Raw genomic sequence first — 112,378 nt, 5'->3', positions numbered from 1 at the left:
AATCTGCGTCAGACCGTGCTGCTCGGCCACATGCCCGATTTCATGCCCGATCACCCCCGCCATGGCATCGGTCGAGATCAGGTTTACCAGATCGTCGGTCACCACAATCGTCCCGTTGGGCAGCGCAAAGGCGTTGGGTCCCATGCCGGGAAAGCGTCGGAATTCCAGCTGGTAGTCGTGACTTTCCGCGGCGGGACCCAGCGCCGCCAGAACCCGGTCGAAACTGTCCTGAACTTCGGACTGTCTGGCGGCGCTCAGCCGGCTGGGCTCGGCCAGCACCCGGTCCACGGCCTGCATCACACCGGTATCGATGGCGGCAACCAAGGGCGGCGGCGTCATCCATACGGCCAGCGTCACCAGAACGGCCAGCCCGTATTTCCACAATCCCCAGGCGCCGATCAGGCAGGCGACTGCGATAAGGATCAGGCGCGGGTGGAACTTTTCGGCCCGGTGCAGGTGCGATCCGCTGCTGTCGGCCGTCAGATGTTCCAGTGCCGCGTGATGGTCTGTCAGAAACAGCGTCCCGTCGGGAAAGGTCACCCGCCGTTCGGTTGCGCCCACACGGGATTCGATATCCAGTTCCTGCGGTGCGCACCGCGCCCGGACCTCGCCCTGCGCGTCGATCAGCCAGACGGTGTTGGTACCCACAGCCAGCCGCGCCCGGATCTCGCGTGAGCTGCGGGGCGGATAGGCGCGCCCGCTGACGGGCGCACCGATATCTTCGGGGAACTCTTCCAAGGATCAGACCGCGATGCCGATGTCGAACCCCTCGATGTCACCGTAGGCGTCGCCGATGGCGCTGACATTGGCGGTGACGCCGCCGACAAACTCGTCCAGCGAACCGGCGGGCAGGAAAGTGGTGTGATTGGCCAGATACCGCACCCGGCGCACATGCGCCCAGGGCAGCATCAGGCCCAGCGTCAGGCCGACCACCACAAGGTTCGAGACCGAAATCCACAGCAGGCGCAAAGGCGACACATTGGAATGGAACCGATGCCCGTCACCCAGAACCGTGTAGTTATAGACCGTGTTGCGGACCATGGCGCGATAGATGATCGTGGCCGGAACCAGCACCAGCAGCAGGAAGGCATAGATGCTCAGGACGGAGAGGATGGCTGCGATGTTTTCCGGGTCGTCTTCCAGCGTGCGGAACGCCTCGAATGTCGACAGGTTGACCCCAAGCAGCATGCCGACCACGACCATACCGGCAATGACCCAGAGGGCGGTGAACAGAAAGGCCCGGTAAAACGGCGCAATCGGGCTGTCGAAATACATCGGCGTGGTGCCAAAGCTGTGACCGTTCACGTGAAAGCGTTGAATCGACCGCGTGACGAAGGGCCAGGTCGTATACAGCGTCAGCGCCGCGATGATTGGATACAGAAAGTAGTTCGCCGCCGCCGATCCGGTGGTGCCCTGAAAATCGAACCGGACATTCGACCAGCTGGACACGCGGGCATTGAACCGCAGCGAACGCACCAGCAGATAGGGGACCAGGAACAGCAAACCGAGCAGCATGACGATATTCACCAGCGGAATGGCCGCCAGAATCGTATAGATCACAATCCCCGCGATCACGATCAGACGCCCGATCAGGATTTGCCCGCCGGTGGCATGATAGTCAAAGCTGCGCCCTGCGACATAGGTGTTCTGATAGAAATACTTCTTTGTCCGAACCTTGGCCCAGGCGCTGTAGATCCCGAAGGTCAGCATCGACAACAGCAGGTTGACGATCCAGATGCCGAAGAACTCGGTGGCCGAGCCGCGAAACTCGAATTCGGCCGGCGTGTCGTAGGATTGATCTGCTTGCATGATTGCCTCAATGGAATTGAACGAAATTCGGGCCGATCCCCTGCAGGACCGGCCCGTTTTCTCTGTTCAATCAACTGGGCATTTCTGCGGCAAAGTTGCGGCTTGTTCGACCCATTCAACTTTTTCGTGTGGCGTCGCCTTTATTTGAGGCGCTTGTCCCGTGCCGCCAGCAGTTTCAGGCGCAGCGCGTTCAGCTGGATAAAGCCTGCGGCATCTGTCTGATCATACGCACCGGCGTCTTCCTCAAAGGTCACATGTGCCTCGGAATAGAGCGAATGATCCGACCAGCGGCCCACGGTCGAGGCCAGACCTTTATACAGTTTCACACGAACGGTGCCGGTGACATGTTCCTGAGATTTGTCGATGGCGGCCTGCAACATCTCACGCTCGGGCGAGTACCAGAAACCGTTATAGATCAGCTCGGCATATTGCGGCATCAGCTGGTCTTTCAGGTGCATAGCCCCGCGGTCCATGGTGATGGACTCGATCCCGCGATGGGCCTCCAGCAGGATGGTGCCGCCCGGTGTTTCATAGATGCCGCGCGATTTCATACCGACGAAGCGGCCTTCGACCAGATCGAGACGGCCAATGCCGTTTTTGCCGCCATATTCGTTCAGCTTGGTCAGGATGGTGGCCGGGCTCATCGCCTCGCCATTGATGCTGACCGCGTCGCCTTTTTCAAAGCCGATCTCGATGAATTCCGGCTCATTCGGCGCGTCCTCGGGGTGGACGGTACGCTGATAAACATAATCCGGTGCCATATCGGCGGGGTCTTCCAGAACCTTGCCCTCGGACGAGGTGTGCAGAAGGTTGGCATCGACCGAGAAAGGCGCCTCGCCACGCTTGTCCTTGGCAATCGGGATCTGGTTGGCTTCGGCAAATTCCAGCAGCTTGGTCCGGCTGGTCAGATCCCACTCGCGCCAGGGTGCAATCACCTTGATGTCGGGGTTCAGCGCGTAAGCGGCCAGTTCGAACCGCACCTGATCGTTGCCTTTGCCGGTTGCGCCATGGGCGACGGCATCGGCGCCGGTTGCCTCGGCAATCTCGACCAGACGTTTCGAGATCAGAGGCCGCGCGATCGACGTGCCCAGCAGATACAGCCCTTCATACTGGGCATTGGCGCGGAACATCGGGAAGACGAAATCGCGGACGAATTCCTCGCGGATGTCTTCGATATAGATGTTTTCGGGCTTGATCCCCAGCAGCTCGGCCTTCTTGCGGGCGGGCTCAAGTTCCTCGCCCTGACCCAGATCGGCGGTGAAGGTCACAACCTCACAACAATACTCGGTCTGCAGCCATTTCAGGATGATCGAGGTATCAAGGCCACCGGAATAGGCCAGAACAACTTTCTTGGGCGCGGACATCTGACTTCCCCTTATGCGTAAGACGACTGGCCCCTAGCGGGTTTTGAACGCGGGGGCAAGTTATGTGCGTTGACGCAGGGTGGGAATTGCGATGAAACGGGTGCAAAGAGAACAAGGATTTGTTGAGAGGGCAGGTTACAGGATGTTGGGTTGGCAGATTTTCAAACATGCGCTTGGTATGATTTTCAATGATTTCGGCACGGCGTTGCGCGTGTCGTCCCCGGTTATCGCTGTTTCCCTGCTTGGTATGGCGCTGTTCATTGTAAAAGGACCAGCATTCGTCAGCGGTGAGCAAGGCGATTTCAGTGGTGTCTTACTGCTTGGGCTCCTGAACTACGCCGCCGCTCTATGGGTTGCAGTCTCATGGCATCGCTATTGTCTGCTGGCAGAATACCCGGAAAAAACGCTGCCGGATTTTAACAGCTCGCGCATATTGGCCTATTTTGGGTGGGCTCTGCTACTGGCGCTGATCCTTCTTGGCATGACAATCCTGTTATTCGGAGTTGTTTACGCGGCCGGTGGCGTTGCAACCGGCGCATTGTCATTGGTTGGCGGGGCTATTCTGGTCGTGGGAATGATTTTCTCCATTTGGGTTGTCCAGCGATTCAGTCTGGTTCTTCCGGCAAGCGCAGTGGGGAATCCGATTACAATTGCCGAGTCATGGCGCGCTACCCAAAGGATTGCGACAGCGATCCTTGTGGTTTTTCTGTTTTTGGGCGCGTTCGGTTTTGTACTCGGGTTTATCGCCGGGTTCTTTGGCGCCTTTTCAGGCTTTTTGGGGTTCACGCTTCAGGCCGTTGTAAACTGGGTGATTGCCATGACCAGCCTCAGCGTTCTGACTACGTTCTACGGAGTTTGTGTCGAAAACCGCGAACTGGCCTGACCGCCCGTACACATATGTATTCCTTGCCCTTCTCGCATTGATGCGGCACTGAAACGGTCATGAGTGAATTCATGACCCGCGCCCGCGCCGCCGAACAGGCGATGCGCACCGTGTTTCCGCCGACGCCTCTGCAACGGAATGCGCATCTGTCCGACCGGTTTGGTGCCGATATCTGGCTCAAGCGCGAAGACCTGAGCCCGGTGCGGTCGTATAAAATCCGCGGGGCGTTCAACGCGATGCGCAAGCAGCAGGGGCAGGACCTGTTCGTTTGCGCCAGCGCGGGCAATCACGCGCAGGGCGTAGCCTTTATGTGCAAGCATCTGGGCGTGAAGGGTGTAATTTTCATGCCGGTGACAACGCCTCAGCAGAAGATCCAGAAGACCCGCATTTTCGGCGGCGACAATATCGAGGTTCACCTGACCGGCGACTATTTCGACGACACCCTGGCGGCGGCACAAGCCTGGTGCACCCGGCAGGGCGGACATTTCCTGTCACCTTTTGACGATGCGGATGTGATCGAGGGGCAGGCGTCGCTGGCGGTAGAGATTGAGGCGCAATTGGGCGGCCTGCCGGATCATGTGATCCTGCCTGTGGGCGGGGGTGGCATGTCCTCGGGCGTGGCGACGTGGTTCGGGGACCGGACCCATTGCCTGTTTGTCGAACCCAGGGGCGGGGCCTGCCTGCACGCGGCGATGGCGGCGGGGCATCCGGTGTCACTGGACCGGATCGACAATTTCGTCGATGGCGCGGCGGTGGGGCGCATAGGATCGAAACCGTTTGAGCTGTTGAAAGACCGTCACCTGTCTGACGTGCTGGTCCTGTCCGAGGACCGTATCTGCACCACCATGATCGAAATGCTGAATGTCGAAGGCATCGTGCTGGAACCCGCCGGTGCCTTGGCGATAGAAGCAGTGGCAGACGTGCAAAGTTTCATCCGTGGCAAGACCGTGGTTTGCGTCACCTCGGGCGGCAATTTCGATTTCGAACGGCTGCCGGAAGTCAAGGAACGGGCGCAGCGCTATTCCGGGGTCAAGAAGTACTTCATCCTGCGCCTGCCGCAGCGGCCCGGTGCTCTGAAAGAGTTTCTGGGCATCCTGGGCCCCGAGGATGATATCGCCCGGTTCGAATATATGAAGAAATCGGCCCGCAATTTCGGCTCGGTTCTGATCGGGATCGAAACCAGAAAACCGGAAAACTTCGCCCGCCTGTTTGCGCATCTGGACGAGGCCGGGTTCACCTATACCGACATCACCGAAGACGAGACGCTGGCGCAGTTTGTGATCTAAGCCAGTTTTTCCGCCTTTTCGCGCAGGAACATGGCGCGGGATTCGTCATAGGCCGACAGCAGGGCGGGCAGGTCGACGTCACCGGCCTTGCCACCTGCCGCGGTGCGCTCTCCGTCCTGGCACAGGCAGGAAAACCGGTCGAAGCCCAGGCTGAGCGCGCTGCCTTTCAGAAAGTGCAGGTTCTGTTCAAGCTCGCGCCGGGCGGTGTCACGGTGCAGGCGTTCGATGGTTTGCTGAACCTCGTCCAGAAAAATCTGCACGACCTCGTCGAACTCACCAACCCCGACCTCATCCCGCAGCTGTCTGACTCTGGCCCAGTTGATCACGGCCCTTTCCCCCCCGCATGTGATGGTGACCCGGTCGTGATAGCGCGGGTGCGGTAAAGGGCAGGTTAAACCGGCTGCCGGTCCGGCCTTCACCGGATGTTAAATCCCGCCACGCTAGGCTTGTCCTGTTCGGTGTAACGTCGCGGGGCATAGGGTGCAGGTGGCAGAGGTCAGTCAGGAAATCGCCAGGGCGGAACTGGATTTTGGGGCGATCCAAAAAGTGCTGGTTGTCGATGACAGCCGTCTGCAACGGCGGATTCTGGTGGCATCGCTGAAGAAATGGGGTTTCCAGGTTCTTGAGGCCGACAGCGGTGATCTGGCGCTGGACCTCTGTGCAACCGATCCGCCGGATCTTGTACTCAGCGACTGGGTCATGCCGGGGATGAGCGGGCTGGAGTTTTGCCGCGCGTTCCGGGCGCTGGACAAGGACCAGTACAGCTATTTCATCCTGCTGACCTCAAAAAGCGAAAAGCAGGAGGTGGCGCGCGGTCTGGACGCGGGGGCCGATGATTTCCTGATCAAACCGCTTGAGGCGGACGAGCTGCGCGCGCGGATCTCGGCCGGTGCGCGCATTCTGGATATGCAGCGTGAATTGTCGGAAAAGAACCGGATGATCGAAACCGCGCTGGAGAAGCTGAAACTGGCCCATGACGCGATCGACAAGGATTTGATTCAGGCCCGCAAGATCCAGGAATCGCTGGTGCCCGAACTGACGCGGGATTTCGGCAAGTCCCGGGTCAGCATGCTGCTGAAACCCTGCGGTCATATCGGCGGCGATCTGGTGGGGATGTTTTCGCCCGGGGTCAACCGCGTCGGGTTCTACAGCATCGACGTGTCCGGGCATGGCATCACCTCGGCGATGATGACGGCGCGGCTGGGCGGGTATCTCTCCAGCAGCCATTTCGAGCAGAACGTGGCGATGGAAAAACGGTTCGACAAATTCTACGCCCTGCTGCCGCCTGAACAGGTGGCGGAACTGCTCAATTGCCGGCTGATGGCGGATGCGGGGGTCGAAGAGTATTTCACCATGGTCTACGCCATTATCGACCTGCGCAACGGTCACCTGAAGATGGTGCAGGCCGGGCATCCGCATCCGCTGCTGCTGCGCCGCGAGGGTGAGACCGAATTTCTGGGCGATGGCGGCCTGCCCATCGGGTTGCTGCCCGATGTCACGTTTCAGCAGACCGAAACCTATATGAAACCAGGCGACAAGCTGTTGCTCTATTCCGACGGATTCACCGAATGCAGCATTGCCGGCGGCGGCCTGCTTGAGGAGGAGGGTCTGCGCCGGATGGCGCAGGATTGCGTGTCAGGGCGCAGCGGTTCCGAGTTTCTGGATGACATGTTCTGGCGTCTGACTCAGGCCATGGCCCCGGGCAGCGGCATGGACGATGACGTGTCGGCCGTGTTCTTTGAATATAACGGGTCCTAGAGCCCCTGCAGGTGCAGGCCGGCGAAATGGCGGTCGCCGTCATTGCCCAACATCTGAACGGCATCCGCGGTGTCCAGCCACAGCGCCTCGTGAAAGGCTTCGGTCGGCGGGCTGATGCGGCGCACCGGTCGGGCGCGATAGATCAGGCAGATCTTTTCGGCCCACAGGTCGTATTCGGGCATATAGGTGAACCGCCGAAAGGCCCCGACGCGGCGCGGGGCGGCCACCAGCCAGCCGGTTTCCTCGAAGACTTCGCGGTGCAAGGCGGTGGTAGGCGATTCGCCCGGATCTATCCCACCGCCGGGCAGTTGCAGGTCGGGGCCGGGTTCGGTCTGGCAGGTCAGCAGCAGATGCCTGCCGCGGGGCAACAGGGCGTAAACACCGACCCGCCGCGTGTATTTCCGCCCCGCTTGTGGGGTTTCACCGAACCGTCTGATCATGTATGGCCCCTTACAACCCAAATTGTTCGACCTATATGCTGGCGGTATGCCAACCTGTGGCGTGTAAGGAAACCCCATGTCTCTTGGAACGAAAATCGCGTGGGACGATACCGTCCTGCCCTTTCAACTCGATGTATCGGATATGCGCGGCCGGGTGGCCCGGCTGGACGGCGTGCTGGACGGCATTCTGAAACAGCACGACTATCCGGAAAAGGTCGAGGCGCTGGTGGCCGAGATGGCCCTGCTGACCGCGCTGATCGGCCAGACCGTCGCTCTGCGCTGGAAACTGTCGCTGCAGGTGCAGTCCAAGGGCGCGGTGCGGATGATTGCGACCGATTACTATGCGCCGCGGCAAGAAGGCGAACCGGCGCGGATCCGTGCCTATGCCAGTTTCGACCGCGATCGTCTGACCGACAGTGCACCGTTCGATCAGGTGGGCGAAGGGTATTTCGCCATCATGATCGATCAGGGCGAGGGCACGCAGCCCTATCAGGGGATTACACCGCTGGCGGGTGGTTCGCTCAGCGCCTGCGCCGAGGCGTATTTCGCGCAATCCGAACAGCTGCCGACCCGGTTTTCGCTGAGCTTTGGCAAATCGACCGAGCCGGGCGTCGGGGAACACTGGCGCGCGGGCGGGATCATGTTGCAGCACATGCCCAAAGCCTCGCCCTTTCTCGCCACCGGCGACGGCGACGGTGAAATCCTGACCGCCGAAGACCTGGTCGACGGCGAAGAAGGTGAGAACTGGAGCCGCGTCAACATCCTGCTGGACACGGTCGAGGATCTGGAACTGATCGGTCCGTCCATCGCGCCGACCGACCTGCTGGTCCGGCTGTTTCACGAGGAACAGCCGCGGGTTTACGACGCCCAGTCGGTGCAGTTCGGCTGTACCTGTTCCGAAGACCGGGTTCGCCAGAGCCTGTCGATCTATTCGGCCCGGGACATCGAAAAGATGACCACGCCCGAAGGCGAGGTCACGGCGGATTGCCAGTTCTGCGGTGCCCATTACGTGCTGGACCCGGCAACGGTCGGCTTTGATGCGGATGGCGCATGATCCGACCGACAGCCTGCGGGCGGCCCTGCGCCGCCCCGGCCCGGGGTCAAGCGATTTCGACCTGAACCCCGAAACCGTTCTGCCCGAAGGGCGCAGGCTGCGCCCCGCCGGTGTGCTGGTGCCGATCTCGGTTGCGGATGGCGCGGCGCGCCTGATCCTGACGAAACGGTCCTCGGCCCTGAACCACCATCCCGGCCAGATCGCCTTTCCGGGCGGCAAGCAGGATGAGGGCGATGCCGATGTGTCGGAAACCGCGCTGCGCGAGGCGCGGGAAGAGATCGGCCTGCCCCCCAGCCTGCCCGAGATTTTGGGGCATTTGCCCACTCATGAAACGGTAACGTCCTTTTCGGTGACGCCGGTGGTGGCGATCCTGCGCACCGCGTTCCGGCCCGTGCCCGAACCCGGCGAAGTGGATGAGGTCTTCTCGGTTCCGCTTGCACATGTGCTCAACCCCGCGAATTATATCGTTGAATCGCGCCGGTGGCGCGGTCAGAAACGGAATTATTACACGGTGCCCTATGGCCCCTATTATATCTGGGGCGCGACGGCGCGGATGTTGCGGGGGCTGGCGGCACGGATGGGTGAATGACGCAAATCACGGAAGGCTGGGTTTCAGACCCGGCAACGCAAAAGGTCTGTGCCGCGCTGACCGATGCCGGGGCGCAGGCGCTGTTTGTCGGCGGCTGCGTGCGCAACGCGCTGCTGGGCGCGCCGGTATCAGATATCGACATTGCCACTGATGCGCGCCCGGAACGTGTGGTCGAACTGGCTCAGTCGGCGGGGCTCAAGGCCATTCCCACCGGGATCGAACATGGCACCATCACGGTTGTCAGCGGCGGCACCCCGCACGAAATCACCACCTTTCGCCGCGACGTGGAAACCGATGGCCGCCGGGCCGTGGTGGCGTTTTCCGACCGGGTCGAGGAAGACGCCGCCCGCCGCGATTTTACCATGAACGCCATATATGCGCGGCCCGATGGCACCGTCCTGGACCCGCTGAACGGTCTGCCTGACCTGCAGGCGCGCCGGGTGCGGTTTATCGGCACCGCCGAAAATCGCATTCGCGAGGATTACCTGCGCTCGCTGCGCTATTTCCGGTTCCATGCCTGGTATGGCGATGCCGAGGCCGGGTTCGACCCGGACGCTCTGGCAGCGATAGCCGCCACTCTGGACGGGCTGGCCGGTCTGTCGCGCGAACGGGTGGGGGCGGAGTTGCTAAAATTGCTGGGTGCGCCGGACCCGGCGCCATCCGTTGCCGCAATGCGTCAGGCGGGCGTACTGGCGCAGCTGCTGCCGGGGGCCGAGGACCGCGCGCTGGCCCCGCTGATCGAGTTGGAACGGCAGGCCGGGGCAGACCCCGAGCCGATCCGCAGGCTGGCCGCAATCGCAACACCCGAGATCGCCAAAACCCTGCGCCTCAGCAAAGCCCAGCTTCAGCGGCTGACCCGCATGCGGGATGAGGCATCCGGCACCGCCAGCGTCGCCGAGCTTGGGTTTCGCTATGGCGAAAAAGGCGGGCTGCATGAAACCCTGCTGCGTTGTGCGTTTCTGGAACAAACCTGGTCCGATGACCTGCACCAGGCGCTGCGCACCGGCGCCGCCGCTGAGTTCCCGGTCAGGGCCGCCGACCTGATCCCGTCCTTTACCGGGCCAGCGCTGGGCCGGAAACTGGCCGAGCTGGAAACCCGCTGGATCGCGTCGGGCTTTGCGCTATCACGTGGCGCGCTTCTGCGTGACGCGGGTGAAGTCTCAAAAGGGGATGACAATTAAATCAGTTTGTGTTTACGTGCGCCTGTTACCTGACCTGGAGGGAGGCATGCGAATGTATTACGGGATTTGGTTCGGCTAAAGCCGGAACGCTTTGACCCGTAAGGGTGGTGTTCCGGCGCCATCATTCTTCGCACGTCCTGATTTTCCTGCTCAACCGGAGCAACCTCCATGTTTCGCTATTTCGAAAACCTCGTAGACCCTTTTGTTGCCTATAAGGAATCCGACGTCCCGCCGACACGGTTGTGGCCGTTCATGCTGGAGTATTCCAAGCCGTTTTACCGCGTCTTCGTCTGGGCGGCGCTGATCTCGGTCGTCGTTGCGGCGGTCGAGGTGGGGCTGATCTATTACATGGGCCGGGTGGTGGATTTGCTGTCCGGCTCGCCGGCCGAAATGTGGCGGGCGCACGGGACCGAACTGATTCTGGTGGCGGTTTTTGTTCTGCTGTTGCGCCCGATGCTGCATGTGTTCGACGTGCTGCTGCTGAACAACACCATTCTGCCGAACTTTGGCACCCTGATCCGCTGGCGCGCGCATAAACACGTGCTGCGCCAGTCGGTGGGGTGGTTCGAGAACGACTTTGCCGGGCGCATCGCCAACCGGATCATGCAGACGCCGCCCGCCGCGGGCGAGGCAGTGTTTCAGGTGTTCGACGCAATTTCCTTCTCGCTGGCCTATCTGATCGGCGCGGCGGTGCTGCTGATGGCGGCCGATCCGCGGCTGTTGCTGCCGCTGCTGATCTGGTTCGCGCTCTATGCGCTGCTGGTGCGCTGGACGGTGCGGCGGGTGGGTCCGGCCTCGCAGGCGGCGTCCGATGCGCGCTCGGCGGTGACGGGCCGGGTGGTGGACAGCTATACCAATATCCATTCGGTCAAGATGTTCGCCCACGATGCGCAGGAGCTGGACTATGCCCGCGAAGCCATCGAGGAAACCCGCCGGACCTTCCAGATCGAGATGCGGATCTTCACCATCATGGATGCGGTTCTGGTCTCGCTGAACGGTCTGCTGATCGTTGGCGTCGTCGGCTGGGCCATTGCCTTGTGGATGCAGGGCAGCGCCTCGGTCGGCGTGGTCGCGGCCGCCACTGCGCTGACCCTTCGGCTGAACGCGATGACCGGCTGGATCATGTGGGCGCTGACCAGCTTTTTCCGCCAGCTGGGCGTTGTGGCCGAGGGGATGGAGACGATTGCCCAGCCCATCGATCTGCTGGACGTGTCCGATGCCAGACCGTTGCACCTGACCGATGGTCAGATCGAAATCCGCAACCTGTCGCACCATTACGGGCGCAGGACCGGCGGTCTGGATCATATCAACCTGACCATTCATCCCGGCGAAAAGATCGGGTTGATCGGGCGGTCCGGGGCGGGAAAATCGACCCTGGTCAAGCTTTTGTTGCGGTTCTACGACGTGGAACAGGGCGCCATCCTGATCGACGGCCAGAACATCGCCGATGTGACCCAGGACAGTTTGCGCAGCCATATCGGCATGGTGCAGCAGGACAGCGCGCTGCTGCACCGTTCGGTGCGCGACAACATCCTTTATGGCCGCCCCGATGCCACCGAGGCGCAGATGATCGCCGCCGCCAAACAGGCCGAGGCGCATGAGTTCATCCTTGACCTGCAGGATCCGCAAGGGCGCACCGGCTACGACGCCCATGTCGGTGAACGCGGTGTGAAGCTCAGCGGTGGACAGCGGCAGCGGGTGACGCTGGCGCGGGTGATCCTGAAGGACGCGCCGATCCTGCTGCTGGACGAGGCGACATCCGCGCTCGATTCCGAGGTCGAGGCGTCGATTCAGGAAACGCTTTACGGCATGATGCAGGGCAAGAGCGTGATCGCCATTGCGCACCGGCTCAGCACCATTGCGCAGATGGATCGTATTCTGGTGATGGATGGCGGCCGGATCGTCGAACAGGGCGCGCATTCCGAACTGCTGGCGCAGGGCGGGCTTTACGCCCAGTTCTGGGCGCGGCAATCTGGGGGCTTCCTGAACACGGAGGCCGCGGAATGAAGCTTGCCGACCTCATAGACCCGTTCAAGAGCACCGAAACGCCCCCGCCGCAACGGCTGGGGGCGTTCATTCGCTGGTGCCTGTCGGGTGCGTGGCCGATGATTTTCGTGGCCGCCACCTTTTCGGCCACCGCGGGCGCGATGGAGGCGGGCACCGCCTGGATGCTGGGGCTGGTGATCGACATTGCGACCGAAAGCGGGCCGCAGGGTTTTCTATCTGGCGATAATCTTTGGATGATCCTTGGCGTGGCGGCGTTCTTCATGCTGCTGCGCCCGGTGTTCTTCGGCCTGTCGGCGTTTTCGAACAACTACGTCGTCATGCCCAATATCCCGCCGCTGGTTCTGGCCAAACTCAACCGCTGGACGCTGGGCCAGTCGGTGACGTATTTCGACGATGATTTCGCCGGGCGGATTGCGCAGAAACAGATGCAGACCTCCAATGCGATGGCCTCGGTTGTATCGGAAACCATCAGCGCGATTGTCTTTGCGCTGGCGTCACTTGTGGGGTCTTTGCTTTTGTTAGGCTCGATACATCCGCTTGTGATGCTGCCCTTTGCCGGTTGGCTGGCGGTGTATTTCCTGCTGATCCGCTGGTACCTGCCGCGCATCCGGGTGCGCTCTGCCGCGCGCGCCGGGGCTCGGGCGATGGTGTCTGGGCAGGTGGTCGACACGATCACCAATATCAAAACCGTCAAGCTGTTCGCCCATTCCGAGTTCGAAGATCAGGCGGCCCGAAACTCGATGGTCGACCTGCGGGAAAAGATGCTGGCGTTTGGCAAGCTCTCGGCCAGTTTCCGATTCATTCTGATGGTGCTGGCCGGGATTCTGCCGGTTCTGCTGCTGGGCGCGACCTTGCTGCTGTGGCAAGCGGGCGCGGCAACGGCAGGCGACATCGTGGCGGCGGGCGCGATTTCGATCCGCATCGCGCAGATGACCGGCTGGGTCAGTTTCACGCTGATGGGTCTGTATGCCAATGTGGGTGAGATCGAGAACGGCATGAAGACGCTGGCCAAACGCGACCGGGTCGAAGACGCCGCCCGCGCGCGCGAGTTGACCGTGACCGAAGGACGGATTGACTTCGACCATGTCAGCTTTGCCTATGGCCGCGATGTCGGCGGTGTGTCCGACGTCAGCATGACAGTGCATCCCGGCGAAAAGCTGGGCATCGTCGGGGCTTCGGGTGCCGGAAAGTCGACCTTGGTGTCGCTGCTGCTCAGGCTCTATGACGGGGAAAACGGCGCCATTCGCATCGACGGGCAGGATGTGGCGCAGGTGACGCAAGACAGTCTGCGCCGCCAGATCGGCATGGTCACGCAGGAAACCGCGATGTTCAACCGCTCGGCGCGTGAAAACATCCTGTATGGCCGCCCCGACGCCTCTGAGGAGGACATGATCGCGGCGGCGCGTAAGGCCGAGGCGCATGAGTTTATCCTCAGCCTGCAGGACGCTCATGGCCGCAAAGGCTATGACGCGCACCTTGGCGAACGTGGCGTAAAGCTCAGCGGTGGGCAGCGGCAGCGGATCGCGTTGGCCCGTGCCATCCTCAAGGACGCGCCGGTTCTGGTGCTGGATGAGGCGACCTCGGCGCTGGATTCCGAGGTCGAAGCCTCGATCCAGGCCGCGCTGCATCGGGTGATGCAGGGCAAGACCGTGCTGGCGATCGCGCATCGCCTGTCCACGCTGAGCGAGATGGACAGGATCGTCGTGCTGGATCAGGGGAGCGTGGTTGAAACCGGCACCCATGACGCGCTGCTGGAACAGGGTGGGCTGTATGCCCGGTTCTGGCATCGCCAGTCCGGCGGCTTTATTCAGGCCGAAGCCGCCGAATAAAGATCAAAGCGCGCAAAAGGGTTTTGTTGCGCGCAAAGCCCCGGTATCAGGCCCCTCATGACGCAGCAGTTCACCATAACCCGCCTTGGCCATCAGGGCGATGGCATAGCCGACGGCCCGGTCTATGCGCCGCGCACCCTGCCGGGTGAAGTGGTTAGCGGCACGCTGGCGGGTCAGGTTCTGACCGATATCCGGGTCGAAACACCTTCGGAACACCGGGTCAAAGCACCGTGCCGCCATTACAAGGCGTGCGGCGGGTGCCAGTTGCAGCACGCTGCGGATGAGTTTGTCGCCGATTGGAAGGTGGATGTCGTGCGAACCGCGCTGGCCGCGCAGGGGCTGGCGGCGCCGATGCGGCCGATCCACACCTCGCACGAAAGATCCCGCCGCCGCGCCACGATCGCCGTGCGGCGAACGAAGAAAGGCACTTTGGCCGGGTTCCACGGCCGCGCCTCGGATACCATTTCCGAAATCCCCGATTGCCATCTGCTGGACCCGGCCCTGATCGCCGCCATTCCTGTGGCCGAAGCGCTGGCCGTACTGGGCGGCAGCCGCAAGGGTGTGCTGGCGGTGACCCTGACCCTGTCAGACGCGGGTCTGGACGTTGCGGTCACCGGTGGCAAGCCGTTGGACGGTCCGCTGGAACTGTCGCTGGCGCAGGCAACCGAAAAACACGGGCTGGCGCGGCTCAGTTGGGAGGGCGAGGTGATCGCCACGCGCCACCCCCCGGTTCAGCGATTTGGCACGGCCGCAGTCATCCCACCGCCCGGCGCGTTCCTGCAGGCAACGAAGGACGGAGAACAGGCTCTGTTACAGGCGGTTTTGCAGGCCACGCAGGGGGCGAAACGCATCGTTGACCTGTTTGCAGGCAGCGGCACATTCTCGCTGCCGCTGGCCCAGCTGACCGAGGTTCATGCGGTCGAAGGGGATGCGGCGATGACGGACGCGCTCGATCAGGGCTGGCGTCGGGCGCAGGGTCTCAAACGCGTCACGGCCGAAGCGCGCGATCTGTTCCGCCGACCGTTGATGCCCGATGAGTTGAAATCCTATGATGCGGTTGTCATCGACCCGCCCCGCGCCGGGGCCGAGGCGCAGGTGGCTGAGCTGGCACAGGCGGCGCGGCCCGTGGTCGCCTATGTGTCGTGCAACCCGGTCACCTTCGCGCGGGACGCAAAAACACTGGTTGATAGCGGATACACCCTTGAATGGGTTCAGGTGGTTGACCAGTTTCGATGGTCGTCACACACGGAACTTGCCGCGCGGTTCACCTGGAGCCCGGCATCATGAGCAGACAGGAGAGTTTCGCAATGGGGTTCAACCAGCGCCTGCTGAGCGTCATCGAAAGCCCGGCTTTTGGCCGGTTCATCACGGGCGTCATCATATTCAACGCGGTGCTGCTGGGGATGGAAACATCGCCCACCCTGATGGGGGCTGCCGGTCCGCTGATCGTGGCTCTGGATCGCATCTGTCTGGCGATTTTCGTGGCCGAGATTGCCATGAAGCTGCTGGCGACCGGGCGGCGGTTCTTTACCAGCGGCTGGAACGTGTTCGACTTTATCGTCGTCGGCATCGCCCTGGTTCCCAGCGCGGGCGGGCTGTCGGTGCTGCGGGCGCTGCGGATTTTGCGGGTGCTGCGTGTCATCTCGGTTGCGCCGCGTCTGCGGCGGGTGGTCGAGGGCTTCATCTCGGCCCTGCCGGGCATGGCCAGCGTGTTCCTGCTGATGGCGATCCTGTTCTACATCGGCGCGGTGATCTCGACCAAGCTGTTCTCGCAGTCTTTTCCCGGCTGGTTCGGCGATCTGGGCCTGTCGGCCTATACGCTGTTCCAGATCATGACGCTGGAAAGCTGGTCGATGGGCATCGTGCGCCCGGTGATGGAAATCTATCCCTACGCATGGCTGTTCTTCGTGCCCTTTATCATGGTCACCACCTTTGCGGTGGTGAACCTGCTGGTGGGTCTGATCGTGAACTCGATGCAGGATGCGCACCATGCCGAGGATGAGGTCAGGACGGACGCGTACCGGGACGAGGTGCTGGAACGGCTGGAAAGCATCGAACGCCGGCTGATGGATCAACAACACATCAAAAAGTGATTTCCGTTTTCTGGTTTTCTGGCATAATGCTCGAAAAAAAGCAGCAGGCAGTGAAATATGGATCGTCGAGCATTCGGATTGGGCGCTATGGCAACGCTGGGCCTTTCGGCCTGTGCTTCGGCCAGTCCCAGATTTCTGACTTATGATGGGCCTGAGGTGACCTCACTGGTCATCAACAAGGGCGCGCGCAAGCTTTATCTTTTGCACAACCAACACATCCTCAAGGAATACGAGGTCGATCTTGGATTCGCCCCGACGGGCACCAAGACCAAGCGCGGCGATGGCCGCACGCCCGAGGGCACTTATCTGATCGACCGCCGCAATCCCAACAGCCGCTATCACTTGTCGCTCGGGATCTCCTACCCGAACTCCAGCGATATCGCGCAGGCCAAGGCGGCCGGTGTGGACCCGGGGGGCGATATCTTCATCCACGGTCAGCCCAAGCGACGGTCCGAGCTGAAACGCGCCAAAAAGACACCGGACTGGACCGCAGGATGCATCGCCGTCAAGAATGAAGAGATCGAAGAGATCTATGCGATGGTGAACCGGGGCACGCTGATCACTCTGCGCCCCTAAGCGGTTTCCATTCCCCGAACCCGAACTGCATGTAGTCGCGCTGATAGGTGTTGACTGCCAGCGCCTCAAGCCTGTCGTCGTAAATGTCGCTCAGCGCAAATGGCGCGTCGGGTGCGCTGTGCCCGGGTGAAGGCGGGGCGTCGTGCCCCATCCGGCGCGCCAGATCGGGCAGTGCCGTCGCAATCTCGTCTTCGTGCAGGATCAGATCGGGCAGCGCGAAAGACGCCATCCCTTCAAGAACCTGCGACTGGCTGGCCCAAACCCCGTCGACGCGCACAGGGGTCTGTCCCGCCAGGTTCTGGCGCAAAAAGGACAAAAAGGCCGAAAACGCCTCATAATGCTGTTCCACAGGGTAGTTGTCCCTTCGCAACTGGCCGGGGATCGGCAGTTTGAACCGATTGCGCAGCATGTTGCGGATTTTCAGATAAGCGCCGGGCTCGGTGCTGAGGATATAGGTGCAGAAAGCCGAATGCGCGCGCGCCAGCGGGTTGCGCAGGACAGTGAATTTCCGGTGCCCGGGATGGGACTGCATCCACTGCCGCATGTGTTTCCGGTTCTGTCTGGTGATCAGCGCATCCGGGGGGACGGCATCAAGATCGGCCAGCCATTGTGTCACCGGGCCCTCGGCCCCGCCGCGTACGGGCAGGTATAACAGCGCCGTTTCCGCAGCGGTCACATAGCTGCCCACAGCCGGACCGCGCCGGGGTTCGAAATTCGGCGTGCGGTGCAGATTGAAACTGTCGATCCGGGCCAGACCCTGTTCCATTTCTGCCGGGTTTGTCACTTTGGACAGGGCAGGTTCGGGGTTCTGGGGTTTCAGCGTGACGTCGATTGCCGACAACCGCGCCGAAACACCCAGCCACGCGGCCAGACCGTTCAGCGTGTTCAGGCGGGTCAGGTCGTCATAGCCGACGAAAAAACCTGTCTGACCCGTGTCCTGAAGATGGTGCAGCAGCATCAGTTGAAACGCCTGTTGCTGATCCAGATATGATTCAAATTCCGGCGTGTCGAATTCGACCTGCGCGTCGCGGCGGCGCTTGATGTTCTTGAGCTGCCATTGCCTGGTCTCGCGCGCGATTTTCAGGGACAGGTAGCTGTCCAGCGGATTGCGGGTCAGGATGATCTTGGCGCAGCGCGGATCGCTGAGGGCGGGCTCTAACACGCGGGGATCGTGGCCCTGAAAAAAGCGAAACCCGTTGATCGCGCCCGGTGCGGACCGGATCGCCTGAACCAGCCGCATCGGATCGCTGTCGCGCATGTCCAGCGTGATGTTCAGCAGGCTGTCGGATTTGAGCCGGCCGATGAAATGCGGGTTGAACGCCTCGCCGTGGCAGGTCACCCCATCCAACGCGTTCAGATTGGCCTCAAGCAGGTTCGAGCCGGTCCGCATGGCCGCGAGGACGATGAAATAGTCGAACTTGGCTGTCATGACCGGCTATTGCACCAGATAGGGTTTTCTGAACGGCCGGACCTGCGCGCCGAACACGTCGTCGGCGGGAAAATCGCCCATCAGATAGGGGTGCATGCCCTGGTTCTTGAGGTTTTGCAGGAATTGTCCAAACCCCGACAGATCCACCATCTTCGGTGCTTCGATCAGATGGCTGGCCTGCGTTGTTCCGATCTCTTCGATCACGGTTTGCAGCGGCTCCATCGGCGATTCCACGAAATCTGCCAAAGTCCAGCTGCGCACCCGGGCCTTGGTCCAGACCGACCTCAGAACCTCAAGCTGTTTGGTTTCGATCTGCTGCAGGCAGGCGGCCTTGTTTCGGATATCGGCGAAATTCAGGTTCGACCGGAACAGCGGAATGGCCCAGGCCCCGGTGATGACCGAGATTTGCGCGTTGCGGTCGCGGGCCAGAAACCAGTTGATTTCCTGAGTGTCGCCGGGGCCGAACTGAAAACACTGCCGCTCGCCCCGGGTGTTCCAGATCAGGTTCGACACAAAGGCGGTGGGGTTGTAATCGCGCAGAACCGCGCAATCGCTGAGCGCGCCGTTGATGATCGTCTCACCGCCGGCAAAAGCGGCCCGGTCGGGGCCGAACAAATGCCCGTGAACCCGCGTGCCGGTGGTTTCGGCCAGCCAGGGCTCAAAATCCTCGAACAGTTCGGCAAAACCCTGAAACACCGAATAGGGAAAGGAGGTCAGGCCGTTTTCGCTGCCGTGGCGGGGAAAGCGGCTTTGCATATACAGCCCGTCGCGGCCCCTTGTGCGCCGTTCCACCGCCTTGGAAAACACCCGGTCGATCTTGCCGGGGTTGGGTTCGGCGGGCCGCATGGCGCTGTCCCGGTCGGTCAGAAAGGATTGATACAGCCGATCCGCCCGGGGCCAGATTTTCCGCGCCACGAAGCAATCGGACCGCCGCAACAGCTGCAAATGGTCGTCATAGAAGATGTGCGGGCGACCCTGATAATCGAATTTGGACAGGGTCAGGGACCGGCTTTCGATATGCGTGGAATAAAGCCGCGCCAATGTCTGGAAATAGCTTTCATCCGGAATCCAGACGCGCCGGAAATAGCGGTCATAGGCCCGGCGCCTTGGGTCCTGCAGGATCGCGGACAAGGTCTGGCGCGTCAGGCACCACCATTGGCTGCCCATATGCGGCACCAGCCCGTCGGGGATACGGCGGCGCAGCCCGGTCGCGCGCTGTAGCTTCACATAGGCATCAAACAGCTTGCGGTTCCTGCGCCAGGAAAACGGGAACCGCAGCGTGAAACGTTCCTGATCCAGCCCGCCAATGGTCCAGCTGACTTCGGCGGTGGTGGCGCTTTCGATGAAGTCGACGCGGGGCCGGTCGGCGAGGTAGTCGATCAGCTCGGCCACCGGCCGCAGCGGCAGGCACGCGCCTGAGGACAGATAGACGTGATGCACGTCGGGGAAGGCGTCCAGCATCAGTTCCGAGGCCGCCTGCGACGCCGCGACAATGCCCCAGCCGCCCCATTCGCACTGGTGCCGAGGTGAGAACCGGATCATCGGCTCGTCGGCACAGGCGGCAACGAAATGGTAATAGACGGGATCCGGCACTTTGCGATCCACATGGATCACCACGGAACAGCCCGCGGCGGTCCAGTGGCGCGCGACCTGCCCGGCCCGGTGCAGGGCAGTGTGAACCAGCATGACGATGCCCAGGCCGCTCATGCCCAGTTGCCTTTCGACATGAGGCCCAGAATCTCAAGCTGCCGCCAGTTGATGTATTTTTCCGACCGGTCGCACCAGAAAACCGGCTTGTCTTCCAGCTGTTCGGCATAGGCGCGGTATTCGCCGGATTTGCGGTAATGCTGGCCACGCCGCATCTCTTCCCGGGCCTTGTCGCCCAGCGTGTCGATCAGCTTGGCATGCAGCAACGCCCCGCTGGTTTTTTCGCCGCCCCATTCGTCATAAACCTGATTCAGCCCGCGCGGCAGCAGCGAATGGGTCGAGCTGACATAGACATAGCGCCGGTCCCATTTCACCAGCGGGATCTTGTTCAGCGCCGGGGCCTTGGCGGGGTTGTCCCGAAAGAACACCCGTGCCCGCGGCCCGCCCTGGATCCACAGGTTTCCGTAATCGGGGTTCCGGGTGATCATGTAATTCCCGGCATCGAACCAGCGGGCGATCTGAAACGGATCCTGCCCTTCGCGATAGGGGTCGGCATCCACCGCGCCCTGCGGGTACATGTCGATCAGCATGGTGCCAAAGCTGCGCACGGCGCACCCGTCCAGCCAGTCGGTCAGGGCGCTGATGGGCCGGGTGTCGCAGAAGGGGTAGATGAAAAACTCATCCGGATCGACGGTCAGAACCCAATGATCATGGGCGTATTTGCGCAGCAGGTAATTCGACCAGTCGATGCCGAAGGTGGCGCGCTTGTAACTGGCGCTGGCCCGCCAGACCGAAACGTCCGGCTGGCTGGCCAGAAATTCACGGGTGCCGTCATCGCTGTCATTATCGACGAACAGGAAATGGCCGATGCCCAGCCTGCGATAGTAGTCCAGAAACCAGGGCAGGCGGATCTTTTCGTTCCGAACGACGCTCATCAACAGCACATCGTCGCGCCGGATGTCGCCGGTGTTGTCGGCGACCGGCTGCAATTCCCGCCGTTTGCGCAGACAACGGATCAGACGGCGCTTGCGCCGCAACCTCATCCGGTATGAATCCAACAGGCTCACGTCTGCTCAACCTTTTCCGTTACGCGAGCATGCCCGGGGCTGAACAATCCAGAGTGGTGCCGGGCAATTGCCGTGTTATGCCATCATTACATCTTTCAAGGCAACGGATTTAAAATCCGTTAGCCCGTTCCGTTGCTTTCGCGCCAGTCCCAGGCAATGTCGCCCATAAACCCCAGTCGTTGCAGCTGCGCCCATCCGGTATACCGCACCGAGTCCGGCACCCACATGTCCGGGCCCCCGGCGATAGCATCATAGTATGTCGCAAATTCGTCGGGATCATGAAAATGCTGGCGGCGCTGTTTTTCAACGACGGATCTGTTCACCACATCCGGCAAGAACTTGGTGTGCAGCAACACACCGGATGGTGCGGTGTCGCCCGGACCGTCATAAGCTGCGTTCAGATGCCGGGGCAGGGCTGAGTGACAAGAATTCACAAAGGCATAGCGCCGGTCCCATTTCACCAGCGGGATCTTGTTCAGTGTCGGAGAGTGGCGCCGCCGGTCGGCAAAGAACATCCGCTCGCGCACACCGCCCTGAACCCACAGATTGCCCAGCGGCGACTGCCGCTGCGCCCGGTAGGGGCCTGCATCGAACCAGCCCAGAAATTGCGCCGGGTCGGTCTGCGGGTCGTAGGTCCGAGCACCCAGCGGACCCTTGGGGTACAGATCCAGCATCAGCGCGCCAAACGCCACCCGGCCCTGAAGGTCCAGCGCGGCCGTCAAATCATGCAGGGATTTGCTGTCATGGTCAGGGTAGATCAGCAACTCATCCGCATCCGCCATCAGGGTCCAGTGGCGGTGGCCATACCGCATCTGCAGCCAGGTCAGCCAGTCCAGCCCGTAGCGCGAGGCGCGGTAGCCGGCGCTGGTGCGCCACAGCGACACGTCGGGTTGATCCAGCAGATATGTGGCCGAGCCGTCTTCGCTGTCATTGTCGACGATCAGAAAGTGATCGACGCCCAGTTGGCGATAATGATGCAGGAACCAGGGCAGGCGGGTGATTTCGTTGCGCAGGGTGGTGAATGCCAGAATGTCGCCCGGCCTGATCCCGGCGGTCCGGTCCTTTTCGCAGGTTAACTGGTGACGGCTGCGAAAGGATCGCCACAGCAACCGCCGCCGTTTCAGGCGCAACCGGTACATTTGCACCCATCCGATGCGGGGCAGGGTATCGGTTGCTGTTCCCGTCATCCGTGCCTCATTTGCGATAGTGGCCGTTCTGGTGCCAGCGCCAGGCATCGGCGATCATCGTCTCTAACGTGGACCTTTTCGGCGACCAGCCCAGTTCCTCACCGGCGCGGACCGAGCCCGAGACCAGCTTGGTGCAATCCCCGGCGCGGCGCGGGCCGACGGTATAGGGCACCTCTCGGTTGGTAACGGCCTTGGAATGGCGGATCACCTCCATTACCGAAAACCCGGATCCGGTGCCCAGGTTGAACACCCGGCTGCCCTTGCCCTGTTCCAGCCAGTTCAGCCCCAGCACATGCGCGTCGACCAGATCGCAAACATGGACATAGTCCCGGATGCAGGTGCCGTCGGGCGTGTCGTAATCGGTGCCGAACACGGTCAGCCCGTCGCGCTTGCCGTCGATCGCGTCCAGCATCAGCGGCACCAGATGCGTCTCGGGGCGGTGGAACTCACCCACGTCGCCATCGGGATCGGCCCCGGCGACGTTGAAATAACGGAAGATCACATGGTTCAGACCATGTGCGGCCTCGAAATCGCGCAAGATCTCCTCGATGGCGCGTTTCGAGGCGCCATAGGCGTTCAGCGGCTCTTGCGGGGTATTTTCGTCCAGCACCACGTTGTCGTGATCGCCATAGGTGGCGCAGGTCGACGAGAACACGAAGTTCAGGCACCCGGCATTTATGGCGGCCTCGATCAGGGTCAGCGATCCGGTGACATTGTTGGACCAGTACCTGCCGGGTTCCGACATCGCCTCGCCCACCTGGCTGAGGGCGGCGAAATGCATCACTGCGGCGGGTCGGTATTTGGCAAACACCTCATCCAGCCGCGCCCGGTCCAGCAGATCGCCCCGTTCAAATGGTCCGAATTTCACCGCGTCCTGCCAGCCGGTGATCAGGTTGTCATAGGTGACGGGCGTGTACCCGGCACGGGCCAGCGCCTTGCAGGCGTGCGACCCGATATACCCGGCCCCGCCGGTCACAAGGATATGCGTCATTGGAACATCCAGTTTGTCGTGTGACGCGCCGCCCGGCGGCGGCGGGTCGGAATGTTGTCGCGGCGAAAGATCAATCCAGCCCCATCGCGGCCATCATCTCTTCAAGCTTGGGCACATCCTGGGGGTTGTTGAGCTCCCAGAACTGGCGGCCCCTGGCCTCGACCTCGACGCACAGAACCTGACGGCCGTTTTCCATGAACCGCAGCTGCTCCAGCCCTTCCAGTTGTTCCAGCGGGCCAACGGGCCAGGCGGGATACGCCGCCAGCGCGTCGGGGCGATAGGCGTAGACGCCGACATGGTGGAACACCGGTGTCGGGTCCTCGCCGCAATAGGTCTGCGCGGTATAGGGAACCACCTCTTTCGAGAAATACATCGCGCTGTGATCGGCGGCGAAAACGGCGGTGGTGCCGCCGACGCGCCCGTGTTTGCGGTCATTCAGCAGGCTGTTCAGCGCGTCGCCGTCGCAGCGCAGAACCGGCGTGGCCACTCCGGCCCCGGGTGCGGCGCGCAATCCGGCGATCAGGTCTTCGACGAACCAGTGTGGTGTCAGCGGTGCGTCGCCCTGCAGGTTCACCACGATCTCATAGCCCGCGCCCAGCACGGCATGCGCTTCGGCGCAGCGTTCGGTGCCGTTGCCGCAGGATTCGGATGTCATCACCACCTCGGCCCCGAACCCTTCGGCCACTTCGCGGATGCGGTCGTCATCGGTGGCGACCACCACCTTATCCACGCCCGAGACCGAACAGGCGGCGCGCCAGGACCGTTCGACCAGCGTCATCGACACACCGCTGGCCCCGGTCAGCGGCACCAGCGGCTTGCCCGGATAGCGGGTCGAGGCGTAACGGGCGGGGATGGCGATCAGAACGGACATCAGGCCTCCTTCAGGTCAACACCCGGAGCGTAGGCGATGAAGAACGGGTTTGCATAGCCGTCCTTGCCGTAGGTCAGCGGGGTGTGGTCGTCAAACCGCACGACCTTGCCGCCCGCACCGGCCAGAACCGCGTGGCCGGCGGCGGTATCCCATTCCATCGTGCGCCCGACACGCGGATAGATGTCGGCCTCGCCGGTGGCGACCAGACAGAACTTCAGCGACGAGCCCGCGCTCTTGCTGTCCTGTACCTGATATTTGTTGATGTAGTCGTCGGTGGCCTGATCGCGGTGCGACTTGGACGCCACCACCAAAAGCGCCGAATTGTCCGGATCAGACACGGAAATCGGCGATACATCACCCGGCTGTTCCTTGTCCAGCGCGCCGGTTTCCTCGACCGATTTGCCGTCAGACAGCGTATAGAACATACGGCCACGCGCCGGGGCATAGACCACGCCCCGGGTGGGCACGCCGTTTTCGACCAGCGCGATGTTGACCGTGAAATCGCCGCGCCGGTTGATGAATTCCTTGGTGCCGTCCAGCGGGTCGACGATCAGGAACGTGTCGCCCTTTTCCGAATGCGAGGCGGCCTGTTCCTCGGTCACCAGCAGGATATCGGGGAACGCCTCGCGCAGACCCGCCGAGATCAGCGCATCCGCGGCCTCATCCGCCTCGGTCACCGGACTGGCGTCGGACTTGACCTTCACGTCGAAATCATCCGCTTCGTAAATCTGCATGATCTTGTCCCCGGCCTGCAGGGCCAGACGTCGGATGACGGGGATGAGGGCGTCATAGGTCACAAAAAAGCTCCGTTCCTGTGATTTGTTGATCGGAAATCCTGACGGCCTTATGATGTGCCGGTTACGGAACGGCAAGAAAATCGTGGCAGATTGCAGGCAATAAAACGGGAAAGACGCTTCGGGTGTTTTATTTCAGACGAAATCAGACGCTGCTGGGCGGCGCGTTCACAACGGCGGAGCTGGTGTTCCACGCGGTTGTGCGCAATGTCCGGTCGCAGCATTCGAACGCGGTTCTGGCGATCGTCATCAACATCCTGCAGGTTCTGGTGCTGGTTCTGGTGTTCTACCTGATCATGTCCTTCATGGGCGCGCGCGTCGCCAAGATCCGCGGCGAATTCATTCTGTACCTGCTGTCCGGCGTGTTTCTGTTTCTGACCCATATCAAGGCGGTCAGCGCGGTTGCCGGTGTCAGCACCGGCAACAACCCAATGATGCTTCATTCGCCGATGAACATGATGGTGATGCTGTTGGCCAGCGCCTGCGGATCGCTGTACACGCAGATGATCTCTATCATTGTGATCCTGTTTCTTTACAGCGTCGCGGTATCCCCGATCGAGATGCAGGACCCCGGCGGCGCATTTGCGATGCTGATGCTGGCCTGGTTCACCGGCTGCGCCGTCGGCGTGGTGCTGATGGCGCTGAAACCGTGGATGCCCGCAACGTCCGAGATCCTCAAGAATATCTACCGGCGGCTGAACATGATCTTTTCGGGCAAGATGTTCGTGGCAAACGCGCTGGGCGGGGTGACCTTGGCCATGTTCACGTGGAATCCGCTGTTTCACATCATCGATCAGTGCCGCGGCTTTGTCTTCCGCAACTATTTCCCGCGCAACACCAATTGGGAATACGCGCTTTGGGTCGGGTTGGCACTGCTGCTGATCGGGCTGCTCGGGATCTTCTTCACCCGCCAGCATGTCTCGCAAAGCTGGGGCGCGCGCCGCTAGGAGGCGACCCGCAGGGTCAGGTTGATACGCCCGCCTTTGGGTAGCAGTTTTGACGATCCGAACCGGATGCGGTCGATCCCGTGATAGGTCAGCCGCGCCGGTCCCCCCATGATCACAACATCGCCCGAGCACAGCCAGATCGATTCCGTCTTGCCGCCCCGCGTCGTGTTGCCGATCCGGAACAGCGCGTCATCCCCCAGCGAGATCGACAGGACCGGCCACGAGAAATCCGCCTCGTCATTATCCTGATGCAGCCCCATCCGGGCACCTTCGCCGTAATAGTTGATCAGACAGCAATCCGGGTCCCGGTCCGGGCTGGCCAGGTTGCGCCAGATGTCGAGGATTGTGTCGGGGATCGCGGGCCAGAGACCGCCTTTGGGATGTTCGGGCTGATACCTGTAGCCCGCCTTGTCGGTGACCCAGCCCAGCGCTCCGGCCGAGGTCATGCGCACCGACATTTCCTTGCCGGACGGTGTCACCGGACGGAACAACGGTGCTGATTTCAGAATCGGCCGCAACAGCCCGATCAGCTGCGCCTGCACATTCCCGTCCAGATATCCTTTTCTGATATCAAATCCGCGCAAAAGCAGCCGCGCCATTCAAGATTCCCCAATCCTTGCCAAAAGCTTGCCAAAAAGGCCGCAGATTCCCGAAAACCTGCCTTTTACACCGCTTGCAGGCCTTTCCCGTCGCCCTTATATACGCCGGGACGCGCGATGGTGTAGGGCCGTTGCGCATATCAGATCGGGGCCGGGTGCCATAACGGGTCCGCACCCCGGACATCGCCTTGAAGAGAAAGGGATTGAACATATGGGAAAAGTAATCGGGATTGACCTCGGAACCACCAACTCGTGTGTGGCCATCATGGACGGCTCGCAGCCGAAGGTCATCGAAAACGCTGAAGGGGCGCGGACCACGCCCTCGATCGTCGCCTTCACCGAAGATGAGCGACTGGTCGGTCAGCCTGCAAAACGTCAGGCGGTCACCAACCCCGACAACACGATCTTTGGCGTCAAGCGTCTGATCGGTCGTCGTGTGGATGATGCAGAAGTCGAAAAAGACAAGAAAATGGTGCCGTATGCCATCGTCAATGGCGGCAACGGCGACGCGTGGGTCGAAGCCCGCGGTGAAAAGTACTCCCCAAGCCAGATCTCGGCCTTCACTCTGGGCAAGATGAAGGAAACCGCCGAGAGCTATCTGGGTGAGGAAGTCACGCAGGCCGTCATCACCGTTCCGGCCTATTTCAACGACGCTCAGCGTCAGGCCACCAAGGACGCAGGTAAAATCGCCGGTCTGGAAGTACTGCGGATCATCAACGAACCGACAGCGGCTGCGCTGGCCTATGGTCTGGACAAGGAAGACACCCAGACCATCGCGGTCTATGACCTGGGTGGCGGTACCTTCGACGTGACCATTCTGGAAATCGACGACGGGTTGTTCGAGGTCAAATCGACCAACGGCGACACCTTCCTGGGTGGTGAAGACTTTGACATGCGCATCGTCAACTACCTGGCGGATGAGTTCAAAAAGGAACACGGTGTCGATCTGTCGGCGGACAAGATGGCCCTGCAACGTCTGAAAGAAGCTGCTGAAAAAGCCAAAATCGAACTGTCCTCGACCTCGCAGACCGAAATCAACCAGCCGTTCATCTCGATGGGATCGAACGGTCAGCCGCTGCACATGGTCATGAAGCTGACCCGCGCCAAGTTGGAATCGCTGGTCGGCGATCTGATCAAGAAGTCGATGAAGCCTTGCGCCGCCGCGCTGAAAGACGCCGGTCTGTCGGCAAGTGACGTGGACGAGGTTGTTCTGGTCGGTGGTATGACCCGGATGCCGAAGGTGATCGAAGAGGTCACCAAGTTCTTCGGCAAAGAGCCGCACAAGGGTGTGAACCCGGACGAAGTGGTTGCGATGGGCGCCGCCATTCAGGCCGGTGTTCTTCAAGGCGACGTCAAGGACGTGGTACTGCTGGACGTGACCCCGCTCAGCTTGGGGATTGAGACGCTGGGTGGCGTGTTCACCCGTCTGATCGACCGCAACACCACGATCCCGACCAAGAAATCTCAGGTCTTCTCGACCGCCGAGGACAACCAGAACGCCGTGACCATCCGCGTGTTCCAGGGTGAGCGTGAAATGGCCTCGGACAACAAGATCCTGGGTCAGTTCAACCTTGAAGACATCCCGCCCGCACCGCGCGGCATGCCGCAGATCGAGGTGACCTTTGATATCGACGCCAACGGCATTGTCTCGGTTTCGGCCAAGGACAAGGGCACCGGCAAAGAACAGAAGATCACCATTCAGGCGTCTGGCGGTTTGTCCGACGAGGACATCGAAAAGATGGTCAAGGACGCCGAGGAGAACGCGGAAGCCGACAAGGAACGCCGCGAATTGGTCGACGCCAAGAACCAGGCGGAAAGCCTGATCCATTCGACCGAAAAGTCGATGGAAGAGCATGCCGACAAGGTCGACCCGACGACCATCGAAGCCATCGAACTGGCCATCGCCGCACTGAAGGACGAGCTGGAATCGGAAAATGCCGACAAGATCAAGTCCGGCATCCAGAACGTCACCGAAGCGGCGATGAAGCTGGGCGAGGCCATCTACAAGGCGCAGTCGGAAGAGGCAGAGGATGAGCCTGCAGCGGCTGACGCGGCGCCTGCCGAAGACGATATTGTCGACGCTGAGTTCGAAGATCTGGACGACGACAAGCGTAACTAACGGGAAACCGGGCCAATTCGGGCCGGTCCGGTTGCCGGGCCGGCCCGATTACGTTGAGGCAGAAGGAAACACGGATGTCAAAACGCGACTATTACGATGTGCTCGGCGTGTCCAAGGGCGCATCGGCGGATGAAATCAAAAAGGGTTTTCGCAGGAAAGCCAAGGAATTGCATCCGGATCGCAACAAGGACAACCCGGATGCCGAGGCGCAGTTCAAAGAAGCCAACGAGGCCTATGACGTTCTGCGTGATGCCGACAAAAAGGCCGCCTATGACCGCTTTGGACACGCCGCGTTTGAAAACGGCATGGGAGGCGGTGGCCGCCCGGGTGGCGGTTTTGGCGGTCAGGGCGATTTCTCCAGCGCGTTCTCGGATGTTTTCGACGACCTGTTCGGCGATTTCATGGGCGGCCAGCGCGGCGGTGCCGGCGGCGGACGCCGCGCAGCGCGCGGTTCGGACCTGCGCTATAACCTGCGGGTGTCGCTAGAAGAGGCGTTTTCCGGTCTGCAAAAGACCATCACTGTGCCCGCCGCCGTGGCCTGTTCCGCCTGCGACGGATCAGGGGCCGAGGGCGGTGTCGAGCCGACCACCTGCCCGACCTGCTCCGGCATGGGCAAGGTGCGCGCGCAGCAGGGTTTTTTCACCGTTGAACGCACCTGCCCGACCTGTTCCGGTCTGGGTCAGATCATCAAGAACCCCTGCAAGTCCTGCAACGGCGCGGGCCGCGTCGAAAAAGAACGCGCCTTGTCCGTCAACATTCCCGCCGGTGTCGAAACCGGCACCCGAATCCGTCTGGCCGGCGAGGGGGAGGCCGGAATGCGCGGCGGTCCTCCGGGTGATTTGTATATCTTCGTCGAAGTGTCGGATCACAAGCTGTTCGAGCGGGACAGCGTGAACCTCTATTGCCGGGTGCCGGTCAGTATGGCCAAAGCGGCACTTGGCGGGTCGATCGAAGTGCCTACCATCGACGGTGGCCGTGGCCGGGTGCAGATACCCGCAGGCAGCCAGTCGGGCCGCCAAATGCGCTTGCGCGGCAAGGGCATGCCCGCTCTGCGGGGCGGCGGCGTTGGCGACATGTTCATCGAACTGGCCGTCGAAACGCCGGTCAACCTGACCAGCCGCCAGAAAGAGCTGCTGCGGGAATTCGACGATCTGGGTGAAGATAACCATCCGGAATCAAAAAGCTTTTTCTCTTCCGTCAAGTCCTTTTGGGACGGCATGAAAGGCTGACTCGGGCTATTCGGGGGCTCTGCCCCCGCCGCCCTGCGGGCGACTCCCTCGAGGAATTTTTGGCCAGATGAAGCACGGGATCCTGTTTTAATCCGGCTGCAAATATGCAGGGGGGCGAGGCAGGGCCTTGCAATTTTCCGCCAGCGGTCAACCTTGCGAATTGGCCTTATTTTGTTGCCGGATGTGGCCATATGATCCGCAGATTGATGCTTGATTTTCTGCGTCGCTCCTGAGATTGTCCGCACCAACCGTTGGGGTGCCCCGAATTGGGGGCTGAGAGGCGCAGATGCGCTAACCCATCGAACCTGATCCGGGCAATACCGGCGGAGGGAACGGTCTTAACACTGCACAGACGTTTTCCACGCCCCGTTGCCCAAGAAGAGTTGGAACAACGACATGGCGCCTATCGCTTTGACAATCGCCGGATCCGACAGCGGCGGCGGGGCCGGCATTCAGGCCGACCTCAAGGCGATGTCGGCGCTGGGCGTTTATGGCGCCAGCGTGATCACCGCTGTAACGGCGCAAAACACGCAGGCCGTGACCGCGGTGCATGGCATTCCGCTGGACGTCATTTCGGCCCAGATCGACGCGGTTCTGACCGATCTGGACGTGGGTGCAATCAAGATCGGCATGCTGGCGACGCCTGAAATCATCTATGCCGTGGTGGAAGGCATCGCCCGGTTTACCGGTCCGGTCGTGCTTGATCCGGTGATGATCGCCAAATCGGGCGATGCGCTGCTGGCGCAGAACGCGGTGCAGACATTGCGCGACGTGCTGCTGCCGCGCGCCTCGGTGCTGACCCCGAACCTGCCAGAGGCGGCCTGCTTGCTGGGCAGCCTTGAGGCAGCGACACCGGATCAGATGATCGATCAGGGGCTTGCCCTGTGCGGGCTGGGCGCGGGTTCGGTGATGATGAAAGGCGGGCATGGGCGCAGTGAAAACTGCCACGATCTGCTGATAGATGCATCCGGCCGGGTTGCCGAGTTCACAGCGCCGCGTCTGGACACGCGCAATACGCACGGGACGGGGTGCACCCTGTCGTCTTCAATTGCCGCCGGGCTTGCAAAGGGGCTGGGCCTGACCGACGCCGTCGCCCAGGCGCATGAATATCTGCAAGGGGCCATCACCCGGGCGGATGAGTTGAATATCGGTCGGGGGCATGGGCCGGTGCACCACTTTCACCGGGTGTGGACGGCGTGACGGTCTGGTCTGTCATAGGTGCAGGCGTGGCCGGGTTGGCCGTGGCCAGCGAACTGACGTCGCGCGGCGCCAGCGTGCAGGTGTTCGACCCCGGCGGCCCGCCCGGTGCGCATGGGTGTTCGTGGTGGGCCGGTGGCATGCTGGCCCCGTGGTGTGAATATGAAAATGCCGAGGAACCGGTTCTGCGACTGGGGCGCGCCGCGCTGGACTGGTGGGCCGCGCGCACGCCGCTGCACCGGCGCGGCACGCTGGTTGTGGCAGGTCCGCGCGATCTGCCGGATCTGCGTCGGTTTGCCCGCAGAACCGAAGGGTTTGAACAAGTCGATCGGGCGGATATCGCCGCGTTAGAGCCTGATCTGGGCGGGTTTGCCAATGGCCTGCATTTTGCCGAGGAGGCGCATCTGAACCCGCGGCAGGCGCTGGGTGATCTGTACCGGCAGCTTCAGGATCGGGGCGCTGCGTTTCATCACAAACTCGCGCCTGCACGGCTGGAAAACGCCATCGACTGTCGCGGCTTGCATGCGCGCGAGGTGCTGCATGATCTGCGCGGGGTCAAGGGTGAGATGCTGGTGATCCGCTGCCCCGACGTGACCCTGACCCGCCCGGTGCGCCTGTTGCATCCGCGCATGCCGCTTTACATCGTGCCGCGTGGCGACGGCATCTACATGCTGGGCGCGACGATGATCGAAAGCGAAGACAGCAGCCGCATCACCGCGCGGTCGATGCTGGAACTGCTCAGCGCGGCATATGCGCTGAACCCCGCCTTTGGTGAGGCGGAGGTGCTGGAAATCGGTGTCGATCTGCGCCCGGCCTTTCCCGACAACCTGCCCCGCATCCGCCGGCTGGGGCGGACGATCTATGCCAACGGGCTGTATCGCCACGGATATCTGCTGGCACCTGCGCTGGCGCAGGGCGTGGCGGATCTGGCGCTGGAAAACAAACATTCGGAGATGGTCGATGAAGATCGTGCTTAACGGAGAGGCGCGCGAGGTGCTTGCCGGGACCCTTTCGGAATTGCTGACGGAATGCGGTTATTCGGGCCGTGTCGCCACTGCGGTGAACGAGGGTTTTGTGCCGTCCAGCCTGCGGGTCGCCCACAAACTGTCCGAGGGCGACCGGGTCGAGGTCGTCGCACCGATGCAGGGGGGCTGAGGATGAAGACGTTCTACGGCACTGAACTGCCGAACCCGCTGATGCTGGGCACTGCGCAATATCCAAGCCCGGCCATTCTGGAACGCGCGTTTCGCGCCAGCGGGGCCGGGGTGGCCACCGTGTCGCTGCGCCGCGAATCCGGGGCCGGGCAGACCTTTTGGTCCATGATCCGCGACCTGGGGGTGCGGGTCCTGCCCAACACGGCCGGCTGCCACACGGTCAAAGAGGCGGTGACCACCGCCCATATGGCGCGCGAGGTGTTCGACACCCCCTGGATCAAGCTGGAGCTGATCGGCCACACCGACAGCCTGCAACCGGATGTGTTCCAACTGGTTGAGGCCGCGCGCATCCTGACCGAGGACGGGTTTCAGGTCTTTCCCTACACCACCGACGACGTGATCGTGGGCGAGCGGCTTCTGGGAGCGGGGTGCGAGGTGCTGATGCCCTGGGGTGCGCCGATTGGCTCGGGCCGGGGGCTGAGCAACGAATACGCCCTGCGCGCGATGCGGGCCGCGTTTCCCGATGTGCCGCTGGTGATCGACGCCGGCATCGGCCTGTCCAGCCACGCCGCGCGCGCGATGGAACTGGGATTTGACGCGGTTCTGCTGAACACGGCGGTCGCGCGGGCCGGTGATCCGGCCGCAATGGCGCGGGCGATGATGCTGGCCATCGAGGCCGGCCAACTGGCCCATCAGGCCGACCCGATCGAGCCGCGCGATATGGCCGAGCCGTCGACGCCGGTGATCGGAAAGGCGTTTCTGTCATGATTCTGGACCGGTTCTATCCGATTTTCGACCATTCCGACTGGCTGCGCCGGATGCTGCCGCTGGGTATCAAGCTTGTCCAGCTACGCATCAAGGACCAGCCCGACGACGTGGTGCGCACGCAAATCGCGATCTCGGATCATCTGTGCCGGGATCACGGCGCGGTGCTGGTTGTCAACGACTACTGGCAGGCCGCAATCGAGGCCGGCTGCGACTGGATACATCTCGGGCAGGAAGATCTGGACGATGCCGATTTGAAGGCGATCCGCAAGGCGGGAATAAAACTGGGCGTGTCCACCCATGACGATGATGAGCTTGAGCGGGTTCTGGCCATGGACCCGGATTATGTGGCGCTGGGTCCGGTCTATCCGACGATCCTGAAAAAGATGAAATGGGAACAGCAGGGCCTGCCGCGCGTAACCGAATGGAAGGCCCGCGTGGGCAAGACCCCTCTGGTCGGCATTGGTGGAATGAGCGTCGAACGCGCTGCGGGTGTGTTGCGGGCGGGGGCGGACATTGTCTCGGTCGTTACCGACATCACCCTGAACGCCGACCCCGAATCCCGTGTCCGCCAATGGATCGAGGTCACGCGATGAGCCGCTATGCCCGCCAGACGATCCTGCCTGGTATCGGCACCGCCGGTCAGGCCCGACTGTCCGCGGCGCGGGTTCTGGTGGTCGGCGCTGGCGGGCTGGCCGCGCCCGTATTGCCGTTGCTGGCCGGGGCAGGCGTGGGGCATCTGACGATCCTGGACCGCGATCATGTTGCCCTGTCGAACCTGCACCGCCAGACGCTGTTCACCGAACAGGATTGCGGGCGCCCCAAGGCCAAGGTTGCGGCGGTACGGTGCCGGGCGCTGAACAGCGACATCACGGTCTGCCCGGAATTGCTGGCGCTGACCGGGGAGAACGCGGGTGAATTCGTGGCGCAGGCGGATATCGTTCTGGATTGCGCCGACAGTTACGCGGCCAGCTATATGCTGTCGGACCTGTGCGATGAGATTGGCAAGCCGCTGATCAGCGCATCGGTGCTGGGGCTCTCGGGTTATGTCGGCGGCTTCTGCGGCGGGGCGCCCAGTTTGCGGGCCGTCTTTCCAGATGCGCCGGACAGCGGTGCAAGCTGTGCCACGGCCGGTGTTCTGGGCCCCGTTGTCGGCATGATCGGCGCGATGCAGGCGCAGATGGCGATGAACCTGATTCTGGGCCTTGACCCGTCACCGCTGGGGCAGGTGGTTCAGGTCGACGCGCAAACGCTGCGCTGCACGACATTTCGGTTCGACACGGCCCCGGAACCCGCGCAGCGTTTTGCCTTCGTCTCACCCGGCCAGTTAACGCCCGACGATCTGATTGTCGAGCTGCGCGGTGTGGATGAAGCCCCCGAGCCCATACACCCGCAGGCCCGGCGTATCGCGCCGGAACACCTGAGATCAGAGCCTAACACGGGCCAAAGACTGGCGCTGTGCTGCGCCACGGGTCTGCGTGCCTGGCGTGTGGCAGAAGAATTGCAACCGGATTGGCCGGGCGAGATCGTCCTTGTCGCGGCCGCAACCTCGTGAACGAAAAGGAAACGCGAGACATGAAAAAGCTGATCACAGCCATCGCCCTGCTGGCCGCCGCGCCGGCCTGGGCCGAGGACAAGATGACGGTGCTTCTGGACTGGTTTATCAACCCCGATCACGGCCCCATCATCGTGGCACAGGAAAACGGCTATTTCGCCGATGAAGGGCTGGAGGTTGAGATTGTCCCGCCCGCTGACCCGTCTGCGCCGCCGCGTCTGGTGGCTGCCGGTCAGGCCGATCTGGCCGTGTCCTATCAGCCGCAGCTGCACCTGCAGATTCACGAGGGCCTGCCCCTGAAACGCGTTGGCACGCTGGTTGCGACGCCGCTGAACTGCCTGCTGGTGCTGAAAGACGGCCCGATCGAAACGCTTGCCGACCTCAAGGGCCGAAAGGTCGGGTTTTCGGTTGCCGGTGTTGAAGAGGCGATCCTGACCGCTATGCTGAACGCACATGGCGTTGCGCTGGATGATATCGAGATGATCAACGTCAACTTTTCACTGTCACCCTCGCTGATGACCGGTCAGGTGGATGCGGTGATCGGGGCGTTCCGGAACTTTGAGCTTAACCAGATGGACATCGAAGGCGTCGCGGGTCGCTGCTTTTACATCGAGGAAGAAGGCGTACCGCCTTATGACGAGCTGATCTATGTCGCCAACCCCGACACGATGGACGCCGACAAGGTCGCGCGGTTCCTGGCCGCCACCGAAAAGGCCACGCAGTTTATCGTCAACAACCCGGAAGAAAGTTGGGAAATTTTTGCCGCCACCTCGCCCGAATTGCAGGATGAGCTGAACGCCCGCGCCTGGGTCGATACGCTGCCGCGTTTCGCGTTGCGCCCGGCGGGCTTTGACGCGGGCCGCTATGCCCGGTTCGAAGCGTTTCTGAAAGACAGCGGCATGATCGACAGCATCAACCCGGTCAGCGACATCACCATCGACGTGACCGCGCAATGAGCGCGTATGGCCGGGCCTTTGCACTGATGCGCGACGCGGCGCAGGGGCCGTGGCGGGACTATACCCGCCACGCCTTTGTCGAGGGGATGAAGGACGGCACCCTGCCGCGCGCCGCATTCCTGCACTATCTGCGGCAGGATTACGTGTTCCTGATCCACTTCTCCCGGGCCTGGGCGCTGGCGGTGGTGAAATCGGAAACCCATGCGGAAATGCTGACTGCCGTGGCAACCGTCAACGCGCTGGTGGCCGAGGAAATGCAGCTTCATATCGGGATCTGCGAGGCGGAAGGCATTTCCGGCGAGGAACTGTTCGCAACCCCGGAACGCGCCGAGAATCTGGCCTATACGCGCTTTGTCCTCGAAGCCGGGTACAGTGGCGATCTGCTGGACCTGCTGGCGGCGCTGGCCCCTTGTGTGATGGGTTATGGCGAGATCGGCGCGCGTCTGGTCGCCGAGGCAACATCCGACACCTATCGCGGCTGGATCGACACCTATGCAGGCCCGGATTATCAGGGCGCTTGCAAGGCGGTGGGGGATCTTCTCGATCAGGCTCTGACCCGGCGGATCGGCGCGGATTTCCAGACCGCCCCGCGGTGGGAGCGCCTGTGCCGGACCTTCCGCACTGCCACCGAGCTTGAGGTCAATTTCTGGCAAATGGGCCTGACCCCATGACCCCGGCGCCCGACCTGACCATCAGCGGCACGGCCACCATCGACGGCGCGACCCTGTTCGCGCCGCTGACCCTGACCCTTGGGGCGGGGCAGTGGACCTGTCTGCTGGGCGGCTCGGGCGTTGGCAAAACCACTGTTCTGCGCCTGATTGCCGGGCTGGAGACCGGGGCGGAGTTTACTGGCGAGATCACCGCCGGAGACGGCCTGCCGGTGCAGCAGCGGGTCGCTTATATGGCGCAGGACGATCTGCTGATGCCGTGGGCGACGGTGGCGCAGAATGTTTCGCTGGGCGCGCGGCTGCGGGGCGAAAAGCCGGACCTGGCACGCCGCGACCGGCTGATCGAACGGATGCGGTTGCAGGATCACATGGGCAAGAAGTCCGACGCATTGTCCGGCGGGCAACGGCAACGGGTCGCCCTGGCCCGTACCTTGATGGAGGACCGGCCGATCGTTCTGCTGGATGAGCCGTTTTCGGCGCTGGATGCCCGGACACGCGCCGATATGCAGGATCTGGCCGCCGAAGCGCTGGAGGGCCGCACCGTCCTGCTGGTGACGCATGATCCGGGCGAAGCCGCGCGGTTGGGTCAGTCGATCACGGTGATGACCCAGCACGGGCTAACACCCTGTGCGCCGCCGCACGCCCCCGCGCCGCGAAAGGTAGACGATCTTGAAACGCTGGAGACGCAGGGCGCATTGTTGCAGCTGCTGCGGGAGGCGGCGGGATGAAGGCGCTTTCGGCCCTTGCCGCAACCCTGTTTGCGCTGGCGATCTGGCAGGCGATCGTCACCCTGACGGGCCTGCCCAAATTCATCCTGCCCGGCCCGGCCCTGGTGGCCGAGACCTGGTGGCAGAACCGCTGGGTGATCGCGGAACACACGTGGATCACGGCGGTCGAGGTGGTGATCGGCCTTGCCTGCGGCACGATTCTGGGTGTCGTTACCGCGTTGCAACTGGCCAATTCGCGCGCGGCCCGGGTGCTGGTGCAGCCAATGCTGGTCTTCACGCAGGCGCTGCCGGTCTTTGCTCTGGCGCCGCTGCTGACGCTTTGGCTGGGCTATGGTCTCTGGTCCAAGGTGGCGATGGCGGTGCTGATCATCTATTTCCCGATCACATCGTCCTTTTTCGACGGGCTGATGCGAACCCCGCCCGGCTATCTGGATCTGGCCCGGACGATGCAGGCCAGCCCGCGCAGCGTTCTGTGGCATATTCGTATCCCGGCAGCCTTGCCTTCGCTGGCCTCGGGGATGCGGCTGGCTGCCGTCTACGCGCCCATCGGGGCGGTGATCGGCGAATGGGTGGGGTCGTCGCAGGGGCTGGGCTATCTGATGCTGCTGGCCAATGGCCGCGCCAAGACCGATCTGATGTTTGCGGCGATGCTGACGCTGGGGGTTTTTTCGATCCTGCTGCATCTGATCATCCGCCGCGCCACCGCGCGCATGGCAGGTGAGATGCGTTAACCATTCGGAAACCGATTCTGCCTCAGACTTGGGGCATGACCCAGGACGCCTTTGCCGAAGCCCCGATGCTGTTTGAAAGTGACGAAGCCCCGGTGCAACCGCTGCCCTCGGGACGGTTGCCGTCCTATATCAAGGATCACCGCAAACGATTGCGGGACAGGTTCATGTCCGGTGGCTCGGCCGCGATGCCGGATTACGAGCTGTTGGAGCTGGTCCTGTTCCGCTCGATCCCGCGACAGGACGTAAAGCCGCTGGCGCGGGCGCTGATGGATACGTTCGGCGATTTCAACCGGGTGCTGACCGCGCCCGAGGAACGGCTGCGTCAGATCAAGGGCGTGGGCGATACTGTCATCACCGACCTGAAAATCCTCGAAGCCTGTGCCCATCGGATGGCCCGCGCCCGGGTGATGCAACGGCATGTGATTTCGGGCTGGGATGCGCTGCTGGATTATTGTCATACGACCATGGCCCATCGCGAGACCGAGCAGTTCCGGGTGTTCTATCTGGATCGCAAGAACGTGCTTATCGCGGATGAGGAACAGGCCAAGGGCACGGTCGATCACGTCCCCGTCTACCCGCGCGAGGTCGCCAAACGCGCGTTGGAGCTGAACGCCTCGGCCCTGATCCTGGTGCACAATCACCCGTCCGGTGATCCGACCCCGTCGCAATCGGATATCGACATGACCAACCGGATTCAGGATGCCTGCGTGGCGCTGGGCCTGACATTGCACGACCACCTGATTATCGGCAAATCGACCGAACTCAGCTTTCGGTCCGAAGGCTATCTTTAGGCGTCACCGCACCCAGACCTCGACCCGGCGGTTGACCTTCCGGCCCCAGTCGGTGTCATCACAGGCCATCGGCATCGCCTCGCCAAAGGCGTCAACCTCCAGCGTGACGCTGTCGGGGATCGCGGTTTCGACCGCGGCCAGAACGGCGTTGCGCACCGTTTGCGCGCGCAACCGCGCGATCCGGGCATTTGCGGTGGCGGCACCGTCCCCGTCGCTGAAGCCGACAAAGACCAGCCTGCGCGCGTCCAGCGTTCCGGCCTCAAGCTGCTGCGCCAGTTGCCGGATGTTCGACCGGGATTGCGCGTCTGGCCGGGACGAGCCCGCCTCGAACCGGAAGGACAGGGACAACCGGGACATCGGCCGCAGGGTTCGGACCATGCGCTGTACTTCGTCCAGCCCGACTTCGGACGCGCCGCTGGCGACCGCGTTGGCCAGGCGATCCCCTTGCAGGCCGATGCGCATCACTTCGGGGGCCTGATCTACAAAGCCCGCCTTGCGGATCGCCATCTGCGCGTCGGCGCTTTGGGTATAGGCCAGAAACTGCCGCGCGATCCGTGGCAGGCGGCGTTCGGGCAGATACAGGAACATGGGTGAGGTCAGCGGATAATCCTCGGTCTTGATGGATTGCCGCGTGGCAACCAGCGCGTGACCACAGCCCCCGGCCAGCGGCAAGGCCCGCACCGGTTCAGTTTCGGCCTGACTGGCGATGCCCAGGGCAAAGGGATCATCCGCGACGACCTGCACCAGATCGCCGCTGCTTTCATGCCGCGTGACCTGATCCGACAGCGCAGCACCGGCCGGGCCCAGCAACCGATCTTCGAACCCCTGCGCCAGACCCGATCCCGCATCGGGCAGATGCAGCGCGATCGGCGCGTCCGGCCCGCCCAGATCGGACCAGTTCACGATCTCTCCGGCAAAAACCCGCACCAGATCATTGGGCGAGATTTGCCGCACGGGGTTGTCCCGGGCCACAATGGGCACCAGAGCGTCCAGCGCCACCACCCGCGACCGGCGCGCATGGGTCAGGTCGCCCAACCCCGCACCTTGCGCTGCCTCACGCTCGGCCGGTCGGATTTCGCGCAGGGCCATGACGACGTCGGTCTGATCCTCAATCAGATCCGTGAATCCCCGCCCGGTATTTGCGGCGCTGAAGATGAACCGGCCCAACGGGGCCGCGCGCCCGGTCTGATGCAGCTCATATTCCATCTCGTCCGGGGTCAGGTGTTGCGATGTCACCGACAGCCCCTCTTGCCGGGCAAAACCCCAAAGCAGGGTGGGTACGACCTGTGTGGCCATCACGGAAGAGCCGGAAAATCGGACCTCCGCCACGAAATCGGTCAGGCTGGGGCAGGCGGGGCCGTCACAGCTCACGCCCGAGCCATCGACCGTCAGTTCGCCGAACTGGGTATCAAGCCGGTAGAACTCGCCATCGAAGCCCAGAAGAGTGCCGGTGACCTCAACCTTGCCGTCATGGGACGTCAGGGTGATGTCCTGCGCATACGCCCCTGATGCGAGGGTTGCCGAAAACAGTGCAGCCGCCGCCGCACGAAAGAATGTCATCAGAAAGTCGAGCCTGCCTGCGGTTTACTTTGCCGCGATTGTCAGGTCTTGGAGCAGATTATTCAACACCAGAAACTCACCCGTCTGCGAACAGTCGGGCAGGGCCAGCGTGAAATCGCGCGACCGCAATTGCCGGTCAGCGCGCAGTTCCAGCGATTGCACGCTCAGATCGCGGCCACAGTTCTGCGGCGTCACTTCAGCTTCGACCGTCAGCGCGATCGAGCCCGACTGATGGGCCTGACCGGCGGGGAAGGAATAGACTTCGACATTCCGCCCGTCGCCGATCCCGGACTGGCCCAGATGCACCACATGGCCGGTGCCACGGGTTTCGGGGTCTGCCGATACATGGCCCTTGCCGCCGTAATTCGCGCCAAATTCCAGCGCGTGAATCTGCAGCTCGGTCTCGCCCTGCCATTGCAGCGCGACGCGGGTATAATGGGCCATGTCGGGAATGTGAGTGGTGGCCACGGTTCCCTGCTCGTCATCCAGCGAGATCAGGAAAATCGCGTATTCCGACAGGGCCGGTATCGTCAAATCCAGCTTGCCCTTTGCATCCGTTTGCTGGGTCACGGTCAGGCCGCTGTGATGCACCTCGACCCGTTCATTGCCGTGACAGGGCGCCTTGATCGTCAGCCGCGCAGCGGCACCGGGCACGGCGCGGGCGCGGGCGCTCAGGCTGCAATCGGCACGGTCAGAATGGGCTGACCGGGTGGGCCGCAGCGTCCGGCGCGCAACTTCGGTTTCCGGAATTGCATCGGTGGCCGAAGGCGAGGAGGTCAGAACAATTCCTTCGAGCCCGGAAATGGCCGGAGCCTGTTCCGTGGTCACAGCTTCGGCGACCCGCGCATTATCCCGTTGCGCGGGGGTTCCGTTCTGCATCAGGTAACCGATGGCCAGGGCACAGGCGACCGTGCCTCCGGTGGTCACGTAGTTCTTTATTACAAACAAGACACCCTCCCCAGTTGAAGGAGCGAGTCGCACACTGATCCTGAATCACGGCCAATATGTGGCCGTGGGGCGGACTCATTGTGTCTGAATTGCGTGACGTCAGGTCAGACGGCCGTGGCAGTGTTTGAACTTCTTGCCAGAGCCACAGGGGCACCGGTCGTTGCGTGACGGGTTGCCCCAGGTTTCCGGATCATCCTCGACAAAGCCCGGGCGCGGATCGCCCGAAGCTTCCGCCTCGGCCACCGCTTCGGCCTGATCTGCGGCCTGATCCACGGCTCTTTGCGCCTGCGCCTGCTGGGCCGCCATCTGGGCCAGCATCTCTTTCTGTTCCTCTTCGGTCAGAGGGCGCACACGTGACAATTGCTGGGTCACGGTTTCACGCAGGCTATCCAACATGCCTTCGAACAGCTGGAAGCTTTCGTTCTTGTATTCGTTCAGCGGATCGCGCTGGGCATAGCCGCGGAACCCCACGACCGAGCGCAGATGTTCCAACGTCAGCAGATGCTCGCGCCATTTGGCGTCGATGGTCTGCAGCAGCACCTGCTTTTCGATATTGCGCATGTTTTCGGGGCCAAACGCGACCGCCTTCTGCGCCATCATCTCGTCTGCGGCCTTGACCAGACGCTCGCGTACCTGTTCGTCATCCACACCTTCCTCGGCGGCCCAGTCCTGAACCGGGGCGTCGATGGTCAGCTTGTCTTTGATCGCTTCATGCAGGCCATCCGTGTCCCACTGATCGGCGTAGGATTTCGGCGGCATGTATTCGTCGATCAGATCGTCGATCACCTGCTCGCGCATGTCCGAGACGATCTCGGACAGGTCATCCGAGGACATGATCTCGCGCCGCTGGCTGAAGACAACCTTCCGCTGGTCGTTCATCACATCGTCGAATTTCAGAACGTTCTTGCGCATGTCAAAGTTGCGGCCTTCGACCTTGGATTGCGCCCGTTCCAGCGACTTGTTCACCCAGGGGTGGACGATCGCCTCGCCCTCTTTCATGCCTAGCGTGGTCAGAACCTTGTCGAGCCGCTCCGAGCCGAAGATGCGCATCAGGTCGTCTTCGAGGCTCAGGTAGAACACCGTGCGGCCCGGGTCGCCCTGACGGCCCGAACGGCCGCGCAGCTGGTTGTCGATGCGGCGGCTTTCATGGCGTTCGGACGCCATCACATAGAGGCCACCGGCGGCCAGCACTTTTTCCTTTTCCTCGGCATGGCGCGCCTCTTCCGCGGCGCGCAGGTCCAACGGGTCGGCCTCGGGGTTTTCGGCCAGGGCCTGCAACACCTTCATCTCGACATTGCCGCCCAGCTGAATGTCGGTACCGCGCCCGGCCATGTTGGTGGCGATGGTCACCGCGCCCAGTCGGCCGGCATCGGCGACGATCTGCGCCTCCTGCTCGTGTTGGCGGGCGTTCAGGACGTTGTGTTCGATGCCTTCCTTCTGCAGCAATTGGCTCAGCAGTTCGGATTTCTCGATCGAGGTGGTGCCCAGCAGGACCGGCTGGCCCTTTTCCTGCGCTTCCTTGGTCTGTTCGATCATCGCGCCGTATTTTTCGCCGGCGGTGCGATAGACCTGATCATCCTCGTCCAGGCGGGCAATCGGCTTGTTGGTCGGAACCTCAACCACACCCAGACCGTAGATCTCGGCAAATTCCTCGGCCTCGGTCAGCGCGGTGCCGGTCATGCCGCCCAGTTTGTCATAGAGGCGGAAATAGTTCTGGAAGGTCACGCTGGCCAGCGTCACGTTCTCGGGCTGAATCTGCACGCCTTCCTTGGCTTCGATGGCCTGATGCAGACCTTCGGACAGGCGGCGACCCGGCATCATCCGGCCGGTGAATTCGTCGATCAGAACCACGTTGCCGTCCCGGACGATATAGTCCTTGTCGCGCGTGAACAGCTTGTGCGCGCGCAGGCCCTGATTGACGTGGTGCACGACCGTAGTGCTTTCGGGATCGTACAGGGAATGCCCCTCGGGGATCAGGCCCGCCGCGATCAGTTGCTGTTCCAGAAACTCGTTGCCTTCATCGGTGAAGGTCACGTTGCGCGACTTTTCGTCCAGCGTATAGTGGTCGTCCTGCAGCGACGGGATCAGGCCGTCGATGGCGGTATACAGATCGGACCGGTCCTGCGACGGGCCCGAGATGATCAGCGGTGTCCGCGCTTCGTCGATCAGGATCGAGTCCACCTCGTCCACAATCGCGAAATTGTGGTGCTTTTGGTAAATTTCGGCCAGATCGGCCTTCATATTGTCGCGCAGATAATCAAAGCCCAGCTCATTGTTGGTGGCATAGGTGATGTCACAGGCATAGGCGGCTTTTTTCTCGGCATCGGGCTGGCCCGACCAGATCACGCCGGTGGTCATGCCGAGCGCGCCAAACACCTTGCCCATCCATTCGGCGTCACGCTTGGCCAGATATTCGTTGACCGTCACCACATGCACGCCCTTGCCGGTCAGCGCGTTCAGATAGGCGGGGAAGGTGGCGACCAGCGTCTTGCCTTCACCGGTTTTCATTTCCGAGATATTGCCCTGATGCAGGAACGCCCCACCCATCAGCTGTACATCAAAGGCGCGCAGACCCAGCGCGCGCTTGGCACCCTCGCGGACATTGGCAAAAGCTTCGGGCAGCAGGTCGTCCAGCGCCTCACCATCCAGTGCACGCTTCCGCAGTTCGGCGGTCTTTTCGATCAGACCCTCATCCGACAGCTTTTCGAACTCGGGTTCCAGCGCATTGATCTTTTCGACCAGCGGGCGGGTCGCCTTGATCTTGCGGTCGTTCGGTGTTCCGAACACCTTTTTGGCGAGCGTTCCGAGTCCCAGCATGTTCACTCCAGCGGATCTGTTCTTGTCTTGGTTGCGACAGGCTTGCCCACCTTGCGCGCAACCCATAGATACGGGGGGTGAAAGGCGGCCCTGTCCAAGGCTTCAAAGCGATGTAAGCGGCAGGTTCCAGAGTGTCAACGCCACGCCCTGTCGCGGCAAAGAAATAGGATGATTCCATGCCCAAAGGCCTCACTTTTCTGCCAGCGCTGGCCCTGACTGCCGCGATGGCGCTGCCGCTTGCCGCCGAAACCAGGCCCGATGCCTCGACCGTAGTGGCGCGTGTTAACGGCGATGAGATCACATTGGGTCACATCATCGCCACCGTCGCCAACCTGCCCGCGCAATATCAGCAGGCCGAGGATGACGTCCTTTTTGACTTCGTTCTCGAGCAGTTGATCCAACAGCAATTGCTGGGCCAGACTCAGGACACTCTGACAACGCGAAATGCGTTGACGTTAGAGAACGAAAAGCGATCCCTGCAGGCTGTGCAAACGGTCGCCGCCCTGACGGATGAAGCGGTGACCGAGCAGGCCGTGCAGGCGGCCTACGATGAAAAATACGCCGACTTTGCCGGTGAAGATGAATTCAACGCCAGCCACATTCTGGTCGAGACCGAGGAAGAGGCCGGAGAAATCAAGGCGCAACTTGATGATGGCGCCGATTTTGCCGAGATGGCCATTGAGAGGTCCACCGGCCCTTCAGGCCCGAACGGTGGCGAACTGGGTTGGTTCGGCAAGGGCCAGATGGTGCCCGAGTTTGAAGCCGCCGTTCTGGATCTGGAAAAGGGTCAGGTATCGGACCCGGTGCAAACGCAGTTTGGCTGGCACGTTGTCATTCTGAACGACAAACGCAAATCCAAGGCGCCGGAACTGGAGTTTGTGCGTGAAGACCTGGCGCAGGCACTCCAGCAGAACGCGATACAAGCCCATATCGACGAACTGACCCAGCAGGCACAGATCGAACGCCCTGCCCTGGAAGGGTCGGGCCCCGAACTGATGCGCCAGTTGGACCTGATCGAGGAGTAAGCCCAGTGGCAACGATCACCAAGGTTTCGCCGCTGGCCCCAGCGGCCTTTCCCGACCTTCCTGCGATTGACGGCGTGCGCTTTGCCACCGTTGAGGCGGGTGTCCGGTATCAGGGTCGTACCGACGTCATGCTGGCTGTGCTGGACCCTGGCACGTCGGTGGCCGGGGTGTTCACCCGTTCGGCCACCCGCGCCGCACCGGTGTTGGATTGCCAGGAGAAAATCGGCGGACCCAGCGACGGGCCTGCCGCAATTCTGGTGAACTCGGGCAATGCCAATGCCTTTACCGGGCATTATGGGCAAACTTCGGTCGCTGAGGTGACACAGGCTGTTGCGCACGCCACCGGAGTTCCGGTCGGGCGTGTCTTTACCTCTTCAACCGGTGTGATCGGTGAACCCTTGCCTCATGATCGCATCGTGGCACAGCTGGAGACGCTGAAATCCGGGCTGAGCATGCACGCGGTGGAAGATGCGGCGCGGGCGATCATGACCACCGATACGTTCCCGAAAGGCGCCAGTGCACAGGTCGAGATTGACGGCAAAACAGTCTCTATTGCGGGGATTGCGAAAGGGTCCGGCATGATCGCGCCCGATATGGCAACGATGCTGGTTTACATCTTCACCGATGCGCAGGTCGAGCAATCGGCGCTGCAATCCATGCTGAGCGCGCAGACCGACCGGACGTTTAACTGTATCACCGTCGACAGCGACACCTCGACCTCGGACAGCCTGTTGCTGTGTGCAACCGGGGCCTCGGGCGTTGATGCCACGGGCAACGCGGCTTTTGCCGAGGCGCTTGAGGGCGTGATGCTGGACCTTGCGCAGCAAGTGGTGCGCGACGGCGAGGGGGCGACGAAATTTGTGGAAATCCGCGTGACCGGGGCCGCCTCGGACGCCGACGCAAAGGTGCACGGTCTGGCCATTGCGAATTCTCCGCTGGTCAAAACCGCCATCGCAGGCGAGGACCCGAACTGGGGCCGCGTTGTCATGGCCATCGGTAAATCCGGGGCAGCTGCGGACCGTGATCTGCTGAGCATCTCATTCGGTGACATTCTGGTGGCCGAAAAAGGCTGGGTCAGCCCCGAGTATCGCGAAGAAGACGCCGCCGCCTACATGAAAGGTCAGGATCTGGTGATCACCGTTGATCTGGGGCTGGGCGCGGGGCAGTCCACCGTCTGGACCTGCGATCTGACCTACGGCTATATCGAGATCAATGCGGATTATCGCTCGTGAAGACTGTTTTTGTCTCTGCTGTTGCCCTGATCGACATCGAGGGCCGGGTCCTGCTGGCGCAGCGCCCTGAAGGCAAATCCATGGCCGGTCTGTGGGAGTTTCCCGGCGGCAAGATCGAGCCCGGCGAAACTCCCGAGGCTGCCCTGATCCGCGAATTGCACGAAGAACTGGGCATCGACACCTGGGCCTCGTGCCTTGCACCGCTGACCTTTGCCAGCCACAGCTATGACGATTTCCACCTGCTGATGCCGCTCTTTGCCTGCCGCAAATGGGAGGGCATCCCGCAGTCGAAAGAGGGGCAGGCCCTAAAATGGGCCCGCGCGAACGAACTGCGCAACTATCCGATGCCTGCGGCAGATGTGCCGCTGATCCCGATCCTGCGGGATTGGTTGTAGAATCTACTTCTGAACCTGAAGGCGCGGTGCGTGTGTTTGCGGGCCCTGATCATCGACCAGGGCGCTGTCTACGGTGATCACAAACCGTACAGGTAGCTATTGTTGCCCCTTGGCTGGCAATTGTGAACAGCAAGTGAACAAGCCATTTTCCTTGCGTTCAATACCAATTGTGCAAACTCTTTTCTGCTCTGGCAGAGCGGAAAACGTAAATGTTTCGACCTGTAGCTGTCACTTTCGTCCTTCAGGGGATCGGGCCGGGTACATTTTACTCAGCTGAACGGCTGCAATCCAAATGGGGTTACTATGATGAATGGCGATGTAAGCTCGGCTGACAAGGACATGCATGAAAAGTGGTCTACGTGGAGCATGAAGCCCAAAAAGCCACAAAGGAACCTTACTCATGACGCTTCAGCATTTGTGGTTGCATTGTCGGCATTTGTCGCGGGCGACTTCCATCTGTACCTGATTTTCTAACGCCTTTTCTGCCGTTCTTGTTGTTGAAACAGGTGATCAAGACAGGGTACAGATTGCCGCGCACCAAAGGCTGTTACAATTCGTAAGAATTGAGAAAACATCAGGCAAAACTTGACGTTGATCTTTCCGCCTGTCCCTATCGGGGCATTGGCGTTCGGGGGCGATCCCGAACCCGCCATTTCCGGCCCGGAGGAGGGGCCGGGTGGGGAGGAGAAAGAGATTGGCTCAGACGCAGTCGGGCGCGGCGGGGATGCACTCCCTTCCGGCGCTTTTACACCGTAATGCGACGCAGTTCGGGAATGCCCCGGCCTACCGGGAAAAGGAATTCGGAATCTGGCAGTGCTGGAGCTGGGCGGAAACCGCCCGCGAAGTCCGCGCAATCGCGCTGGGGTTTCTGGAGCTTGGGGTTGAAAAGGGCGATCATGTCGCCGTCATAGGCCGCAACCGCCCGGCGCATTACTGGTCGATGGTGGCCGCCCAGATGGTGGGCGCGGTGCCCGTGCCACTCTATCAGGATTCGGTCGCCGAAGAGATGGCCTATGTGCTGGAGCATTGCGGCGCGAAATACGTCGTCTGCGGCGATCAGGAGCAGGTCGATAAGGTCATCGAAATTCAGGAAAACCTGCATCAGGTCAAGCACATCCTCTATACCGACAAGCGCGGGATGCGGAAATACGACCACAGTCAGATGAACGCGCTGGAAGACCTCATGGCGGAAGGCAGCGCCGGCCACGCGCGGTTCGATGCGGAGCTGGATAAACGCATCGCGGCGATCACCTATGACGATACCTGCGTGATGCTCTATACCTCGGGCACGACCGGAAAGCCCAAGGGCGTGGTGCTGTCGAACCGCAACGTGATCGAAAGCGCCAAGAACTCGGCCGAGTTCGATCATCTGAGCCAGAACGAAGACATTCTGTCTTACCTGCCGATGGCCTGGGTGGGCGATTTCATCTTTTCCATCGGTCAGGCCTATTGGTGCGGCTTCTGCGTGAACTGCCCCGAAAGCGCCGACACGATGATGACCGACCTGCGTGAGATCGGGCCGACCTATTTCTTCGCCCCGCCGCGCGTGTTCGAAACCCAGCTGACCAATGTGATGATCCGGATGGAGGATGCGGGCAAGCTGAAGCAGCGCATGTTCCACCACTTCATGGCCCATGCGAAAAAGGTCGGAGGCCTGCTGCTGGATGGCAAGCCGGTGGGCTTTGGTGACCGGGTAAAATATGCGCTGGGCAATCTGCTGGTCTACGGGCCGCTCAAGGATACGCTGGGCTACGGCCGCTTCCGCGTGGGATATACGGCGGGTGAGGCGATCGGGCCGGAGATTTTCGACTTCTACCGCTCGCTGGGCATCAATCTGAAGCAGCTTTACGGCCAGACCGAGGCGACCGTGTTCATCACCGTGCAGCCGGATGGTGAGGTGCGCGCCGATACGGTTGGCGTGCCCGCCCCGGATGTCGAGCTGAAGATCGACGACAAGGGTGAGATCCACTATCGCTCGCCCGGTGTGTTCGTCGAATATTACAACAACCCGGACTCCACCGCCTCGACCAAGGATGCCGAGGGCTGGGTGGCCACTGGTGATGCCGGGTTCATCGAGGAAAGCTCGGGCCATCTGCGGATCATCGACCGCGCTAAGGACGTGGGCAAAATGGCCGACGGTTCGATGTTCGCGCCCAAATATGTCGAGAACAAGCTGAAGTTCTACCCCGACATTCTTGAGGTCGTGCTGTTCGGAAACGGCAAGGACCGCTGTGTCGCTTTCATCAATATCGACCTGACGGCAGTGGGTAACTGGGCCGAACGCAACAACGTGGCCTACGCCTCCTATCAGGAACTGGCGGGCCATCCGCGTGTGTTAGAGACGATTCGTGGTCATGTGGAAGCGGTGAATAAATCGGTCGCCGCTGACGAGATGCTGTCGGGCTGTCAGGTGCACCGCTTTGTGGTCCTGCACAAGGAACTGGATGCGGATGATGGTGAGATGACCCGGACACGCAAGGTGCGCCGCGGGTTTGTCGAGGAGAAATTCCACGACATCATTACGGCGCTTTATGATGGGTCGCCAAGCGTCTCGACCACGACCGAAGTGACCTATGAAGATGGCCGCAAGGGCTCGATTTCGGCAACGCTTGAGATCGTGGATGCGCCGGTTGTGCCGGTCGCCCAGCACAAGGTGGCGGCGGAATGAGGGGGCGCCGAGCGCCGCTCGACCTGCGGTCATCGCCCCGCCCGCCGTCCCGTTTTTGCGTAAGTCAGGGAGTGACTGATGCTGGATAATTCCGAAGGATATATCACCGAGGATGGCCGCAAGATCGGCGGCGTGGTGATGGAGATGAAGAACATCACCCTGCGTTTTGGCGGCGTCGTGGCAATCAAGGATATCTCGTTCGATATTCGCGAGGGTGAGATTCGGGCCATCATCGGGCCGAACGGGGCTGGTAAATCCTCGATGCTGAACGTGATCTCGGGCTTCTATGTGCCGCAAGAGGGCGAGGTCTGGTTTCATGGGTCAAAACGCCCGCCGATGCGCCCCTATGAAGTAGCGCGGCAGGGGATTGCCCGGACCTTCCAGAACATCGCCCTGTTCGAAGGCATGAGCGTGCTCGACAACGTGATGACCGGGCGGCTGAACTTCATGCAGACCAACATCTTTCAGCAGGCGCTGTGGAAGGGCAAGGCCGAGGCCGAAGAGGTCAAAAACCGCGAAGCGGTGGAAAAGATCATCGACTTTCTGGAAATCCAGCACATCCGCAAGACTCCGGTGTCACGGCTGCCCTACGGTTTGAAGAAACGCGTGGAACTGGCGCGTGCGCTGGCGGCGGAACCCAAGCTCTTGCTGCTGGACGAGCCGATGGCCGGGATGAATGTCGAAGAGAAAGAGGACATGAGCCGCTTCATCCTCGATGTGAATGACGAATTCGGCACGACGATTGCCCTGATCGAGCACGACATGGGTGTGGTGATGGACCTGAGCGACCGCGTGGTGGTGATGGATTACGGCAAAAAGATCGGTGACGGCACGCCCGATGAGGTGCGCAGCAATCAGGAAGTCATCGACGCCTATCTGGGGGTCAGCCATGACTGACTATCTGACGGACATGAGAGGGGGCGCACATGCCTGATCAGTTGATTTTCGCGATGGAGGTCATCCTCAACGGCCTGATGGCCGGGGTGCTTTACGCTCTGGTCGCTCTGGGCTTTGTGCTGATCTACAAGGCGTCGGGGATTTTCAATTATGCGCAGGGGGTTATGGCCCTGTTCGCCGCCATGACGCTGGTTGGGATCATGAACGGTCAGGTGCCGTTTGCGCATCTGATCAACGCCACATTCGGCACGCATATCCACTATTTCGGCTGGAACGTGCCCGCGCTGCTGGCAATTGTCCTGACCATGGGAGTGATGGTGCTGCTGGCCTGGGCGGTGCAGCGCTTTGTCATGCGCCATCTGGTCGGGCAGGAGCCGATCATTCTGTTCATGGCCACCATCGGTCTGGCCTATTTCCTTGAGGGTGTGGCCGACCTGATGTGGGGGTCCGAGATCAAGACGCTGGATGTGGGTCTGCCGCAGGGCATCAACCTGTGGATTGACGAGAGCACGTTCAACATCTTCGGCTACGGCTTCTTCATCGACAATCTGGACATTGTGGCGACCGTGATTGCGGCGCTGCTGGTGGCGGCGTTGGTGGCGTTCAGCCAGTACACGAAACAGGGCCGGGCGATGCGTGCGGTGGCGGATGACCATCAGGCGGCGCTGTCGGTGGGGATTTCGCTGAACTTCATCTGGATCATGGTCTGGTCGGTTGCCGGGTTCGTGGCGCTGGTTGCGGGCATCATGTGGGGCACCAAATCGGGCGTACAGTTCTCGCTGTCGCTGATCGCGCTCAAGGCGCTGCCGGTTCTGATGCTGGGCGGGTTCACCTCGATCCCTGGCGCCATCGTTGGCGGGCTGATCATCGGTGTGGGTGAGAAACTGTTCGAGTTCGCCATTGGCCCACTGGTCGGCGGCGCGACCGAGAATTGGTTCGCCTATGTGCTGGCCTTAATCTTCCTGGTGTTCCGACCGCAGGGCCTGTTCGGTGAGAAGATCATCGAGAGGGTTTAGGCATGACCAAGCTGCTCGCCATCATAAACGTGATCGCTTGGGCCGGGTTCTGGGCTTTTGGCTATATCGCCCTGACGTCGGACGATCTGACCAGCGGCCAGCTGGTCATCGCCGCGATCCTGGCCTTTGCCGGGCTGGTCATGGGCATCCTGGCCTACATGAAACTGGTGCGCTCCTCCGAGGCGAGCGGGTACGCCAAAGGCTCAAACCAACTGGACGCCGAGGCCCGGAACCGGGCGCAGGAAGAATGGGGAAAGTAAGACATGTTCTATCGTGAGGCCGGAGATTTCAAAGTCTCCTACGTGGATGACAGCCAGACCTTCCCGATCAAATTCGACCGGTACCGGTATTATGTCGTGCTGGCGGTGGCATTCGGGATCATCCCGTTCATCATCAATGATTACTGGGCCAATGCGCTGCTGCTGCCGTTCCTGATCTATGCCATCGCAGCGATCGGTCTGAACATTCTGGTGGGCTACTGCGGTCAGGTTTCGCTGGGCACCGGCGGGTTCATGGCGGTGGGGGCTTATGCCTGTTACAAGCTGATGACCGCATTTCCGGATGTCAGCATGTTCGTCCACGTCATTCTGGCGGGCGGAATCACCGCCATTGTGGGTGTTTTGTTCGGCCTGCCCAGCCTGCGGATCAAAGGGTTCTATCTGGCGGTGGCAACACTGGCGGCGCAGTTCTTCCTTGTGTGGCTGTTCAACCGGGTGCCGTGGTTTTACAACTATTCGGCCTCGGGCCAGATCAACGCGCCAGAACGCGACGTGTTCGGCATCATCATCACCGGCCCGAACGCACCGGCCTGGGCCACCTATCTGTTCTGCCTGATCTTCCTGACTGTCTGCGCCATCGTCGCGCGCAACCTGACGCGCGGCACCACCGGTCGGACCTGGATGGCAATCCGCGATATGGATATCGCCGCCGAGATCATCGGGGTGAACCCGCTGAAGGCGAAACTGACCGCCTTTGCCGTCAGTTCCTTTTTTGTCGGCATATCGGGCGCGCTGTTCTTTGCGGTCTACCTTGGCGCGGTCGAGGTTGGCGAAGTCTTCGGTATCCAGAAGTCATTCCTGGTGCTGTTCATGATCATCATCGGCGGGCTGGGGTCCATATTCGGATCTTTCGCGGGCGCGGCCTTTCTGGTCCTGCTGCCTGTCGTTCTGAAAGTGGTCGGCGCCGACATGCTGGGCTGGCCCACCGATATCGTGGCGCATCTGCAGCTGGTGATTGTCGGCGCGCTGATCATTCTGTTTCTTGTCCTCGAACCGCACGGGCTGGCGCAGCTGTGGCGCGTGGCCAAGGAGAAACTCAGACTCTGGCCGTTCCCGCACTAAGCGGCCGGCCCAATCACAAAACGGGTGCAAAGCCCGAACGCAACATCGGACTAACCAAGGGAGGAGACACCCGATGAAATTCAAACTGGCAACCGTGGCGCTGAGCGCCCTGATGGCCGCAGGGCCGGCGCTGGCGGATCTTGTGATCCCCGATCTGAGCTATCGCACCGGACCCTATGCGGCGGGCGGCATTCCGTTCTCGGACGGGTATAACGACTATTTCACCCTGCTGAACGAGCGCGACGGCGGCATCGGCGGTGTTCCAATTCGCGTGGTCGAATGCGAAACGGGCTATAACACCGAGAAAGGTGTGGAATGTTATGAATCCACCAAGGGCGAAGGCGCGCTGGTGTATCAGCCGCTGTCGACCGGAATCACCTATCAGCTGATCCCGAAAGTGACCGCAGACGACATTCCGCTGCACACGATGGGTTACGGCCGCACCTCGGCCAAGAACGGCGATGTGTTCAGCCATACCTTCAACTATCCGGCCAACTACTGGGACGGGGCCTCGGGCGCGGTCAACTATCTGCTTGAGGAAAACGGCGGCGATCTGAGCGGCAAGAAGATCGCGCTGGTCTATCACAACTCGGCCTATGGCAAGGAACCGATCCGGACGCTTGAAGAACTGTCCAAGAAGCACGGTTTCGAACTGGTCGCGCTGCCGGTTGATCACCCCGGACAAGAGCAGAAATCGCAATGGCTGCAGATCCGCCGGGACCGTCCCGACTATGTGCTGATGTGGGGCTGGGGCGTGATGAACCAGGTCGCCGTACAGGAAGCCGCCAACATCCGCTTCCCGATGGAAAACTTCATCGGCATCTGGTGGTCGGGCTCGGAAAACGACGTGCTGCCGGCGGGTGAGGCCGCAAATGGCTACAAGGCACTGACCTTCCACAATGTCGGCACGGATTTCCCGGTCTTCGACGATCTGCAAACGCATGTTGTCGATGCGGGCAAGGCCGCCGGCGCAGGAGATCAGGTCGGCACGGTTCTGTATAACCGCGGGCTGTATGCCGCGGTGCTGGCCGCCGAAGCGATCAAGAAAGCGCAGGAAATTTCCGGCAATGCCGAAATTACCCCCGCAGACATGCGCAACGGCATGGAAGCACTGGAAATGACCGAGGCGAAGATGGCCGAGCTTGGCCTGCCTAACTTTGGCCCGACCTTCTCGGTCTCATGCGCCAACCACGGCGGTGACGCTCTGGTCGGTGTGACCCAGTGGGATGCCGCGAACAAGACATGGTCGCTGATCTCGGACTTCAAACCGACCGATGGCGACGTGATCGGGGCGCTGATCAACGAAGACTCCGCCGCCTACGCCGCGGAAAACAACATCGAGTCGCGCTGCTGATCCGGCGCATGTGAACCACCGGGGCGGCGGCCGACCGCCGCCCTGACCCTGACGCTGAGGAAAGGACGCGTTGATGCTGGACTTGTTCCGGACAAAGACAGGGATACTGCTGGGCGCCTTCCTGGGCCTCGCCGCTTGTGGCGAGCCAAGGATCGACGGCCCGGTCTGTACCGGTCTGGTCCGCGACTTTGATCCGGCAAAATCCGTCACCCGCAGCGGTTCTGCATCCGATGTGGATGCAACCACGGAATTATTCTCGCGCCTGTTTGAGGGACAGGCCGATCAGCGGGCCAGTCTGGCCCGCGACGGGCGCGGTATCCCGGTTGAAATTCTGGCGATGACAACCGGCGGTCAGTACGGCGCGTTTTCGTCCGGCGCGCTGGACGGCTGGACGGGAAACGGGAGGCCCGCGTTCAACACCGTGACCGGCGCCAGCGCCGGCGCGCTGATCACGCCGCTGGCCTTTGCCGGATCGGAGTTTGACGAACGCCTGCAATCCAATACAGACATCAATTCGAATGACATCCTTACCCAAAACCCGCTGCTGGCGGTTCCGTTTTCCAGCTCGGTCTACGATACGAAGAAGCTGAAGAAGCTGGTCGCGGGTGAGATCGACAAACCCCTGCTGGAGCGCATCGCGCAACGGGCGGACCCTGCCCAGACCGGGCAAGCAGTCAACAGCGTCGTTGTCGGCGCGGTAAACCTGGATACCGGGCGGTTCGACATCATGGATATCGGCCACTATCTGGCCACCACCCCGGATGACGATGCGACCCGGAAAGATTGTATGGCCGAGGCGGTTCTGGCCAGTTCGGCAATCCCCGTTCTGTTTCCGCCCCGGCGCATCAATGGCGCGCTTTACGCGGATGCGGGCGTGCGCCAGCACGTGTTTCTGGAAGGGCTGGCCGAAGGTCAGCGGCTGGCCACCCGGCGCACAGGTCAGCGGTTTGACGTCCGCGTGACCCTGCTGGTCAATGGCGACCTTGTCGTTGCGGAGCAGAAACAGAAAACCGGGATCATCCCGCTGGCCGGGCGAAACTTCCAACTGGTCACGGATCAGGGATTCCGCGAGTCAATTGACCGGACCCTCCGCGTTGTGCGCCGGAACCAGTCCTGGACGTTCAGGGCACTGGTTGCGCCGGAACTTGATCCGGGGACCTGCAAATCCCCCGAACCGTTGTTTGACGCCTGCATTACCCGGGCGCTGTTCGACGCGGGGCAGAAGATGACCAGCTCCCAACCCATCCCGTGGCTGCGCGCGGATGAGCTGGAGCAAAAGATCAACGAAATCTACGGGAGCTGACAATGCTGGATGCGGCACAGACCACAGATGTACAGGCCGAAACCCTGCTTGAGGTCAACAATATCGAGGTGATCTACAACCACGTGATCCTTGTTCTGAAAGGTGTCAGCCTGACTGTACCCAAGGGCGGTATCACCGCTTTGCTTGGCGGCAATGGCGCGGGCAAGACCACGACCCTCAAGGCCGTGTCGAACCTGCTGCATTCCGAACGGGGCGAGGTCACCAAAGGGACGATCGAATATCGCGGGACCAGCGTGCATGAAAGCGACCCGGCCGATCTGGTGGAAAAAGGCGTTATCCAGGTGATGGAGGGCCGCCATTGTTTCGAACATCTGACCGTCGAGGAGAACCTGTTGACCGGGGCCTATACCCGCAAAGACGGCAAGGCGGCGATTCAGCAGGACCTGGACCTGGTCTATACCTATTTCCCCCGCCTCAAGGAACGCCGCCGGTCGCAGGCAGGCTATACTTCGGGTGGTGAGCAGCAGATGGTTGCGATGGGCCGGGCGCTGATGTCGCGGCCCGAAACCATCCTGCTGGACGAACCCTCGATGGGGCTGGCGCCGCAGCTGGTCGAAGAGATTTTCGGCATCGTGAAGGACCTCAACGAGAAAGAGGGCGTATCTTTCCTGCTGGCCGAGCAGAATACGAACGTGGCGCTGAGATTTGCGCATTACGGCTATATTCTGGAATCGGGCCGCGTGGTGATGGACGGCCCGGCAGCCGATCTGCGGGAAAATCCCGATGTGAAGGAATTCTATCTGGGCATGTCCGACGAAGGCCGCAAAAGCTTTCGCGATGTGCGCTCGTACCGCCGCCGCAAGAGGTGGCTGTAAGCGGATGGAGGATCTGGTGATGACGAAATTCTACGATACGCTCGAAACCCGTTCCGCCGATCAGCGCACCGCTGATCAGGCCAAAGCCCTGCGCACTCAGATCGAGCGGGCCAGGAACGCGCCGGGGTTTGCCAGACACTTGGCGGATGTCGACACCGCGACCATTGCCTCGGCCGCGGACCTTGCGAAACTGCCGGTTCTGCGCAAGTCCGATCTGGCCAAGGCGCAGGCGGCAAGTGCGCCGTTTGGTGGCTTCACGGTCAAACCGGCGCACCAGTTCCATCACGTGTTCCAGTCGCCGGGCCCGATTTATGAACCCGGCAGCACCGATCACGACTGGTGGCGCATGGGGCGGTTCCTGCATGCCGCAGGCGTCGAAGCGGGCGATATCGTGCACAATTGTTTCGGCTATCACCTGACCCCGGCGGGCATGATCTTTGAAAGTGGCGCGCGCGCCGTCGGGGCTGCGGTCCTTCCCGCCGGAACCGGCCAGACCGAATTGCAGGTCACCGCAGCGCGCGATGTGGGCTGTACCTCATACGCCGGGACGCCGGATTATCTGAAGGTGATCCTGGACAAGGCCGACGAGATGGGCGTGGCCCTGAATTTCTCAACCGCGGTTGTCGGCGGTGGCGCCCTGTTCCCGTCGCTGCGCCAGGATTACGCGGACCGGGGCATTTCCTGTCTGCAATGCTATGCCACTGCGGATCTGGGCAATATCGCTTATGAAAGCCCGGCGATGGAAGGGATGATTATCGACGAGCATGTGATCGTCGAGATCGTCACCCCCGGAACCGGCACCCCGGTTGCCGCCGGTGAAGTGGGCGAGGTCGTGGTGACCACGCTCAACCCCGATTACCCGCTGATCCGGTTTGCCACCGGCGATCTGTCGGCCATCCTGCCGGGCCAGTCCCCCTGTGGCCGCACCAATGCGCGCATCAAGGGCTGGATGGGCCGGGCCGACCAGACCACCAAGATCAAGGGCATGTTCGTGCGCCCCGAACAGGTGGCGGCGCTGGTCGACAAGCATGACGAGATCGTCAAAGCTCGTGTCATTGCCGCCCGGCAGGGCGAAATGGACACCATGACCGTTCAGATCGAAAGCCCGGGTGGCGATGACATGGCTTATGCCAGATCCGTGGTCGAAGTGCTGAAATTGAAAGGCGCGATCGAAGTTGTCGCCCCCGGATCGCTGCCCAAGGACGGTCTGGTGATCGAGGATCAGCGCGTCTACGAATGATCCCGAACCAAATCTGCGGCAGTATGTGCCGCAGATTTGTACCCCTGCCCACTGGTGTTTCTTAGCGTTTTGGTCGATTAAAGGCGAACCCTGTGCCTTTGCCAGTTACAAACCGGAAACATGGCCGACATCGAATTTTCAGAACACGGAACGCGCAATCGGGGCGTGTTGGGAACCCGGCTGGTGGGCACGGTGGCCTATCTGGTGGCGGCCGCCTGCCTGTTGCCGATGGTCGCGGTTGTTCTGGCAGCAGTGACCGGCGGGACGGACACGATCACGCATCTGCTGCAAACGGTATTGCCCGGCTATGCGGTGACGACCGTGATCCTGGTGGTACTGGTGGCGGCCGGCACGTTTTCCATCGGCGTTGGCGCCGCATGGCTGGTGACGATGACCCGGTTCCCCGGCGTGCGCTTTCTTGAAATTGCGCTGGTGCTGCCGCTGGCCTTTCCCGCCTATGTGCTGGCCTATGCCTACACGTTCATCCTGGATCACCCCGGCATCGTTCAGACCACCCTGCGCGAGGTGACAGGCTGGGGTCCGCGCGATTACTGGTTCCCCGAAATCCGCTCGACCGAGGGGGCGGCGGTGATGTTGATCCTGGTCCTTTACCCTTATGTCTACCTGCTGGCCCGCGCCGCGTTTCTTCAGCAAAGCGCCACCGCTTTTCTGGCTGCGCGCGCGCTGGGCAAAAGCCCGTGGCTGGCCTTCTGGCACGTTTCGCTGCCGATGGCGCGTCCGGCCATTGCGGGCGGTGTTTTGCTGGCGATCATGGAAACCATCGCCGATTTCGGCACCGTGGCCTATTTCGGCGTGCAGACATTTGCCACCGGCATCTACACCAGCTGGTTTTCGATCGGAGACCGCGCGGCCGCTGCGCAGCTGGCCCTGTGCCTGCTGGGCTTTGCGCTGCTCATGGCGGTGGCCGAGCGGGTGCGGCGGGGCAAGGCGAAATATTACCAGTCGGGGAAAAGCCACGCGTCCCTGCCAGCGGCGCAACTGACCGGCTGGCAATCGGTGATGGCCTTTACGCTTTGCGCGGTGCCGGTGCTGCTGGGGTTTTTGCTGCCGGTCTTCATTCTGGTTCAGATGGGCATGGAATCCGAACAAAACCTGCTTTCGCGGCGGTATATCGGGTTCATCCGGAACTCACTGACGCTGGCGGGAGTGGCCGCGATTGTGACCGTTTGCGCCGCGATCTGCGTCGGGTTCTTTCAGCGCCTCCGCCCGGGGCGCGGCTCGGCGGCCACGGGATATCTGGCGCGGTTAGGCTATGCGGTGCCGGGCGGGGTGATTGCCGTGGGTCTGATGGTGCCCTTTGCCAGCTTTGACAACGCGCTGGACGCCTGGATGCGGGACACGTTCGATATCTCGACCGGTTTGCTGGTCACAGGTTCGATCTGGCTGCTGGTGGCGGCCTATATGGTGCGCTTTCTGGCCGCCGCGCTCAGCGCTTATGAAGGCGGACAGAGCACGGTGCACGCCAATATGGACGCGGCGTCGCGATCCTTGGGCCAGACGCCGTTGGGCACCCTGCGCCGGGTGCATCTGCCGATTCTGACACCATCGCTGCTGACCGCGTTGCTGATCGTTTTTGTCGACGTGATGAAAGAGTTGCCCGCCACCCTGATCATGCGCCCGTTCAACTTTGATACGCTGGCGATTCAATCCTATCGCCTGGCCTCGGACGAGCGGCTGGAAGGGGCCGCGGTTCCATCGCTGGTGATCCTTGCCGTAGGGCTGTTGCCGGTGATTCTGATCTGCCGTCAGGTCGGTCGGCGCTAGCGCGCGGCGATTCAAAAATGCCACACCCGTTTGCAGCGGGCTTGATTCAAACGCATTTTCCGGCAAGGCTTGTTCCATGAACATGCAGCCTCCCAGCCGGTTTTCTGCAAACTCGGCCCAGATGCCCGTCGCGTTCAACCGGCGCGAGATGTCCCATATCCTGTCCGTCTATGGCCGGATGGTCGCCACCGGAGAATGGCGCGATTACGGAATTTCCAATCTGCGCGACGTGGCGGTGTTTTCCATTTTCCGACGAACCGCGGAACACCCGATCTATCGGGTCGAAAAACACCCGCGCCTGCGGCAGAAGCAGGGGATGTATTCGGTCGTCGGCATGGATGGGCGTATCCTGAAACGGGGGCATGACCTGCGCATCGTGCTGCGGGTGCTGGAACGCAAGCTGATCCGGGCCGTCAACCCGGATTAGAGCCGCTTATGCGCCGTCACCGGCCCGTCGCCCTGTTGCAATATCCGTGAAATCGCCTGATCCATAGGCTCGAAGGTCACGTCCATGTGATAGGCGTTGGCGTGCAGCAGCATGTTGTCGCCGTAGACCCAGGCCACATGGCCGTTCCAGAACAGAAGATCGCCGCGTTTCGGCGCTGTGTCCGCAGGCAGGGCCTGACCCAGCTCACGCTCCTGATCGCCGCTGTCCCCGGGGCAGGGCAGACCGCAGGCCAGAAGCCCGGCCTGAACCAGCCCGGAACAGTCCAGTCCGAACCGGCTGTTGCCGCCCCACAGGTAGGGCGTGCCCAGAAACAGCTCGGCCACGGCAACCGGATCGGTCAGCCGGGTGGCGCTGAGCTTGGCGTGCACGGCCGGAATGAAACCCAGTTCCGTTTCCAGAAACCCGTACTGTTCCGACAGCACCATTATCCGGCTGCCGAAACTCAGCGACAGCAGATCCGGGCTTTTCATATCCGGTTGCTCATAGGCATGGGTGGCCGGCGCGGCGATCCAATGGGTTTCCGGCTTGTCCGGCCCCAGCAGGACGGACGCGACCCAGCCGCTATAGCCATCCTTGTCCGCGGTGATATGGGCCCAACCGTTCTGCGTGTCGACGACGCGAACCGTGTCGCCGAACAGCAGTTGCCGCTCGCGCGGGCCATCCGGGCTGCGCAACAGGTCAACGACCGGCTTTATGATGCGCTGGCGGGTCACAGGCCCAGTATCCCGGGCAGGGCGGTCAAAAGGGCGCGCGGCCCCTGACCCAGACCGCCATTGCTGCGCCCGGGGGCCTTGCCGGGCTGCCAGGAATAGATATCGAAATGCATATAGGCGCTGTCGCCGACAAAGCGGCGCAGGAACAGCGCTGCGGTGATGGATCCGGCAAACCCGCCCGACGGCGCGTTGTCCAGATCGGCGATGCCGGGTTCGATCATCGCCTCGTACGGCTCGTGGAAGGGCATCCGCCAGACCGGATCGGCGGCCTGTTCGCCTGCCTGCGCCAATGCCGCAGCCGCGCCGTCATCATCGGTATAGAACGGGGCCAGATTGGGGCCCAGCGCCACCCGCGCCGCGCCGGTCAGCGTCGCCATCGAGATCACCATATCCGGATTTCCCTCATCCGCCAGTGCCAGCGCATCGGCCAGCACCAGCCGCCCTTCGGCGTCGGTGTTGTTGATCTCGACCGTCAGGCCCTTGCGCGAGGTCAGGATGTCGCCGGGCCGGAACGCGTTGCCGGCCACCGAATTCTCGACCGCCGGGATCAGCACGCTCAGCTGCACCGGCAGCTTCAGCGCCATGATCATCCGCGCCAGACCCAGCACATTGGCTGCACCGCCCATGTCCTTTTTCATCAGGGACATCGAATTGCCGGGCTTCAGGTTCAGCCCGCCAGTGTCGAAACACACACCCTTGCCAACCAGCGTCAGCCGCGGCCCGGAATGGCCCCAGCTCATCTGTATCAGCCGCGGTTCCTGCGCGGCGGCACGGCCCACGGTATGGATCAGCGGGAAATTCTGATCCAGCAGAGCCTGCCCCCGGATCACGTCGCAGGATGCACCGAATTCCTGCGCCAAAGCCTCGGCTGCGGCCTGCAACTGATCCGGCCCCATATCCGATGCGGGGGTGTTGACCAGATCACGGATCAGGGCCTCGGCATTGGCCAGAACCTCGATCCGGGCCGCATCGACACCGTCGGGCGCCACCAGGCGGGCCTTGGCCGGGGTCTGCGAGGCATAGCGATCAAAGGCGTACCCGGTCAGCAGCCAGCCCAGGCACTCGGTCTCCAGAGCATCCAGAGGCAGGCCCGAGGCGATGTGATAGCTGCCTTCGGGCAGGGCCTGAGCTGCTGCGGCCAGCGGAAACCGCTTGCGCGCGCGGCCGCTGCATTTGCCATATCCAGCCAGCGCATGTTCCGGCATACCGTCCGGACCGGGGATCAGCACGGTCTGACCCAGGGCGCCGGTAAACCCGCTGGCGCGCACCCAGGCGGCCACGGCATCCGACTGATCGTTCAGCCAATCGTCCAGATCAGGTTGCGCGATGACATGCAGCGACAGCGACGTCTCGGACGGGGAAGCAAATGACAGGGGCATGGAATTCTCGGTTGGTTTGACGTGCGACCAGCCTAGCCGTCCACGATCCGTCCGCAAGCCCCGTCAGACCGAAAGATCCTGCTGATCCCAGATCACGGTCAGCGATTTTTCACCGACGCGGATCAGGCGCGACAGGGTGGCGCCGGTCGCCACCGCGTCACCGGCATCGACGCATTGCGCCACGTCCCCGGCCACCCGCGCCAGCGCCACCATCCCGATCTGTTCGGATATGGCCACCAGCGAGCGGGCGCATTTGCGCAAACCCGCCCCGTCGCGCTGACGCCAGAACCGTTCGCAGTTCGACAGCCGCACGGCCAGTTCCTCGACCGTTCGGCACAGCACGTCCAGCGCGTTCTTGTCGCCCAGTTGACGGTACAACCCGTTCAGCCGGTCCTGATCCAGCCGCACGGATTCCTTGTGTTCAAGCGTGACAATCTTATCCACCACATTCACCCCAGTTCTAATCGCCCCCACAGCGTTGCCGACACTGACGGTGAATTCCTTTGCAAAACCTTGCGATGGTTTCGGATAATTGCTCGAATTTTCCTTGAATTCGGGTTACAGCGACCTCGGAAACACGAGAATGGACACAAGTATGGACTTAGCGAAACCTCTGCCGGGTTATCTGGTCAAACGGTATCACGGCTGGAAAGCCACCACCTATTCCGAAAATCAGGTCTGGTACCGCCGCCTTGCGACCGAGGGTCAGCGCCCGCGGGCGATGGTGATTTCCTGCTGCGACAGCCGGGTGCATGTGACATCGATGTTCGGTGCGGATCAGGGCGACTTCTTCATCCACCGCAACATTGCCAACCTTGTGCCCCCCTTTGCGCCCGATGGCGACCACCACGGCACCAGCGCCGCCATCGAATATGCGGTCACCGCGCTGAAGGTCGCGCATCTGATCATTCTGGGCCATTCGCAATGCGGCGGCGTCCAGGGCTGTATCGACATGTGCAAGGGCCAGGCCCCGCAACTGGAAGCGAAAGACAGCTTTGTCGGCCGCTGGATGGATATTCTCAAGCCCAAATACGATCTGGTCGCGGATATCGAGGACAGCGTCGAACAGGCGCGTCAGTTCGAGCGGCAGGCGGTGGTCGCCTCGCTCGAAAACCTGATGACTTTCCCGTTTGTGTCTTCGGCAGTCGAGGATGGATCGCTCAGCCTGCATGGGTTGTGGACCGATATCGGCGAAGGCGGGCTGCAATGCTACGACCCGTCCGAAAAAAAATTCGTGGTCGTCTGAGCGACGCGGTTTCCGGTTCGAACATGTGGCGCGGATCAGGTCTCTGATTTCGCGCCATTTTTTGCTAACATGGCGTCATTCCTTTTGGATCAGGAGCGCGCCATGCGATTCATCAAACGTGTTTTTGTCACCCTTGTTGTCCTTATTCTGGTTCTGGTCGGGGTGTCCTATCTTTTGCCCGGCAAGGCCGAAGTCTCGCGCAGTATTACCATCGACGCGCCCGCCAGCGCGGTCTTTCCCTATGTGAATTCCATGCAGGCGACCGAAGAGTGGTCTCCCTGGCTGTCGCGCGACCCGGAAACGAAACTGTCCTACAGCGGCCCCGAGACCGGAGTGGGCAATACCCTGAGCTGGACTTCGGATCACCCGCAGGTCGGCTCGGGCACGCAGGAAATCATCGAAAGCATCCCCGATCAGGTGGTCAAGACCGCGCTGGATTTCGGGCAGATGGGCACCGCGGAGGCGTCCTTCGATCTGGCGCAACAGGGCGACCAGACGCAGGTGACATGGGGGTTTGAGACCCAATTGGGCATGAACCCGATGTCCCGCTGGATGGGGCTGATGATGGATAACTGGGTTGGCGGCGACTATGAACGCGGCCTGTCCAATCTGAAAACACTGGTCGAAAGCCAGGGCTAGCCGCCGCGCCTGCCCACCGTCCCGCACGGCCGCCGTACCCGCGCAGGCGGGCGGGCTGCCACGGACCCTGAAAGAGTGAAATAGAAGCTCCCTTGCTCTTTTTTAAACTTATTCGTTGCCGAAACCGGTTTCGGAAACAACAATTGGAACAAATGACCGCGAATCTCTCATATCAGCCACGCGCTTCGGCGAATCGTCCGGGGGCATCCGGACGGGTCAAACTGGACGAATTGGCCGCGCATCTGGGCCTTTCAAAAAGCACCGTATCGCGCGCCCTGAACGATTATCCGGACATTTCCGAGGTCACGCGAAACCGGGTCAAGGCGGCTGCGCGCAAGCTGGGATATCGGCCGTTGAGCCACGCGCAGGCGATCCGAACCGGCCAGGTACGTGCAATTGCGATGGTGCTAAACAGCGACGAGCCGGATCAGCACAATCCCTTCCTGCAGGATTTTCTGGCCGGCGCGTGCGAGGCGGCCAGCGGGTTTGACTGGACCATGACCATTTCCACGGCAACATCTGAGCGCGATACGCTGAAAGTCCTCAGCCGGCTGTATCAGGAACGCAAGGCGGACGGCTTCATCCTGCCGCGGACGCTGGTCAAGGATTCCCGCGCGGATCTTTTGCGCAACCTGGACGTGCCGCATATCCTGTACGGGCGGACCGGTTACGGGCAGCCGAACAGCTATGAGGGCACATCTTGGTTCGATATCTTGGGCGAGCTGGCGATGCGCAAGGCGGTTCTGCGGCTGGCCGGGTTCGGGCATACACGGATCGGCTATGTCGGCAGCGATCTGAAGTTCAACTACAGCCACCTGCGCCGCGACGGATATACCGACGGACTGAGCGCGGCGGGCCTGCCATTCGACCCGGATCTGATCCGGGATGGCGCCAGAACGCGGGACGAAGGTGCCGCGCAGGCCACGGCCCTGATGCAGTTGGAACAGCCGCCCACGGCCATCGTCTTTGCCACGGATCTGGCGGCGCTGGGGTTCTATTCCGCAGCCGGGGATCAGGGGCTGGTGATCGGCCGCGATGTGTCGGTCATCGGCTATGACGGCATTCCGGAATGTCGCTATGCGCGTCCGGCGCTGACCACCTTTGCCGTTGATTCCCGCATGGCTGGGCAGCGGCTGGCGACCTTGCTGATCCGGCAGATCCGGGGCGAGGACCCCGCAAGCCTGCGCGAGCTGACCGAAGCCACCCTGATCGAAGGGGGTTCGGACGGGCCGCCCGGCCTTACATCAGCGGAACTGGCGCAAAAGATACAACACGTCAACGATCATTATCGGGGAGGAGACCGACCATGAAACTGACACCCAAAGCGTCCCGGCTGATGCTGGGTTCATCGCTGGCACTGGCGCTGACCGCGCTGTCGGCTCAGGCGGATACGATCCGCTTCTGGACGACCGAGGAACAGCCCGAGCGGCTGGCCAAGCAACAGGAGATGGCGGACAGGTTCAAAGAGGAATCCGGCACCACGGTCGAAGTGATACCCGTCACCGAAAGCGATCTGGGCACCCGCGCCACGGCGGCTTTTGCGGCCGGCGACCTGCCGGATGTGGTCTATCACACGCTGCAATACGCCCTGCCCTGGGCCGAGGCGGGCATTCTGGATACCGAAGCCGCCACTGAAGTGATCGAGGAACTGGGCACGGACACATTTGCCCCCGGCGCGCTGGCGATGGCAGCCTTCAACGGCGAAACAGCCTCGGTTCCGGTCGATGGCTGGACCCAGTTGGTGGTCTACCGCAAGGACCTGTTCGATGCCGCCGGGCTTGAGGCGCCCAATTCCTTTGGCAACGTTCTGGCGGCGCTGGAATCGCTGCACAACCCGCCCGAGATGTACGGCTTTGTCGCCGCCACCAAGGTTGACGAGAACTTCATGAGCCAGGTTCTGGAACATGTGTTCCTGGCCAACGGTGTCAGCCCGGTCAGCGCCGACGGCTTCCAGCCGCTGGACGAGGCCAAAACCACCGAAGTGCTGGATTTCTACAAGGCGATCGCCAAGGCTTCGCCTCCGGGGGAACTGTACTGGAAACAGTCGCGCGAGCTGTATTTTGACGGCAAGGCGGCGATGATCATCTGGTCGCCTTTCATTCTGGACGAACTGGCCGGCCTGCGTGACAGTGCCCCGCCAACCATCAACGACGATCCCACATCGCGCGATCTGGCCTCGATGACCGGTATCGTGACCAACTTTTCCGGCCCGTCCAATCCGGATGGCGCGGCCTGGGGTGACGTGCGGTATTTCGGGATCACCAGCGACGCCGATACAGACGCCGCCATGGAGTTCGTGAAATTTGCGATGGACGACGGCTATACCCAGACGCTGGCAATTGCGCCGGAAGGCAAGTTCCCGGTCCGGCGCGGTACGGCTGACAATCCCACCGCCTTTGCCGAGGCCTGGGCCGAATTGCCGGTCGGCGTCGACCGCAAGGCCCCGCTGGGTGAGCTTTACGATCAGGCGATGATCGACGAGATCGTCGGCGGCCTGGACGTGGCGCAACGCTGGGGCGTGTCTGAAGGACAGCTGTCGCTGGCTTCTAAAATGATCAACAGCCAGGCCATCAACCGGATCGTCCGCCAGTATATCGACGAAGAAGTCGATGCAGCCGCCGCCGTTGCGGCCATGAACGAAGAGCTCGCCAAGGTCCAGTAATCCCGCTCGACCGGCACTCGCAGCGGCGTCTGCGCCGCTGCATTCAACCCTTCGAGGTACCCCATGTCTTCGGCCACCCCACCGACAGGAACCGGGGCGCTAGCCAAACGCGAGGCGCGTCTGGCCTGGGCGCTGCTGGCTCCGACCGTGATCAGCGTCTCGCTTGTGGTGATCCTGCCCCTGCTGGCGATCATCTGGATCAGCTTCAAGCCCTTTACCCTGTCCGACCTGCGCCCGCCTGCGCCGGTTGTCCGTGAAAGCCTGCGCGGATCGGGCGACGATCTTCGGATCGAGTACCGGCTGCGCAACTCCAGCCAGGAAATCGCCATCGGCGGCGTCACCCTCAGCGACGTCCTGCCCGATGAGGTGACAGCCACGGGCGACGTTGTTGCACCCTGTGTTCTGGACGGCCGGAACCTGTATTGCGACTTCGGCACGCTGGAAGGCGGTCAGCGCGAACGCATCCGCATTCCGGTCACGCTTGACGGTGATCCGGACGTGATCGAGGAACTGGTCGAGGATTCCGAGCCCACCGTGACTGGCAGCGGGCCGAACGTGCTGACCAATTTTGAATTCAGCTTTGAAAACTTTGCCCGCGTCTTTGACGGGTCAGAGTTCTGGGGCGTTCTCTGGGTGACGCTGTTTTACACCGTGTTCGGCACGATCGGTGCACTGGTCATGGGGCTGTTTGCCGCCCTGCTGCTGAACAAAAGCTTCCGCGGGCAGGGCATTATCCGGGGCCTGTACCTGTTTCCCTATGTGGCGCCGGTGATCGCCGTGGCCTTTACATGGGTCACCCTTTTCGACCCGTTTTCGGGATCCGCCAACGCGCTGCTGGTGCAAATGGGGCTGAGCAATGACCCGATCAATTTCTTTGGCGAACGCCCGCTGGCCCTGATCATGGTCACGGTGTTCGAGATCTGGCGTTATTTCCCACTGTCGTTCCTGTTCATTCTGGCGCGAATGCAGTCCATCGACTCCAGCATGTACGAAGCGGCGGATATGGATGGTGCGTCGCCGTTCCAGAAGTTCTGGCTGCTGAGCATCCCCCAATTGCTGGGCATCCTGTCGGTGCTGTTCCTGCTTCGCTTTATCTGGACGTTCAACAAGTTCGACGACATCTTCCTGCTGACCGGCGGCAATGCAGGCACCCGCACGCTGACCGTGAATGTCTATGAACAGGCCTTTGCGATCTCGAACATCGGGGCGGGCGCGGCTGTGGCCGTGGTGATCCTGATGTGCCTGATTGCCTTCAGCTTCTTCTTTTTCCGCTTCATCAGCCGAGAGGAGGGTTTGTGATGCGCAAAGGGTATATAACCGGCCCGGTTCTGGGCGCACTCTGGCTGGTGGTCATCGCCACCACCGTCGCGGTCACCATGTCCTTCGCCACCGGCGCGGCGTTTCGTCCGCAGGTGCTGCTGAGCCTGATCTGGGGGGCGGTCGCCGGTCTGGCCTATGTCCGCTTTCCGGCCCGCCACGCCCCGGCCCGTCTGGGGGTGTCGGCCCTGCTGGGCCTGTCCTGCCTGACCGGCTTTGGCCCGGTTCTGATCGGGTCGGACACCACGCTGCAGGCGACGCTGATTACCGTGATCGCAGTGGTGGCCGTGATGCATGTCTCCATGGCCGAGATCCTGAAGGAACTGCCTTTTGGCGAGCTCACCCGCCACGAATACGAGGACGCGGTGATCCGGTTCTGCACCGGATTCGGCTATATCTTCTTCACCGCCATCGTCATCATTCCGTTCTACGTGATGGTGATGACCAGCCTGAAATCGCAGCAGGCGCTGTTGCAGAACCCGCTGGATTTCTCGGTTGATCTAAGCCAAGGCACAGCGCTGTTCCGCAGCTACACGGAACTGTTCCGGGATTTCAATTTCGGCACCTATCTGTGGACGTCGTTCTATGTCTCGTGCCTGACCGTGTTCATCACGCTGGCCTTCAGCGTGCCCGGCGCCTACGCGGTGGCCCGGTTCCGCTTTCAGGGGCAAAAGGCGTTCTCGCGCTCGATCCTGCTGATCTACATGGTGCCGATGATCGTGCTGGCGTTGCCGATCTATATCGCCTTCTCGCTGACCGGGCTGCGCAACTCGATCCTGGGGATCGTGATGATCTATCCGGTCACGACGATCCCGGTCGCCCTTTATATGCTGCAGGGCTATTTCCGCGGTCTGCCGACCGAGGTGGAAGAGGCTGGTCTGATGGATGGCCTCTCGCGTATCTCGGTGATCTGGAAGATCACGCTGCCGCTCAGCCTGCCGGCGCTGGCGTCGGTGTCGCTTTATGTCTTCATGATCGCCTGGAATGAATTCCTGCTTGCCTTCATGCTGCTGGACGACCCGTCGAAATTCACCCTGACCCGCGGGGTCACGATGCTGAACTCCTCGGAAATTCCCCGCCAGCACCTGATGGCCGGGGCAGTGATCGCCACCGTGCCGATCATGGCCCTGTTCCTGGGGCTTGAACGTTTCATGACCAAAGGCCTGACGGCAGGGTCGGTCAAAGGATGACTGATATGAACCACCATACAACGCCGAGTGAATCGGCCCGCAACATCCTGATTGCCAATGATCGGGGCGGCTATACGATCCCGACCAGCGGCCTGTACCCCTATCAGTGGAACTGGGACAGCGCGGTCGCGGCGCTGGGCTTTGCCGAATTCGACATCGACCGTGCCTGGACCGAGCTTGAGACGCTGTTCTCGGGCCAGTGGGAGGACGGCATGATCCCTCACATCCTGTTCCATAAGCCCGATCCGGGGTACTTTCCCGGCCCCGATGTCTGGGGCGGCACCGGGCCGATCCCGTCCTCTGGCGTGACCCAGCCACCGATTGCTGCCACCATGGCGCGGCGGATCTGGGACACGGACCGGGACGCCGGCACCGCGCGTTTGCGGGCGCTGTTTCCCGCCATGCTGGCCTGGCACCGCTGGATCATGAAATGGCGTCTGGATGATCATGGCGCGGTCTGCGCCACCCATCCGTGGGAGGCCGGGCGCGACAATGCCCCTGATTGGGACGGGGCGATGGCAGGCATCGACGCCTCGGATGTGGGCGAATATCAGCGCCGCGACACTGGCCATGTCAACAGTGCCGACCGGCCGACCAAATATGACTATGACCGCTATATCAAACTGGTTCAGATCGGGCAGCAGGTCGGCTGGGATCAGCAGAAACTGCTGGACCTCAACCCGTTTCGCGTCGCTGACCCGACCATGAGTTTCACCACCTTGCGCGCTGCCCGCGACCTATTGGTCATCAGCACGGAACTTGGGCTTGAGGCCGCGGGTCTGCGCAGCGACATTGCCCGGCTCGAAGCCGGGGCCGGGTCGCTGTGGAACGACGCGCTGGGCGCCTTTGACGCGCGCGATGCACATACCGGGGCATGGGCCGAAAGCCTCTCTAACGCGAGCTACCTGTGCTGGTACGCGGGGCTGGAATCCGAACGGATGCTGGAACGTCTCAAGACGATTCTGACCACGGTTCCGCATCCGATCCCCAGCTACGATCCGGACATGCCCAAATTTGACGCGCGCCGGTATTGGCGCGGGCCGACCTGGGCGTTCATGAACATGATGGCCGGGATTGGCCTGGACGAAATGGGCCACGGTGTCGAAGCCGAAGCCCTGCGCCTGAAAACCGCGCGCCTGATCGCGGGCAACGGTTTCGCCGAATATTACGACCCGATGACCGGCGGCCCCGCCGGTGGCAATTCGTTTACGTGGACGGCCGCGGTGTGGCTCCACTGGGCAGGGAGGAACTGATGGGCAGTATCGAACTCAAAGCCGTCGAAAAATGGTTCGGCGTTGCGCAGGTGATCAAAGGCATCGACCTGCAGATCGAAGAAGGCGAGTTTGTCGTCTTTGTGGGCCCGTCGGGCTGCGGCAAATCCACCCTGCTGCGGATGATCGGCGGGCTTGAGGATATCTCGCGCGGGTCGCTTCTGATCAACGGGCAGGATGTCACTGATCACCCGCCGTCAAAACGCGGGCTGACCATGGTGTTCCAGTCCTACGCGCTTTATCCTCACCTGACTGTGGCCGAGAATATGGGCTTTTCGCTGAAGGTAGCGGGCGTCGCCAAAACCGAGATCGCCGAACGTGTAGGCAAGGCGGCCGAGGTCCTGAAACTCGACCCTTATCTGGAACGCCGCCCCAAGGATCTGTCCGGCGGTCAGCGGCAGCGGGTGGCGATCGGTCGGTCCATCGTGCGCGACCCCACCGCGTTCCTGTTCGACGAGCCGCTGTCGAATCTCGACGCCGCCCTGCGGGTCGAAATGCGCTATGAGATCGCCAAGCTGCACCAGAGCCTGAACCGCACGATGATCTACGTGACCCACGATCAGGTCGAAGCGATGACACTGGCCGACCGCATCGTGGTACTGGAATTCGGCAAGATCGCCCAGGTCGGCACCCCGCGCGAACTGTATGAACGCCCGGCCAATCTGTTCGTGGCGCAGTTCATCGGCAGCCCGAAGATGAACGTCCTGCCCTGTACCGTGTCAGGGGACCGGTTCCAGCTGGAAAACGGCGGCAGCGGTCCATTTGACCGGGCGGGCGCGGCTACCAAACTGGGCATTCGCCCGGAACATATCAGTGTCGTCGAACCCGGCGCGGGACACAGCGACGGTATGGTCGAGGTGGTCGAATATCTGGGCGCCGACATGTTCGTTATCGTCGATTGCGGCACCGGGGAAATGGTCACCGTCCGCCTTGGCGGTGACACCGACCTGAAGCCCGGCACCAAAATCGGCCTGCATTTCGCGCCGGAAAAACTGCAATTCTTCGATGCAGAAGGGCAGGCGTTGTAAAGCGGTTCGGGGTGGTGCCGGATCTGCCTGCACCACACCCAACTGGCCTTGTCAGTCACCGCAAAAATAGTGCAGGATGGGCGCCCTAATTCTTCCCGCTGAACTTGCGCCAGTCCTTTGGCAGAACAAGCGTCGTTTCCAGACGAAACGCGACACCATCCGGGCCGCCCGGCGGGCTGTCGGCCCAATAGGTCACTCCGCCAAGAATCTGGATCGGGACCTGTCCGAACTGCATCAGCTTGCCGGTTTCGACGGTGATCGGAACCCACCATTCGCTTGCCGTCCAGTCATATTCGCTTTCCGAAAACGCGGAAAACGTCCACTGGCTGGCGTTGGTATAAGACAGAAACGGTTCCAGAAACGTCGTATTTACCTCCGGCACGTTGTTCCGGGTTTCCAGCACGCCCCATTGCTGGGCGACCAGCCCGCCATAGGTCCAGCCGTTATTCTGAATCAGCGCCGCTGCGGTCGGGCCCACGGCCAGCGTTCCCAACCCGAGCAGGCGATCCGTACTGGTCGGCCAGGTCACCTGCAGACCCGCGCCAACCGAGTAATCGCCAAGCCGTGTTTCCCGTGCATTGGGGGCGATGAAGAACCCTTGTTCGATATCCCCCAGCCCGAATTGAGAGCCGGAATTCCCGGCGATGTCATTTTGCCATTCCAGCGGAATGATCGTTCGGGTCGTCAGCGTATAGTTGGCATTCAGGGTAAACGGATAGATCGGCTGAAAGCTGAGCGAGGTGTTGTGCCCGTCAGCGGACCCGATATTGCGCGTATGTTCCACGACCAGAGGCAGGGCAATCAGATCGGCAAACGGGTTGGCAAGGTCCTTGGCGATCTCAGCGGCCTCGTCATTGCTTTGGGCGTTTGCGAAGCCTGCGACCAAACAAAGACATGTTGAAAAAACACGCGCAGAAACTCTCATGACATCAATTCCTGAAATTCACCCGGCCTAAGTAATTGAGTTGAGTGTAGAATCCGGAAAGGATAGGTGGTTAGGCGAAGTTTAAATTAGTTCCGGGATGTGGCGATCCGGCACTATGGCTATGGACGAAGGCGGGCGAACCGAACTGCCGGCGCGGCCACAAAACAAAAAAACCCCGCCATTGGTCTGGCGGGGTTTCGTTGGTCTTCGGGGATTTGTCTTACCCCTTTTTCAGAACCTCACGGCCCAGCAACTCGGCGATCTGCACGGCGTTCAGGGCTGCGCCCTTGCGCAGGTTGTCCGAAACGCACCACAGGTTGATACCGTTTTCGACGGTCGAATCCTGACGGATACGGCTGATGAAGGTGGCGAAATCACCCGCGCATTCGATCGGCGAGACGTAACCACCGGCCTCACGCTTGTCGATCACCATGATGCCCGGCGCCTCGCGCAAGATGTCGCGCGCCTCGTCTTCGTCCAGGAATTCCTCGAACTCGATGTTCACGGCCTCGGAATGGCCGACGAAAACCGGCACGCGGACGCAGGTGGCCGTGACCTTGATCGACGGATCGACGATCTTCTTGGTCTCGACAACCATCTTCCATTCTTCCTTGGTCGAGCCGTCTTCCATGAAGACGTCGATCTGCGGAATGACGTTGAAGGCGATCTGTTTCTGGAACTTCTTCGGCTCAACCTCGGTGGTGGGGTTGTAGATGGCCTTGGTCTGATCCCAAAGCTCATCCATGCCCTCTTTGCCCGCGCCCGAAACCGACTGATAGGTCGACACGACAACGCGCTTGATCTTGGCGCGGTCGTGCAACGGCTTCAGCGCGACAACCATCTGCGCGGTCGAGCAGTTGGGGTTGGCGATGATGTTCTTGTTCTTGTAGTCGTGGATCGCCTCGGGGTTACATTCCGGCACGATCAGCGGAATGTCCGGGTCATAGCGATAGAGCGACGAGTTGTCGATCACCACACATCCGGCCGCGGCCGCCTTGGGGGCGTAAACCTTGGTCGCCTCGGACCCCACGGCAAACAGCGCCATGTCCCAGCCGGTGAAATCGAACGTGTCCAGGTCCTTGGTCGTGAGTGTCTTGTCGCCAAAGCTTACCTCGGTGCCCAGCGAACGACGGCTTGCCAGGGCGGCAAGTTCATCGACCGGGAACTGGCGTTCCGCCAGGATGTTCAGCATTTCGCGGCCCACGTTACCCGTGGCGCCGACGACGACGACGCGATAGCCCATTTCATGTCTCCAAAGTTAAGGACGCGCGTTCATAGCCGCGTTGCAGCGAAGAAAAAAGGGTTTTCGGCACCGAATTCCGCGATTGACGGCGAATTGAAGCGGATCAGTCCGCCAGAAGCCGTTCATACAGGGCGACCAGGGTCTTGGCCTCGCCGTTGATATCGAAATTCTGCTCGACATGGCTGCGGGCGGCGGTGCCCGAGCGCGTCAGGGAATCGCGGTCGGACAGCATGTCGGCAGCGGCGTCAGCCAGCGCAGGGATTTCGCCGGGTTCCACCACGCGGCCCAGCGACGGGTCGGTGACGATCTCGGAAAACGCACCGACATCGGTGGCCACGACCGGCACACCGCAGGCCATCGCTTCCAACGGGGTCAGGCCGAAGCCCTCCCAGCGTTGCGGGGCGATGAAGAGATCCAGCACCTGATACCATTCGGCGATCTGATCCACGGTGACCTCGGGCATGAACAGGATGCGGTCGGACAGACCCGCCTTGGCGACCTTGTCTTTCAGCTCGGCCAGAAAGGCGGTGTGTTTCTCGGTCGCGCGGCCCATAACGATACCGTGGACGTCATCGAAGCGGTCGCACAGGTCGATCATCGCGTCGACAAAAGCGTCGGTGCCTTTTTGGTGGCGGATGCGGCCATAGCAGCCCAGCAGCAGACCGTCAGGCAGCCCCAGACGGGCGCGAACGGCGGCTTTGTCCTCGGGTGGCGTGAAATCCTGCAGGTTGATGCCGTGCATGATCACCTGCGCATCGCGCTCAAGATAGCCGGCGGTCTTGCGAGACGTGGCCACCACCGCATCCATCCTGTCGATCAGCCATTTGGTATACCCGGTATGGGTCCGTTGCGAGGCGCTGGTGAACAGCAGTTTCAGCCGCAATCGGAAGATGTTGCGCAGGATCAGACCCAGCAGCATCTCGGTGTTTCGCCGTGCGTGCCAGACGCGCAGGGTTTTGCGCGACAGGAACGGCAGGCGGCCCAGCGGGATATGCGGGATGTCCGCAGGCAAGCCCGGCCCAGTGGCGGCGATATCGATCCATCGCACCTGCAGCGGCACCAGCCGCGCAATCGTCGCCGTCACGCCCGAAAGCCTGCGTTTGAGATTGGGGGCAATGACGCGCGGGTCGGACATGGACACTCCTGACGGTTCCAGCGTCAATCGACGCTGTCGCGGCTGAAAAGGTAGATTACGCAGCCGATGGCAAGCGTGACCGCGAAAAAGCCGAATATCGCTGTGTAGGGCGCGGTCGGGCTGATGTCCACCGTGGCGGCATGGATGCGGCCGGTGACAAACTGGGCAAGGCCCACGCCGCCGATGCCAAAGAGGTTCAGAAGGGTCATGCCGCGCCCGACCAGATGCGGCGGCACGAAGGCGCGGCCATGGGCCATGATGACCGGAAAGCTGGCCCCCATGAACCCGATCACCGCCATCAGCAGCACCGCCAGCCAGACCGCGCTGTCGATCCACAGACACAGCAGAACCAATGCCGCCGTGCCCAGCGCGTTGCCGCCGAAGATCACCCATTTCCGCGTGCCCATCAGGCGGTCCAGCGGCCCATAGGCAAAGGTTCCGGCAATCATCGCCGCCCCCATGATCAGCGTTGCGGTTCCGATCTGGGTGGTGCCGAGGCTGAAAATATCGCTCAGATACGGCCCGGCCCACAGCCCGCGTGTGGCGGCGGATGGGGCATAGGCGACCAGCATCAGCGGCAGGATCGCCCACAGGGCGGGTTCCCTCAGCAGGTCCAGCACGGATCCCCTGTGTTCGGTCTCGACCTTTTCGGGATCGTGCACGGTGATCCAGATGCCCAATGCAATCGCCGCCGAGACAACCGCCAGCGTTCCCATCGTGGCCCGCCAGCCCATCAGCTCAACCGCCAGTGCCGTGGGGTATGAGGCCACCAGATTGCCGACCGATCCGACGCCCAGCATCACCGCCGCCAGCGTGGCAAAGCGCGCAGGCGGGTATTCGCGCGCGAAGATGTAATAGGACGCCATCAGGACCGGAGAACAGCCAACCCCGATCAACCCCATGGCGATGGCGATGTGAAATGGCGTGCCCGCCACGGCAAACAGCGCCGCGCCACCTGCGCCGCCGACCAGCAGCAGTATCGCCGCCGTCAGGCGCGGCCCGACCCGGTCCAGCGCCCAGCCCACCGGCAGTTGCATCGCCGCAAAGACCAGAAACCAGAGGCCCGAGGCAAAGGCCAGATCCTCGGGCGTGGCGCCGATGTCCCGGCCCAGATCAACGCTCAGCACCGCCAGAAAGGCGCGGAAAAACTGGCTGAGCACATAGCCCAGACACAAGACCACCAAACCTGCCTTCATGAACCGTCCCTCTTCCGCGACCTGCGGGCAATGCTTGGCACGTGGCAGAGTTTCGCACAAGCGCGTGTGCTGTGATGATTTCCACAGACAGCCATCACATTCGGGCTATCTTTGATCTTAACCATCAACCCGAGGTGCCAATGAAAGACGCCCAGGCCGATTTTTACGACAGCCTTCCGTTGCAGCGGGATTTCACCCGTCTTGCGGAACCTGCGCGGTTTACGGCGGTGCCTGACGACTGGGTGCTGGGCGTCGCCGATATCGTCGATTCCACCGGTGAAATTGCCAAGGGGCGATACAAGACGGTGAATACGGTCGGAGCTGCGGTGATATCGGCCATGATCAACGCGCTGGAGGGCAAGGAGTTTCCCTACGTCTTTGGCGGCGACGGCGCAGCCTTTGCGGTGCCCGCAGGCGCCGCCGACGCCGCGCGCACCGTTCTGGCCGACCTGCGGCGCTGGGCCGAAGAGGAGTTTGCCATCGCGCTGCGCGGGGCGATTGTGCCCGTGGCTGAACTGCGCCTAGCCGGCAAGGACCTGCGCGTGGCCCGGTACGCGCCCTCGAACGGGGTGGATTACGCCATGTTCTCGGGCGGGGGGCTGGCCTGGGCCGAGGCGCGGATGAAGGCCGGAGACTTCATGGTGCCGGCGGCCGCACCGGGCGCATTGCCGGACCTGACCGGCCTGTCCTGCCGCTGGTCGAACAGCCCGGCACGGCACGGCCGGATCGTCTCGGTCGTGGTGCAGCCGACGCCGCAGGCGACCGAGGCAGATTTTGCCGACCTGGCGCATCTGGTTCTGGCTGCCTCCGAAGGGCTGGAGCGCGCCGGACACCCGGTTGCGGAAAACGGCCCGCCTATGGGCTGGCCGCCACCGGGCATCGACATCGACGCCCACGTCTCGCGCGGCGGCCGCAATCTGCTGTTGCAGAAACTTTTGCTGCTGGGCCAGAACCTGCTGATTGCGCTGCTGTTCAAGACGGGCAAACGGCTGGGGAGTTTCGAGCCCGAGCATTACAAGCGCATGGTCAGCCGCAATGCCGATTTCCGCAAATTCGATGATGGGCTGAAAATGACGCTGGACTGCGACCCGGAGACGTTGGCGCAAATCCGGATGGTGCTGGAACGGGCCCGTGGGCAGGGCAAGATCCGGTACGGCCTGCATGCACAGGATGAGGCGATGATGACCTGTTTTGTGCCATCGGCCACCCGCGACGATCATGTGCATTTCGTCGACGGGGCCTCGGGCGGTTACGCGCAGGCAGCTGCCGCCATGCAGGGCTGACGCGCTATTTCGCCTTCCACTTTGCGGCCAGCGCCCGCGCCGCCTGGGCCAGCAGCATCACGTCGATCCCCACTGCCAGAAACTGCGCGCCCATGTCCAGATAGGCCTGGATCGCCTCATCATTGGTGCCCAGAATGCCGGGCGCCTTGCCTGCGGCCGTGATCCGCACCATCGCGTCGGCAATGGCGGCGCGGACGTCGGGCGCGGCGCTGTTGCCCTGATAGCCCATATCGGTGGACAGGTCCGCCGGACCGATGAACACCCCGTCGACGCCCTCGACCTTCAGAATATCGTCCAGCGCGGCCATACCGGCACGATTTTCCACCTGCACCAGCAGGCAGATCTGCGCGTCCGCGGTCTGAATATATTCCGCAGTGGTTCCGTACTGCGTCGCGCGCGAAGCCATCGCGCCGACCCCGCGCACGCCCTCGGGCGGATAGCGGCAGGCGCGTACCAGCTCGCGCGCCTGTTCGGCGCTGTCCACCATCGGCACCAGAATCGTTTGCGCACCCGCATCCAGCACCATCTTGATCAGGGCCGTGTCCCCCACCGGCACCCGCACCACCGGATGGGACGGGCTGTGCGACAGCGCCATCAGCTGATCGCGGACCGAGCGGATATCGTTCGGTGCGTGCTCGCCATCAATCACCAGCCAGTCGAACCCGACGGTGCCCATGATCTCGGCGGTGACCGCCTCGGCAAAGCTGGACCAGCAGCCGATCAGCTGGTCACCCTTCAGCAAAGAGCGTTTGAATTCATTGATGGGTGCAGGCATGTCAGGACCTCTGAGGTAATGAGCGGGCGATGTCTGTGATTACATCATAGGCCATCCGGACGTCATCTTCGGTCGTTTCGAACTGACCGGCCTGAAAACGGATCACGAGATTTCCGTAAACGCGGGTCTGGGTCAGGTAGATGCGGCCATCGTCATTGATGGCGTTTACCAGCCGCAGGTTCAGATCGTCCAGATCGGGGACCCCGGCAGGGGCGTAACGGAAGGTCCACAGGGACCACATGGGCGGGGTGATGATTTCGAAATCCGGCTCGGCGCCCAGCCGGTCATGCAGGTCAACCGACCAGTTCACGTGATTGCGCAGGCGCGCGCGTAAGCCCTCCAGCCCGTAGGCCCGTATCACGAACCACAGTTTCAGTGCCCGGAACCTGCGGCCCAGCGGGACGGACCATTCCGAATAGTTGATGATCCCGTCCTTGCCATGGGTTTTCAGGAATTCCGGGCTGATTGCCAGTGTCCGTACCAGATCATCGGGGTCTTTCAGGAAATGAGCGCAGCAATCGAACTGCACGCCCAGCCATTTATGCGGGTTGAAGACGATGCTGTCCGCCTGCTCGATCCCGGCCCAGTAATGCCGGTATTCGGGGCAGATCATCGCTGATCCGGCCCAGGCCGCGTCCACATGGGAATACAGCCCGTACCGGGCCGCGATCTGCAGGCACTCGGCCACCGGATCCGTTGCGCCGATACTGGTTCCGCCGACGCAGGGAATGATGCCCGCTGGCTGAAAACCAGACTCTAAATCGGACTGAATCGCCGCTTCCAGTGCGGCGGGGTCCATCCCGCGCCAGGGTTCTCTGGACGGGATGCGCACCAGGTTGTCCTGCCCGATCCCAGCGATCCAGATGGCACGGTCCACCGAGGTGTGAACCTCGGCCGAGCAATAGACGCGCAGCGGCTTCCGGCCGAATAACCCCTGCTGGTTGCCCTGCCATCCAAGCGCCTTTTCCCGCATGGTCAGCACGGCGGCCAGAGTGGCAGACGAGGCCGAATCCTGAATGACGCCGGAAAACCCCGGCGGCAGGTCCAGCGCATGGCGCAGCCATTCCATCATTCGTGTTTCCATCTCGGTCGCGGCGGGCGAGGTCTGCCACAGCATGCATTGCGGCGCGATGGCGCTGGCCAGAAACTCGGCCAGCACCGAGGGCGCGGATGCGTTCGAGTTGAAATAGGCGAAGAACCGGGGGTGTTGCCAATGAGTGATCCCGGGCATCACGATCTGTTCGAAATCGCGAAAGATATCCTCGATCGCCTGCGCCTGCTCGGGCGGTTCAGCGGGCAGGGCGTTCAGAATATCCCCCGGCTGCGACCGGGCGCGCACCGGTCTGTCCCCAACGGTCAGGTGATAATCCTGCGTCCACTCGGCAACCATCTTGCCCCAGTCGGCGAATTCGTCCCACTTCATCATGACCCTCGGTATTTTGGCCGGGACTGCGCCCGGCGCTGATAATCTGCTTCTGCCAGTGATGGGCATTCGCCAGTGAAGGTCAACGACATTTGCCGGCGGCCATGTTCAGGCCAGAGCGGTCGCATCACGTCTGATTGATGACATAGACACTAACAAAGGGAAAACAGGCGAATTGAAGGGCGGAAAAGGATTGTCCAGTTGCACAACCGCCGGATTTCGTACAATATTTAATATGACCAGTGATTTACCGATGACGTCACGCTCGTTGCCCATAGCGTTGTTGCGGGCACGGGAACGGGTCATGGGTCCCATCCGCAGGATGCTTGCAGATGCGGGGGTGACCGAACAGCAATGGCGCGTTTTGCGTGTTCTCAACGAAGAAGGCCCGCAAGAGCCGACACACCTTGCCGACCGGGCCTGTCTTTTGCTGCCCAGCCTGACCCGTATCCTGCAAAAGCTTGAGATCAAAGGACTGATCCAGCGGCGCGTGCACCCCTGCGACAAGCGCCGCCAGATTGTCGATATCACCGCAAAAGGTGAACAGATCATCCGCGACAATATCCAGGTAACGATCCGTCTGGCCGAGGACATTCGCTCGCAGCTGGGTCCGGACCGCCATGAGGCGCTGCTGGACTTGCTGAACGATTTGCGTGACTTGAAGCCCTGAGTGCAGGATCAAACCCCGCCGGAGAGACAACAGGCATTCCCCGGCGGGGCGGCCAGACCTGCACTGGTTTATTCGCCTGGCCAGAGGCCGGTTACGCCGGATGTTGTCGGCGATCCGACCTGTGTTCAGAGAACGTGCCAGCCTGAAAATTAGGCCCGCTATTGGCACAAAGACTTATTGGGGGCAGCATCTTTGGCCTTAGTTCTCCGAAACATTTGCACCCGTTTCCGCCACAATTCAGCGGTGGTGAGTGTCTTCAGGTTACGGCGGACATGGTGTGCCCACCGAACAAGTGAGTGGTGTCCGAGGCGCGCCAGGCCCCGGTTTACGCGGGGCAAACCGCCCCGTACCACAAGAAGCTAGAGCAGATGGCGGTTTTTCAAGACACGGCCATCCAATTGTGAACACGTCCCGATCACGTCCTCGCAGGTACGGATGGCGGGCTTGCGCGCCGCGCCAAGGGCCTGCAACGGCCCGGTCAAGCGGGAAGCGGTCGAGAAGGCTTGTCCAGGCAATGATCTTCACTAAGATGCGCCTCGTTTGACGCAAAAGGGGGCCCGGATGCCGGACAGCGTGTTTACTCTTCCCGAACCGCTTGCAATTCCTGTGCAGGGGCAGCAATCGTCTTATCCGGTGGGACGGATCTTTTGCGTTGGCCGCAATTATGCGGCCCATGCGGCCGAAATGGGCCATGAGGTCGATCGCGAGGCGCCGTTCTACTTCACGAAATCCGCGCCCAACGCGGTTCTGTCCGGGGCAACGGTGCCCTATCCGCCGGGCACGGAAAACTACCATCACGAAATGGAACTGGCCGTTGCGGTCGGACGACCGCTGTTCCACGCCGCACGGGCCGAGGCCCGGGATGCCGTTTTCGCCTATGGCTGTGCGCTGGACATGACCCGCCGCGATCTGCAAATCCGCGAACGCAACAAGCAGCGACCCTGGGATCTGGGCAAGGATGTCGAGAATGGCGCGGTGTTTGCGCCCCTGACCCCCGCCAGCGACTGGTCGCCCAGGGACAGCACCCGCATCCACCTCAGCGTCAACGGGCAACTGCGTCAGGACGCGACTCTGGAGGAGCTGATCTGGAAGATCGACGAGATCCTCAGCCACCTGTCCGGGTATTACCACCTGCGGCCCGGTGATCTGATCCTGACCGGAACCCCGGCCGGGGTCGGGCCGGTGCAGGCCGGTGACGTGATCGAGGGTGGAATTGACGGGCTGGCCCCAGTTCGTCTGACGCTGTCGGCGGCGGAATAGGCCCTATGTAGGGGCTTTCAGCCAATCCCCGGCAAACTCCACATCGTCAAGCCCGGCAAATCTGCGAACCCGGTCCAGCTCTGACCGCAGCCGCCGGGTGCGCGCGTCGGACCAGCGCAGGTTGCGTTCGGGCCACATTGCGCGGACCTGAAGAACCCCCCGGTCCCGATGCGCCTTCATGTCGATGCGGCCGATCAACCGGTCACCTTCCAGCAACGGAAACACATAATACCCATAGGTCCGCCTGGCGGCGGGAACAAACACCTCGATCCGGTAGTGGAACCCGAACAGGCGCTCCGCCCGGTTGCGGTCGCGCAGCATGGGGTCAAACGGGCTGAGCACCCGGATGCGGCCGGACGGAGATGGCAGGGCATCAACCTCTCCGGCCAGCCCCGGACGGGCCAGCAGTTTGCGGACACGCCCATCCGCGCATGTGATCTCGATCTCTTCCAGAGTCCCGTGTGTCAGGCCCTGCTCGCACCAGCTTTTGGCCTCGGCGACGCTGACGGTATCCCAGAACGCGGCCAGCTCTCCGGGCGTGGCAAAGCCCAGCCGGTCAAGCGCCGCGTTACACAGCCAATCAATGGTTTGGTCCGCGTCACACGGCATGTTGCCCGGGCAAAGATGCGTGTCGATCACCCGCTCCGTCAGGTCATAGCGTTTCTGAAACCCGCTGCGACCAATGACCGTCAGCGCGCCGGACCGCCACAGAAACTCCAAGGCGGTTTTGGACGGGTGCCAGTCCCACCAGCCGCCCGAGCCTTTCTTTTCATCCTTGCCGACATCCGATGACGACACCGGACCGTGATCGCGAATATGGCGCAGAACGGTCGCAAATTGCTGGTCGAACCCGTCGCGGCGCCAGTTCTTCCAGCGCGATTTCAGCAGGGCCGCATCGCGCTGAAACCGCAGATGCCAGTGGGGGTAGAAGTCCATCGGAATGACGGCGGCGTCATGGGTCCAGTGTTCAAACAGCGCCCGGTCGCGCTCGTAGAGGCGTTTAAGGTTGCCGGAACGGTATGAATGCCGGCGCGAAAACAGGATCATGTCATGGGCGCGGGCGACGGTGTTGATGCTGTCGAGCTGAACAAAACCCAGACGCCGGATCAGATCCAGCAGGTCCGCGCCTTTCGCCCCGCCCGCAGGCGGTTCCCCCAGCGCATGTCGATCCATGAAAATGGCGCGCGCGGTCTTGTTGTCCAGTCGCTGTAAAGCCACCGGATCAGCGCCGTTTCAGCGTGTCGCCATAGCTGATCTTGGGGGTCAGGGTCACGCGGGTGTCGACCTCGGCATTGGGGTCGGCCAGCTGTGTTGCGATAATCTCGGCCGCCTTGCGCCCGATCTCAAGCCGGCAGGCATCCATCGTGGCCAGCTTGCGGGGCAGACCCTGCAGCAGTTCGACATTATTGAATCCGGCCAGGCCGATCTGGCCCGGAACCTCGATCCCCTGATCCAACAGGTACAGCAACCCGCCGGCACCGATCATATCGTTAGAATAATACAGGAAATCCAGTTCGGGAGAGCGCTCCAGCATGGTTTGCGTCATCTCGCGCCCCTTGGCCAGAGCGGACCCGCCGGAATAGAACTCCCGGTCCTCGATCTCGACCCCGTGTTTGCCCAGAACTTCGGTGAAGCCTTCGAACCGTTTGCGGGCGCGGTGGTCCAGCGGCATCTTGGTGCCCATAAAGCCGATATGTTCATACCCTGCCTTCAGGATCGCCTGCGCCATCTCGCGCCCGGCGCGGCGGTGCGAAATCCCGACCATCGCGTCCACCGGCTTGCCGTCGGTATCCATGATCTCGACCACCGGTATGCCGGCCGAATCCAGCATCGCCCGCGCCGCGTCTGTATGCTCTAGCCCCGCAATGATCACGCCCGAGGGCCGCCACGAGAGCATCTCGTAAAGCACTTTTTCCTCTTTTTCCGGCATATAATCGGTGACGCCGACCACCGGCTGCAATTCAGTGTCTTCCAGCACCTGATTGACGCCGGTCAGCACCTCGGGAAACACCATGTTCGACAGCGAGGGGATGATCACGGCCACCAGGTTCACCCGGCTTGAGGCCAGCGCGCCTGCGATCTTGTTGGGCACATATCCCAGCTCTTTCGCGGCGGCCAGAACGCGGGTGCGGGTGGCGTCCGAAACGTCGCCCCTGTTCCTCAGAACCCGGCTGACCGTCATTTCCGACACTCCGGACGCTTCCGAGACATCACGAAGGGTAAGCGGGCGTTTTGTTTCTGTGGTCACGGAAGGCACCTGCGTTGTTGTTTTGCCGGATGGTAGCGTGAACAGGGCGCGATTTACAACTGTTACGCAAAGGTCATGACAAGCCGAAAAAACACAGGTACAGAGAGCCTTGCGCGGCCCCGTGGCTCAACTGGATAGAGCAGCCCCCTCCTAAGGGGCAGGTTGCAGGTTCGAATCCTGCCGGGGTCGCCAGTATGACTATCAGGCTGAGAGGCGAAGCGGCAAAGTTGCGTGTCGTTTCAATGTCTAATTTTTGCGGGTCTCGACGCCAGTTTTGGCCAGGTTCGCGACGATGTTCTCTAGTTCCGCTTTCAGATGCCGCCCGGGGCACTGGGTGGCGGCGAAAGTTCCGTGATGATCAATGTTATCGGGCGAAATGCTGTATTGGAGCGTCAGGTTTTTCAGCAGGTCAACAAGAGACATCAATTGGGATTGCGAAGGCATCTCGTTGTCAAAATTCCCTTCTAGCGCGATACCAATGTGACCCATAGGGTCGTAATTCGTGTTTGTGTCGCCGGCATATTCCACAGGGCGTCCCTCTGCGATGGTGCCATTCGTGTCTATGTAGAAGTGATACGGAACGTCGCCCCAGGCAATCTTGGACCTGCCGTCAGCCAAAATCGTTGCGCTCTGAGAAAACCTCTGAAGCGATTTCATCTTTTCGCCAATTGAAACCGCTGGACGGGCGGCAGTTGCAGTGTGGTGTATGGTTATCCGTGAAGGCGAATGGCGAAGCATTGGGCGGCTGGGATTTCTGGCCCCCCAACTTTCCCTGTTCACAAAATCAAAAGCCCACAGCTTTTTACCCATCACTGCAAAAATGGAGATAAAGGCCAAGAGCCATCGTCTTTGCAGTTTGGGCGCCACTCGCGTTTCACCTCATTGTCATGTTTTGAAAGCAAAGATGCCGGGTCAGTTTGTCTTAACATCTCCACCGGATTTTATATAGGCTTCAGGGACCAGATGCAGGACACTTTCCCTTATTGATTCGGCCTCGGCCCGCGTTCCCGAAGAAATGGCAAGAGCGTAGAGCCCGTCCTTGAGGTTCGAATAATCATCGGTGTTCAAAATAACCGTCTCTTGGCTCACGCTGGAGGCCAGTTTTGATTTGAGATCCTGTGCACCGGCATAGTCCGCGTGCGGGAAGGCCCCGAGGAAGACAAACCATGGCGTGTCTACAACCGGAGTCGGCTGTACCGGAACAGGTGGGGCTGGTTCATTATCCGCTGTCTGACTGTCTTGCTCAGTGTCCATGGGCACAGGTGCGGATTTGTCTACGGCAAGCATTTTGGAAAGATCGGGCAAATAATCTTTTGCCGGAGAAATGAACAATGAAAGGCCCACGAACAGTACGCCTATGGACCCGACAATTACACGCACAAAGGGGCTGCTAGTACCGACTTCAAGCTCTTTCGCCTTAACCTTGCCAGCAAGGCCTACCAGAAGGAGCAGAATACCAAAAATGAGCAGAGCGACGCTATAGTCCACGGTGGTTATGTCCTCCGGGGTAGGATAATTTCATAAGCGGGTTCAAAATCGACCCATCATAGCACGAACGCTCTGGATTTTCCTAATTGCCACTATGAAGCTCTGGGTGCATTGCAGGTTCCGCAAACCGGGCGCGGGTGCGGTTGGCGAAGGCCACCAGCGACAGCATCACCGGCACCTCGACCAGCACGCCGACCACGGTGGCCAGGGCAGCGCCCGAGTTCAGGCCGAACAGGCTGATGGCCACGGCGACGGCCAGTTCGAAGAAGTTGGAGGTGCCGATCATCGCACAGGGGGCGGCGATGCGGTGGGGAACTTTCAGCGCATAGGCCGCTCCGTAAGCCAGGGCAAATATCCCGTAGCTTTGGATCAGGATCGGCACCGCGATCAGCCCGATCACCATCGGTTTGGACAGAATGGTCTGCCCCTGCAGGCCGAATAGGATGACCACCGTGGCGATCAGCCCCATGATCGACCACGGTTTGACGCGGGCCGAAAAGGCGTCGATAGCCGATTGCGATCCCAGCCTGCGGCGGGTGATCAGGCCCGCGATCAAGGGCAGCACCACATAGAGAACCGTGGCCAGCACCAGCGTCTGCCACGGAACCGAAATATCCGTGACCCCCAGCAGAAATGCCACGATCGGCGCGAAGGCGACCACCATGATCAGGTCATTCACCGAAACCTGCACCAGCGTATAAGTCGCGTCGCCCCGGGTCAGTTGCGACCAGACAAAGACCATGGCGGTGCAAGGGGCCGCACCCAGCAGGATCAGACCGGCGGTGTATTGCGCTGCGTCTTCGGGCTGAATCCAGGGGGCAAAGACATGGTCAAAGAACAGCACGGCAAGAAAAGCCATGGTAAAGGGCTTGATCAGCCAGTTGACTACCAGCGTCACGATCAGCCCCCTTGGCTGACGGGCAACGCCGGCGACCGCGCCGAAATCGACACTGACCATCATCGGATAGACCATCGCCCAGATCAGCAGGGCCACCACCAGGTTGACGCTGACCAGTTCGGCCGAGGCGATCAGCTGAACCAGCCCGGGAATGGCCTGTCCGATCAGCACGCCGCCGATCATCGCAAGGGCGATCCAGACGGTCAGGTAGCGTTCGAAGATGCTCATGTATATGCCTCATGCGTCTGATCGGTCAGTTTGCCCGAGGTCAGCGCCGCCAGCGCCACCATCACGGCAGCGGTGCCCAGAACCAGTGCCAGCCCGCCGACCTGATATGTGAGGCCGGACAGGACCGTGCCCACAAGCCGCCCGGTTGCGTTGGCCATGTAGTAAAAGCCCACATCCATCGTCACCCGCTCCGATCTGGTAAAGGCCAGGATCAGATAGGAATGCAGTGCGGAGTTGACCGCGAAGATCGCGCCAAAAGCCAAGAGGCCAAGGACAAGGGTGACGGTCAGCCATGTCTGGGGCCCTGCGGAGACCAGCACCGCGACAGTCAGCGCGGCCGGCACGCAGAACAGCGCCGCCGCCCAACTGCGCGCCGCTCGGATCAGATCGCCCTCGGGGCGGCTGGCGGCACGCAGAATTTTAGGCGCGCTGGCCTGAACGGCACCGTATAGGATCACCCAGACGGCCATGAAGGTGCCGATCATGAAGAACGCGGCGCGGTTGCCGTCTTCGGTGCCGTCGGACAGCACGGCGTAGAAATAGATAGGGATGCCCACCACGAACCACACATCCCGCGCGCCGAACAAAAAGACCCGCGCCGCGGACAGCCAGTTCACATTGGCGGATTTCGAAAACACCTCGGAGAACTTTGCGCTCTTGCGGCCTTTGGGCAGGCCGGGCGGCATGAGTGCAAAGACCGCGACCAGAATAACCGCCAGCACAATCGCCATGGCCAGTGTCGCCCACATGAAGCCCAGCGTGGCCAGCAGGGCAGCGCCCAGAAGAAAGCCCAACCCCTTCACCGCGTTTTTCGAACCGGTCAGGATGGCGACCCAACGGAACAGCCCGCCACCCGCGCTGGGCGCCAGAATTTTGACAGCGGATTTCGAGGACATCTTGGCCAGATCCTTGGCCACACCACTTGCCCCCTGAACGATCATCACAAAGGTAACTTTTGCCGGAATCGCCCAGTTAGGGTCCAGTTGAGTGAGGACAAGCAACGCCACAACCTGCAGCCCAAGCCCGGCATAAAGCGTCGAGGTCAGCCCGAACCGCGCCGCGATCCAGCCCGCGGCCAGATTGGTGCCCATGCCCGCGATTTCATAGAGAACGAACAGATAGGCCAACTGAACCGGCGAGAACCCCATTGTGTGAAAGTGCAGCAGCACCAGCATACGCAGGGCCCCGTCGGTCAGCATGAATGCCCAATAGGCCGCCGTGACCGCGACATAAGCCGACAGTCCCTCGGGCCGGTCAGTCACAGCGACTGTCCAACCATCAGCGCCACGTCGACCAGACGGTGCGCATAGCCCATTTCATTATCGTACCACGCATAGATTTTCACCTGTGTCCCGTTCACCACCATGGTCGAGGGCGCATCGACGATCGAGGACCGTTCGTCATTGGTATAGTCGGTCGAGACCAGAGGCCGCGTTTCATAGCCAAGGATGCCTTTCAAATCGCCCTCGGCTGCGGCTTTGAAGAAGGCGTTGACCTCTTCGGCGCTGGTTTCCCGTTCAACCTCAAACACGCAATCGGTCAGCGAAGCATTCAGCAGCGGCACCCGCACCGCATGACCATTCAACCGGCCTTTCAGTTCGGGATAGATCAGCGTGATCGCCGTGGCCGAGCCCGTAGTGGTCGGGATCAGCGAATTCAGCGCCGAGCGCGCGCGGCGCAGGTCCTTGGCAGGGCGGTCGACGATGGTCTGGGTGTTGGTCACGTCATGGATGGTAGTCATCGAGCCATGCCGGATTCCAAGATTTTCGTGGATAACCTTGACCACAGGGGCCAGACAATTGGTGGTGCATGACGCCGCCGTGACGATCCGGTGCTGCGCCGGATCATAGGTGCCTTCATTGACGCCGAACACGATATTGGCGGTCGGGCCGTCCTTGACCGGGGCCGAGACCACAACCTTTTTCACACCGGCCGCGAAATAAGGGGCCAGCTTCGCTTCGGTCTTGAACACGCCGGTACAATCGATCACCACATCGACACCGTCCAGCGGCAGGGCGTTCAGATCCCCGGTGCCGATGAAGGGCAGGCGTGTGCCGTCGATGGTGACACTGTCGGCGTCATGTTCAAATCGGGCGTCCCAGCGCCCATGCACCGTGTCGAACTCCAGCAAATGCGCGTGCATCGCGGGATCTCCGACCGCATCGTTGATCCAGGCGATATTGGCGCCCTTGTCCAGCAACGGTTTCAGGGCCAGTTTTCCGATGCGGCCCAGCCCGTTCACAGCATAGGTTGTCATTTTACATCCTCTGACGCGCTGCGGCCTATTTCATCGACGGCCGATTGCAGTGCGATCCGGTCGAGGCTTTCGACCGGAAGCGAGGTAAAGGCTTCGATCCGGCGTTTGAGCGCACCGTAGGCATTCTGAAAGGCAAGGCTTTTTTCGGCATCCGTGCCTTCGGCCTTGACCGGGTCGATCATGCCCCAATGGCCGCTGATCGACTGCCCGTCCCAGGGCGGGCATTCTTCGTTCGCGGCCTGATTGCAGACAGTAAAGACAAAATCCAACTCCGGTGCGTCCGGGCCGATGAATTCGGACAGGTTCTTGGACCGCAGGACCGATGTGTCATGCCCCTTGTCCTTCAGCACCTGCAGCGCAAACGGGTTCAGTTCGGAAAATGGTTTGGTGCCGGCGGAAAATGCGTTGAACTTCTCTCCGGCGATTTCGCGCAGCAGGGATTCCGCAAAGATTGAACGGGCTGAGTTGCCCACGCAAATGAACAATACGTTGAACTTCCGGTCAGTCATTGTGCCTGTTCCTTGTGTAAAGGGCATGCAGATTTCAGGGCGACCACGGCAGCAATCGACAATCAGATAGTCGAACATCCGCTGCACGTTCTTCATTTCAATCGAATAGAGCAGAGAGGTGCCGGACCGTTCCTGTCTGACCAGCCCCGACCGTTGCAGCGCGTTCAGGTAGTTCGAAAGCGTGCTTGCCTTGATGCCAAGCTCTGCCGCCAGTTCTCCGGCGGGAACCCTGTCAGGAAACCGTCGCATAAGCATGCGAAAAACCGAGATGCGCTGTGGGTGGCCCAGGATGGCCAGCTGATCCGTAATCTGTTCTATCATATTTCATGAATTATCGAAGTATAGAACAGCAGTCAATTTGATTCCATCGCGCCCGTCGCGCCCATGTAAATCGCTGAATCAGTTTGATTTCCGGTCGCAGAGCCCCAAACCAAAGACGCCTTGCACCCCCAGAACGCGGGGGAACCACCCCCGGGCTTGCCGGGCATCCACCGCAATTTCGAGGCTTGCACGCCGCAACATGACCGTTTAAACGGACCCTCGCTTGCCTCAATAGCTCAGCTGGTAGAGCAGGTCCTTCGTAAGGACAAGGTCGGGGGTTCGAGTCCCTCTTGAGGCACCACGCAATATCCGAAAATTCTGATGCCGCCCGAAAACTAGGCGCGTTTTTCGCCGAGGGTGGTGACGCCCAGAACAGACAGCACTCTGGCCTCGATCTGTTCGGCGTTCATACCGGCGACGGCATACATATCCGCCGGGCTGGCCTGATCGATAAAGATATCCGGCAGCACCATCGAGCGGTACTTCAGCCCCTGATCAAACACGCCTTCTTCCGCCAGAAGCTGGGCCACGTGGCTGCCGAAGCCGCCCACCGCGCCTTCTTCGATGGTGATCAGCGCCTCGTGGTTGGCGGCCAGATCCAGAATCAGCTCGCGATCCAGCGGCTTGGCAAAACGGGCGTCGGCTATAGTAGGGGTAATGCCGCGGGCCGACAGCGCCTCGGACGCCTTTTGCACTTCGGCCAGCCGGGTGCCGAAGGACAGCAGCGCCACACGCGCGCCGCTCTGGATCATACGGCCCTTGCCGATCTCCAGCACTTCGCCGCGTTCGGGCAGGTCGACGCCCACGCCTTCACCGCGCGGATAGCGGAAGGCAATGGGGCCGCCATTGTGGGCCGCCGCCGTGGCCACCATATGCATCAGTTCCGCCTCGTCCGCAGCGGCCATGACGGTCATGCCGGGCAGGTTGGACAGGTAGGCAATATCGAAGGACCCCGCATGGGTCGCGCCATCCGCGCCCACCAGACCGGCGCGGTCGATGGCAAAACGCACCGGCAGGCGCTGAATCGCCACGTCATGCACGACCTGATCGTAACCCCGCTGCAGGAAGGTGGAATACATCGCGCAGAACGGTTTCATCCCGCCGGCGGCCAGAGCGGCGGAAAAGGTCACGCCGTGCTGTTCGGCAATCGCCACGTCGAAACAGCGCGACGGGTAGCGTTCCGCAAACAGGTTCAGACCGGTGCCGTCGGGCATCGCGGCGGTCACCGCGACGATCTTGTCGTCCCGCGCGGCCTCGTCCACCAGCGTTTTGCCAAATACCGACGTATAGGAGGGCGCGTTTGAAGGCGCTTTCTTCTGTTCTCCGGTCACCACGTCGAATTTCGCGGTGGCATGGCCCTTGTCGCGAGCCTGCTCGGCCGGGGCATATCCCTTGCCCTTTTTGGTCAGCACATGGATCAGGATCGGTCCGGTCGCCCGCGCCTTGACGGTGCGCAAGACCGGCAGCAGCTGGTCCATGTCATGGCCGTCGATGGGGCCGATATAGGAAAATCCGAGCTCTTCGAAAAAGGTGCCGCCCATGGCCATGCCTTTCAGCATTTCCTTTGCCCGCTTGGCCCCTTCGCGGAAAGGTTCGGGCAGCAGCGATACCGCGCCCTTGGCGGCGGCTTTCAGATCGTGGAACGGAGCCTCGGTATAGATCCGCGACAGGTAGCTGGACAGGGCGCCGACCGGGGGTGCGATGCTCATCTCATTGTCGTTGAGGATCACGATCAGGCGTTTCTTCAGATGGCCTGCATTGTTCATCGCCTCAAAGGCCATGCCGGCCGACATCGAACCGTCGCCGATCACAGCGATTGCGTCACCCAGCCCCTCGGGCGTCACACCGCCCAGATCGCGGGCGACCGCGAATCCAAGAGCCGCACTGATCGAGGTTGAGCTATGCGCCGCGCCAAACGGGTCATAAGGGCTTTCACTGCGTTTGGTGAACCCGCTCAGCCCGTCCTTCATCCGAAGGGTGCGGATCCGGTCGCGCCGTTCCGTCAGAATCTTGTGCGGATAGCATTGATGCCCCACATCCCAGATGATCTTGTCGCGCGGTGTTTCGAACACGGCGTGCAGCGCCGTGGTCAGTTCGACCACGCCCAGCCCCGCGCCCAGATGGCCGCCGGTGACGGACACGGCCGAGATCGTCTCGGCCCGCAATTCCTGAGCGACCTGCCGCAGCTGCGCATCCGAAAACTGCCTGAGATCCGCAGGGCGGTTCACAAGATCCAACAGAGGCGTATTCGGGCGGTCAGACATTTGGCGTTCCTGGCTTAGCTGTCCCGGGCAATAACGAAGCGGGCGGCGTCCTTCAAGGTTTCAGCCGACGCGCCATACCCGTCCAGCGCGGCACAGGCCTGATCCACCAGTTCCGAAGCCCGGGTCCGGGCCGCATCCAGCCCCAGCAATGACACAAAGGTCGCCTTGCCGGCCTTCGCGTCCTTCTGCAGCCGTTTCCCGGCCTTTTCGGCATCGCCCTCGACATCCAAGATGTCATCAGCAATTTGAAAAGCAAGCCCAAGGGCTTGGGCATATTGGCGCAACGGTTCCGGATCGGTCTGCGCCAGACGCGCGCCCGCGCAGGCCGACCATTCAATCAACGCACCGGTCTTGCCCGCCTGAAGGCGCGTGATTTCGGCCAGTGTCAGTGGTGCGGCCGCGGTTTCCGCGGCGATGTCCAGTGCCTGCCCCAGAACCATGCCCTGCGCGCCGCTGGATTGCGCCAGCATCAGTGCCAGTTCCGCGCGAATCTCGGCGTTTCCGGCTTCGGGCCGGGTGCAGAGTTCGAATGCCAGTGCTTGCAGCGCGTCTCCGGCCAGAACGGCCGTGCCCTCGTCCCATTTCACATGGGCTGTCGGGCGTCCGCGCCGCAGATCGTCATCATCCATGCTGGGCAGGTCATCATGCACCAGAGAATAGGCATGTAACGCTTCGATCGCAGTGGCGGGCCAGATCGCCTGCGCGGCCCCGATGCCGTGCAGGCGTGCGCTTTCCAACACCAAAAACCCGCGCAGACGTTTGCCGCCTTCGGTGGCATAGGCCATCGCCCGGGTTACATCCAGTTTGTCCAGCATCCCCAGCACCAGATCAAAGTGCTGCTGAATCCGGGCGGCATCCTGCGCCAGTATGTCCCGAAACATTTACTGACCTTCGACAGGGGTCGTCCCGGTTGGCTGGCCTTCGGCGTCCAGCGTGATCGCGGCGACTTTTTCCTCGGCCCGCTTCAGCTCATCCTCGCAGCGCTTCTTCAGCGCCGCGCCGCGCTCATACAGCGCGATGGACTGGTCCAGCGCGACATCGCCCCGTTCCAGCTGGCCAACCACGGCCTCCAGCTCTTTCATCGCCTGTTCGAAGGTCATCTGGTTTACAGGAATATCGGTCATCGGGCTGCCTTTATCAGTTCTTCCACATGGGCGCGTGTGGCCTCGGCCAGTGCGTTCAGATCATACCCGCCTTCCAGAGTCGAGACGATACGGCCATCGCACAGATCCCGCGTAATCCCGCACAACCCGGCGGTGACCCAGGCGAAATCGCCGGTAGACCAGTTCAGATTGGCCAGCGGATCATCCTGATGGGCGTCGAACCCGGCCGAGATGATGATCAATTCGGGCCTGAAGGCACGCAGGCGGGGGAATGCCTGCGCCTCATACGCCGCGCGCATCTCGGCCCCGCCGGTGCCGGGGGCCAGGGGAATGTTCAGGATGGTCTCATACGCGCCGGTCTCATCGGGTCGCCCCGATCCGGGCCAAAGCGGCATCTGCTGGCTGGTGATCACCAGCGCGCGCTTCTCGTCCCACAGCAGGTCCTGCGTGCCGTTGCCGTGATGCACATCGAAATCCACCACTGCGACGCGGCTCAACCCGTGATGATCCAGCGCGTGTTTCGCGGCCAGCGCTGCGTTGCCGAACAGGCAGAACCCCATGGCAGTGTCAGTCTCGGCATGATGCCCCGGCGGCCGGATCGCACAAAACGCATTCGGCGCCTCGCCGCCCAGAACCATATCCACCGCGCGTACCACGGCCCCGGCGGCGCGATAGGCCGCATCAACCGACCCCGGAGACATGAAGGTATCGCCGTCGATCTGGGCAAACCCGTCCGCCGGACGCATCTTGCGAATATCCCGGATGTAGCTCTCGGGGTGTACCCGCAACAAATCGTCATCCGCTGCCAGAGGGGCCGTCACCCGGTTCAGGTCCAACGCCTCCAGCGCACGCAGAATAAGCTCCAGCCGGGCCACCCGTTCGGGGTGCCCGTCCGGCGTTACATGGCCAAGACAATCCGCATGGGTCAAAAGGGCGGTCTTCATTGGGATCCCCTGTTCATCTGGCTAAAAATACCTTCGCCGAAGGCCTAAAACCGCCGCGCAGCGGCATAATCAATCCGGTGCCAGCATATACCCGGCCCCGCGCACTGTCTGCAGATAGCGGGGTTGCTTCGGGTCCTGTTCGATCTTCCGGCGCAGGCGGGTGATCTGGACATCCACCGCGCGCTCCTGGGCCTGACCCTTGTCGCGGCCCAGATCCTCGACCAGTTTGGCGCGGCTGATCGGCTCGCCGGGCTGGGCCGAGAAGATTTTCATCAGCTGGCTTTCCGTCGCGGTCAGGCGCACCGGGTCTTCGCCGTGCCACATCTCACCACGTTCGACGTCATAGCGGATCGGGCCGAGGTTCAGAATCTTGGTTGCGGTGTCCTGCGCCGGTGTTTCCGGCATGCGGCGCAAAATGGCATTGATCCGCAGCAACAGCTCTTTCGGCTCGAACGGTTTGGCAAGGTAATCATCCGCGCCTGCCTCAAGCCCGGCGATGCGATGTTCGGTTTCGCCCCGGGCCGTCAACAGCAGGATCGGCGTGGTATGCGTGTCGCGCAGCGCCCGGGTCAGGCTGACGCCATCCTCGCCGGGCATCATCACGTCCAGAACGATCATGTCGAAATCCAGCCCCGACAACACCCGCCGCGCATGCGCGGCGTCGCGGGCGGCGGTGACCAGAAACCCGTTCCGCATCAGAAACTTCTTCAGCAGATCACGAATGCGCTCGTCATCGTCGACGATCAGCAGATGGGCGTCCATTTCGCTCATGAGGTGGTATCCCGCAGTTTCGTGTAGGCATGACGCATATCAGCATCCATCATCGCTTCAAGCACTTTACGAAACCCTGACACCGCCTCGGGGCCGGCCTCTTTATATGCCGCCCGCATGCGCACGCGCTGGGCTTCGGACAGCCTGGCCTCCAGCGCCCGGCCCTGTTCGGTCAGAAACAGGTGCCGTTCGCGCTTGTCCACGGTGCCGACCCTGCTTTCGACCAGCCCGTCGTCAATCAGCGTCCGCAGCACCCGGTTCAGCGACTGTTTCGTCACCCCGAGAATGGCCAGCAGATTGTTGACGGTGGTGCCCGGCGCGCGATTGATGAAGTGGATGGCCCGGTGATGCGCACGCCCATAGGCCATCTGGGCCAGGATACGGTCGGGGTCGGCGGTAAAGCCGCGATAGGCGAAAAACATCGCTTCGATCCCCTGCCGCAACTGCTCATCGGTCAAAAACAACAGGCTCTCACCGCCAAAGACCTGGGCGGGGCGGGTATCCGACATATTATGCCTCATTCGTTACACCGGGCCGACTTTATGTCAGCGTTATTGACATTCCAAGAGTGGACAGGTATCGAGTCGCAGTTTTTGCGCAACTTTATGTCCGGTTCGGACTTAATTGGCGCAACAATCGGAAATTTCAACCCAGGTCAGGAGGTTTCGCATGGCGGGGTATGATGATCGTGACGGTGTGATCTGGATGGATGGAGAACTGGTGCCCTGGCGCGAAGCCAATGTGCACATCCTGTCTCACGCGATGCACTATGCGTCTTCGGTCTTTGAGGGCGAGCGCGCCTATGACGGCAAGATCTTCAAAAGCCGCGAACATTCCGAACGTCTGATCGCCTCGGCCGAGGCGCTGGATATCCCGATGCCCTTCACGGTCGATCAGATCGAGGCCGCCAAGCAAGAGGCGCTGAATGCCAGCGGGCTACAGGATGCCTATATCCGCGCGCTGGTCTGGCGCGGGTCGGGCGAGGATATGGGTGTGGCGTCGGCGCGCAACCCGGTGCGCATGGCCGTCGCGGTCTGGCCCTGGGGTGCCTATTACGGCGACGCCAAGATGCAGGGCGCCAAGCTGGACATCGCCGAATGGAAACGCCCCAGCCCGGAAACCATCCCGGTTCACGCCAAGGCGGCGGGGCTCTACATGATCTGCACCATCTCGAAGCACAAGGCCGAGGCCAAAGGCTGCTCGGACGCGCTGTTCATGGATTACCGCGGCTACGTGGCCGAGGCGACCGGCGCCAACGTGTTCTTCGTGAAAGACGGCGAGGTGCACACCCCTCTGGCCGATTGTTTCCTGAACGGCATCACCCGCCAGACCGTGATCCGGATGCTGAAAGACAAGGGCATCAATGTGATTGAACGCCACATCCTGCCCGAGGAAATGGCCGACTTTGAACAGTGCTGGCTGACCGGCACGGCGGCCGAGGTCACGCCGGTGGGCCAGATCGGCGACTACACTTTTGAGGTCGGCGACATCACCCGCGAGATTGCATCGGATTACGAGGCGCTGGTCCGCGCCTGATCTGCATGGATACCGGTTTCGAAAACCCCCGCGTTTGGCGGGGGTTTTTCTTTGCCGGCCGTTCAAGCTTTTGTGCAGATCGTTCAGAAGGCTGGACGGGCGCGCAAACGGGTATAGGCTACCTGCATGTTGGACCTGCTCAGCGATATCCTCACCCGCCTGTCCCTGCGCGGGACATTCTATTTCCGCACCTCTTTTACACCGCCTTTTGGCGTTCAGGTCCCGGCCTTTCAGAACGTCGCCCGGTTTCATTTTGTTCAGCGGGGCGAGTTGAAGGTTTTTGTCTCTAACACGGGCGAAACCTTGCGTCTGAAGCAGGGCGATCTGATTCTGATCCCGCACGGGGCCGCCCATGCGCTGCTGTGCAATGAGGTCCGGCCGCCGGACGCCCTGCCGCTGGAACAGGTGCTGGAGGAGGCCGGGTATCAGGGCGACGGTGTCCTGATCTATGGTGGTGAGGACCAAAGCCGCGACACGCAGCTGATCTGCGGTCATTTTTCGTTCACCGGCCCGCCGGGGCGGCAGGGCACCGGCCATATGCTGATCGACCGTTTGCCGCCCTACATCCTGATCGAGAATTACGGGGAAGAGGCCGGCGCCTGGATCGAAGCCACCCTGCGCATGATCGGGTCCGAGATCAATGGCGCCCGCATCGGCGGCGATCTGATCGCCATGAAACTGTCCGAGGTGCTGTTTGCGCAGGCTGTCCGCGCCCATCTGGAACATCAAAGCCCCAGCGACACCGCTCTTGCCGGGTTTGCCGATCCGCGCGTCTCGCGCGCGCTGACCGCCTTTCATCAGGCCCCGGCGCGGGAATGGAGCGTCGAGTCACTGGCGCGAGAGGCCGGGATGTCACGCACCGCATTCGCGCAGCTGTTCACGGAAAAGATGGGTACGACGCCGATGCAGTACCTGACCGACTGGCGGATGCAGATTGCCTGCCACGGTCTGACGGAAAGCCGTTGGAACGTTGCTGATGCCGCGGCCGAAGTGGGCTATGCGTCCGAGGCGGCCTTTTCCCGCGTGTTCAAGAAGCAGATCGGCCTGTCCCCGGCCGCCTATCGCGCCATGCATTGATCCGACGGGTTTTCGGACGATCTGCAATGTTTTGCGAACGATCCGGGCTAATACGTTCGAACCGCCTGACCTAGCTTGAGGCCATGCCAAGCAAGGAAAGGAGATTCCAATGTCTGTTCGTTTCGTTACCCGCACCGTTCACGCCTATCTCGATTACCCGGTCGCGCTGGTGCTGATGGTGTTGCCATTTGTTCTGGGGCTGGGCCAGTCCAACCAGATGGCTTTGTGGCTTTCGGTTGCTACCGGGGTGGCGGCCTTTGTTCTGACCGTTCTGACCGACCACCATCTGGGGATCTGGCGGGTGCTGCCTTACAAGTTCCACCTGACTGTCGACCTGCTGGTCGGGATCGCCTTTCTGGCCGCGCCAAGCCTGTTTGGGTTCTCGGGCCTGGATGCGATATATTACTGGCTGAACGGCGCGGCGGTGGTCGCCGTCATCTCGCTCAGCGCGCCGGAACACGGGATGGCCGCCTGAGCGACATATCCACAGGTGTCACAATATCATCGTGATACTTTCAAGAATCTGAGCCGCCTGTTTTACAAACCGGCGGCTCACTGCCGCTCACCAATCGCGTGGCCGTTCCGCGGGCCACCAGACAGGAGAGCCCCGATGACCAAGATCCTTCGCCCCAACCGCCGCGCCTTTCTGGCTGGCAGCACCGCATTTGCCGCATCGCTGTCCTTGCCTGCACTCAGCCGCGCCGGGTCGCGCCCGGTGTTCACGCATGGCGTCCAGTCCGGTGATGTAGACACCGGTTCGGGCATGATCTGGACCGGCACCGACCGTCCGGCGCGGGTAATGATGGAGGTTTCGACCACCGAGAGCTTTGCCGACGCCCGCAAGCTGACCCCGATGGACGCGATCCCAAACAGCGATTTCGCGGTCAAGCGGCTGGTCGAAAATCTGCCTTCGGATCAGGAAATCTTTTATCGTTTCGTGGCCGCCGATCTGAGCGATATCAATATCACATCAGAGCCTGTTGTGGGCCAATTCCGCACTGCCCCGACCGCGCGCCGCGATATCCGTTTCGCCTGGTCGGGCGATACAGCCGGTCAGGGCTGGGGTATCGACGACGAGGGCATGCGCACCTACGCCACCATGGCGCAGCACCGGCCGGATTTCTTCATCCATTCAGGCGACACGGTCTATGCCGACGGTCCGATGCAGGACACGGTGGAAAAAGACGGGCAGGTGATCTGGAAGAACACCACCCTGATCGACGAAAAGCGCAAGGTGGCCGAAACGCTGGACGAGTTTCGCGCCCAGTGGAAATACAACATGATGGACGTGCATGTGCGCGCGATGAATGCCGTTTGTCCGACCTTTTTCCAGTGGGACGACCATGAGGTGGTCAATAACTGGTCGGATGCCAAGGACCTGATCTTGGATGATCGCTATACCGAGAAATCTGTGCATGTGCTGCAATCCCGCGCCGCGCGCGCTTTTCATGAGATGACGCCGCTGCGGATGACACCTGCCGAGCCGGGGCGCGTCTATCGCAAGATATCCTACGGTCCGATGCTGGATGTCTTTTTCCTGGACCTGCGCAGCTATCGCGGGCCGAACGGCCCGTCGATGGAGGATGAGATCACCGACCAGTCCCGCATTCTGGGGGCCGCACAGCTGGCCTGGCTGAAACAGCAACTGGCCGCGTCGCGGGCGACCTGGAAAGTGATCGCTTCGGATATGCCGATCGGCCTGATCGTCTGGGACAACTGGCGGGAAAAAGCCGGAGCCGAGGCGATATCCAATGGCGACAGTGGCCCTGCCAAAGGGCGTGAGCTTGAGATCGCTGATCTGTTGCGGTTCATCCAGACGGCGGGCATCAAAAACACGGTCTGGTTCACCGCCGACGTCCACTATACCGCCGCGCACTACTATGACCCTGACAAAGCGCAATTTCAGGATTTTGAGCCGTTCTGGGAGTTTGTTTCGGGCCCGCTGCATGCAGGCACCTTTGGTCCGAACGCGCTGGATGGCACGTTTGGACCCGAGGTGAAATTCGTCAAAGCCCCGGCTGAGGGGCAGGGCGTCAATCTGCCTCCCAGCGCGGGGCTGCAGTTCTTTGGTCTGGTCGATATCGACGGGGCCACCCAGCAAATGACTGTGCGCCTGATGGACCGGGCGGATACCGAGCTGTGGTCCGTCACACTGGACCCGCAGCCGCAGGCGATCTGATTGCCGATCCTCCTGCGCGACCCGATGATGGTTTTGAGCGCGTTTTGCCCTTGATTAATCCGACAAAAATAGTCAGATTACAGGCAAGGCCAGATGCGATAGCATCCAGCATGAGATTTCGAGGCGGTCTGCGGGCCTAGCGCATAATAGGGTGAGGGCGCGCCACCGCCTCGGAAACGACGCCGGCGACAGGGCTTGAAGATGGGCGACTCGCTTGACGAAATTCTGGCACGGCACGAAGCAGCCACCGCCTGCGGGTGTTGCTGCGACGATGACTTTTGCGCCTATGTCGACAAGAAGAAAGACCTAAACGCCTCAGCAAACCCGTTGCCGGCCAGCGCCGCCAGCCAACGCGGATCGGTTCGGTACCTCTACGAAAACCCGCAGGCGTAACCGCCCCGGAAATGGCGCTGATTAGCCCCTGATTTCAAAAATCCACGCCGCGCTGGGCCTTGATCCCGGCCTGAAACGGGTGCTTTTCTTCGGTCATTTCCGTAACCAGATCGGCATAATCACGCAGCGCTTGCGGCGCGTCACGGCCCGTCAGAAACACACTGGTCTTCTTTGACCGCGTGTTCAGCCCTTCGATCACCTGATCGACCGACAGGTATTCATAGCGCAGGGCGATATTGATCTCATCCAGTACCACCAGATCATATTCACCGCTGGACATCAGGGCGCGCGCCTTGTCGAAGGCGGCATTTGCGGCGGCGATGTCACGCTCGCGGTCCTGAGTGTCCCAGGTAAAGCCCTCGCCCATCGTGTGCCAGGTGACCAGATCGCGGTCTTCGAAAAACCGCCGCTCGCCCGTCTTCCATTTGCCCTTGATGAACTGCACCACGGCAACTTTCTGGCCCCAGCCCAGCGCACGGATAACCACACCGAAGGCGGCCGAGGATTTGCCTTTGCCCTTACCGGTATTGATCAGCACCAGCCCGCGTTCGGGATCGACGGCCTCGGACACTTTCTTGCGGTGCCGGGCCTGCACCTTCTGCATCTTTTCCTTGTGGTCTTGTGCGTCGCTCATCTTGGAAACCTTTTCTGATATCGGGGTCAACCTAAGCGAAGTTCGGCAAAGGTAAAGGTCAGGCTTTCGGGTCAGTGACCGCCCGCGCCTTGCCGCGTTCCAGCCCCAGTTGCCGTTCGCGCAGGATCACCAGCACGTTGCCCGCGATGACCAGGGCCGCCCCGCCCAGCATCACCAGCGTCGGCAATTCATCAAACCAGACATAGCCGATGACAATGGCGAACAGCATCGTCGTATAGTCATAAGGTGCCAGCATCGAGGCCTGCCCATAGCGATAGGACGAGGTCACGAGGATCTGCGCCACCCCGCCGATCAGCCCCATGCCGATCAGAACCGCGGCCTGCTCCCAGTTCGGCATGGTCCAGCCCCAGAACGCAGTGAGGGCGGACAGCAGGGTGGCCGTCATCGAGAAATAGAACACGATGGCGGCGGGATGGTCGACCTGCACCAGTTGCCGGATATGTATCTGCACAAACCCCCGCGCAATCGTGGCGGCCAGCACGCAGAACGCGCCGATGGTGGCCGCGGTATCCATGTTGTTGCCGCCCAGACGCGGCCAGATCATGATCAGAACCCCCAGCAGGCCGATGGCGACGGCACCGATGCGGATCATGCGGATACGTTCGCCCAGCATGATGGCCGCCAGAATCAGCGTAAAGATCGGAGTGGCATAGCCGATCGCCGTAACCTCGGGCAGCGGCAGCAGGCTGAGCCCGGTGAAGGTCAGACCCATGGCGCTGGTGCCCAAAACCCCGCGCCAGAAATGGCCCATGGGTTTTCTGACGACAAATCCCTGTGCCAGCTCTCCGCGCGAGATCAGCCAGACAATGATCACCGGGATGGCAAAGAGCGAGCGAAAAAACACCATCTCGCCGGGAGGGAAGTCATCCGAGAGGGCTTTGACCAGCGCCGACATCGACGTGAAAAGAACCAGCGCGCTGAGTTTCAGCACGACGGCCAATACAGGTCGATGCGATGTTAAGGGTTTTGCCATCGGCGCGAACCTGCGCCTTTGCGGCAAAAAGATCAACGCCCCCGTGTCACCGGGCCACCCAGCTGTGCGGCAGCGGGCTGCCGATCTCTTCGGCGAATTCCTCAAGAAACCGGATCATGCGGGCGGTTCGCTGCCGGGCCAGCTTCTGTCCGGTCCCGGTCAGCATGTCGTCCGGCAGGCTGAGCAGTTTGACCTTCCAGTGATCCAGCGAGAAATGCAGGTCATCCAGCGGCCGGTTTTCCGAGAACGGGTCCGCCGGGTCATACAGCGCGCGCCCCAGCGCGCCGGACACAGAGAAATTGCGCGCCACGCCAATGGCCCCCAGCGCGTCCAGCCGGTCGGCATCGCGCAGGATGCGGGCCTCATCGGTTTCCGGCGGGATGTTGGCCGAGAAACTATGCGCCTCGATCGCGTGCCGGATGGCTTTGATCTGATCCGGCAAATAGCCCAGTTCCCGCAGAACAGGCTCTGATTCTACGGCGGACCGGCGCGACGCAAGATGCCGGTCGGGGGCGTCTTTCGGCAGGTTCACCAGATCGTGCAGATAGCAGGCCGCCAGCAGCACGGGCATGTCGGTCCGTTCGTCGGCAATGGCCTGCGCGTTCACCCAGACCCGGTCCAGATGGGCCAGGTCATGGGCCGGATCTGTTTCCATCCGCTGCGCGACGATGCCACGCAGTTGGCTACGCAGATCAGCCGATCCGTCCACGGTTCTCTCCGATCTGGCCACGGTGCAGCAGCAGGTGGTCGAGGATTACACAGGCCATCATCGCCTCGCCCACCGGTACGGCACGGATGCCGACGCAGGGGTCGTGACGGCCCTTGGTGATGATCTCGGTTTCCTCACCGGATTTGGTGATGGTCCGGCGGGTGGTCAGGATCGACGAGGTGGGCTTGACCGCAAAGCGCACCACGACATCCTGCCCGGTCGAAATACCGCCCAGAATGCCGCCCGAATGGTTGGAACTGTATTGCGGGCCGTTCTGGCCCATGAAGATCTCATCCGCATTGGCCTCGCCGGTCAGTTCCGCGGCGGCCATGCCCTCGCCGATTTCAACGCCCTTGACGGCGTTGATCGACATCATCGCCGCGGCCAGATCCGTGTCTAACTTGGCATAAACGGGCGCTCCGATCCCGGCGGGAACGCCGCGCGCCACAACCTCGACCACAGCACCGACCGAGTTGCCGGACTTGCGCAGACCGTCGAGATAGGTGGCCCAGTCCTCGGCGGCTTGCGCATCGGGGGTCCAGAACGGGTTCTGTTCGATCTGCGACCAGTCGAAATTGGCCCGGTCAATCTTATGCGGGCCGATCTGGGTCATGTAACCGGTGATCTGAACATTCGGCGCAATCTGCCTGATCGCCTCGCGCGCCAGCCCGCCAGCGGCCACCCGCGACGCGGTTTCCCGGGCCGAGCTGCGCCCGCCGCCGCGATAATCGCGGATGCCGTATTTCTGCCAATAGGTGATATCGGCATGGCCGGGGCGGAACTTGTCCTTGATGTCACCATAGTCTTTCGAGCGCTGATCGGTGTTTTCGATCATCAGCTGCACGGGCGTTCCGGTGGTCTGGCCCTCGAACACGCCCGACAGGATTTTCACCTGATCCGCTTCGCGCCGCTGGGTGGTGAACTTGCTCTGCCCCGGTTTGCGTCTGTCCAGCCAGTGCTGGATCATGCCCTCGTCAATCGCCACGCCCGGCGGGCAGCCATCGACGGTGGCACCCAAGGCGGGCCCGTGGCTTTCGCCCCAGGTGGTGACGCGGAAGAGGTGTCCAAAGCTGTTCATCGACATGGGGCGTGCTCCTTTGCGCGTCGTGATTAGCGGGCAAGGGCCCTGGCCTCAAGCGGATTTGCGGTTGGGGCGGGGGCGCCCCAACCCGTATTTGTCACGCCGCCGGGGCCAGTTGCGCCCGGGTCGCGGTGATTTTCAGGGCTGCCTGTGCTGCTTCGCGCCCTTTTTCCACGAAATGCGCACGGTAGATGGCGTTGTGGTGATCGGTCTCCTGATACTGATGCGGGGTCAGCGAGACCGACAGGACCGGAACGCCGGTATCCATCCCGGCGCGCATCAGCCCGTCGACAACGGCCTGTGCCACGAAATCGTGCCGATAGATGCCGCCATCGACGACAAAGGCGGCGCAGGCCACGGCGGCATAGCGCCCGGTTTGGGCCAGATCGCGGGCCAGCAGGGGCATCTCGAACGCGCCGGGCACGTCGAACACATCAACCTGTTCGTCGGGGATCAGCTCTAGAAACCCCTCCAGCGCGCGGTCAACGATATCGGAATGCCAGTTGGCCTTTATGAAAGCATAGCGGGTGTGTGTCATCATGATCTCCTTCGTAAAACAGACACGTCACCCAAGGCGATCACGAGCAGACACGCCGCATCACGGCGTGGCTTGCACGTTCTCTTTCATCCGGACTGTGACCGTCGGCTCTGGCCTCTCACCAGATCTGCTGACACCCCGGTCAACGGGGCCGCTCGTGGGCTGGCGGGTCCGTGCCCGCATACCACCGGTGGGGAATTTCGCCCCGCCCTGAGAACAGGGCGGACCTTGCCAAGGACGGCGCGGTTCTGCAAGAGATTTGGCAGGAGGACCGAAATGCATCCCAACCCCGCCTTTCGCGCCGAAGACATCGCGCGCCACATCGCCTTTGCGCGGGACCGCGCATTTGGGGTGCTGGCGCTGTCGACAGATGCTGCGCCTTTGCTCAGCCATGTTCCCTTTCTGCTGCACACGGACGGCGATGTGGCCGAGCTGCATCTGGTGCGCTCCAATCCCATTGTGCGGGCGCTGAAGGAACCGCGCACCGCACGGATCGCAGTGACCGGGGCGGACGGCTATGTCTCGCCCGACTGGTACGGGATCGCGGATCAGGTGCCGACGTGGAATTATGTGGCAGTGCACCTGACTGGCCGGCTTGAACTGCGCCCGCACGGGGAATTGCGGGATCTGCTGGATCGCCAATCCGCGTTCTACGAAGACAGGCTGCGGCCCAAACCGCCCTGGAGCGCGGCCAAGATGACCGGCGACGCGCTGAGCCGGATGATGCGCATGATCCTTCCCTGCAGATTGCAGGTGGAGGATATTCAGGGCACCTGGAAGCTGAATCAGAACAAACCGGACGAAGTGCGTCTGGCCGCGGCGGATCACGTTGACGAAAACGGCTTTGGCAGTGAGATCGGGCAGTTGGCCGCGTTGATGCGGACAACGTGACCCGCAACCCGGTCAGTCGCTGAAGGTCGCCAGATAGGCGGCGATATCGTCTGCGCCTTTCTTCAGCTTGACGCTCATGTTCGGGCGGGCGGTGTTGTCATCCAGATAGTCCTGAATGAAACCAATCGGGTCCTGCGAATAGGCGGCGATGTTGTCCTGCGTCCAGACCAGACCTTCCTGACCGGCGCGGATCATGTCGTCGGTGAACATTCCGACCGGCAAACGCTCGCTTCCGTTCAGGTAATCGGTCTCGGACCCGGCCAGGCGCCCAACGACGCCATAGAGATTCGGCCCGGTGATGCCGCCTTTGACCAGAACTTCGCCATCCTTGATGATCGCGTGGCACGAGGAACAGCGGTTATAGAGTTTTTCGCCTTTCGCCGGATCGCCGGCGGCCACGGCCTGCGACGCAAAGGCCAGCGAGAAAGTCAGTACGGGGGCAATAAACTTTGACATGGGGAACGTCCTGCTGAGGGTGGGTTTTCCCCGGCCCATCAGTCATTCCCGTAGAAAGTGCAATCGAAATCGGACATGGCCAGGCCCTTGAAAAATATCTATTTTCAACTCAATATTTATCCGCCGCCGAATCCCGCGAAAGTAGAAATTAGCGTGGCAAAATCTGGTCAGGATTTTGCAGATCAGCGCCCGGTGTTTGGGGCCGACGCCGAAATCGGGGCCGGTTTTTCGGCCTGACCCGGCCATCCGAATCACATCCGTTCTGACGCGTGGCGATCGGCGGATTTCACCGCCTAACCCGGTCCATATCTTGAAAAATCAGCCTTTCGTTGTGACATGAATGCCCAGATGCGGCGTAGTGCGCGCCTATGACCGCTGGACGAACCGATTTCTCCCGGCTAGATAGCCGCGATGAGACGCCGCTTTGATGCGGTGCTGATGCATGTTTGCTCGGGTCACCCCCGGGCGCCGGAATCGGAGAAAACCTCGTGTCCCACGCAGAAGACCACGAAGGCACCCGCAGAGATTTCCTCTACTACGTCGCTGGCGGCGCAGGTGTCGTTGCGACGGGTGCAGCCGTATGGCCCCTGATCAACCAAATGAATCCCTCGGCAGACGTTCAGGCGCTGTCCTCGATCCGTCAGGATGTCAGCGGGGTTGAGCCGGGCACGCAGCTGACCGTGAAATGGTTGGGCAAGCCCGTATTCATTCGCCACCGTACCGGTGCCGAGATCGCCGAAGCGCAGCAGCAGGACGAAGAAGGTCTGGCAGAGCTGCCCGATCCGCTGGCGCGCAACGCGAACCTGAACGCCGATGCTCCGGCCACCGATGCAAACCGCGTGATGCCGTCGCCCGAAGGCGAAGCGCCCGGCGCATGGATCGTCCAGATGGGCGTCTGCACCCATCTGGGTTGCGTACCGCTGGGTGATGCCGGCGATTTTGGCGGCTGGTTCTGCCCCTGCCACGGCTCGCATTACGACCTTGCCGGCCGTATCCGCAAAGGCCCCGCGCCTGAGAACCTGCCCATTCCGCCTGTCGAATGGGTGGACGCCACCACCATCAAACTCGGCTAAGGGAGACCCAGATGTCCGGAATTCCCCACGATCATTACGAGCCGAAGACTAACGGCGAGAAGTGGCTGAACAGCCGCCTGCCCATCGTCGGCCTGCTGTATGACACCCTGATGATTCCCACCCCCAAGAACCTGAACTGGTGGTGGATCTGGGGCATCGTCCTGGCGTTCTGCCTGGCGCTGCAAATCGTCACCGGTATCGTTCTGGTGATGCATTACACCCCGCATGTCGATCTGGCCTTTGCCAGCATCGAACATATCATGCGCAACGTGAACGGCGGCTATATGCTGCGCTACCTGCACATGAACGGTGCATCGCTGTTCTTTGTGGCGGTTTATATCCACATCTTCCGCGGCCTGTTCTATGGCTCATACAAAGCCCCGCGCGAAATAACGTGGATCATCGGCATGCTGATCTATCTCTGCATGATGGGCACCGCCTTCATGGGTTACGTTCTGCCCTGGGGCCAGATGTCTTTCTGGGGTGCAACCGTGATCACCGGCCTGTTCGGCGCGATCCCCTTCGTGGGCGACGCGATCCAGACCTGGCTGCTGGGCGGACCGGCGGTAGACAATGCCACGCTGAACCGCTTCTTCTCGCTGCACTACCTGCTGCCGTTTGTGATCGCGGCGCTGGTCATCGTGCATATCTGGGCCTTCCACACCACCGGCAACAACAACCCCACGGGTGTTGAGGTGCGTCGCGGTTCGAAGGCCGAGGCCGAGAAAGACACGCTGCCCTTCTGGCCCTATTTCGTGATCAAGGACCTGTTCGCGCTGGCGGTCATTCTGGTCGTGTTCTGGGCGATTGTCGGCTTCATGCCGAACTATCTGGGCCACCCGGACAACTACATCGAGGCCAACCCGCTGGTCACGCCTGCACACATCGTTCCCGAATGGTACTTCCTGCCGTTCTACGCGATCCTGCGGGCCTTCACCGGTGAGGTCTGGGTCGTGCAGTTCGCCAGCTTCATCACCGGCGGCATCATCGACGCCAAGTTCTTTGGGGTTCTGGCGATGTTCGGTGCGATCCTGGCGATGGCGCTGGCACCCTGGCTGGACACCTCGACCGTGCGTTCGGGCAAGTACCGTCCGATGTTCAAATGGTGGTTCTACCTGCTGGTCATCGACTTCTTCGCCCTGATGTGGCTGGGTGCGATGCCCGCGGAAGAGCCCTATGCGACCTTCTCGCTGATCGCGTCGGCCTACTGGTTCGCCTATTTCTTCGTGATCCTGCCGATCCTGGGTGTCATCGAAAAGCCCGATGCCCAGCCGGAAACCATCGAAGAAGACTTCAACGCGCATTATGGCAAGGCTGACGCCGACGCCACGCCGGCCGAGTAAGAAGAGGGACCGGAATCATGTTCAAGAAACTTGCAATCGGTGCCGCGTTTGCTCTGGCTCTGACCCCTGCTGCGTCCTTCGCAGCAGGCGGCGGCGAGCAGCATATCGAGGACTTCCACTTTTCCTTCGAGGGGCCGTTTGGCACCTGGGACCAAAACCAGCTTCAACGTGGCCTTCAAATCTACACCGAGGTCTGCGCGGCCTGCCACGGCCTGAGATATGTGCCGCTGCGCGATCTTGAGGCGCTGGGCTATTCGGAAGAAGAAGTGATCGCCTATTCGGCGGCCAATTTCGAAGTGTTCGACCCCGAGCTGGACGATTTCCGCCCGGCAATCCCGACCGACCACTTCCCCGTCAATGACGGCGTCGGCGCACCGGACCTGAGCCTGATGGCCAAGGCCCGCGCCGGGTTCCACGGCCCCTATGGTCTGGGGATCAACCAGCTGTTCAAAGGCATGGGCGGTGCGGAATACATCGCCTCGCTGCTGGATGGCTATACCGGCGAGGAAAAGGAAGAGGCCGGCACCATCCTGTATGAGAACAAAGCCTTCCCGGGCGGTTGGATCTCGATGGCACCGCCGCTGTCCGAAGATCAGGTGGAATTTGCCGATGGCCACCCGGCCACGGTTGAGGCCATGTCCGAGGATGTCGCGGCCTTCCTGATGTGGACGGCCGAGCCAAAGATGATGGAGCGTAAATACTCCGGTTTTGTCGGGGTGATCTTCCTGACCCTGCTGTCGGTTCTGCTGTACCTTGTGAACAAGCGTCTGTGGGCCGGTGTGAAGGGCAAGAAGAAAGACTGAGCTTGCCGGCTTATCCGCTGAAATCCAAAAGGCCCGGTGCGTGTCACCGGGCCTTTTTTGTTGGGTCGCTCATTGCTGATATACTCCGCCGGTCACTTCGGGATTCTGAAGTGCGCGATTTTTGTGAAGTCATTTGGGAGCATTGATTATGGACACCCGGGCCAATGTGGAAACGCTTCGGACGGCATATGCGGAATGGAATGACAGCAAGGCGTCGGACATCGCCATGTGGGAGAAATACACGACCGAGGATCTGTGCCTGCGTTCGCTGGGTCGCGGCCAATACGGGCTGGATTTCAGCTGCTCGCGCAATGGCCGCGCGGAAATGCGCGCCTATCTGGAAGACCTGACCGGAGCCTTCGACATGCAGCACTGGACCTTGCAGGACACGATCGCCGAAGGAGACCGCGTTGTCGGCCTCGGCATGACCGCCTGGACCCATAAGGCCACCGGTAAAACCGTAGAGACACCGGTCGTCATCATCTGCCGGTTCCGGGACGGGCTGGTTTGCGAGTATGAAGAATTCTACGATACCGCCGCTGTGTCGGCCGTCACCAGTTGACCGCAGCCCGTCTCAGGCCGTCAGCTGGGTATCGGTGCGACCGGATATTCTGGCCGTCACGATCTGACCTTCGGCCTGCGCAGAATCGAACGCAACCTCGGTGAATTGTTCGGTTCGGCCCATATGCGGGTTTTCCATCAGGATGTGATGGGTTTTACCGATCTGGGCGGCCAGATGTCTGGTGACCTGCGCCTCACCTGCAGCGCGCAGACGGGCGGCGCGGTCCTTGATGATGTTGCCGTTGATCTGCTGCGGGATACGGGCCGCAGGCGTTCCTTCGCGCTTGGAATAGGGGAAGACGTGCAGCCAGGTCAGGTCGCAATCCGTGACCAGCTTCAGCGAGTTCTCGAAATGCGCCTCGGTCTCGGTCGGGAAACCTGCGATGATGTCGGCGCCAAAGGTCATTTCCGGGCGCAGTTTGCGGGCCTCTTCGGTAAAACGGATGGCGTCGTCGCGCAGGTGGCGGCGCTTCATGCGCTTCAGGATCAGGTCGTCGCCATGTTGCAGCGACAGGTGCAGATGCGGCATCAGGCGCGGCTCGTTTGCGATGGCCTGCATCAGGTTCTCATCCACCTCGATTGAATCAATCGAGCTGATCCGCAGGCGCGGCAGGTCAGGCACCAGTTTCAGGATGCGCATCACCAGATCGCCCAGCCTGGGCTGCGCCGGCAGATCGGCGCCCCATGAGGTCAGGTCGACGCCGGTCAGCACCACCTCGTTATAACCCCGGTCCACCAGCCGCTTGATCTGATCCACCACCACACCCGCAGGGACGCTGCGTGAGTTGCCACGGCCATAGGGGATGATGCAGAAGGTGCAACGATGGTCACAGCCGTTCTGGACCTGCACATAGGCGCGGGATCGCGTTCCGAACCCGTCGATCAGGTGACCCGCGGTTTCCGTGACCGACATGATGTCGTCGACCTGCACCGCCTCGGTCTGGCCGATGAAATCCGCCGCCATGCCTTTCCAGGTGTCGGGCTGCATCTTTTCAGTGTTGCCGATGACGGCATCGACCTCATCCATGGCGGCAAAGGTCTGGGGTTCTGTCTGCGCGGCGCATCCGGTCACGATCAGGCGCGCGTCCGGGTTTTCCCGGCGCAGCTTGCGGATCTCCTGCCGGGCTTTGCGCACCGCCTCGGCCGTCACTGCGCAGGTATTGACCACGACGGCATCGGTCAGACCCGCCTGCCGCGACAGCTCTTTCATCGCCTCGGTTTCATAGGCGTTCAGGCGGCAGCCCAGCGTGGTGAATTTGGGGGCGCTCATGCCAGCGTCTCCAGGAAATCCGGGGTCAGGGTGCCCGAAAAGACATGGCAGGTCGGCCCGGTCATCCACACCCCGTCCTCGCGCCAGTCGATCCGGATGGTGCCGCCATCCAGGTCAATTTGCACCTCGCGCCCGGTCAGGCCGCGCCGCGCGGCCGCAACCGCCGTCGCGCAGGATGAAGACCCCGAAGCCAGCGTGATGCCCACACCACGCTCCCAGACGCGCATGCGGATATGGTCGGGGCCAAGAATCTGCGCCACCTGCACATTCGTGCGCTCGGGATACAGCGGGTGATATTCATACCGCGCGCCGAATTCCTCCAGCGGGATCGCCTCGGCATTGTCGACGAAAAAGGTGCAGTGCGGGTTGCCCATGCCCGTCGCGGTCGGTGCGCCCTCGATCGGCAATTCCAGCGTGTCCACCTCTTCGGCCAGCGGAATCCCGTGCCAGTCCAGTTGCGGCGGCCCCATGTTCACCGAGGTCAGGCCGCCCCCCGCGTCGCGCGCCAACAGCGTGCCGCGTTCGGTGGTGAGGGTCAGATCGGATTTACCCGTTTCGGTCATCAGAAACCGGGCGATGCAGCGCGTTGCGTTGCCGCAAGCGGCCGAGGTCGACCCGTCCGCATTGTAAAACACCAGATGCGCATCCGAATCGCCGTTTTCGATCACCGCCAACTGGTCAAACCCGACGCCGAACTGCCGGTGACCGATTCCCCGCGCCAGGGCGGGCGTAACCGGGACAGGCTGCGCGCGCGCATCCACAATGACAAAGTCATTGCCCAGCCCGTGCATCTTCATGAAGGGCAAACCGGTGGTCAGTATTCGTTGCATGGCGGGCATATAACGCCGCGTTGCAGAGGAATCCACCCTGCGGCGCAGATTCCTGAAAAAAGGGGTTGACCCCCCCGCGCCACCTGCCTAAGTAGGCCGCCTATCGGGACGCCGGAACCTGAACGAAAACCGGCGAAACGAGGCGTAAAATAAGGACTTGAACCCGGTCGGGAAAATACCTTAGAGAGCGCCACGGATCGACCAGATCCAACAAAAGAGTGGGCCGTTAGCTCAGTTGGTAGAGCAACTGACTTTTAATCAGTGGGTCGCAGGTTCGAATCCTGCACGGCTCACCACTTTTTCCAATAAAAACAAAAAGTTACGCGCAGCCGTGTAGGACGCGCTTCATGACGCGCAGCTTGCCGGAAGCAATACGGAAGCACTATGACAAAGATTGAAGTGTGCCCATTGGATCACTATCGCGCAGAGCGGCTATTGACAGACACCGGCACGGTAATCGGCAGTTGACGCGACCCTTAGGACGCGGGGACATAAAATCCGGGACAAATCAAAGGGCCACCGAGCTGCCGTTCGCTGCGCTTGCAGCACTAGGCCTCAGCGACGGCGGCAATGCAAAACGAAGCGGACCTTTTGGAATGTGCCCTGCTACAGACCTAGGCACGGATAGGATTCATTTTGTTAATTATCCGAGCGCATACAAAAAACAAAACTCACGCTCGGCGGCTCGGCGACAATGGTAGAATCGTCTGCTCTGGCTGCGGCAAAAAGTTTGTATAGTTCGCGGTCAGCTGGGGGAATCTGTTCGTTGACGAACGCAACATGGTTTCGAACATCTCCCAACTCTTCGTGGATTTCGTCGTCGAACAGGAATTTCTCTGCGTTTTGAACATTGCGCTCTTCTGGTGTCGTGTAGATTTCGTGAGAATGTCGCGGTAGAAACGAGTGCAAATTTTCCTGATCACCGGCCACCCTGACAATATGACCTGCATGCTGTGTTAGTGCGTTCCATCCTTCAGGACAATTTTGAGAATTATCAAAAGCCAAAATCGCTCCCTCCGGAAGCATATTCGCATCTGTTGGATTGCCGACTGCTGATCTCAACTCGCTTTGGAACTCTCGCAGCAGGACCTCAATTACTTGCGCCGGTTCGGGATTCTGCCCAGGTAGGCCGTCGTCACCACTTTCGCCCTTTAACCCGGACCGAAAATTTGGGTCGTTGATTAGAGCGTTGTGTACCTTTGAGACTAAATCACCCTCAACTGTATTGCAGTTACCCGCTTCACCCATGAGCGGGAGCTTTCTACATCCCTCCATAAAGAGACCGGCGTAGCTCCAAATCACGACGAAGGCCGCCAACGAACATCCAATCAACCAAACTGGAAAACCGATAGACAGCTCGGAAGCCAAATCAGGCCATGTCCGGCCCTTCATCGAGTCCTTTTTGTCATCTTCCATTTCATATTGCCCCTAAATTTCTTCGATATTTTTCACTCTAGAACTCGGCTACTTCGTAAGTCGCAATATGGTAGTGTGCGCAACGCCCAAATCTTTGGCGATGCTCCTACAGCTATCTCCGTGTGAAAGTCTCTCGATCGCAAGCTGCCGCTGATGTTCTGAAAGTTTGGGTTTGGGTCCAAATTTAACACCACGCAGCTTAGCAGCCGCTCTGCCTTCGTTTGCCCGGCTCGTAATTCTCTCGCGCTCATCTTCCGCTAGGGCTGACAAAAAGGCGAGAATGCCCTTGCCAATTGGAGTGGTTAGGTCCAACCAAGGCTTGTCGAGCACCTTCACGGTAGCGCCGCGATCTGCCACGCGCTGAATGATCGTAATGCCGTCCATCATAGATCGCGTGGCACGGTCCCACTCGGCAATGACAAACACATCGTCTGTCCCCAGCGCATCAATCGCTTTCTCAAGTTGGGGACGGCCTTTGACCGTCTTGGCAGTCGCCTTCTCTCGGTAAATTCGATCCACGCCGAGGCCATTGAGCGCCCCGATTTGACGGTCGAGGCTTTGGGCTTGGGTGGAAACTCTGGCGTAGCCAATCAGCATGAGTTCAGCGTATCAGAACGCAGCGAATTCCGCACCGGATTTATGCACCACGTCCACAGCCTTGTTTACTCCGGTTTGCATATGTGGTGCATAAATTATGAAATACGCGCAAACGTGACCTTAGAAGGGTATCTCATCAAACTCGACATCCAAATCGATCCGGGTCGGGAACATTCCTTCAGAAGTGGAAATCTCTACAACTAGATAGCCTTGGACTCGGTAGTTGTCCTTCGGGTCAACACCGTCATCACGCCATTTCCGCCAGAAGTTTGTCTCCAACTCGCATCGAATTTGCGTCCATGCGCCCTGTGCTAAGCGAGGCGCAGTTGTAGCCAATATATGCCTTCGATTTACGTCCTCGCGTTCAGCCTTGGTGTGCCCACAACGCTTGCCATCTTGTTTTATTTCCCAACGTTCACTCGTGTAGAGATAAATCGCATCGATTTCAGGGCT

Annotated in this window: 112 protein-coding genes, 3 tRNA genes and 2 riboswitches (2 of these 117 cut by a window edge); of the genes, 64 read left to right on the top strand and 51 right to left on the bottom strand. The window is 61.5% G+C overall.

Going from position 1 to position 112,378, the window contains the following annotated elements:
- The 3 genes from ACR0D8_RS14695 to ACR0D8_RS14685 form a co-directional block, all read right to left on the bottom strand.
- Positions 1-738, bottom strand: partial view of a M48 family metallopeptidase gene (locus tag ACR0D8_RS14695; protein ID WP_480647566.1) — the 5' portion only. Its footprint begins 306 nt before the window's first position; the window shows 738 of its 1,044 coding nt (coding positions 1-738); its start codon is at positions 736-738; its stop codon lies off the left edge, out of view.
- A gap of 3 nt (positions 739-741) precedes the next feature.
- On the bottom strand, positions 742-1,809 hold the full coding sequence (locus ACR0D8_RS14690; protein WP_475156188.1) for a YjgN family protein: 1,068 nt from the start codon (positions 1,807-1,809) through the stop codon (positions 742-744).
- 140 nt (positions 1,810-1,949) lie between these two features.
- A complete protein-coding gene (locus tag ACR0D8_RS14685) occupies positions 1,950-3,173 on the bottom strand; it encodes an argininosuccinate synthase (protein ID WP_480647564.1) in 1,224 nt (407 codons plus the stop codon).
- Between the two features lie 91 nt (positions 3,174-3,264).
- Here ACR0D8_RS14685 and ACR0D8_RS14680 point away from each other — a divergent pair, with 91 nt between their 5' ends.
- Both ACR0D8_RS14680 and ilvA read left to right on the top strand, forming a co-directional pair.
- Positions 3,265-4,056, top strand: a complete 792-nt coding sequence (locus tag ACR0D8_RS14680; RefSeq protein ID WP_480647562.1) for a hypothetical protein — start codon at positions 3,265-3,267, stop codon at positions 4,054-4,056.
- Between the two features lie 59 nt (positions 4,057-4,115).
- The gene (ilvA, locus tag ACR0D8_RS14675; protein ID WP_480647560.1) at positions 4,116-5,342 is read left to right on the top strand and encodes a threonine ammonia-lyase IlvA; all 1,227 of its coding nucleotides are present in this window, start codon (positions 4,116-4,118) and stop codon (positions 5,340-5,342) included.
- Here the strand turns inward: ilvA and ACR0D8_RS14670 are convergent.
- Complete coding sequence (locus tag ACR0D8_RS14670; RefSeq protein ID WP_480647559.1) at positions 5,339-5,668, bottom strand: Hpt domain-containing protein; 330 nt, start codon at positions 5,666-5,668, stop codon at positions 5,339-5,341. The two genes, ilvA and ACR0D8_RS14670, sit on opposite strands and share 4 nt — an antisense overlap.
- Before the next feature lie 160 nt (positions 5,669-5,828).
- Between ACR0D8_RS14670 and ACR0D8_RS14665 the strand changes: the two genes are divergently transcribed.
- Positions 5,829-7,100 carry a PP2C family protein-serine/threonine phosphatase gene (locus ACR0D8_RS14665; RefSeq protein WP_480647732.1) on the top strand — a complete coding sequence of 424 codons (1,272 nt, stop codon included), beginning with the start codon at positions 5,829-5,831 and terminating at the stop codon, positions 7,098-7,100.
- Here the strand turns inward: ACR0D8_RS14665 and ACR0D8_RS14660 are convergent.
- Entirely contained in the window at positions 7,097-7,540 is a 444-nt protein-coding gene (locus ACR0D8_RS14660) for an NUDIX hydrolase (RefSeq protein ID WP_475156173.1), read from the bottom strand. The two genes, ACR0D8_RS14665 and ACR0D8_RS14660, sit on opposite strands and share 4 nt — an antisense overlap.
- Before the next feature lie 76 nt (positions 7,541-7,616).
- Here ACR0D8_RS14660 and hslO point away from each other — a divergent pair, with 76 nt between their 5' ends.
- The 8 genes from hslO (at position 7,617) to ACR0D8_RS14620 (ending at position 16,869) form a co-directional block, all read left to right on the top strand.
- Positions 7,617-8,594 (top strand): Hsp33 family molecular chaperone HslO, encoded by a 978-nt coding sequence (gene hslO, locus ACR0D8_RS14655; protein WP_480647557.1) that lies wholly within the window; start codon positions 7,617-7,619, stop codon positions 8,592-8,594.
- Positions 8,584-9,183, top strand: a complete 600-nt coding sequence (locus tag ACR0D8_RS14650) for a CoA pyrophosphatase (RefSeq protein ID WP_480647730.1) — start codon at positions 8,584-8,586, stop codon at positions 9,181-9,183. Before hslO ends, ACR0D8_RS14650 begins: the two co-directional genes overlap by 11 nt.
- The gene (locus ACR0D8_RS14645) at positions 9,180-10,364 is read left to right on the top strand and encodes a CCA tRNA nucleotidyltransferase (RefSeq protein WP_480647555.1); all 1,185 of its coding nucleotides are present in this window, start codon (positions 9,180-9,182) and stop codon (positions 10,362-10,364) included. The genes ACR0D8_RS14650 and ACR0D8_RS14645 overlap by 4 nt, the downstream gene beginning before the upstream one ends.
- Positions 10,365-10,532: 168 nt before the next feature.
- The gene (locus ACR0D8_RS14640; protein WP_480647553.1) at positions 10,533-12,371 is read left to right on the top strand and encodes an ABC transporter ATP-binding protein; all 1,839 of its coding nucleotides are present in this window, start codon (positions 10,533-10,535) and stop codon (positions 12,369-12,371) included.
- Positions 12,368-14,200, top strand: a complete 1,833-nt coding sequence (locus ACR0D8_RS14635) for an ABC transporter ATP-binding protein (protein WP_480647551.1) — start codon at positions 12,368-12,370, stop codon at positions 14,198-14,200. Before ACR0D8_RS14640 ends, ACR0D8_RS14635 begins: the two co-directional genes overlap by 4 nt.
- 57 nt (positions 14,201-14,257) lie before the next feature.
- On the top strand, positions 14,258-15,487 hold the full coding sequence (locus ACR0D8_RS14630; RefSeq protein ID WP_480647549.1) for a class I SAM-dependent RNA methyltransferase: 1,230 nt from the start codon (positions 14,258-14,260) through the stop codon (positions 15,485-15,487).
- A gap of 20 nt (positions 15,488-15,507) precedes the next feature.
- Positions 15,508-16,293, top strand: coding sequence for an ion transporter (locus ACR0D8_RS14625; protein ID WP_475163345.1), 786 nt, complete (start codon positions 15,508-15,510; stop codon positions 16,291-16,293).
- 57 nt (positions 16,294-16,350) lie between these two features.
- Positions 16,351-16,869 carry a L,D-transpeptidase family protein gene (locus ACR0D8_RS14620; protein ID WP_475156151.1) on the top strand — a complete coding sequence of 173 codons (519 nt, stop codon included), beginning with the start codon at positions 16,351-16,353 and terminating at the stop codon, positions 16,867-16,869.
- Here ACR0D8_RS14620 and ACR0D8_RS14615 read toward each other — a convergent pair.
- The 7 genes from ACR0D8_RS14615 to cysQ form a co-directional block, all read right to left on the bottom strand.
- Positions 16,853-18,298, bottom strand: coding sequence for a nodulation protein NodH (locus ACR0D8_RS14615; RefSeq protein WP_480647547.1), 1,446 nt, complete (start codon positions 18,296-18,298; stop codon positions 16,853-16,855). The genes ACR0D8_RS14620 and ACR0D8_RS14615 overlap by 17 nt on opposite strands.
- Before the next feature lie 6 nt (positions 18,299-18,304).
- Positions 18,305-20,005 (bottom strand): DUF5927 domain-containing protein, encoded by a 1,701-nt coding sequence (locus tag ACR0D8_RS14610; RefSeq protein ID WP_480647545.1) that lies wholly within the window; start codon positions 20,003-20,005, stop codon positions 18,305-18,307.
- The gene (locus tag ACR0D8_RS14605) at positions 20,002-20,988 is read right to left on the bottom strand and encodes a glycosyltransferase family 2 protein (RefSeq protein ID WP_475163344.1); all 987 of its coding nucleotides are present in this window, start codon (positions 20,986-20,988) and stop codon (positions 20,002-20,004) included. Before ACR0D8_RS14605 ends, ACR0D8_RS14610 begins: the two co-directional genes overlap by 4 nt.
- Before the next feature lie 143 nt (positions 20,989-21,131).
- Positions 21,132-22,199, bottom strand: coding sequence for a glycosyltransferase family 2 protein (locus ACR0D8_RS14600; RefSeq protein WP_480647543.1), 1,068 nt, complete (start codon positions 22,197-22,199; stop codon positions 21,132-21,134).
- A 7-nt stretch (positions 22,200-22,206) separates the two neighbouring features.
- Entirely contained in the window at positions 22,207-23,190 is a 984-nt protein-coding gene (galE, locus tag ACR0D8_RS14595; protein ID WP_480647541.1) for a UDP-glucose 4-epimerase GalE, read from the bottom strand.
- 70 nt (positions 23,191-23,260) lie between these two features.
- Positions 23,261-24,061 carry a 3-deoxy-manno-octulosonate cytidylyltransferase gene (locus ACR0D8_RS14590; RefSeq protein ID WP_480647539.1) on the bottom strand — a complete coding sequence of 267 codons (801 nt, stop codon included), beginning with the start codon at positions 24,059-24,061 and terminating at the stop codon, positions 23,261-23,263.
- On the bottom strand, positions 24,061-24,858 hold the full coding sequence (gene cysQ / locus ACR0D8_RS14585; RefSeq protein WP_480647537.1) for a 3'(2'),5'-bisphosphate nucleotidase CysQ: 798 nt from the start codon (positions 24,856-24,858) through the stop codon (positions 24,061-24,063). Before cysQ ends, ACR0D8_RS14590 begins: the two co-directional genes overlap by 1 nt.
- 122 nt (positions 24,859-24,980) lie before the next feature.
- On the opposite strand from cysQ, the gene ACR0D8_RS14580 reads away from it, so the two are divergent.
- Positions 24,981-25,802, top strand: a complete 822-nt coding sequence (locus tag ACR0D8_RS14580; RefSeq protein ID WP_475156124.1) for an ABC transporter permease — start codon at positions 24,981-24,983, stop codon at positions 25,800-25,802.
- Here the strand turns inward: ACR0D8_RS14580 and ACR0D8_RS14575 are convergent.
- Positions 25,799-26,401 (bottom strand): alpha-ketoglutarate-dependent dioxygenase AlkB family protein, encoded by a 603-nt coding sequence (locus ACR0D8_RS14575; RefSeq protein WP_480647535.1) that lies wholly within the window; start codon positions 26,399-26,401, stop codon positions 25,799-25,801. The two genes, ACR0D8_RS14580 and ACR0D8_RS14575, sit on opposite strands and share 4 nt — an antisense overlap.
- Positions 26,402-26,612: 211 nt before the next feature.
- Here ACR0D8_RS14575 and dnaK point away from each other — a divergent pair, with 211 nt between their 5' ends.
- The 13 genes from dnaK to radC all read left to right on the top strand — a co-directional run bounded on the left by dnaK (position 26,613) and on the right by radC (position 38,294).
- Positions 26,613-28,520, top strand: coding sequence for a molecular chaperone DnaK (dnaK, locus tag ACR0D8_RS14570; protein WP_480647533.1), 1,908 nt, complete (start codon positions 26,613-26,615; stop codon positions 28,518-28,520).
- A gap of 74 nt (positions 28,521-28,594) precedes the next feature.
- The gene (dnaJ, locus tag ACR0D8_RS14565) at positions 28,595-29,749 is read left to right on the top strand and encodes a molecular chaperone DnaJ (RefSeq protein WP_480647531.1); all 1,155 of its coding nucleotides are present in this window, start codon (positions 28,595-28,597) and stop codon (positions 29,747-29,749) included.
- Positions 29,750-29,991: 242 nt separating this feature from the next.
- Positions 29,992-30,098, top strand: a riboswitch (TPP riboswitch).
- 47 nt (positions 30,099-30,145) lie between these two features.
- Entirely contained in the window at positions 30,146-30,949 is an 804-nt protein-coding gene (gene thiD, locus ACR0D8_RS14560; protein WP_480647530.1) for a bifunctional hydroxymethylpyrimidine kinase/phosphomethylpyrimidine kinase, read from the top strand.
- The gene (locus ACR0D8_RS14555) at positions 30,946-31,923 is read left to right on the top strand and encodes an FAD-dependent oxidoreductase (protein WP_480647528.1); all 978 of its coding nucleotides are present in this window, start codon (positions 30,946-30,948) and stop codon (positions 31,921-31,923) included. The genes thiD and ACR0D8_RS14555 overlap by 4 nt, the downstream gene beginning before the upstream one ends.
- Positions 31,907-32,101, top strand: coding sequence for a sulfur carrier protein ThiS (thiS, locus tag ACR0D8_RS14550; RefSeq protein ID WP_475156096.1), 195 nt, complete (start codon positions 31,907-31,909; stop codon positions 32,099-32,101). The genes ACR0D8_RS14555 and thiS overlap by 17 nt, the downstream gene beginning before the upstream one ends.
- Positions 32,102-32,103: 2 nt before the next feature.
- Entirely contained in the window at positions 32,104-32,868 is a 765-nt protein-coding gene (locus ACR0D8_RS14545; RefSeq protein ID WP_480647526.1) for a thiazole synthase, read from the top strand.
- The gene (locus ACR0D8_RS14540) at positions 32,865-33,461 is read left to right on the top strand and encodes a thiamine phosphate synthase (RefSeq protein ID WP_480647525.1); all 597 of its coding nucleotides are present in this window, start codon (positions 32,865-32,867) and stop codon (positions 33,459-33,461) included. Before ACR0D8_RS14545 ends, ACR0D8_RS14540 begins: the two co-directional genes overlap by 4 nt.
- Positions 33,458-34,420 carry a HesA/MoeB/ThiF family protein gene (locus ACR0D8_RS14535; protein WP_480647523.1) on the top strand — a complete coding sequence of 321 codons (963 nt, stop codon included), beginning with the start codon at positions 33,458-33,460 and terminating at the stop codon, positions 34,418-34,420. The genes ACR0D8_RS14540 and ACR0D8_RS14535 overlap by 4 nt, the downstream gene beginning before the upstream one ends.
- A 20-nt stretch (positions 34,421-34,440) precedes the next feature.
- Complete coding sequence (locus ACR0D8_RS14530; RefSeq protein ID WP_480647520.1) at positions 34,441-35,376, top strand: ABC transporter substrate-binding protein; 936 nt, start codon at positions 34,441-34,443, stop codon at positions 35,374-35,376.
- Positions 35,373-36,047 carry a thiaminase II gene (tenA, locus tag ACR0D8_RS14525; RefSeq protein ID WP_480647518.1) on the top strand — a complete coding sequence of 225 codons (675 nt, stop codon included), beginning with the start codon at positions 35,373-35,375 and terminating at the stop codon, positions 36,045-36,047. Before ACR0D8_RS14530 ends, tenA begins: the two co-directional genes overlap by 4 nt.
- Positions 36,044-36,772 (top strand): ABC transporter ATP-binding protein, encoded by a 729-nt coding sequence (locus ACR0D8_RS14520; RefSeq protein WP_480647517.1) that lies wholly within the window; start codon positions 36,044-36,046, stop codon positions 36,770-36,772. The genes tenA and ACR0D8_RS14520 overlap by 4 nt, the downstream gene beginning before the upstream one ends.
- A complete protein-coding gene (locus ACR0D8_RS14515; protein WP_480647515.1) occupies positions 36,769-37,503 on the top strand; it encodes an ABC transporter permease in 735 nt (244 codons plus the stop codon). Before ACR0D8_RS14520 ends, ACR0D8_RS14515 begins: the two co-directional genes overlap by 4 nt.
- A gap of 35 nt (positions 37,504-37,538) precedes the next feature.
- Entirely contained in the window at positions 37,539-38,294 is a 756-nt protein-coding gene (radC, locus tag ACR0D8_RS14510) for a RadC family protein (protein WP_475156072.1), read from the top strand.
- 3 nt (positions 38,295-38,297) lie between these two features.
- Here radC and ACR0D8_RS14505 read toward each other — a convergent pair whose 3' ends face one another.
- The 3 genes from ACR0D8_RS14505 to secA all read right to left on the bottom strand — a co-directional run bounded on the left by ACR0D8_RS14505 (position 38,298) and on the right by secA (position 43,619).
- Complete coding sequence (locus ACR0D8_RS14505; RefSeq protein ID WP_480647513.1) at positions 38,298-39,854, bottom strand: phosphate ABC transporter substrate-binding/OmpA family protein; 1,557 nt, start codon at positions 39,852-39,854, stop codon at positions 38,298-38,300.
- Positions 39,855-39,878: 24 nt separating this feature from the next.
- Complete coding sequence (locus tag ACR0D8_RS14500; RefSeq protein WP_480647511.1) at positions 39,879-40,802, bottom strand: hypothetical protein; 924 nt, start codon at positions 40,800-40,802, stop codon at positions 39,879-39,881.
- Positions 40,803-40,901: 99 nt separating this feature from the next.
- Positions 40,902-43,619, bottom strand: coding sequence for a preprotein translocase subunit SecA (gene secA, locus ACR0D8_RS14495; protein WP_480647509.1), 2,718 nt, complete (start codon positions 43,617-43,619; stop codon positions 40,902-40,904).
- 176 nt (positions 43,620-43,795) lie between these two features.
- Between secA and ACR0D8_RS14490 the strand changes: the two genes are divergently transcribed.
- From ACR0D8_RS14490 to ACR0D8_RS14425, 14 genes are all read left to right on the top strand, one after another.
- On the top strand, positions 43,796-44,644 hold the full coding sequence (locus ACR0D8_RS14490; protein ID WP_480647507.1) for a peptidylprolyl isomerase: 849 nt from the start codon (positions 43,796-43,798) through the stop codon (positions 44,642-44,644).
- Between the two features lie 5 nt (positions 44,645-44,649).
- A complete protein-coding gene (gene argJ, locus ACR0D8_RS14485; protein ID WP_480647505.1) occupies positions 44,650-45,876 on the top strand; it encodes a bifunctional glutamate N-acetyltransferase/amino-acid acetyltransferase ArgJ in 1,227 nt (408 codons plus the stop codon).
- Entirely contained in the window at positions 45,873-46,271 is a 399-nt protein-coding gene (gene mutT, locus ACR0D8_RS14480) for an 8-oxo-dGTP diphosphatase MutT (RefSeq protein ID WP_480647503.1), read from the top strand. The genes argJ and mutT overlap by 4 nt, the downstream gene beginning before the upstream one ends.
- Before the next feature lie 724 nt (positions 46,272-46,995).
- Entirely contained in the window at positions 46,996-48,939 is a 1,944-nt protein-coding gene (locus ACR0D8_RS14475; protein WP_480647728.1) for an AMP-binding protein, read from the top strand.
- Positions 48,940-49,017: 78 nt separating this feature from the next.
- Positions 49,018-49,836 (top strand): ABC transporter ATP-binding protein, encoded by an 819-nt coding sequence (locus ACR0D8_RS14470; RefSeq protein ID WP_480647501.1) that lies wholly within the window; start codon positions 49,018-49,020, stop codon positions 49,834-49,836.
- Between the two features lie 29 nt (positions 49,837-49,865).
- Positions 49,866-50,852 carry a branched-chain amino acid ABC transporter permease gene (locus ACR0D8_RS14465; protein WP_480647500.1) on the top strand — a complete coding sequence of 329 codons (987 nt, stop codon included), beginning with the start codon at positions 49,866-49,868 and terminating at the stop codon, positions 50,850-50,852.
- Positions 50,853-50,854: 2 nt separating this feature from the next.
- Entirely contained in the window at positions 50,855-51,112 is a 258-nt protein-coding gene (locus ACR0D8_RS14460) for a hypothetical protein (RefSeq protein WP_475156043.1), read from the top strand.
- A gap of 3 nt (positions 51,113-51,115) precedes the next feature.
- On the top strand, positions 51,116-52,192 hold the full coding sequence (locus tag ACR0D8_RS14455) for a branched-chain amino acid ABC transporter permease (protein WP_480647499.1): 1,077 nt from the start codon (positions 51,116-51,118) through the stop codon (positions 52,190-52,192).
- A gap of 73 nt (positions 52,193-52,265) precedes the next feature.
- On the top strand, positions 52,266-53,546 hold the full coding sequence (locus ACR0D8_RS14450) for an ABC transporter substrate-binding protein (protein WP_480647498.1): 1,281 nt from the start codon (positions 52,266-52,268) through the stop codon (positions 53,544-53,546).
- Between the two features lie 73 nt (positions 53,547-53,619).
- Complete coding sequence (locus ACR0D8_RS14445) at positions 53,620-54,849, top strand: patatin-like phospholipase family protein (protein WP_480647496.1); 1,230 nt, start codon at positions 53,620-53,622, stop codon at positions 54,847-54,849.
- A gap of 2 nt (positions 54,850-54,851) precedes the next feature.
- Entirely contained in the window at positions 54,852-55,685 is an 834-nt protein-coding gene (locus ACR0D8_RS14440; RefSeq protein ID WP_480647494.1) for an ABC transporter ATP-binding protein, read from the top strand.
- Between the two features lie 19 nt (positions 55,686-55,704).
- Positions 55,705-56,925: a phenylacetate--CoA ligase family protein gene (locus ACR0D8_RS14435; protein ID WP_480647492.1), complete on the top strand. Its 1,221-nt coding sequence runs from the start codon at positions 55,705-55,707 to the stop codon at positions 56,923-56,925.
- 120 nt (positions 56,926-57,045) lie between these two features.
- Positions 57,046-58,710: an ABC transporter permease gene (locus ACR0D8_RS14430; RefSeq protein WP_480647490.1), complete on the top strand. Its 1,665-nt coding sequence runs from the start codon at positions 57,046-57,048 to the stop codon at positions 58,708-58,710.
- A 76-nt stretch (positions 58,711-58,786) separates the two neighbouring features.
- Complete coding sequence (locus ACR0D8_RS14425) at positions 58,787-59,137, top strand: DUF2794 domain-containing protein (RefSeq protein WP_480647488.1); 351 nt, start codon at positions 58,787-58,789, stop codon at positions 59,135-59,137.
- On the opposite strand, the gene ACR0D8_RS14420 is transcribed toward ACR0D8_RS14425, so the two are convergent.
- From ACR0D8_RS14420 to ACR0D8_RS14410, 3 genes are all read right to left on the bottom strand, one after another.
- Positions 59,134-59,871: a C40 family peptidase gene (locus ACR0D8_RS14420; RefSeq protein WP_480647486.1), complete on the bottom strand. Its 738-nt coding sequence runs from the start codon at positions 59,869-59,871 to the stop codon at positions 59,134-59,136. The two genes, ACR0D8_RS14425 and ACR0D8_RS14420, sit on opposite strands and share 4 nt — an antisense overlap.
- The gene (locus tag ACR0D8_RS14415) at positions 59,868-61,250 is read right to left on the bottom strand and encodes a leucyl aminopeptidase family protein (protein WP_480647484.1); all 1,383 of its coding nucleotides are present in this window, start codon (positions 61,248-61,250) and stop codon (positions 59,868-59,870) included. The genes ACR0D8_RS14420 and ACR0D8_RS14415 overlap by 4 nt, the downstream gene beginning before the upstream one ends.
- Before the next feature lie 63 nt (positions 61,251-61,313).
- The gene (locus ACR0D8_RS14410) at positions 61,314-61,703 is read right to left on the bottom strand and encodes a hypothetical protein (RefSeq protein WP_480647482.1); all 390 of its coding nucleotides are present in this window, start codon (positions 61,701-61,703) and stop codon (positions 61,314-61,316) included.
- Between the two features lie 142 nt (positions 61,704-61,845).
- Here ACR0D8_RS14410 and ACR0D8_RS14405 point away from each other — a divergent pair, with 142 nt between their 5' ends.
- From ACR0D8_RS14405 to ACR0D8_RS14370, 8 genes are all read left to right on the top strand, one after another.
- Complete coding sequence (locus ACR0D8_RS14405) at positions 61,846-62,496, top strand: carbonic anhydrase (RefSeq protein WP_475155994.1); 651 nt, start codon at positions 61,846-61,848, stop codon at positions 62,494-62,496.
- A 102-nt stretch (positions 62,497-62,598) separates the two neighbouring features.
- A complete protein-coding gene (locus tag ACR0D8_RS14400) occupies positions 62,599-63,135 on the top strand; it encodes an SRPBCC family protein (RefSeq protein ID WP_480647479.1) in 537 nt (178 codons plus the stop codon).
- A gap of 152 nt (positions 63,136-63,287) precedes the next feature.
- Positions 63,288-64,445, top strand: a complete 1,158-nt coding sequence (locus ACR0D8_RS14395; RefSeq protein WP_480647727.1) for a LacI family DNA-binding transcriptional regulator — start codon at positions 63,288-63,290, stop codon at positions 64,443-64,445.
- Entirely contained in the window at positions 64,442-65,797 is a 1,356-nt protein-coding gene (locus ACR0D8_RS14390; protein WP_475155984.1) for an ABC transporter substrate-binding protein, read from the top strand. Before ACR0D8_RS14395 ends, ACR0D8_RS14390 begins: the two co-directional genes overlap by 4 nt.
- Positions 65,798-65,860: 63 nt before the next feature.
- Positions 65,861-67,096 carry a carbohydrate ABC transporter permease gene (locus ACR0D8_RS14385; protein WP_480647478.1) on the top strand — a complete coding sequence of 412 codons (1,236 nt, stop codon included), beginning with the start codon at positions 65,861-65,863 and terminating at the stop codon, positions 67,094-67,096.
- Entirely contained in the window at positions 67,096-68,304 is a 1,209-nt protein-coding gene (locus ACR0D8_RS14380) for a carbohydrate ABC transporter permease (RefSeq protein WP_480647476.1), read from the top strand. Before ACR0D8_RS14385 ends, ACR0D8_RS14380 begins: the two co-directional genes overlap by 1 nt.
- Positions 68,305-68,309: 5 nt before the next feature.
- Entirely contained in the window at positions 68,310-69,557 is a 1,248-nt protein-coding gene (locus ACR0D8_RS14375) for an MGH1-like glycoside hydrolase domain-containing protein (RefSeq protein ID WP_480647474.1), read from the top strand.
- Positions 69,557-70,603 carry an ABC transporter ATP-binding protein gene (locus ACR0D8_RS14370; RefSeq protein WP_475155973.1) on the top strand — a complete coding sequence of 349 codons (1,047 nt, stop codon included), beginning with the start codon at positions 69,557-69,559 and terminating at the stop codon, positions 70,601-70,603. The genes ACR0D8_RS14375 and ACR0D8_RS14370 overlap by 1 nt, the downstream gene beginning before the upstream one ends.
- A gap of 85 nt (positions 70,604-70,688) precedes the next feature.
- Here the strand turns inward: ACR0D8_RS14370 and ACR0D8_RS14365 are convergent, their stop codons facing one another.
- From ACR0D8_RS14365 to ACR0D8_RS14350, 4 genes are all read right to left on the bottom strand, one after another.
- Positions 70,689-71,489 carry a transporter family protein gene (locus ACR0D8_RS14365; protein ID WP_480647471.1) on the bottom strand — a complete coding sequence of 267 codons (801 nt, stop codon included), beginning with the start codon at positions 71,487-71,489 and terminating at the stop codon, positions 70,689-70,691.
- A gap of 259 nt (positions 71,490-71,748) precedes the next feature.
- Positions 71,749-72,771 carry an aspartate-semialdehyde dehydrogenase gene (locus tag ACR0D8_RS14360; protein WP_480647470.1) on the bottom strand — a complete coding sequence of 341 codons (1,023 nt, stop codon included), beginning with the start codon at positions 72,769-72,771 and terminating at the stop codon, positions 71,749-71,751.
- Positions 72,772-72,874: 103 nt separating this feature from the next.
- Complete coding sequence (locus tag ACR0D8_RS14355; protein ID WP_480647468.1) at positions 72,875-73,906, bottom strand: glycosyltransferase family 4 protein; 1,032 nt, start codon at positions 73,904-73,906, stop codon at positions 72,875-72,877.
- Positions 73,907-73,929: 23 nt separating this feature from the next.
- Entirely contained in the window at positions 73,930-75,102 is a 1,173-nt protein-coding gene (locus ACR0D8_RS14350) for an MFS transporter (protein ID WP_480647466.1), read from the bottom strand.
- 140 nt (positions 75,103-75,242) lie between these two features.
- Here ACR0D8_RS14350 and ACR0D8_RS14345 point away from each other — a divergent pair, with 140 nt between their 5' ends.
- Positions 75,243-76,385: a DUF3095 domain-containing protein gene (locus ACR0D8_RS14345; RefSeq protein ID WP_480647464.1), complete on the top strand. Its 1,143-nt coding sequence runs from the start codon at positions 75,243-75,245 to the stop codon at positions 76,383-76,385.
- Between the two features lie 4 nt (positions 76,386-76,389).
- Here the strand turns inward: ACR0D8_RS14345 and ACR0D8_RS14340 are convergent, their stop codons facing one another.
- The 3 genes from ACR0D8_RS14340 to ACR0D8_RS14330 all read right to left on the bottom strand — a co-directional run bounded on the left by ACR0D8_RS14340 (position 76,390) and on the right by ACR0D8_RS14330 (position 78,889).
- Complete coding sequence (locus tag ACR0D8_RS14340; protein ID WP_480647463.1) at positions 76,390-77,160, bottom strand: HpcH/HpaI aldolase family protein; 771 nt, start codon at positions 77,158-77,160, stop codon at positions 76,390-76,392.
- A gap of 1 nt (position 77,161) precedes the next feature.
- Positions 77,162-78,583, bottom strand: a complete 1,422-nt coding sequence (locus ACR0D8_RS14335; RefSeq protein WP_480647461.1) for a pyridoxal phosphate-dependent decarboxylase family protein — start codon at positions 78,581-78,583, stop codon at positions 77,162-77,164.
- 108 nt (positions 78,584-78,691) lie between these two features.
- A complete protein-coding gene (locus tag ACR0D8_RS14330) occupies positions 78,692-78,889 on the bottom strand; it encodes a hypothetical protein (protein WP_480647743.1) in 198 nt (65 codons plus the stop codon).
- On the opposite strand from ACR0D8_RS14330, the gene hpaR reads away from it, so the two are divergent.
- Together hpaR and ACR0D8_RS14320 are read left to right on the top strand one after the other, a co-directional pair.
- Positions 78,819-79,253, top strand: coding sequence for a homoprotocatechuate degradation operon regulator HpaR (gene hpaR, locus ACR0D8_RS14325; protein ID WP_475155942.1), 435 nt, complete (start codon positions 78,819-78,821; stop codon positions 79,251-79,253). The two genes, ACR0D8_RS14330 and hpaR, sit on opposite strands and share 71 nt — an antisense overlap.
- A 561-nt stretch (positions 79,254-79,814) precedes the next feature.
- Positions 79,815-80,513 carry a fumarylacetoacetate hydrolase family protein gene (locus ACR0D8_RS14320; RefSeq protein ID WP_480647459.1) on the top strand — a complete coding sequence of 233 codons (699 nt, stop codon included), beginning with the start codon at positions 79,815-79,817 and terminating at the stop codon, positions 80,511-80,513.
- A 3-nt stretch (positions 80,514-80,516) separates the two neighbouring features.
- Here ACR0D8_RS14320 and ACR0D8_RS14315 read toward each other — a convergent pair whose 3' ends face one another.
- Together ACR0D8_RS14315 and ACR0D8_RS14310 are read right to left on the bottom strand one after the other, a co-directional pair.
- On the bottom strand, positions 80,517-81,731 hold the full coding sequence (locus ACR0D8_RS14315; protein ID WP_480647456.1) for a winged helix-turn-helix domain-containing protein: 1,215 nt from the start codon (positions 81,729-81,731) through the stop codon (positions 80,517-80,519).
- Positions 81,732-81,735: 4 nt separating this feature from the next.
- Positions 81,736-82,761, bottom strand: a complete 1,026-nt coding sequence (locus ACR0D8_RS14310; protein WP_475155930.1) for a LacI family DNA-binding transcriptional regulator — start codon at positions 82,759-82,761, stop codon at positions 81,736-81,738.
- Between the two features lie 115 nt (positions 82,762-82,876).
- Between ACR0D8_RS14310 and ACR0D8_RS14305 the strand changes: the two genes are divergently transcribed.
- Positions 82,877-82,953: transfer RNA gene (locus ACR0D8_RS14305), tRNA-Arg, on the top strand.
- Between the two features lie 54 nt (positions 82,954-83,007).
- On the opposite strand, the gene ACR0D8_RS14300 is transcribed toward ACR0D8_RS14305, so the two are convergent.
- The 6 genes from ACR0D8_RS14300 to ACR0D8_RS14275 form a co-directional block, all read right to left on the bottom strand.
- Positions 83,008-83,628: a peptidoglycan recognition protein family protein gene (locus tag ACR0D8_RS14300; protein WP_480647454.1), complete on the bottom strand. Its 621-nt coding sequence runs from the start codon at positions 83,626-83,628 to the stop codon at positions 83,008-83,010.
- A gap of 45 nt (positions 83,629-83,673) precedes the next feature.
- Positions 83,674-84,249, bottom strand: a complete 576-nt coding sequence (locus ACR0D8_RS14295) for a hypothetical protein (protein WP_480647453.1) — start codon at positions 84,247-84,249, stop codon at positions 83,674-83,676.
- Between the two features lie 82 nt (positions 84,250-84,331).
- Complete coding sequence (gene arsB / locus ACR0D8_RS14290; protein ID WP_480647451.1) at positions 84,332-85,375, bottom strand: ACR3 family arsenite efflux transporter; 1,044 nt, start codon at positions 85,373-85,375, stop codon at positions 84,332-84,334.
- A complete protein-coding gene (gene arsJ / locus ACR0D8_RS14285) occupies positions 85,372-86,637 on the bottom strand; it encodes an organoarsenical effux MFS transporter ArsJ (protein WP_480647449.1) in 1,266 nt (421 codons plus the stop codon). Before arsJ ends, arsB begins: the two co-directional genes overlap by 4 nt.
- Positions 86,634-87,632, bottom strand: a complete 999-nt coding sequence (locus ACR0D8_RS14280; RefSeq protein ID WP_480647447.1) for an ArsJ-associated glyceraldehyde-3-phosphate dehydrogenase — start codon at positions 87,630-87,632, stop codon at positions 86,634-86,636. Before ACR0D8_RS14280 ends, arsJ begins: the two co-directional genes overlap by 4 nt.
- Complete coding sequence (locus tag ACR0D8_RS14275) at positions 87,629-88,462, bottom strand: arsenate reductase/protein-tyrosine-phosphatase family protein (RefSeq protein WP_480647446.1); 834 nt, start codon at positions 88,460-88,462, stop codon at positions 87,629-87,631. The genes ACR0D8_RS14280 and ACR0D8_RS14275 overlap by 4 nt, the downstream gene beginning before the upstream one ends.
- Positions 88,463-88,687: 225 nt before the next feature.
- Here ACR0D8_RS14275 and ACR0D8_RS14270 point away from each other — a divergent pair.
- Positions 88,688-88,763 (top strand) — tRNA-Thr (locus tag ACR0D8_RS14270).
- A gap of 34 nt (positions 88,764-88,797) precedes the next feature.
- Here the strand turns inward: ACR0D8_RS14270 and dxs are convergent.
- From dxs to ACR0D8_RS14240, 6 genes are all read right to left on the bottom strand, one after another.
- Complete coding sequence (gene dxs, locus ACR0D8_RS14265) at positions 88,798-90,726, bottom strand: 1-deoxy-D-xylulose-5-phosphate synthase (RefSeq protein WP_480647444.1); 1,929 nt, start codon at positions 90,724-90,726, stop codon at positions 88,798-88,800.
- Between the two features lie 14 nt (positions 90,727-90,740).
- Positions 90,741-91,607 (bottom strand): polyprenyl synthetase family protein, encoded by an 867-nt coding sequence (locus ACR0D8_RS14260; RefSeq protein ID WP_480647442.1) that lies wholly within the window; start codon positions 91,605-91,607, stop codon positions 90,741-90,743.
- Positions 91,608-91,850 (bottom strand): exodeoxyribonuclease VII small subunit, encoded by a 243-nt coding sequence (locus ACR0D8_RS14255; RefSeq protein ID WP_480647440.1) that lies wholly within the window; start codon positions 91,848-91,850, stop codon positions 91,608-91,610. It abuts the gene before it with no gap.
- A complete protein-coding gene (locus tag ACR0D8_RS14250; RefSeq protein WP_480647438.1) occupies positions 91,847-92,773 on the bottom strand; it encodes a histone deacetylase family protein in 927 nt (308 codons plus the stop codon). Before ACR0D8_RS14250 ends, ACR0D8_RS14255 begins: the two co-directional genes overlap by 4 nt.
- 69 nt (positions 92,774-92,842) lie before the next feature.
- Complete coding sequence (locus tag ACR0D8_RS14245; RefSeq protein ID WP_475155836.1) at positions 92,843-93,544, bottom strand: response regulator; 702 nt, start codon at positions 93,542-93,544, stop codon at positions 92,843-92,845.
- Positions 93,541-94,053, bottom strand: coding sequence for a MarR family winged helix-turn-helix transcriptional regulator (locus ACR0D8_RS14240; RefSeq protein WP_475155834.1), 513 nt, complete (start codon positions 94,051-94,053; stop codon positions 93,541-93,543). The genes ACR0D8_RS14245 and ACR0D8_RS14240 overlap by 4 nt, the downstream gene beginning before the upstream one ends.
- Before the next feature lie 160 nt (positions 94,054-94,213).
- On the opposite strand from ACR0D8_RS14240, the gene ACR0D8_RS14235 reads away from it, so the two are divergent.
- The 5 genes from ACR0D8_RS14235 to ACR0D8_RS14215 all read left to right on the top strand — a co-directional run bounded on the left by ACR0D8_RS14235 (position 94,214) and on the right by ACR0D8_RS14215 (position 98,729).
- A complete protein-coding gene (locus ACR0D8_RS14235) occupies positions 94,214-95,080 on the top strand; it encodes a branched-chain amino acid aminotransferase (protein WP_480647436.1) in 867 nt (288 codons plus the stop codon).
- Between the two features lie 126 nt (positions 95,081-95,206).
- Complete coding sequence (locus ACR0D8_RS14230; protein WP_475155824.1) at positions 95,207-96,157, top strand: AraC family transcriptional regulator; 951 nt, start codon at positions 95,207-95,209, stop codon at positions 96,155-96,157.
- Positions 96,158-96,266: 109 nt separating this feature from the next.
- Positions 96,267-96,632, top strand: a complete 366-nt coding sequence (locus ACR0D8_RS14225) for an SPW repeat domain-containing protein (protein ID WP_480647434.1) — start codon at positions 96,267-96,269, stop codon at positions 96,630-96,632.
- Between the two features lie 135 nt (positions 96,633-96,767).
- Positions 96,768-98,336: an alkaline phosphatase D family protein gene (locus tag ACR0D8_RS14220; protein WP_480647432.1), complete on the top strand. Its 1,569-nt coding sequence runs from the start codon at positions 96,768-96,770 to the stop codon at positions 98,334-98,336.
- A 201-nt stretch (positions 98,337-98,537) separates the two neighbouring features.
- Positions 98,538-98,729, top strand: a complete 192-nt coding sequence (locus ACR0D8_RS14215; RefSeq protein WP_480647430.1) for a hypothetical protein — start codon at positions 98,538-98,540, stop codon at positions 98,727-98,729.
- Positions 98,730-98,763: 34 nt separating this feature from the next.
- On the opposite strand, the gene cobO is transcribed toward ACR0D8_RS14215, so the two are convergent.
- The 5 genes from cobO to ACR0D8_RS14190 all read right to left on the bottom strand — a co-directional run bounded on the left by cobO (position 98,764) and on the right by ACR0D8_RS14190 (position 102,685).
- Positions 98,764-99,363, bottom strand: coding sequence for a cob(I)yrinic acid a,c-diamide adenosyltransferase (gene cobO, locus ACR0D8_RS14210; protein WP_480647429.1), 600 nt, complete (start codon positions 99,361-99,363; stop codon positions 98,764-98,766).
- 58 nt (positions 99,364-99,421) lie between these two features.
- Positions 99,422-100,357, bottom strand: coding sequence for a DMT family transporter (locus ACR0D8_RS14205; RefSeq protein ID WP_480647427.1), 936 nt, complete (start codon positions 100,355-100,357; stop codon positions 99,422-99,424).
- A 46-nt stretch (positions 100,358-100,403) separates the two neighbouring features.
- The gene (locus ACR0D8_RS14200; RefSeq protein WP_480647425.1) at positions 100,404-101,066 is read right to left on the bottom strand and encodes an HD domain-containing protein; all 663 of its coding nucleotides are present in this window, start codon (positions 101,064-101,066) and stop codon (positions 100,404-100,406) included.
- A complete protein-coding gene (aroC, locus tag ACR0D8_RS14195; protein WP_480647423.1) occupies positions 101,050-102,150 on the bottom strand; it encodes a chorismate synthase in 1,101 nt (366 codons plus the stop codon). Before aroC ends, ACR0D8_RS14200 begins: the two co-directional genes overlap by 17 nt.
- Positions 102,151-102,244: 94 nt before the next feature.
- A complete protein-coding gene (locus tag ACR0D8_RS14190; RefSeq protein ID WP_480647421.1) occupies positions 102,245-102,685 on the bottom strand; it encodes a 6,7-dimethyl-8-ribityllumazine synthase in 441 nt (146 codons plus the stop codon).
- A gap of 74 nt (positions 102,686-102,759) precedes the next feature.
- A riboswitch (FMN riboswitch) is annotated at positions 102,760-102,907 on the bottom strand.
- A gap of 54 nt (positions 102,908-102,961) precedes the next feature.
- On the opposite strand from ACR0D8_RS14190, the gene ACR0D8_RS14185 reads away from it, so the two are divergent.
- Complete coding sequence (locus ACR0D8_RS14185; RefSeq protein ID WP_480647419.1) at positions 102,962-103,576, top strand: FMN-binding negative transcriptional regulator; 615 nt, start codon at positions 102,962-102,964, stop codon at positions 103,574-103,576.
- Positions 103,577-103,588: 12 nt separating this feature from the next.
- Here ACR0D8_RS14185 and ACR0D8_RS14180 read toward each other — a convergent pair whose 3' ends face one another.
- Entirely contained in the window at positions 103,589-104,032 is a 444-nt protein-coding gene (locus tag ACR0D8_RS14180) for a c-type cytochrome (protein ID WP_480647417.1), read from the bottom strand.
- 87 nt (positions 104,033-104,119) lie between these two features.
- Between ACR0D8_RS14180 and ACR0D8_RS14175 the strand changes: the two genes are divergently transcribed.
- The 5 genes from ACR0D8_RS14175 (at position 104,120) to ACR0D8_RS14155 (ending at position 107,813) form a co-directional block, all read left to right on the top strand.
- A complete protein-coding gene (locus tag ACR0D8_RS14175) occupies positions 104,120-104,269 on the top strand; it encodes a hypothetical protein (RefSeq protein WP_480647415.1) in 150 nt (49 codons plus the stop codon).
- A gap of 251 nt (positions 104,270-104,520) precedes the next feature.
- Positions 104,521-105,105 (top strand): ubiquinol-cytochrome c reductase iron-sulfur subunit, encoded by a 585-nt coding sequence (gene petA, locus ACR0D8_RS14170; protein WP_475155777.1) that lies wholly within the window; start codon positions 104,521-104,523, stop codon positions 105,103-105,105.
- An 11-nt stretch (positions 105,106-105,116) separates the two neighbouring features.
- A complete protein-coding gene (gene petB / locus ACR0D8_RS14165) occupies positions 105,117-106,448 on the top strand; it encodes a cytochrome b (RefSeq protein ID WP_480647413.1) in 1,332 nt (443 codons plus the stop codon).
- A 17-nt stretch (positions 106,449-106,465) separates the two neighbouring features.
- Positions 106,466-107,251, top strand: a complete 786-nt coding sequence (locus ACR0D8_RS14160; protein ID WP_475155770.1) for a cytochrome c1 — start codon at positions 106,466-106,468, stop codon at positions 107,249-107,251.
- 148 nt (positions 107,252-107,399) lie between these two features.
- Positions 107,400-107,813 (top strand): nuclear transport factor 2 family protein, encoded by a 414-nt coding sequence (locus ACR0D8_RS14155; protein WP_480647411.1) that lies wholly within the window; start codon positions 107,400-107,402, stop codon positions 107,811-107,813.
- 12 nt (positions 107,814-107,825) lie between these two features.
- Here ACR0D8_RS14155 and mtaB read toward each other — a convergent pair whose 3' ends face one another.
- Together mtaB and dapF are read right to left on the bottom strand one after the other, a co-directional pair.
- Positions 107,826-109,082 carry a tRNA (N(6)-L-threonylcarbamoyladenosine(37)-C(2))-methylthiotransferase MtaB gene (gene mtaB / locus ACR0D8_RS14150; RefSeq protein ID WP_480647409.1) on the bottom strand — a complete coding sequence of 419 codons (1,257 nt, stop codon included), beginning with the start codon at positions 109,080-109,082 and terminating at the stop codon, positions 107,826-107,828.
- Positions 109,079-109,921 (bottom strand): diaminopimelate epimerase, encoded by an 843-nt coding sequence (gene dapF, locus ACR0D8_RS14145; RefSeq protein WP_480647407.1) that lies wholly within the window; start codon positions 109,919-109,921, stop codon positions 109,079-109,081. The genes mtaB and dapF overlap by 4 nt, the downstream gene beginning before the upstream one ends.
- 211 nt (positions 109,922-110,132) lie before the next feature.
- On the opposite strand from dapF, the gene ACR0D8_RS14140 reads away from it, so the two are divergent.
- A tRNA-Lys gene (locus ACR0D8_RS14140) sits at positions 110,133-110,208 on the top strand.
- A gap of 343 nt (positions 110,209-110,551) precedes the next feature.
- Here the strand turns inward: ACR0D8_RS14140 and ACR0D8_RS14135 are convergent.
- From ACR0D8_RS14135 to ACR0D8_RS14125, 3 genes are all read right to left on the bottom strand, one after another.
- A complete protein-coding gene (locus ACR0D8_RS14135; RefSeq protein WP_480647405.1) occupies positions 110,552-111,328 on the bottom strand; it encodes a hypothetical protein in 777 nt (258 codons plus the stop codon).
- A gap of 48 nt (positions 111,329-111,376) precedes the next feature.
- Positions 111,377-111,925, bottom strand: coding sequence for a recombinase family protein (locus tag ACR0D8_RS14130; protein ID WP_480647403.1), 549 nt, complete (start codon positions 111,923-111,925; stop codon positions 111,377-111,379).
- A gap of 120 nt (positions 111,926-112,045) precedes the next feature.
- Positions 112,046-112,378, bottom strand: the 3' end of a protein-coding gene (locus ACR0D8_RS14125; RefSeq protein ID WP_480647401.1) for a hypothetical protein. 525 nt of this gene lie beyond the right edge of the window; 333 of the gene's 858 nt are visible here — the last part of the coding sequence; its start codon lies beyond the right edge, outside the window; it ends in the stop codon at positions 112,046-112,048.

Source organism: Ruegeria sp. BG10, from assembly GCF_056538575.1.
The sequence above is the reverse complement of the archived record's forward strand: the minus strand, read 5'-3'. Positions and strand labels throughout refer to the sequence as shown.

Excerpts from the sequence above, each read along its gene's own strand:
- ACR0D8_RS14160 (WP_475155770.1), top strand. The coding sequence starts at position 106,466 with ATGTTCAAGAAACTTGCAATCGGTGCCGCGTTTGCTCTGGCTCTGACC.
- ACR0D8_RS14520 (WP_480647517.1), top strand. The coding sequence starts at position 36,044 with ATGACCCCGGCGCCCGACCTGACCATCAGCGGCACGGCCACCATCGAC.
- ACR0D8_RS14615 (WP_480647547.1), bottom strand. The coding sequence starts at position 18,298 with ATGACAGCCAAGTTCGACTATTTCATCGTCCTCGCGGCCATGCGGACC.
- ACR0D8_RS14540 (WP_480647525.1), top strand. The coding sequence starts at position 32,865 with ATGATTCTGGACCGGTTCTATCCGATTTTCGACCATTCCGACTGGCTG.
- ACR0D8_RS14205 (WP_480647427.1), bottom strand. The coding sequence starts at position 100,357 with ATGGCAAAACCCTTAACATCGCATCGACCTGTATTGGCCGTCGTGCTG.
- ACR0D8_RS14530 (WP_480647520.1), top strand. The coding sequence starts at position 34,441 with ATGAAAAAGCTGATCACAGCCATCGCCCTGCTGGCCGCCGCGCCGGCC.
- ACR0D8_RS14130 (WP_480647403.1), bottom strand. The coding sequence starts at position 111,925 with ATGCTGATTGGCTACGCCAGAGTTTCCACCCAAGCCCAAAGCCTCGAC.
- ACR0D8_RS14345 (WP_480647464.1), top strand. The coding sequence starts at position 75,243 with ATGAAAGACGCCCAGGCCGATTTTTACGACAGCCTTCCGTTGCAGCGG.
- hpaR (WP_475155942.1), top strand. The coding sequence starts at position 78,819 with ATGACCAGTGATTTACCGATGACGTCACGCTCGTTGCCCATAGCGTTG.
- ACR0D8_RS14180 (WP_480647417.1), bottom strand. The coding sequence starts at position 104,032 with ATGTCAAAGTTTATTGCCCCCGTACTGACTTTCTCGCTGGCCTTTGCG.
- radC (WP_475156072.1), top strand. The coding sequence starts at position 37,539 with ATGACCCAGGACGCCTTTGCCGAAGCCCCGATGCTGTTTGAAAGTGAC.
- thiD (WP_480647530.1), top strand. The coding sequence starts at position 30,146 with ATGGCGCCTATCGCTTTGACAATCGCCGGATCCGACAGCGGCGGCGGG.
- ACR0D8_RS14445 (WP_480647496.1), top strand. The coding sequence starts at position 53,620 with ATGCTGGACTTGTTCCGGACAAAGACAGGGATACTGCTGGGCGCCTTC.
- ACR0D8_RS14605 (WP_475163344.1), bottom strand. The coding sequence starts at position 20,988 with ATGAGGTTGCGGCGCAAGCGCCGTCTGATCCGTTGTCTGCGCAAACGG.
- mtaB (WP_480647409.1), bottom strand. The coding sequence starts at position 109,082 with ATGAGCGCCCCCAAATTCACCACGCTGGGCTGCCGCCTGAACGCCTAT.
- ACR0D8_RS14400 (WP_480647479.1), top strand. The coding sequence starts at position 62,599 with ATGCGATTCATCAAACGTGTTTTTGTCACCCTTGTTGTCCTTATTCTG.
- dnaK (WP_480647533.1), top strand. The coding sequence starts at position 26,613 with ATGGGAAAAGTAATCGGGATTGACCTCGGAACCACCAACTCGTGTGTG.
- ACR0D8_RS14185 (WP_480647419.1), top strand. The coding sequence starts at position 102,962 with ATGCATCCCAACCCCGCCTTTCGCGCCGAAGACATCGCGCGCCACATC.
- ACR0D8_RS14390 (WP_475155984.1), top strand. The coding sequence starts at position 64,442 with ATGAAACTGACACCCAAAGCGTCCCGGCTGATGCTGGGTTCATCGCTG.
- ACR0D8_RS14240 (WP_475155834.1), bottom strand. The coding sequence starts at position 94,053 with ATGTCGGATACCCGCCCCGCCCAGGTCTTTGGCGGTGAGAGCCTGTTG.
- ACR0D8_RS14375 (WP_480647474.1), top strand. The coding sequence starts at position 68,310 with ATGAACCACCATACAACGCCGAGTGAATCGGCCCGCAACATCCTGATT.
- ACR0D8_RS14220 (WP_480647432.1), top strand. The coding sequence starts at position 96,768 with ATGACCAAGATCCTTCGCCCCAACCGCCGCGCCTTTCTGGCTGGCAGC.
- ACR0D8_RS14260 (WP_480647442.1), bottom strand. The coding sequence starts at position 91,607 with ATGTTTCGGGACATACTGGCGCAGGATGCCGCCCGGATTCAGCAGCAC.
- ACR0D8_RS14385 (WP_480647478.1), top strand. The coding sequence starts at position 65,861 with ATGTCTTCGGCCACCCCACCGACAGGAACCGGGGCGCTAGCCAAACGC.
- ACR0D8_RS14350 (WP_480647466.1), bottom strand. The coding sequence starts at position 75,102 with ATGAAGGCAGGTTTGGTGGTCTTGTGTCTGGGCTATGTGCTCAGCCAG.
- ACR0D8_RS14230 (WP_475155824.1), top strand. The coding sequence starts at position 95,207 with ATGTTGGACCTGCTCAGCGATATCCTCACCCGCCTGTCCCTGCGCGGG.
- ACR0D8_RS14355 (WP_480647468.1), bottom strand. The coding sequence starts at position 73,906 with ATGTCCGACCCGCGCGTCATTGCCCCCAATCTCAAACGCAGGCTTTCG.
- ACR0D8_RS14255 (WP_480647440.1), bottom strand. The coding sequence starts at position 91,850 with ATGACCGATATTCCTGTAAACCAGATGACCTTCGAACAGGCGATGAAA.
- tenA (WP_480647518.1), top strand. The coding sequence starts at position 35,373 with ATGAGCGCGTATGGCCGGGCCTTTGCACTGATGCGCGACGCGGCGCAG.
- ACR0D8_RS14320 (WP_480647459.1), top strand. The coding sequence starts at position 79,815 with ATGCCGGACAGCGTGTTTACTCTTCCCGAACCGCTTGCAATTCCTGTG.
- ACR0D8_RS14465 (WP_480647500.1), top strand. The coding sequence starts at position 49,866 with ATGCCTGATCAGTTGATTTTCGCGATGGAGGTCATCCTCAACGGCCTG.
- ACR0D8_RS14625 (WP_475163345.1), top strand. The coding sequence starts at position 15,508 with ATGGGGTTCAACCAGCGCCTGCTGAGCGTCATCGAAAGCCCGGCTTTT.
- petB (WP_480647413.1), top strand. The coding sequence starts at position 105,117 with ATGTCCGGAATTCCCCACGATCATTACGAGCCGAAGACTAACGGCGAG.
- ACR0D8_RS14275 (WP_480647446.1), bottom strand. The coding sequence starts at position 88,462 with ATGATAGAACAGATTACGGATCAGCTGGCCATCCTGGGCCACCCACAG.
- ACR0D8_RS14690 (WP_475156188.1), bottom strand. The coding sequence starts at position 1,809 with ATGCAAGCAGATCAATCCTACGACACGCCGGCCGAATTCGAGTTTCGC.
- ACR0D8_RS14660 (WP_475156173.1), bottom strand. The coding sequence starts at position 7,540 with ATGATCAGACGGTTCGGTGAAACCCCACAAGCGGGGCGGAAATACACG.
- ACR0D8_RS14380 (WP_480647476.1), top strand. The coding sequence starts at position 67,096 with ATGCGCAAAGGGTATATAACCGGCCCGGTTCTGGGCGCACTCTGGCTG.
- galE (WP_480647541.1), bottom strand. The coding sequence starts at position 23,190 with ATGACGCATATCCTTGTGACCGGCGGGGCCGGGTATATCGGGTCGCAC.
- ACR0D8_RS14425 (WP_480647488.1), top strand. The coding sequence starts at position 58,787 with ATGAACATGCAGCCTCCCAGCCGGTTTTCTGCAAACTCGGCCCAGATG.
- ACR0D8_RS14430 (WP_480647490.1), top strand. The coding sequence starts at position 57,046 with ATGGCCGACATCGAATTTTCAGAACACGGAACGCGCAATCGGGGCGTG.
- ACR0D8_RS14340 (WP_480647463.1), bottom strand. The coding sequence starts at position 77,160 with ATGCCTGCACCCATCAATGAATTCAAACGCTCTTTGCTGAAGGGTGAC.
- ACR0D8_RS14360 (WP_480647470.1), bottom strand. The coding sequence starts at position 72,771 with ATGGGCTATCGCGTCGTCGTCGTCGGCGCCACGGGTAACGTGGGCCGC.
- ACR0D8_RS14620 (WP_475156151.1), top strand. The coding sequence starts at position 16,351 with ATGGATCGTCGAGCATTCGGATTGGGCGCTATGGCAACGCTGGGCCTT.
- ACR0D8_RS14450 (WP_480647498.1), top strand. The coding sequence starts at position 52,266 with ATGAAATTCAAACTGGCAACCGTGGCGCTGAGCGCCCTGATGGCCGCA.
- ACR0D8_RS14330 (WP_480647743.1), bottom strand. The coding sequence starts at position 78,889 with ATGACCCGTTCCCGTGCCCGCAACAACGCTATGGGCAACGAGCGTGAC.
- ACR0D8_RS14610 (WP_480647545.1), bottom strand. The coding sequence starts at position 20,005 with ATGAGCGGCCTGGGCATCGTCATGCTGGTTCACACTGCCCTGCACCGG.
- secA (WP_480647509.1), bottom strand. The coding sequence starts at position 43,619 with ATGCTGGGACTCGGAACGCTCGCCAAAAAGGTGTTCGGAACACCGAAC.
- ACR0D8_RS14535 (WP_480647523.1), top strand. The coding sequence starts at position 33,458 with ATGAGCCGCTATGCCCGCCAGACGATCCTGCCTGGTATCGGCACCGCC.
- hslO (WP_480647557.1), top strand. The coding sequence starts at position 7,617 with ATGTCTCTTGGAACGAAAATCGCGTGGGACGATACCGTCCTGCCCTTT.
- ACR0D8_RS14650 (WP_480647730.1), top strand. The coding sequence starts at position 8,584 with ATGGCGCATGATCCGACCGACAGCCTGCGGGCGGCCCTGCGCCGCCCC.
- ACR0D8_RS14435 (WP_480647492.1), top strand. The coding sequence starts at position 55,705 with ATGACGAAATTCTACGATACGCTCGAAACCCGTTCCGCCGATCAGCGC.
- ACR0D8_RS14490 (WP_480647507.1), top strand. The coding sequence starts at position 43,796 with ATGCCCAAAGGCCTCACTTTTCTGCCAGCGCTGGCCCTGACTGCCGCG.
- ACR0D8_RS14440 (WP_480647494.1), top strand. The coding sequence starts at position 54,852 with ATGCTGGATGCGGCACAGACCACAGATGTACAGGCCGAAACCCTGCTT.
- ACR0D8_RS14475 (WP_480647728.1), top strand. The coding sequence starts at position 46,996 with ATGCACTCCCTTCCGGCGCTTTTACACCGTAATGCGACGCAGTTCGGG.
- ACR0D8_RS14460 (WP_475156043.1), top strand. The coding sequence starts at position 50,855 with ATGACCAAGCTGCTCGCCATCATAAACGTGATCGCTTGGGCCGGGTTC.
- ACR0D8_RS14190 (WP_480647421.1), bottom strand. The coding sequence starts at position 102,685 with ATGACACACACCCGCTATGCTTTCATAAAGGCCAACTGGCATTCCGAT.
- ACR0D8_RS14250 (WP_480647438.1), bottom strand. The coding sequence starts at position 92,773 with ATGAAGACCGCCCTTTTGACCCATGCGGATTGTCTTGGCCATGTAACG.
- ACR0D8_RS14225 (WP_480647434.1), top strand. The coding sequence starts at position 96,267 with ATGTCTGTTCGTTTCGTTACCCGCACCGTTCACGCCTATCTCGATTAC.
- ACR0D8_RS14545 (WP_480647526.1), top strand. The coding sequence starts at position 32,104 with ATGAAGACGTTCTACGGCACTGAACTGCCGAACCCGCTGATGCTGGGC.
- ilvA (WP_480647560.1), top strand. The coding sequence starts at position 4,116 with ATGAGTGAATTCATGACCCGCGCCCGCGCCGCCGAACAGGCGATGCGC.
- ACR0D8_RS14455 (WP_480647499.1), top strand. The coding sequence starts at position 51,116 with ATGTTCTATCGTGAGGCCGGAGATTTCAAAGTCTCCTACGTGGATGAC.
- ACR0D8_RS14470 (WP_480647501.1), top strand. The coding sequence starts at position 49,018 with ATGCTGGATAATTCCGAAGGATATATCACCGAGGATGGCCGCAAGATC.
- aroC (WP_480647423.1), bottom strand. The coding sequence starts at position 102,150 with ATGTCGATGAACAGCTTTGGACACCTCTTCCGCGTCACCACCTGGGGC.
- ACR0D8_RS14600 (WP_480647543.1), bottom strand. The coding sequence starts at position 22,199 with ATGACGGGAACAGCAACCGATACCCTGCCCCGCATCGGATGGGTGCAA.
- ACR0D8_RS14395 (WP_480647727.1), top strand. The coding sequence starts at position 63,288 with ATGACCGCGAATCTCTCATATCAGCCACGCGCTTCGGCGAATCGTCCG.
- arsB (WP_480647451.1), bottom strand. The coding sequence starts at position 85,375 with ATGAGCATCTTCGAACGCTACCTGACCGTCTGGATCGCCCTTGCGATG.
- ACR0D8_RS14630 (WP_480647549.1), top strand. The coding sequence starts at position 14,258 with ATGACGCAGCAGTTCACCATAACCCGCCTTGGCCATCAGGGCGATGGC.
- ACR0D8_RS14645 (WP_480647555.1), top strand. The coding sequence starts at position 9,180 with ATGACGCAAATCACGGAAGGCTGGGTTTCAGACCCGGCAACGCAAAAG.
- ACR0D8_RS14245 (WP_475155836.1), bottom strand. The coding sequence starts at position 93,544 with ATGAGCGAAATGGACGCCCATCTGCTGATCGTCGACGATGACGAGCGC.
- ACR0D8_RS14235 (WP_480647436.1), top strand. The coding sequence starts at position 94,214 with ATGGCGGGGTATGATGATCGTGACGGTGTGATCTGGATGGATGGAGAA.
- ACR0D8_RS14335 (WP_480647461.1), bottom strand. The coding sequence starts at position 78,583 with ATGAAGTGGGACGAATTCGCCGACTGGGGCAAGATGGTTGCCGAGTGG.
- ACR0D8_RS14685 (WP_480647564.1), bottom strand. The coding sequence starts at position 3,173 with ATGTCCGCGCCCAAGAAAGTTGTTCTGGCCTATTCCGGTGGCCTTGAT.
- ACR0D8_RS14215 (WP_480647430.1), top strand. The coding sequence starts at position 98,538 with ATGGGCGACTCGCTTGACGAAATTCTGGCACGGCACGAAGCAGCCACC.
- ACR0D8_RS14405 (WP_475155994.1), top strand. The coding sequence starts at position 61,846 with ATGGACTTAGCGAAACCTCTGCCGGGTTATCTGGTCAAACGGTATCAC.
- ACR0D8_RS14640 (WP_480647553.1), top strand. The coding sequence starts at position 10,533 with ATGTTTCGCTATTTCGAAAACCTCGTAGACCCTTTTGTTGCCTATAAG.
- dxs (WP_480647444.1), bottom strand. The coding sequence starts at position 90,726 with ATGTCTGACCGCCCGAATACGCCTCTGTTGGATCTTGTGAACCGCCCT.
- ACR0D8_RS14505 (WP_480647513.1), bottom strand. The coding sequence starts at position 39,854 with ATGACATTCTTTCGTGCGGCGGCGGCTGCACTGTTTTCGGCAACCCTC.
- ACR0D8_RS14635 (WP_480647551.1), top strand. The coding sequence starts at position 12,368 with ATGAAGCTTGCCGACCTCATAGACCCGTTCAAGAGCACCGAAACGCCC.
- ACR0D8_RS14515 (WP_480647515.1), top strand. The coding sequence starts at position 36,769 with ATGAAGGCGCTTTCGGCCCTTGCCGCAACCCTGTTTGCGCTGGCGATC.
- ACR0D8_RS14370 (WP_475155973.1), top strand. The coding sequence starts at position 69,557 with ATGGGCAGTATCGAACTCAAAGCCGTCGAAAAATGGTTCGGCGTTGCG.
- ACR0D8_RS14575 (WP_480647535.1), bottom strand. The coding sequence starts at position 26,401 with ATGGCGCGGCTGCTTTTGCGCGGATTTGATATCAGAAAAGGATATCTG.
- ACR0D8_RS14415 (WP_480647484.1), bottom strand. The coding sequence starts at position 61,250 with ATGCCCCTGTCATTTGCTTCCCCGTCCGAGACGTCGCTGTCGCTGCAT.
- thiS (WP_475156096.1), top strand. The coding sequence starts at position 31,907 with ATGAAGATCGTGCTTAACGGAGAGGCGCGCGAGGTGCTTGCCGGGACC.
- dapF (WP_480647407.1), bottom strand. The coding sequence starts at position 109,921 with ATGCCCGCCATGCAACGAATACTGACCACCGGTTTGCCCTTCATGAAG.
- ACR0D8_RS14680 (WP_480647562.1), top strand. The coding sequence starts at position 3,265 with ATGAAACGGGTGCAAAGAGAACAAGGATTTGTTGAGAGGGCAGGTTAC.
- ACR0D8_RS14590 (WP_480647539.1), bottom strand. The coding sequence starts at position 24,061 with ATGTCCGTTCTGATCGCCATCCCCGCCCGTTACGCCTCGACCCGCTAT.
- ACR0D8_RS14280 (WP_480647447.1), bottom strand. The coding sequence starts at position 87,632 with ATGACAACCTATGCTGTGAACGGGCTGGGCCGCATCGGAAAACTGGCC.
- ACR0D8_RS14135 (WP_480647405.1), bottom strand. The coding sequence starts at position 111,328 with ATGGAAGATGACAAAAAGGACTCGATGAAGGGCCGGACATGGCCTGAT.
- dnaJ (WP_480647531.1), top strand. The coding sequence starts at position 28,595 with ATGTCAAAACGCGACTATTACGATGTGCTCGGCGTGTCCAAGGGCGCA.
- ACR0D8_RS14155 (WP_480647411.1), top strand. The coding sequence starts at position 107,400 with ATGGACACCCGGGCCAATGTGGAAACGCTTCGGACGGCATATGCGGAA.
- cobO (WP_480647429.1), bottom strand. The coding sequence starts at position 99,363 with ATGAGCGACGCACAAGACCACAAGGAAAAGATGCAGAAGGTGCAGGCC.